The organism is Shewanella sp. ULN5 (assembly GCF_030731885.1).
Taxonomy (GTDB): Bacteria; Pseudomonadota; Gammaproteobacteria; order Enterobacterales; family Shewanellaceae; genus Shewanella; species Shewanella holmiensis.
Genome location: NZ_JAPJEE010000007.1, coordinates 1 through 115343, shown reverse-complemented (window position 1 = coordinate 115343; position 115343 = coordinate 1). Strand labels below are relative to the sequence as shown.

The following is a 115343-nucleotide window of genomic DNA, read 5'->3' as shown; positions in this document are numbered from 1 at the left end:
CTTAATGGGTCGTTAGGTATTATACGTTATGAAGACAAGAGCTATTTAGTACCACATAAACTGGCTGTTAGAGTTCAGCTTTTAGTGCCTCAGTGGTGTGGCTATCTTTGGGATGAAACGGCAAATAATGCGGTAGAGCAGGTAAGTGATGCAGATGATCCCTATGCCGACTATGCGATTCCAGATGATTTAATGTGGTAATCAACATGCTTGTTAAAGCCTCACATTGTGAGGCTTTTTAATCTTTGATGTGCTGTAATACTAATACTTGCTGACAATATGCTAACTGGTGACGGATAGGATCTAGCAGTTGCGAGGCTTTCAAATCGACCAAAAACCAATTCGACAACTTATCCTCAGGAGTTTGGTTATAAAACAATTTTTCACATTTTAGCAGCTTATGTTGAGTCGCTGCGGTCAACCAATAATGAATATCGAGCGATGCTAAATTTTTTAAAATAGTTAATTGTTCTTCATAGTCATTTGGACGTTGAGCTTGAATTTTCAATCTTGAAATCTGGCTTGGATCTATTTCTTCATTTTCTGAGCTCTTGCCAGCTCCCAATAGTATGGCAAAAGGATCATCAATAAATTGTTGCGAACTCTCATGTAAAACAGTCGGCTGAATATATAACTCAGGCCAATACAAATGAGGATGAGTGAGGGCAATACCCAAGGCTATTCTTCGTTCTCCAAGCCAATTGTGTACCATGCAGGGTAGTGTTTCAGAAGCAGCCATATTTTCACAGCGGGCCAATGATGGCAAAAGAGACATTCGCATTAAAGAAACGTGTTTTGAGATCACCGCCAACATAACCGCTGTGGTTAACCCAGACGATGGCCAACAATCAATCTGACTAACTAGGCTTTGTGCCACAGTGGTGAGTATTTCAACAAATGCTTGATCATTTTCGCTTCTATCAACGGTAAAAGCTTCACTTACACCAGCATAGGGACCATTACAAATATTAATGGTGTTGGTGTGCACGGTTGCGTTAAAAGTGATGGTTGCACCATCGTTGCAGGGGGACCAATCACCATCTGCATTGCCGATTATGGTTGCACGTTCAAGCGAGTGGTATAGCGGTGTTAAAGACATCATGTTTTCTATAGATTCAATCACTGACTCTATTCTAACCCAAAAGGTGAATTAGAATAAACCTGAGAGGGTAACTTACCACTCATTAATAAAAAAATGTGTTTCGCATCGTTTATTACAGAGTTTGTTCTTGTATTCATCTCGTAATTTATATAAATTTAAACAACTGTTTTAATTATTCGTTTGAGAGACTGATATGAACCCTTACCAAGCGCCGTTAAAGGACATGCAATTTTTGTTAGAAGACGTATTTGAGGCAACAAGTACGTGGCAACAATTGCCAGAACTATCTGAAATGGTCGATATTGACACTGCGCTTGCTATTTTAGACGAAGCCAGCAAAATCAGCCGTGATCTTATTCATCCTTTAAACAGAACAGGTGATGAGCAAGGGGTCGTACACGAGGGTGATAACATCATTACCCCAGATGGGTTTAAAGAGGTTTATACGCAATTCTCAGAAGGCGGCTGGGTCGGTTTATGTGGCGACGCTGAATTTGGTGGTATGGGAATGCCAAAAATGCTGGGTATTCTTGTGGATGAGATGGGATATAGCGCCTGTAATTCATTCGTCCTTTATAGCTCACTTACCGCCGGTGCCGCGCTGTGTATTAATGCTCATGCGAATGAAGAATTAAAAAACACTTATTTACCCAACCTTTACTCTGGTCAATGGGCTGGTGCAATGGATATGACAGAGCCTCATGCAGGTTCAGATCTGCGTGGTATTCGCACCAAAGCAGTACCTCAAGATGATGGGAGCTATGCCATTACGGGTAACAAAATCTTTATTACTGGCGGCGATCAAGATTTAACAGAAAACGTCATTCACCTTGTGTTAGCAAAATTGCCCGACTCTAAAGGTATTTCACTATTTCTTGTACCTAAAATTAAAGTGAACAAGGATGGCAGTCTTGGAGAATCAAATGGCGTAACTGTAGGGTCCATTGAGCATAAAATGGGCTTAAAAGCATCGGCTACCTGTGTGATGAATTACGATAGCGCCATTGGTTACTTAGTTGGTGAGCCTGAACGTGGTTTAGTTTGTATGTTCACTATGATGAATTACGAGCGTTTGGCAATTGGCATTCAAGGCTTAGGTAACGCACAAGCGGCTTATCAAATGGCAAGTGAATATGCAAAAGAGCGTTTACAAGGTGTTGCTGCTGGTGTTAAACCAACTGGTGTGTCTGATCCAATTATTGTACATGGTGACGTTAGACGTATGTTGTTAACCATTAGAGCAATGACTGAAGCGGGTCGTGCGTTGTCGGTATTAACAGGTAAGCAATTAGATTTAGCAAAATACGCTGAAGGTGATGTTAAAGCTAAAGCAGCACAATATGTAGGATTGTTGACACCAGTTGCCAAGGCATTTTTAACTGATAGGGGTTTAGATGCCACTATTATGGCTCAACAAGTCTTTGGCGGTCATGGCTATATTCGTGAAACTGGTATCGAGCAGTTTGTAAGAGATACTCGTATTGCACAAATTTACGAAGGCACTAATGGTATTCAAGCTATCGACTTTTTAGGCCGAAAAGTCACGGGAGATAACCTTGAGACACTCACACTATTCGTTAATGAATCCATTCACACGCTAAACCAGTTAACGCATGTTAAACCTGAACATGTTGAAGTTGTTACCTTAAGACTTAATGCGCTTTTAACCACTGCGACCTATATCAATGATAATAAATTATCTCAACCCGCATTGATTAATGCCTGTGCGGTAGACTTTTTAGATGCATTTGGCTACACCTTGTATGGTTACTTCTGGTTAATTATGGCAGACAAATCTACCGATAACGTTGATACTGATTTTGCAACTCAAAAGCGTTATCTGTGTGATTTTTATATTGATAAATTATTAGTTAAAGCTGATTATCATTTAGCGCAAGTCAATAATGGTGATGCTTCGATTATGCAAATGCCAGCAGAGATGTTCTAAATTCAACCAATTTAACTTAGTACAAACAGACAATAAAAAAGCACCATTTTGGTGCTTTTTTATTGTCTAAGTTTGAGCTAAATCAACATAACAAGTGTTTTCTAACTTGTCTCTCACTCGGACATGCGATTGAATTTCGGTGTTACTTGCAGAAAATTTAATTTTTCGCAGCCAAAACTTTATGATGCTTAGATAAAATGGTGAGTCATTTCTCAAGATCATTTAGATAAAGGTTTAATCATCATTTGCGGGTGTTGTACTAAAGGTATATCCATTAAACCTTGTAATAATACTGCCGAAAAGGGCGCTTTTTGTTTGCGTTTGATTTGTGGACTTAAGCCATTTTCTATCAACACAAATAAATACGTTTTGCCGTTTGAAGCAACGAACTGCCCAGCCAAATTTGCGACACCCAACATACTGCCCGTTTTCGCCATAACCTTGTTTTTTAATGGTGGTTTGTTGAAATATCGCTTGTATCTTAATGTACCGCTTTTACCGGCCACAGGAAAACTATTGAGAAGAAATTGATAACTAGGATCAGTTGCGATGACTTTCAATACCGACATAACGTGTTCAGCAGATAATAAATTATAACGTGACAAGCCTGATCCATCCGCGACATTGGCGATCCTTAAATCAATACCAAGATCTTGCAACATAGCAATAAACGCTTTGGTGGTTTGATTAAAATTTAATGGGTGATTAAAATATTTTTCTGCACTGGTACGTAATAAAGCTTCTGCCATTAAATTATCAGATTTGAGTAACATTTCATCAATCAATTCGGTAAGCGGCGCTGATAAGTGCTGTGCAATGATGGTTAATTCTGTTGGATTTCGTGGTTTTGACTCAACAATTATTTGACCGTTAACACTAATATTATGCTTTTTGAAAATGCTGTTAACTACATTTACCGCATATCCTTGCGGCTCACTAACCGCAATTGCCAAAGGCAGCGATTTAGCCCCAGAATAACAGCCTTTGAGTATAAAGTGATTACTGTCTTTACGTGACAGCTGCAGATCACAAGGTACTTCTCTTTGATTGGTTTGTGTATACACCGCTTCACTTTCAACATAGATAGGTCTTTTACCCATCACTTTTAATGTTGCAGTGTTATTGACTCCATTAGCACTAAGACGGGCAAAAACGCAGTTTTTATCTATGATAAAACTCGACAAAGGCGCAGCATAACAAATACCTAAATCATCCCACACCCAACCAGGTGCTTGAAGTTGATCTTGTTGATGGCCGATTAAATGAATGTCACCATTAATTTGCTTCACTCCAGCCTTTGATAAATGTGATATCAAATCAGTCAAATCACCCTGTTTTAAAGTAGGATCACCCGAGAATTCAACATAAACATTATCATCCAAAATGCCATTTACAACGGCTAAAGGCTTTTCGGTATATAAACTGGTTTGATAGCGGAAAGATTGACCAAGCTGTTTTGCACTCACTAATGCGGTCAGTATTTTTTGAATGCTAGCAGGATTCATCAGTGCATCTGCGTTTTGTTGATAGACATTTCTATTATCACTTAAATCCCAAATGCTGAGCGCCACTAAAGACTGGTTCGGAGTGATAAAATCCATCAATGCCATAACATGTTGTTGATCTTCGGGCGGTAACATTGCTGATGATTCAGCTGAATGAACAAGGGTTAACGAAAAACTAGCAGTTGTTAATAACAAATAAGGGAATATGAAACGGCTAATATTAGCTAAACGCATAATGATACTAAGTTTGAACAACATAACCACTAAATTACGTCATATTGTTGCGTTTTGAAATGCTTTGCATCAAATAAACATTAAATGCGTTTTTACTTAACCAATGACACAAATGCATATAAATTAGGCGTTAGGTGCGCTTGTTTGATGTGTTTTATCAGAAATTTCTTGCTCATTAGATGTTAAATCGGTACTTTCTATGCCAATTTATTCATCATTCGAGTTAGCGAGATGCCTCATTTAACAATACGCGGAGTGAGTCCGTACATTGCCGAGAACATAAGCGACTCACTATTTGAACAGTTATCAAATATCTGCGGTAACACGAGAAATAGTTATACGCTAGAGTTATTAGCATCAAAACAATTCACAGGTACTACACCTTTTTTGAAATTCGTTTTGGTTGAGATATTTTGGTTTCCCCGTGAGAAACCCATTCAAGATGCTGTCGAATGCGCTATTCGCGATGCCCTAACAACAGCGGACGATTCAATTAAAGATATCGCTGTTATGTTTCACGTATTAGATCGTGAACGTTACTATCGCAATGGTAAACATTTTTAAGGAGGTAGCCTTGCTGGATAAGCTAGGTGGAATTTCACTATCACCTGATGCACTCAGTTGGTTATTAACGCCCGAAAATTTCAAAAATACGTTAATGAACCACATTGCTTCAGCTAAACAATCAATTTATATCGCGGCTTTGTATCTTGAAGATGATGAAGCTGGCAGAGAAGTACTGCAAGCACTTCTGGATGCTAAAGCGCGTAATCCTGAGTTAGATGTTAAAGTCCTTGTTGACTATCATCGCGCTCGGCGCGGATTAATTGGCCAAAAAGGTGACAGTGGTAATTATATTTTATATCGCAAAGCCATTGCTGAAGCTAAATACCCAATTGACATTTTGGGTGTACCAGTTAAGTCTCGTGAATTTATGGGTGTCCTTCATTTAAAAGGATTCATCATCGATGACACTGTGATTTACAGTGGTGCAAGTATTAATAATATTTATATGCAACAGGGCGATAAATATCGTTTTGATCGCTACCATGTTATCAAGAGTGCTGAACTCGCTAAAAGCATGCGTGGCATGATCCAGAAGTTTATCAGTAATGATCCTGCTGTAGCTGCATTAACTCAACCCGCTGACACTGAAGTTGTTGGTGAGAAAAATGACATTCGCAGTTTTAAAGGTCGTTTAGCTCAAGCAAAATATGAGTATGTGTCAACTCGTACGGGAAATCGAGTTACGCCGTTAATTGGCTTAGGTAAAAAAGATAATTTACTAAACCAAGCGGTTATTGATTTAGTTGATAGTGCAACAAAGCATTTATTCATCTGTACGCCTTACTTTAATCCCCCAGCAGCCTTGTCCAAAGTCATCACTAAAAAGTTAAAAGAGGGGATTAAAGTTGATATTGTCGTTGGCGATAAAACCGCGAACGATTTTTATATCCCACCCGAAAAAGATTTTTCAACTATCGGGGCTTTGCCGTATATGTATGAGCAATCTTTACGTAAGTTTGCTAAACGTCAACAATGGGCTATAGAGACGGGTTTACTCAACATCTATTTATGGAAACATGAACATAATTCCTATCACCTAAAAGGAATTAGTTGTGACAACAAGAAACATTTGATCACGGGTTCTAATCTAAACCCAAGAGCTTGGGCGCTTGATCTTGAAAATGGCTTACTATTGCATGACGAATCGGGAAGCTGGAAACAGCAATTTACAGATGAACAAGCGCATATTTTGCAACACACTGAAAGGCTTTTTCATTACAGCCAATTAGATTCTTTGCGAACTTACCCTCAACCGGTTCAAAAAATTATGAATCGTATTCGGCGATTAAAAGCAGACTTTTTGCTTAAACGTATTTTATAATAGCATAATAATTTTTACAAAATCATCACTGTCAACAGTGATGATTTTTTCATTACATGAGCTAAGGTTATGACTGACAAGTCAATAGCATCACCGCACGCCGTCCACCAGTTATATCAGTATAGAAAATCACTATCAACAAAGCCTTTTGGCGCCAGAGGCAAAAAGCTCATTCGCTGTGATTTATGCTTACTTGGCGTGCAATTCTGTACCTGCCATCTTCGTCGAACACTTAATTCAACACTCAGTTTTATGTTGATAATGTATGATGATGAAGTACTAAAACCCACTAATTCCGGTAGATTAATTGCTGATTTGATTCCTGACACACATGCATTTTTGTGGAATAGAACCGAGCCAGCACCAGAAATGCTAGCTTTACTCGAAAGTGATCTTTACCAACCTTATTTGATTTTTCCTGAGCAATACATTGAAAATGATCAATCAGTTATTCGTCAGATAACTAATGAAAATTTATCCAACAAGCGACCATTACTGGTGATGTTGGATGGTAGTTGGCGTGAAGCAATCAAAATGTACCGTAAAAGTCCTTACCTACAAAAGATGCCAGTGCTATCTTTCGCGCCAGAAATGTTAGCGACTTATGCATTACGTAAAGGCAGTCATGAATTCCAATTGGGTACGGCTGAAGTTGCGGCGTTAGCAATTGAAGCCGCAGGCGAGCGTCTTAACGGTGTCGTGCTTCAAAAGTGGTTTGATTTGTTTGTTGAATCTTCATTACTTGGCCGAAATCGTCGAGCCAAAGAAACACTTACACCCATTATCGAGTTTGAAATGCAGTATCAAAATGCTCTGCAGGCAGCTAAATAAGTGCTTTGAACGACTAAATTATTCGCGATTAGCCTATAGAAGCAGTAAGATAAAGACAGTTAATGAGATTTTATTTCTTCCAAGGACAATTAAAGCCATGAGTGATGGAGCCACTAACCAAGGTTCAAATAGTGTTAATCATAAATTGGTGATCCTATACAGACTTGAGCCTGGATGTTTGGGACCTGATGGTATAGATCATATAGAAGTGTTTTGTATTATTGCCCAGAAGGCATTGCAATCACTTAATGCTGATATTTGTCAGTGGCAGTTGACCCCAAGATTTGATAAAAGCCTAGATGAAGCACAATACAGTCTAGCGGGTAAAATTCTAACCAAAGACAAAGCGACTAAATACGTTCAAGCCTGTAATGCAGAACTTAGTCAACTAGAAGAATTTTTTGAAGATAAATTAACTGAATTGATCAATAAATATATTGCGAGGAAACACCCCTCTACTGAATAGACGATGACATTAGGATAACCCATGTTTGAACATCAGAACCGCGCCACTTTATCAATTCAGTTACAACAGTTTTTTGGTTTTGATTCATTTAGGGAAGGGCAGTTAACCACGATCCAGCAAGTCATTGACGGTCATTCCACCCTAGCTATATTTCCAACCGGCTCTGGTAAGTCTTTGTGTTATCAACTGAGTGCGCTGAATTTACCCCACGTCACCTTAGTTATTTCACCACTATTAGCATTAATTCAAGATCAACTGTTATTTTTGAAGTCAAAAGGTATTCACGCCGCGAGTATTGATTCCAGTTTAAATCAACAACAAATTCAATCTGTGATGCAATCGGTCAAACAAGGTGATTGCAAAATTTTAATGGTTTCCGTTGAACGTTTTAAAAACGAGCGATTTAGACAATTTCTAACACAAATAACTATATCTCAACTTGTGGTTGATGAAGCGCATTGTATTTCAGAGTGGGGACACAATTTTAGGCCTGATTATTTAAAAATCCCCCAAATTTGTCGTACATACGCTATTCCCCAAGTGCTATTACTGACCGCCACAGCAACTAAGAAAGTTAAAATGGACATGTGTGCTCGGTTTGATATTGAACCGCAACATGTAGTGCAAACGGGGTTTTATCGTAATAACCTTAATTTACAAATTCAGCCTGTGGTTCAAGCTAATAAAAATATTACTTTATCTGGCAATATTAGCCGCCTAGTGGGCAGTGGTATTGTTTATGTTACGCTTCAACAGACTGCTGAGCAGGTTGCTCAATATCTTCAAGTCGCGGGCGTTAATGCCTGTGCCTACCATGCTGGAATGGATACCGAAACAAGGCAACGAATTCAGCAACAATTTATGTCCAATCAAGTGCAAGTGATTGTAGCAACCATCGCATTTGGTATGGGGATTGATAAATCAGACATACGTTTTGTGATTCATTATGATTTACCCAAATCGATTGAGAATTACAGCCAAGAAATTGGCCGTGCCGGACGAGATGCTCAGCCATCAACTTGTATCACCTTAGCGAATTTAGATGGTTTAAACACCCTCGAAAACTTTGTATATGCAGATACCCCTGATTTAGTAGATATTGAATCATTACTTAATATCATTAAACAGGAAACCGATAAAACAGGCACATGGGAGATGCAAGAATTAGCGCTTTCAAAAGCCTGTAACATTAAAACCTTGCCATTAAAAACGTTATTAGTGCAACTTGAATTACAGGACATCATAGCCCCCAGCTTTGCCTATTTTGCCGATTTTAAATATCAACTTTTAGTCGAAAAATCTGAACTGCTTAGCCGTTTTAACCCATCTAGGGCCGATTTTTTGCAACATATTTTTGATCATACCCAGTTTAAAAAGATCTGGGGCCAATTAGATTTTGATGGTCTACATCAAGCAACACAAGCTCCTCGCGCAAAGATTGTTGCAGCATTGGAATATTTAGCAGAGCAAGATCTGATTATTTTAGAAACAAAAAAAATGACCCAGGTATTTCATGTTAATATGGTCAACCTTGCTCAGCATTCAATTGCAGAACAAATGCAGCGTTACTTTAAAGATAAACAAAATAAAGAAATCCAACGTATAGCCCAATTGGTACGTTTTTTTGAGCTAGAGTCTTGTTTATCACATAACTTAGCCCGCTATTTTGATGATAAAAATGCTCCAATCTATTGCCAACATTGTAGTGTGTGTGATGGATTACCAGCAAAGTTACCAATAACTCAAATTAACCAAGTCATTGACGATGTTAAACTGAAACACTATATCGACGAATTGAAACAACACGTTGCCAGTAAAAATATCACTGTTACCCATAACACAATCATTAAATTTTTAGCGGGTATGAGTGTGCCGATTTTTGCTAGATTGAAGGTGAAAAATTTAGCTGGGCATGGTGCGTTAAGTGAATGGCGCTATCAAGATATCGCTAATGCTATAAACACTTTGGAGGATAAATGACTACTGATAGTGATGAATTACTTAAGAAACATTCTAATTTGATCCACAGCGAGGGGGTAACTGTTGAATCGCATACTCAACGCGAGCAAGGAGAATGGTTTTTACAAACTTTGATGGTAAAAGGCTATGACGTACCTTTTAAGTATCGTCGTAATAAAAAATATAAAAACTTAACAGGCCAAAAAGTCAATTTAACCTATTACCCAAGAGAGGAAACCATCGCGGGTTTCAAAGTTGAAACCATGCAAGTAGTGCGTGTAAGAAGGTTTTAACCAAAACTAAAATTTAGCTCGGCGTTGAAGCCGAGCTAATAGAAATAGTGATACCTAATATTACTTACTGAAAGTAAAAGGGCCATCAGCGCGCCATATACGATATCGTAATTCAGTATTTTCAGGTAAGTAGTATATTTTTGGTAAACGACTATCGTAATTTACCTTAATGCTCTCTCCTAACATGACAAATTGGGTTGTTTTAGGTTCAGTGCACATCATCATTGTACTTGGGCCTGACATGATCTTATCTACTTTTACATAATCATAACCCCAGCCTTCAAGAGTGACTTTTTGCACTTCACCCATTAATCTGTGTCGATTACAATCAACAAGTTTATTTTGACCAATTTGAATCTCTATCAGAAAATCTTCTTCATTTGCTAATTTCGGTAACGTTATAACATGTTGTTGCATGCCCTCTGCCGCGACAGGAAACATGCTAATTTGATCTGAGGTACTCGGCTGAGTGCCAGTAAATATTTCGGCTTGAATCGAAGGAGTATTAAGTTGCTCTTGTTTTACAGGACTTGTAGCCATTGCACTTCCAGACACAGCAAAACCCAATCCAATCAATCCAGCAATAATATGTGATCTTTTAAGCATAAATACCTCTGTAGAAAGCCTTAATTTTTAAAGACTTTTAAATGATTTCATTCAGTAAAGATAAGTGTAAACGTAATTAATAATGAAAAGGGTTAAATTTTTTTAAAATTAATCTCAATTTTTGATTGTTTATAATTTTGAGACAATTACGTAAATTGGCAATAACATATTACAGGTAAACATTTGTTTTCCTGCAACAAGTATGACATAACATGGTGATAAGATTTAACATGACGAAAGATATTCTTAGGCAATCGTAGATGATACAACATAACCAAAATATAGAACAAACTGCAGATATACTGAGATTAGCAGTGCCGAAAATGACAGATCTTAATATTCCTGTCACCCCTGAAAATTATGCAATCTGGTACGATTATTTCGCAGAAACAAACTTAAACTTAAAACGTGCCATTGATGGGTTAATTGCGAATAAAGTCGTCTTTACACATAACGTGAATGCGGGGCTTTATAATCGATTTATTGAAGAGCGTAGTCCAGAAATTATCGAAAACGTACAAATTGAAACCCAAATTCTGATCAAAAGTCTATTCAATAAAATTGATGAAATAACGGAAGGCACAAGTTCATTTGGTGACAACTTGCATCAATTTGGTGACCAATTACAGCAAAATCCAACAGCTGAAGTGCTCAGTGATTTAGTATTAAATTTAGTGGCAGAGGTCGATCAGGTCATCGCCGACAATGCCAAGATGAAAGCCGATTTATCTACCCTTGGCGAAGAGCTTTATAATCTTAAAGGTGAAATGGATAACTTAAGCAAAGTCGCAATGACAGATGAATTAACCTCGTTAAATAACCGTCGAGCTTATGAGACCTTCGCATTGGAACAGCTCACGCGCTTTCAAGAAGCACAGGTTGATTGTTGTTTACTGTTAATTGATATTGATCACTTTAAAATTTTCAACGATACCTATGGCCATCTTATTGGTGATAAGGTGTTAGCCTACGTTGCGCTTGCGCTTAAGAATGCGGTTAAAGGGGATGACTTTGTCGCACGCTATGGTGGTGAAGAGTTCATTATCATGCTGCCTGACACTAAAATAGCAGACGCATTAATGGTCGCTGAAAAATTACGTGAACGTATTTGTGCAAAACAATTAACCATAGGTAAAGAAACCAAACAAAACTTAGGGCATATCACAGTCTCTATTGGTGTTTCAAAGTTCAAAACAGGCGATGATCTGGACACTTTACTGGCAAGGGCAGATAAACAACTGTATCTGGCAAAATCAGATGGTAGGAATTGTGTGAAGTATTATCAAGAATGATAAATTATCAGGCAGGTATCGATCGATTTCTGCCTAACCTTTTGGCCTCGTATAGTGCTTTATCGGCATCATTAATCAGCTGATCACTGGTTAAATTTTGCTGATATTCCTTGATACCGATACTGACAGTGACTTTAATATCTTCATCATCAAGACTAACCGTCTTTTGAAAAACAGCGCACCTTAATCGTTCGGCCACATCAAAAGCCTCAGCTTGATCTGTTTGTGCCAGAATAAACAAAAACTCTTCACCTCCCCAACGTGCTACATAATCCGTTTCTCTAAGTGATGCTTTAAACACTTGTGATAATTCAGTGAGCACAGCATCTCCAGCGCTATGGCCGTACTTATCGTTTACCAGCTTAAAAAAATCAATATCACATAATAAAATGGAGAATGACTTGGAAATATTTGCCACAGCCATTTTTTTATTCAATTTACGTTGGGCATCACGACGGTTATGTAATCCCGTTAAATCATCATAATGGGCTAAATGGTGTAATTTTTGATTTAATTCCAGTGCATTGTTATAAAGCTGACTTCTTGAATATTCATACAAAGCGGATAAAAAGCTGATTGTCAGAAACGAGTAAAGTAAACGCAGTTTAAATTCGATCGGGTAAATGGCATGGGCGTAAACTGATTGCGGAATAAACATGATTAAGCAAATCAGCAAAACAAAAACGGTGATATTTATCAAGCCTCGGCGTAAGCCATGTACATACAAAGATACAGGAGGAACAATAAAAATCCATAACGGGCCAGTAGAGGCAACGCCTCCAGAATAAACAAGATACAGCATCAAAGCATAAAGTGAATAAATAATGATGTAAGAACTTAATTTTACATGGTTTTTATTGTTAACCAAATAAAAAGCAACCCCATATACAGCACTGGCAAATAGTAAACTGATTGCAAGTGTGATGTTTGCATTCTTAATTGCAAAACACATCATGAGAAAGGTGATTGACATGCCAACTAACGAAAACAAGGCGATGACACGAGCTTGCTGGAGCTCACCAAAACGTTGCAATTTACTCTGGTTTTTTATGCTCAATGATATTCCTTATCAATGCTGTATTTATCTCAATAGTATCATCGAGATTCATATTGGCAAATGGTTGTTTTATGTCGTGAAATTTACATAAAAAATATCAATTCCCGAGTAGTTATCCGTCGTTTACAGTCTTTCAACGCGCATTAAACCTTGGTTAATAGATATCAGATATTCAATCAGTTAGAATTCGTGCCATTAATATAGACATTACTTTAGCAAGGGTAGAGAGCATTTATGACACAAGACGTATTTTTCCCCATAGGAACACCTGGACAGCCTTGGAATGAACATGAAAAGGCTCAATGGCTTGAGCAAGTGACCATTAAGCGTAGTTATCATGATGAGGTAGTAAGCCAGTTTTCTTATTTAACCGATATTTTTGAAATGGTTAATTATGGAGCCCTTGATTTTGATCCCGTAAAATACCCATTGTTTGCCTTCAAATCTAAAAACTGGGATGACAATAAAAAAACCATTTTAGTGACCGGTGGTGTTCATGGTTATGAAACCAGTGGTGTGCATGGTGCTATCCAATTTTTAAAAACAAAAGCCTCTTTTTATCATTCATTTTTTAATATTGCTGTAGCCCCTTGTGTCAGCCCATGGGGATACGAAACAATCAATCGTTGGAATCCTTATGCTGTTGATCCCAATCGCTCATTTTATGCCAACAGTCCAGCCAATGAGTCGGCCGCATTAATGTCGTTTGTCGCAACACTGGGTGATATTTATGCCCATATTGATTTACATGAGACAACTGATACTGATGAGTTAGAATTTCGTCCTGCGCTTTCAGCTCGTGATGGTAAAAACTACGAAAAGGGACTAATTCCGGATGGGTTTTATCTAGTCGGGGATTCTGATAATCCTAGCCCTGAGTTTCAAAAAGCCATTATTGAATCAGTGCAAAAAATTACCCATATTGCCCCGGATGACGATGGTGAATTAATCGGCGTTGCGATAGAGCAGTTTGGAGTCATTAATTATCCAACTAAAAAACTGGGTTTATGTGCCGGAATGACAAATAATCATTTCAATACCACCACAGAGGTTTATCCTGACAGTCCTTTGGTTACCACACAGGAATGTAACGACGCTCAGGTAGCAGCAATTACCGGAGCCCTGGATTACATCATTGATTACCTGAAGTAATTCATTTAGATACCAACGCTAAAGCGAATTAACTTTGCTTTAGTGTTGAATTGATTATTTTGCTGTATTGCTTTATTTGCCATCATTTCACTCAATATCATTGTTTATCTTCAAAGCTGGGCTTTTGGTTGATACCTCAAGCAAAAATCTCTATAATGCAGCGCTTATTTTTGCTTCATTTTTAATATTTTTTTGTCTATGCCTTGCATGGTGCAGGTCATTATTTTGTCAACTATGCTTGCTAAAGTACGGCATTCGCAGACAACCCGATTTGGAATTTCATTTTGATTACTACAGCTAATATCACAATGCAGTTTGGTGCAAAGCCACTGTTTGAAAACATCTCTGTTAAATTTGGTGGCGGAAATCGCTACGGTTTAATTGGCGCAAATGGTTGTGGTAAATCCACCTTTATGAAAATTCTTGCTGGCGATTTAGAGCCATCAAGCGGTAACGTATCGTTAGATGTTAACGAGCGTATGGGTAAATTGAATCAGGACCAATTTGCTTATGAATCCTTCTCGGTTGTTGATACGGTCATCATGGGCCACCGTGAACTGTGGAAAGTGAAACTTGAGCGCGATCGTATTTACTCGCTTCCTGAAATGAGTGAAGAAGACGGCATTAAAGTTGCTGAACTTGAAATGGAATTTGCAGAAATGGATGGTTACACCGCAGAATCTCGTGCGGGTGACCTACTATTAGGTGTTGGTATTGGTACTGATCAACACTTTGGTTTAATGAGTGAAATTGCACCTGGTTTCAAATTACGTGTGTTATTGGCTCAAGCACTTTTCTCTGACCCAGATTTACTGCTGCTTGACGAACCTACCAACAACTTGGACATTGATACCATTCGTTGGTTACAAGACATGCTAAACCAACGTAACAGCACCATGATCATCATTTCGCATGACCGTTACTTCCTAAACTCAGTTTGTACTCACATGGCTGACTTAGATTACGGAGCATTACGTGTTTACCCAGGTAACTATGATGAATACATGATGGCAGCGCAGCAAGCGCGTGAACGTTTGCAATCTGATAATGCCAAGAAAAAAGCCCAAATTGCGGAACTACAAACATTCGTCGCGCGTTTCTCTGCTAATGCTTCAAAAGCAAAACAGGCAACATCTCGTGCCAAGCAAATTGATAAAATCAAACTTGATGAGATTAAAGCATCAAGTCGTGTCAATCCGTTTATTCGTTTTGAACAAGAAAAGAAACTATTCCGTAATGCATTAATCGTTGAAAATCTTGCTAAAGGCTATGATGCGCCATTATTCAGCAACTTAAACTTAATGGTTGAAGTCGGTGAGCGTATTGCTATTTTAGGTGAAAACGGTATAGGTAAAACAACCTTACTACGTACTTTAGTTCACGACATCCCGCAGGATGAAGGGACAATTCAATGGTCTGAAAACTCCAACATTGGTTATTATGCACAGGATCATGAAGCTGACTTTGCTAACGACATGACCTTGTTCGAGTGGATGAGCCAATGGCGTAAAGAAAATGACGATGATCAATCGGTACGTGGCATTTTAGGTCGTATGCTATTTGGATCAGACGACATTAAAAAGTCAGTTAAAGTTTTATCTGGTGGTGAAAAAGGGCGCATGTACTTTGGTAAACTTATCATGCAAAAACCTAATATTCTATTGCTCGACGAACCGACTAACCACATGGACATGGAATCGATTGAGTCATTGAATAATGCATTAGAACTTTACGAAGGCACTTTGATCTTCGTATCACACGACCGTGCATTTGTGTCATCTTTGGCTACACGTATTATTGAAATCACCTCAAAAGGTATTAATGACTTTAAAGGAACATATGATGAGTTCCTTGCAAGTAAAGGTATTGAAGGCTAATTCCGGCTCTTGAAAATGAACAAGCCCTGAACGAAAGTTCGGGGCTTTTTGTTTTCAGGGATGTAGACTCAATCTATGACTAAATATGAGAGACCAATATGAGTTTAACTCACGAACAAGTTGTTCAAACAATGACAAAAATGCTTTGCCGTAGCAATTTTAATATTAAAAATGTTACTGAATTTATGTTGCCCGAATTGAAAGAAGCCGTCTATTTACACCTTGACGCTAAAACACCATTACTGATAATTAGACCCGCTTTTGAGGTTTTTTCTGGCGAATTAGCTACCATTAATGGTGTACATGCAAAATACGATTATCATCATAATGCGCAAATGACCCGTTTTCCGACTCGTCGTAATAAGGGAGTGTCAGAAGTTCATTATGGTTTAGCTTTTAAGTTTGATGACCAAGATGCCGTTGAAGCATTTATAAGTCGTCTTATTGAAATCGTTAAAGGCGGGTGATAATCAGGTAATCATTAGCAAGGGAGGCTCTATGACACAGTCGTTTGATATAAGTAAGTTTAATTATTGTTCCACTGGTTTTGGTCAGCCTCTTGTGTGGTCGCATGGTTTATTAGGTTGCATGCAAAGTGAAGATGCTCTTGGAATTTATGCATGGCATCGATTTCCTAAAAAACTGACATTATTGAGATATGATGCCTGTGGCCATGGTCTTTCTGCGTCATCCACAAACAAATCAAATTATTTGTGGACTAGCCTTGCAAATGATTTACAGCAATTAACACTTAACGTACTGGGTAATCAAACGGTCATTTTAGGTGGTCAATCAATGGGCTGCGGCAGTAGTTTGTTTGCTGCATTGAATCAACCTGATAGGGTAAAAGGACTCATTTTAATGAATCCACCTACCGCTTGGGAATTAAGAACCTCACAACGCGATTACTATATCAAAGTGGCCAAAGCCGCAAAAATGCTTGGTGGAAAAGGGCTTGCCAAAATCAACGCTAAGCACATTGATAGAATGTTACCTTCGTGGCTGGTAGATGCGCACAAACATAGTGTGCTGGGTATGTTGGATGGCTTAAAAAGCATGAAACGTTCAAGTCTTGAAGCCATATTTTTAGCCGCAGCAGAAAATGATTTCCCCACCCCTCAGCAACTTGCACAGTTAAACATTCCTTGCTTAATTTTAGCCTGGGATAATGATGCAAACCATCCTTTATCCTGCGCGACCACCCTAGCTGATTTGTTACCTTTAGCTGAATTACACGAGGCAACAAATATGGCTGATGTTGACGAATGGCCAAGCCTCATCATTGATTTTTGTTTAAAATTAGCCTAAATACATGACAGAATTCACAAATATGCACTTATTTTGTGATCTAACACTTTAGTTTTGTAGCGGTTTGACCGATATAGATTAATATTGAAAGAATAAACTCTCATAAAAACAGTAGGGATACACATGAATTGGCAATGGATTGGTAATCTTAAAATTTTTCAAAAACTTGCATTGTTAGCTATTCCTCCTCTTTGTATTTCTATCATTTACGGCGGCATGTTTGTTCATAATAAGTATCAAACTCGTCAACAACTAACCCTTATCATGTCGTTAACTGAACTTGCGGTGACTAATAGCGCATTTGTCCATGAGTTACAAAAAGAACGCGGTATGAGTGCAGGATTTATTGGTTCACAGGGTAAAGCTTTTAAAGATAATTTACCGCAACAACGCCAGCTAACCAATCAACAGTTGCAGCTGTTTAACGATTTCATTGCTAATGTCGAATTACCTCAGGCATTCAACACTAAACTGAATCAAGTATCACAAGCCTTAACGCAACTCAACTCAATGAGAGATTCTGTCGATTCATTGACAGTCTCGGTGGCTGATGAAGTAAAGTATTACACCTTAATGAATACGCTTCTTTTGTCTATGGTTGATGATGCTGCGACCGAGACCCAAATTAGTGATCTAGCATTAAGATTAAAATCTTTTGCAGCCTTCTTACAAGCTAAAGAACGTGCAGGTATAGAAAGAGCCGTTTTAAGTTCAACCTTTGGACAGCAAGGGTTTAAACCAGGTGTGTATCGTAAATTTATTAACCTTGTGGCCGAACAAAACACCTATGCAGAACGATTTTTAGCATCCGCTCAGCCTGATGAAGCACAATTATATCAACGCGCATTAAGTTCATCAGCCTTTACTGATGTTGATAAGATGCGTGAAATCGGTTTTTCACAAGAGCCTGCTAACATTCAGCAACAATCGCCTGAAGAATGGTTTAAAACATCAACAGCACGCATTAATGGCTTAAAAGATATTGAAAATCAGCTTACACAAATGCTAAAACAATCTGCCCAATCTAGTTTAGATAATGCTTCCCAGCATATGTTGACATCTTTACTTGCATTAATAATCGCACTTGCATTTGTTATTTCAGTCACTATGAGTATTTCAAAATATTTGCATGTCAGCTTACGCAAAGTGCAAAAAACCATTACCCATGTTGGCGCAAATTTTGATTTAACGTCACGGATTGGGCATCAAACCTCAGATGAATTTGGCCAATTAGCATCATCTTTTAATAGCATGATGAATGAATTTGAGACCATCATTGATCAAGTGAGAAAAAATGCCATAACGCTCGTTAATGCTGTGGAAACAATGAATGGCTTTACCCACTCAATGCAAAGTGATGTTTCTCAAGGGTCCGCCGAAGCTGAGCAAGTCGCTTCTGCAATGACAGAAATGAGCGCTACGGTAACGCAAATTGCAGCCAATGCAGTGCAAGCCTCCGAGGCATCCACTCAAGCCAATTCAGAAGCTAAAGCGGGTAACAGCGACGTTAGCAAAACCAGTGATGCAATTAAAATCTTAGCCGTTGAAATTGGCGATGCTGCTGCGGCTATTCAAACATTAGATAAAGATGTACAGGATATTGTCACCTTACTGGATGTGATCAGTTCAATTGCCGAACAAACTAATTTATTGGCACTTAATGCGGCAATTGAAGCGGCTAGAGCAGGTGAGCAAGGTCGAGGATTTGCGGTTGTAGCAGATGAAGTTAGAACCTTGGCTCAACGATCGCAAAAATCGACAGAAGATATTAAATGCATGACAGATAAATTGAAATCTGGGGCATCATTAGCGGTGCAGGCAATGGAGCGAGGTCAAACCCAAGCCCAACAAAGCGTTGAAGAAGCTGTACATGCAGGTAAAGAACTGAATCTTATCGTTCAGCATGTTGGTGTTATTGACAGTATGAATGAGCAAATTGCTACCTCTACCCATGAACAATCTGCTGTAGCTGAAGAGGTTAACCGTAATGCACTTAAAATCAGTGAGATATATCAACATACTAGAGAAACCGCACAGCAAATATCTGAATTAAATGACCAATTACTCAATGATGCTAGCGCCATGACAAACATTGTCAGTAAATTTACGCTTAGTCGTTAATGTGACTAAATATCAGTACATCGTATGATGTTTTTACAATACATTTAAATACGCAATACCATGAAGCTGGATACCATTAAACATTCATTAAGCAAGATGCCGATTGATAAATAGCATTTTTACATGATAACACCGGGCAATAGCCCGGTTTTTTTGTAGGACCAAACTAAATGGATTTATGTAAAGATTACCTCACCACCAATAAAGCAACATGGAACGCTCGCACTGATATTCATGTTGCTTCAAAGTTTTACAACATTGACAATTTTTTACAGGGATCGTCATCGTTAACTGAAATCGAAACGGCTGAATTGGGTGATGTTACTGGCAAGAAGTTACTGCATTTGCAGTGTCACTTTGGACTTGATAGCCTTTCATTCGCCAGAAAAGGGGCAATAGTAACAGGTGTCGACTTATCCGATAAAGCAATAGATAAAGCCAACGAATTAGCGGCTAAAACTGAGTTAAATGCTAGATTTGTTTGTCATGACGTTTGTTCATTCGAACACACTGCCAAAGCGAACTTTGATATTGTTTTTACCTCTTTTGGTGTCATTTGCTGGCTACCTAATTTATCACTGTGGGCTCAAACGATTGCGGATAACTTAGCCTCAGGTGGCATTTTTTACATGGCTGAGTTTCATCCATTTCACGATATTATTGAAGGTTACGCTTATTTTAATCATCAGCAGCCCGATGTTGCACAAGAGGGCACCTATACAGAAAATTGTACCGGTGAAAAACATACCGTTATCACATGGGCACATCCCATCAGCGAAGTTATCAATGCCTTACTTTGTGCTGGTTTACAGCTAAAGCATTTTAATGAATTTGACTATAGTCCCTACAACTGCTTTGCCGGACTGACTCAAAACAACAACCATTCCACACCTCGCTATCAACTGCTTAACGATAATATCCCGATGCCATTAGTTTATTCATTGAGCGCTATAAAACCATAACACGACTTCTGTCTAAGCCTAATCCGCTGTTTGTTGAATGGTTTAAGTTTGCACTCGAAATTTTCTAATAAAAACTTTGCATAAAGGCTAAAACAACCTAAAATAACTGTATATATAAACAGTGGTTGTTGTTATGCGTATTATTCCTATTCATGCCAGTGCGGGGATTACCGGTTTTGAGTCGCCTGCATCTGAGTACTTACAATTATCTTTAAGCTTAGATGAGCTGCTTGTTGAGCATCCAAATGCGACATTTATTGGTATTGCTAAAGGAGATTCAATGCAAGGGTGCGGTATTTTTTATGACGATTTATTAATTGTAGATCGCTATGAAACCGCACGTCATGGCGATGTGATCGTTGCTAATTTCAATGGCGAGTTTGTCTGTAAAATTTTAGATAAAAATCGCCGAATGCTACTTTCATCGAATGAAATGTATCAACCACAGGTTATTAATGACTATGACTCATTCAATATAGAAGGTGTGGTGATCCGTTCTATTCGTTGTCATCGTCAAAGTCCATTACTAGTCAACCAATCTTAAGTGGGTAAACCATGTTTGCCTTAGTTGATGCTAATTCATTTTATTGCAGTGCAGAGCAGGTTTTTCGTCCCGATTGGCGCGGTAAACCCATCATTGTATTAAGTAACAATGATGGTTGTATTGTAGCGGCTAATCGACAAGCCAAAGAGTTAGGTGTGCCTAAATTTGCGCCTTATTTTCAAGTAAAAGATTTATGCGTTAAGCAGGGCGTTATTGTTTGCTCAAGCAACTATGAACTTTACGCTGATTTATCCATGAAAATGATGAATGTTATTGGCCGTTTTGCTCCAGATCAGCACGTGTATTCAATTGACGAAAGTTTCTTATCTTTTAAACAATCTTATCCAGCCATCAAGTGTTTACATTCCCAGGGCCAGCTTATACGCAGAGCTGTTTGGAAAGAGACTCGTTTGCCAGTTTGTATCGGTATCGGGGCCACACTAACCCTGGCTAAAGTGGCAAATCACGCGGCTAAAAAACTTCCTGGTTACCGAGGTGTTTGCGTCATAGATAACGAACAAAAGCGAGTGAATATATTGCAGTCGATGGCGGTAGGAGAGGTATGGGGCATAGGTCGACGTATAAGCAAAAAATTAGCCCTAATGAATATCAACACCGCTTTTGATTTAGCCAATATGCCAAATGGGTTAGCCCGTAAGCAATTCAGTATTGAAATTGAACGTACGGTGCGTGAGTTAAACGGTCAGGTGTGTAAAGTTTGGGATGAGGCGAGGGCAGATAAACAGCAAATCTTTTCTACTCGCAGTGTTGGTGAGCGTATTGTCGATTATGACTCTTTGCAGCAAGCGTTAAGTAAACATATAGCTATTGCTGCAGCAAAAGCGAGGCGTCAAGGCTCGTATTGTAAAACCATGATGCTGTTTGCCAATAACTCCCCTTATGATGAGCATCCCGTCAGCTTTAAAGCACTGGTTTATTTTGCTTGCCCGACTCATTGTACCGCTGAATTAACCAAAGCCATGACAGAAGCAGCGCCTAAACTGTTTAGGTTAGGTGTACGTTATTATAAAATAGGTGTCGGTTTAATTAACTTAACCAGTCAAAAACATGCACAACTGGATTTATTTAACCCTCCTAAGGCTAATCCGGCGTTAATGAATGCGCTTGATGGCATAAATCAACGCTATGGCACAGACACCTTATTTTTAGCAGCCCAAGGCATTGAACAAAAATGGGCGATGCGCCGAGAGCTGCTCACTCCGCAATACACCACAAATTGGAAAAGTTTGCCGGTAATTAAGTGCTAGCTTCAGCTAAAAATGTCCGAATTATTACCTCACAGGAATTAGATGTTCAACTGATTTACTCATCCATTAAATCGCTTTGGAACAGAAGCGACTTAGTCACCTAACCATTTTTTGGACAAAAGTGTGTTACGAGCATCCATCGTCTAATTCATTTATATCAGCCCAGTCATGGAAGAACATAGCTTCAATCTAACCAATTGCCTGCCGCTGGGATGTTCAGTATGAACGGAATGTCGCGATCACATGGATGTGAAAGAGCGACCTTATGTGCAGATAATCCAGCGAGACGCCGCAAGCACATCCATATGGGCTTAACCAAAACATCCATGTTTTGGATACTCGCTGGCTCATCTGCACCCGAAATTTTCACATCTTCGATTTAACTTCATTCGTAACAATTCCATAAGAAAAGCTTGGATGTTCGGTTTGAATTGAGGTCATCGAAAAAAGGTCGTGAGCTTGGCATGGATGCCAAGCTAGCTTTCGTTGGACCATGGACGGCCCATCGGAAGCGTTAGGGCTTTTTGACAATGGCCGAAGCCGATTACAGATGAGGTTTAAAGCTGGATCGTACCCCATCGAAAATTATGCGCTTTTCAGCATTTTTCGTCTGGGGCGCTGAGGGTTTCCAAAGGGGCGCAAGCGTTTTGCCCCTTTGGTCTGGTGTGGGCGAAGCACCACGACGTTTAGGGCCAAAGGTCATAATCCAAACTTGTTTTGGGCCATAAAATTGTTACATCAAAGAACGATAAAGATGATATTTTGTATTAGGAAAAAAATTTCAAATTAAATTTGCTTGCCCAAAATCAGTTATTCGCACCTGTAAAGCACATTGAAGTATATCAAGATAAGGAAATGACGATGAATAAAGGGAATTTAGAAAAAGTGTTTATCACATTTGGCAAAGATGTATCATCTGCAATGGCATTGTTTGCTTTCAATTGGGAACATGGTTGTATAACTCACTTAGAAGCTACCTCAACTGAATCTGCTTTAGAAGAAATAGCAATGCATACGTCCACAGATAAAGCTTACTTTATACTCGTCGATGTAAATACTGAATCATTGTCTCAGGCTCAAAGTGTAATCCTCAATACATGGGTAGGAAGCAGAGCTGAAGTGATTTGTTTCACCGGCAAGGAACCATTAACAGATTCTAACGATATCTATAATCGACTTGAGCTTAACTCACATCAAAGAGTGCAGTTATTTCCTATTGATTGTTTTGAGCCAGTAATCAGCGCATACGGTCATGTAATGACTGGCTTTTCAATTTCTTGCGTTGGCTTTGATGATATTTACAGCATTTTGCAAACAGGTACGACCGTAGCAATGCAAAAGATTACTTGTAGCAATGCAAAGGAGCTACCTTACTCACTCTATACTGGCTATGAAAAGTTAATTAGCGAAGTAAAACAAAATACTTTTGCCGTAACAGGTGTTGTGGTGGTGCTGATAGGTGACATAGGTAATCAAAACATTATGCAAGTGACAAATGCCTGTAGTGTTTTATTAAGTGCACTAACCAAAGATGTAGACTCTATCATACACACAAACTTTCAATCAGGCGCAAAAACTGAAGTTCTACTGTATGTTGTTTTAAAAGAAGTAGCTGATACTAAACCATTTCAAGAGAAGATAAAGTTACCTCAATTTTTAACAAGATAAGAAACTAAAATTGTGAGATTTTATTTATTGAATGCTTCTCACGCTAAGGCCATCACTATTGAAGTGAAATAATCCATTTTCAATGCACCACAAACCAAGATTTAAATTTCGTTATCAAAGTTCTAGCTCATCAATATGCATTTCCTTTAACGGGGTTAAAAAACAACAATGTTATATGAGTGCCCAATTTATCGTTATGTCATTTTTTGCCAATTGGTTTGAAGCTATGCGACTTGAATTAAGCAATTTATATAGCAACAAACTCAACGATCAAAAGCGAATAAAATCATCCAGTGAGTCATAACCTGACGCAGTCTTGGCGTATCTTTAATTTCATATAAAAAATGGAATAAATACCTATGTTCATCACTGAATCAAAGCTAATTCTGGTCATCGGCGTTGGCGGGTGTGGTTGCTCAACTCTGCAAACACTCAAAAAGAAACACAACTTTTCAGACATTCGATTTCTAGCCATAAATACCGATCAACGCTCATTAAGAGGCAATGTAGCAGACGACACCATTCAAATTGGTCAATCATTAACGAATAATTTAGGCGCCGGCGCTAATCCTGATGTTGGGCGTCTTGCAGCAATAGAATCGAAGGCTGAAATATCAAAGGCAATTGAACAGGCCAGCATTATTTTTATTACAGCAGGTATGGGAGGCGGTACAGGCACTGGTGCTATTTCAGAGGTTGCAAGAATAGCTCAAACTCACAACATTCCAGTGATTGCGCTAGTCACAAAACCTTTTAGTTTTGAGGGAATGAAAAAAGCTAGGTATGCAGAAGAGGGTGTTAATGCATTAAAACAATATTGCAATGCATTAGTCGTGTTACCGAACGACAGATTATCCAAAGTGCTTGGCGGTAAAGTAAGGCTTATTGATGCGTTTGAGATCAGTAACCAACTTTTAATAGATACCTTGTCAGGCTTAAGCTTCATGCTAAGTGTGACAGGACTTATCAACATTGATATCAGTGACTTTAAATCGGTCATTCACACACAAGGTTATGCTTCAGTTGGTATGGCTAAGGCCAATAATGCAAGTGATATTGAAATCGCGATTAATAGGTTATTAGACAACCCATTGGTTGAAAGTAACGACATTAGTTCTGCAAATGGCGCGATAATTAACATCGTATCACAACAAGAATTGGCATTAGATACTTATCATCTTATAGGCAATATCATCCAACAGCGTATAAGTGCAGACGCCAATCTCATTGTCGGTTTAACCATCGACCCAGCGATAAACAATGCTATTGAAGTGTTTTTATTTACAACTGGTATTCCCTTTCGGTAAAAAAAACAAATTACACTTAATAATCAGATTGTTACGCTTTAAATTTAATCGAAACCCTCAATCGCAATACGACACAAGTTGTCGCATCATTAGATATAATAACCAACAAGAAGTTAATAGGTTTTTATGGGTGGTTAATTAACAGAATCAGTCAACATTATGGAAAGCCCTATACCGATAGATTTGCTGTAAAAGGCTAAACCCTGGCACCAATTGTTCCTCCATATTTACGATAATTTTTTTACCTTATTCATTAACTGATAATCTAAGAGGCTGATATATGATCATCTTTAAATCATTTAAAAAAGAAACTGAAGCGTTATTGTCACTCCTTGATGATGAGAATAAATTTGGTATTGGTTATTCTCTGCAACCGGGCCTGACAGAGCGCGTATGGATCCAAGAATCTAATGAGTTTGATGGCATTGATAATTATCTGAGAGATGACTACAACAACCTGTGGGCCGAAGAGTACGATATAACATTATTAGTTCGTCTCGCATTAGACTGCTGGGAAAGTAAGCTTCCAAACCCAGCTAGAAATGTAAAAGCCCTCTGCAGCACTCGCTCAGGAAAATACGCCATGAAAGAAGATTCACCTTTTTATAGCTTATGGACACTATTTCTCAATAGAAATGAATCATTGATGGATTTAATCTCAAAAAGCAGCGATCCCGCTTTGCAACCGAGTGTCTTACTTGAACATGCCGAATTATTACTTGATGCGCATTATCTGACGATGCAAAGGTTAAATCGTCGCTATGGCGGCGATCCCCGCTGTTGTAATGAACATAAATGGTTTAAATCAAAATTACCCTTGCCTGCAATAAAGGGGAAATCAAAACCAAGGGAGCCTAATAAAGCCTTCAATCGGGGTTTTGTGTCTATAATGCTGGCGGCAAAAATAGTCATGCATTTTCATCCCCAAAGTAGCTTACTGCAAGCTTTAGCCCTTGCGCCAGAACATTATGCAGTTGGAGAATGGGGCTATGAATACTGGTTTCGCAGAACCTTGCAAAAACACTGTGCCATACAGCAAGGTTGGTTATTTCTATTGATGAACTTGCCAAGGTTCGCACCAGAGGAATTAATGTATTTAATGAGTCGAATCCCCGTTAGTGCCAATGAATGTGATGCACTAATCGACGTATTTGATGAATATTATGATGAAGATACTCAAGAAAGAGCAAAACATTGGTACCGTGATAAATCAGAATATATGGATTACTTCGAGAAATATTTTCAGGTAGGTTATCTGCTTAATCACTAAGTCTTTGTTGTTTCATGGTTCATCATTAAATTAAAGGTCTACTATGTCTAAGAATAAAAATGCGAATACGCTGCTAAGACAACAAACATTGCTTAAATATATACCTGCGAATGAAGGAATAAAAAGCGCTGACCTACTCAACAAACTTAAAAGTGAAGGATTTGAGGTAACTCAACGCACATTGCAGAGAGATCTCGAAGTGCTGTCGCAGTACTTTCCAATTTATTCTGAAACCGACACAAAACCCTATCTATGGCGTTGGTGTGGTCTTGGTATCAATCGAACACATATAGACAGCATCAGTGTAACGGATGCATTGTCATTAATGTTGGTAGAAAAGTCATTACAACAACTATTGCCTCCAGCGATGCAACGTCATTTACAACATAATTTTGAGCATTCACGACAGCTATTAAACACCTTAAAAGATGATGATAATGCCCAATGGTTTGAAAAAGTTGCCAGCGTAATGCCAGATATTGGTTTTAAACCACCATCAATCAATAGTGATTTGTTAACACAAATACAAGGTGCATTATTAAAAGACCAAACCATTGAGGTGAGTTATCTCAAAACAAAAAACACAACAGCAACTGAATATTTGTTGATGCCACTGGCCTTAGTACAACGAGGGCACGTGCTTTATGTCATTGCACAAGATATCACTAAGGGCGCAACTACCGCACAAATCAAACGGTTTGCCATGCACCGTTTTCAAACGGTAACCCTTACTTATGAGCAGGGGAACCGTCCACCTAATTTTAATCTACAACAATATTTACAAGATGGTGCAATGCAATTTGGCAATGGTGACAAACTCTCACTCAAAGCAAAAGTCACTGAAGAACTGGCCTTTTACTTAATTGAAAGCCCAATGTCAGATGATATGAAGATTATCCAATCAGAGAATGGAACATATCAACTCAGTGCCACAGTCAATAATGGTTGGCAATTAAACTGGTGGCTAAGAGGCCAAGCGGCAAACATTGAGGTAATAGAGCCACAAGAGCTAAGGACTAGAATGCGCGATAATTTACGTAAAACGCTGGCGATCTATGATGATTTAATATCGTGATAAATTATGAAGCAAAAAACAAAATTTTTAACTTTTGTTTTACGACAACAAAATAATTGACCATTTGTTACTAATAATAGAAAGTAGCAATTGGTATCAGAATAACGACAACCATAATAATTTAAAAGGGATTTTTATTCGTAGAATTAATGTTTTACCTCAGATTCAGTTGGCAGAAAGTGGCGTGTTTGTAGGAAGCGAAGATAATTTAATTGCTTTACGTCAGGGTGATGTAGATGGTGCATGTGGTCCTTATAGCTTGCTTATGGCTTTAATTACGCAGGAAGTGTTAAGTAGAGAGGAAGTCACAGACCTGAGCCAACAGGACGGTCGAACCCGGTTGGGTAAGTTTTGGAATAACCTTATAGTGTTTAACACTATGGTTCGTGAAGGTACATTTAATCATGATCTTAGTTGGTTGGTTGAAACCTTTAAAAACCATCCCAACAGTAAAGTTACCGCGAAAGATCTTGAGTCATCAAGTACAAGAAACAAAGCCAGCGAAATTGCAGAGTCAATTGATAATGGTGATCCTGTCATTGTAGGTCTAGATTGGCAAGGTGGAGGAGCACATTGGGCCCTCGCTATCGGCTATGAAACTTTTAATGACCAAGTAACTAAAATAATGCTTATAGATCCAGGTTTTCCAGCACCTAACATAACTTATTGGAATGCTGTTTTATCAGTAGCAAAAGATGATGGCGAGCTTCAAGTGGCGGGTAAATTATCATGTTTACATTGGGCACAAGGGGCATCCATACCAAAAAAATGTAAATTGTCCGAATGCTTACAAATCACAGTAAATTAACGTGAACGAAAATAAACACTTAGTTGCGGCTTAGTGCTTGGTGTTTAATGACTTTTTAATAGCATTAAATTGAATAAGGATGTTACATGAGAACAATATTTTGGCGCTTTGCTTATGATGAAACACAACTACAGTAAATTTTATCTGAAAGTAAGCTCATTTTTCCTAATTTAGCTGAATGGCCACTGTCGAAAAACTCTGAAGATAAGGTACTATTAGACATCAAAGTGGGACATTATATTTTATTAGCCAATTTTAATTTAAATACCAATATAGGCGCAGTTCGAGGTGTCGGCAAAATCATTTCGAAAGTCGATACCGAGTTTGTAGTTGAGTGGCGTAAACCGATTCCATTTTGGAACCTATCTCCGAATGTACAGGGCGGTATCCAACAGTGGCGAAATGAAGGTGTATTCTGCTTTGATGCTCCTCCAGTAAAACATTACAAATTGGCACCGTTAACTGAAAAGTTATTTAAAAAATAATACCGAACTCAAACCTTCTACTTGGTTAATCTAACTCACATTTCCCACTGAAATACGGCGGTTTTTTCTGGTTTACTAAGCACTTGAGTGATATCTTACAAATCAACAATTTTGTATTTTTGTATCGTTAAAGATTGAGGTTTGCATGGAGCTAAATATCGAGCAGGAATTGCTTAATAAAGCATCACAATTGTTTAGTAAGCTAGGGCTGACAACTGAGCAAGCCATCCGAATTTTTCTTACAAAATCAATTTCATCTAATGGCTTGCCTTTCCCCATCATTCTTGATGAACAAGACGTGTCTGCCAAATCCAGTATTACCAACAGCCAAATTACAGACACCTTGTTAACTTTGGTTGAACAAGGTTTACCTGAGTCAGAATTACTCAGTTTACAAAATCCAGACTACTGCAAAGAAGTGTTCGCCTTATCCTTTGCTGTACTCAAACAAGCTAAAACAAATCAGCAAGCCGATATCAAAACAGCAGCGCAAGATGCCAAAGGCCATAATCGCTACTCCACTAAAAAAGTCGCTCGCCACAAAGGGCAGTATTACGTTATTTGTACCCAGTGGACCGACAGGCACCGAGCGCTATTTACCCATTGGCATAAGCACATTCAACGCAACACATCATCTGTTAGCCGTTAAACAAATTTATTGATAGGAAAGCCTCATGGCCATTAAAAAGAACGAACTGTATTCATCATTATGGGCAAGCTGTGACGAATTACGTGGCGGTATGGATGCCAGTCAGTATAAAGATTACGTGCTGACCATGTTGTTCATGAAATACGTTTCAGACAAGTTCAAAGGCGACCCCTATGGCATGATTGTGGTGCCAAAAGGTGCCACGTTCGATGACATGATAGCGGCGAAAAATGATAAAGAAATTGGCGACAAGATTAACAAAATCATTGCCGCACTTGCCGAAGAAAACGATCTTAAAGGCATTATTGACGTTGCCGACTTTAACGATGAAGACAAGCTTGGCAAAGGCAAAGAGATGGTTGACCGTCTCACTAAACTGGTAGGGATTTTCCAAGGCTTAGATTTGTCTGGCAATCGCGCCGAAGGGGACGACTTACTCGGCGATGCCTATGAATACTTAATGCGTCACTTTGCCACCGAGTCGGGTAAATCAAAAGGGCAGTTTTATACCCCCTCTGAAGTCTCGCAAATTCTGGCTAAAGTGGTCGGCATTACTAAAGACACTTCACAAGACACCACTGTTTACGACCCTACTTGTGGTTCTGGCTCCTTGCTATTAAAAGCCAGCCATGAAGCGCCGCGTGGTTTATCTATTTTTGGTCAAGAAATGGATAACGCCACCAGTGCACTGGCTCGCATGAACATGATTTTACATAACAATGAAACGGCTAAAATTGTTAAAGGCAATACCTTATCATCACCAGAATGGAAAGACGCTGCCGATAAACTCAAAACCTTCGACTTCGCCGTGGCTAACCCGCCATTTTCTAATAAAAACTGGACCAGCGGCTTAAACCCACAAAGCGATCTCTATGGTCGCTTTACCTGGGGTATACCACCTGAAAAAAACGGCGATTACACCTTTTTGCTGCACATTATCACCAGTTTAAAGAGCACAGGTAAAGGCGCGGTCATTTTGCCTCACGGAGTGTTATTCCGTGGCAATGCCGAAGCCAATATCCGTGAAAACCTCATTAAACAAGGTTACATAAAGGGCATTATAGGCTTGCCTGCTAACCTGTTTTACGGCACTGGCATTCCTGCCTGTATTATCGTCATCGATAAAGAGCATGCTCAAAAAGCAGTATTGTCAAATGAGTCAACAATAAACAGTAATTCAGACATCGCCATAGCAGGCCGTTCAATCTTTATGATTGATGCAAGTAAGGGCTTTATTAAAGATGGCAACAAAAACCGCCTACGCAGCCAAGACATTCATAAAGTTGTCGATGTGTTTAATAAAGGCCTAGAACTCGAACGCTTTAGCCGTTTAGTCACTATTGATGAAATTGCTAAAAATGATTACAACCTCAACATACCGCGCTATATCGACTCATCTGAACCCGAAGACTTGCACGATTTAAGCGCCCACTTGCAAGGCGGCATTCCCAATCGCGATATCGATGCCCTTGAACATTTTTGGCAAGTATTCCCCAGTATTCGCGCCACGCTATTCAAGCCTGCCCCTGAACCTAAACGCAGCGGCTACAGCCACTGCATGATTGAGGCGAGCAAGGTTAAAGCCAGCATTCTTGCCCATCAAGAGTTTAAAGACTTTGCCGCGCGCAGTTTATTGCCCTTTAAAGCCTGGGTAAAGCAGGCCGCGCTAACTGAAATCAGCCTAGGCGATAGCCCTAAAGAGCTTATTCACGACATTTCAGAAAACCTGTTAACCGCCTACGCCAACAGTGAATTACTCAGTAAGTACGACATTTACCAGATTTTAATGGATTACTGGAGCGACACACTGCAAGACGATGTCTACGTGCTTATTCAAGACGGTTGGCAAGCAGGGAACACCTTACGTGAATTAGTGGTCACCAAAGGCGATAAGTCAGCTAACAGTAAAGAAACCCCAGACTTAATCGTCAATAAGAAGAAGTATAAGGCCGAGCTTATTCCACCGAGTTTAATCGTGGCGCGCTACTTTGTCGCTGAGCAAGCCAAAGTGGATGCACTGCAAGCCAAACAAGATGAAGCCGCCCAAACGCTTGAAGCTTACCTTGAAGAAAATGCCTCTTCTGGAACAGGGAGCGAAGATGGGCTATTAGCTGATGCTATGAACGACAAAGACAAAATCACCAAAGCCAGTGTCGCCGCTCGCCTTAAAGTGGCAACCGACTCCGAAGAATTAACAGCCCTTCGACATGCCACTAAATTGTTTACCTCTGACGGTAACGCTAAAAAAGCGGTGAAAGAAGCACAAGAAGCTTTGGATGTAGCAGTATTTAACCAATATCCGAAGCTCAGCATTGAAGATATCAAAACCCTGATTGTCGATGACAAATGGCTAGCCACATTACAAGCCAATATCATTGCAGAGATTGAGCGTGTCACCCAACAAATGGCTAACCGCGTTAAACAACTGGAAGAACGCTATAGCACGCCACTGCCAACCCTCTCTAAATCAGTCGATGATCTTAGTTATAAAGTCGCAGGCCACTTAAAAGCAATGGGCATGGAGTGGTCACTATGAGCGCATTAGAGCAAGTGGTTTCAGAAGGATATAAACAGACTGAGGTTGGCGTTATTCCCAAAAACTGGGAGTCTCTAAACTTAGGAGATTTAGCTGAGGTCAGAATGTGCAAACGAATACTGGCTTGGCAGACTAGTAAATCTGGACCAATTCCATTTTTTAAAATTGGAACGTTTGGAGGAAAACCTGATGCATTTATTCCCAGTGATTTATATAACGATTTCAAAAAGAAGTTCTCATTTCCAGAAAAGGGAGATGTTTTAATTTCGGCTGCTGGAACACTAGGGAAAACTGTTGTTTACGATGGTGAAGATGCTTACTTTCAAGATTCGAATATTGTTTGGCTTGAAATAGACAAAACAAAAATACTCAATGAGTATTTGTTTCACTATTACAAGGTCATCAAGTGGGCATCTACAGAAGGCAGCACCATTTCTAGACTATACAATGGGATAATAAAAGCTTCACCTATTGCACTTCCCCCGTTAAAAGAACAAACCGCCATTGCCAATGCCTTATCCGATGTTGATGCACTTTTATCGGAATTGGAAAACATTATCGCCAAAAAACAAGCGATTAAAACTGCCACCATGCAGCAACTGCTGACAGGAAAAACCCGTTTACCGCAGTTTGCCTTTCATTCTGATATTCACAGTACAGAAGACGCTGTCGAAGGTAAGCGCAATAATACTACAACAACGATCGTTAACGCTGACCCCAGCGACGACGGCTCGCTAGCTTCTCAAGAGCGCAGAGGTATGGATAGCCGACGTAAAGGCACCAAAACCAGCGAACTAGGCGAAATTCCAGAAGATTGGGATATTAAGCAATTAAAAAGTATTCTAAGTTTGAAAAATGGATACGCTTTTAAAGGTGGAAATTTTTCAGATAAAGGGCCAATTGTACTAACACCCGGAAATTTCAAATTAAACGGTGGCCTTTACTTCGAAAAGCGAAATACAAAAAGGTATAAGGGTAACTACCCAAAAGGTTTCGAATTTGAGAATGGTGATTTAGTCATTGTAATGACTGATTTAACACCAGATTGCAACTTACTAGGTAAGCCAGCATTTGTAGAGAATGAAGATCAAGTTCTTCACAATCAGCGAATTGCAAAAGTTTCGCTGCAAAGTCATATTTGGGATAGAAAATTTTTATATTACTCACTTCTATCGCCAACCTATCTTTCAGTAATTAAAAATGGAGCTACTGGATCTACGGTAAGACATACATCACCAACAACTATTTTAAATGCTTGGGTAATAGAACCACCAAAAGAAGAACAAATCGCCATCGCCACTATTATCTCGGATATGGACAACGAAATCCAAACCCTTGAACAGCGTCTAAGCAAAACCCGCCAAATTAAACAAGGCATGATGCAAGAACTGCTCACGGGTAAAACCCGCTTGCCGTTTGACAAAGACACAATATCTGAGGTCAGTGTGTAATGAGTAAAAAGGAATTAGTACCACAGGATGTGACGGTAAAACTAGTGAGCTTTAGCAAATTAGCTAACGAAAAAAGTCCATTAGCGTTAGACAGTTATCAGCGCGCTTATGTTTGGGGGGAAGATAAAATCATTCAACTATTAAATGATTTTTCTGAATTCATCCAAACAAATAATGGCGCTAAACAATATTACATGGGCACTTTGCTGCTGCACCAGAAAGTTGGTGTTAAGCAAAACAAGCATTTCGTTATTGATGGCCAACAGCGCTTAACAAGCTTGTCGGTTTTGTATTGGTTGTTACACGGTAAGTTGCCAGCCCATATACAGTTTGAATTTCGCTCGTCTCGATCTTTGATCAATATCCAGCAAGCAAAATTCACTATGCAAGCATGGTTCAAAGAACAGAAAATTGATAAGGAAGAATTTACTAAGGTGTTTAGGCAATTACGCTTCACTGTCATTGCTGTGCAGCGAGAAGACTTAGCCTTTACCTTTTTTGATACTCAGAATAATCGTGGTGTGCCGCTCGGCAGCACAGATTTACTCAAAGCCTTCCATTTACGTGCTATTCAAGATGGTAATCTTAAATTGGTCGAGCAACTGCAAAGCCATTGTGCGAGGCGTTGGGAGCAAGTTCAACTACAAGGCGAATTAGGCAAAACTAGCCAGCACAATGATTTTGCTCCTGAGTTATTTCATTATTATTTGTGGCGAGGCCGTAATTGGACTGGTAATCAAGTAGTAGAGCTAGAAAGTAAAGACGAAATGCTTAAACATTTTGGTGAGCACAGTAAAAAAGCCATGATTGGCGAGGTGGAGTTGTACTGTGCAGGTACAAACCAATGGGGGAAAAGCCTTACATTAACAACTACCAATGACTATTCGTTAACGCCGGCAAAACAACATATTGGCCAACAAGCGGCTTATTTACCTTTTGCTTTGCGCCAACCCATAAGCCAAGGTGTAGGTTTTTTTCTCTATGCTGAAAAATATGCCTCAATGCTCAATGTGTTGTTTCATCAGCCATCTGATAGCCCTGAAGTGTTGGCGCTACAAGGTTTTTATAATGACGTTGTTTCAACCTTATCAGCTTATTTACAGAGTCTATTCCGCTTAGCGGTTTTGACATATTTCGACAGGTTAGGCAGCGAGGGATTGCTACGATTTGCTATTTGGTTAGATCACCGTTTGGGTGCAATTCGATTAACACAGGCCGACATCCGCCGTGAAACGCCACTTAAATTTTTACGGGATGCAAAACAGAATTTGATCGATGTGCTTGCACATGCCTACGATATCGATGATGTGATCCGCTTTTTACGCCAAGAAGATGTAAGCAATGCGTATGCAACTAATGATGGATGGAAAAAACAGATTAAGCGTAACCGTTTAGTCCAAGAGCGTTACGCTTGTGCCGTTGCAGGATATTTTAATCTTGCTGATTTGCGAAATAAGACTAACCAACATGTGGAAAGCACGATTACAAATAAACTAAATCAAGTGAGTGCTGAAAAACTCGGTGTCCTGCAGGGAGCTCGTCATGTCTAAATTTGAGTCTCATTTAATTACTTTGGAAGACGTGATTAAAAAACAGTATTTTTTTAATATTCCCATTTATCAGCGACTGTACGTCTGGGGAAAAGAGCAAATACATAGCTTGTTGGATGATATCGTTACTGCCCAGCAAGAAGATAAAAATGAGTTTTATCTGGGTGGCACCTTAGTCATTGAGAGGACGTTACATGATACGACTGACACAAGTAAACTCTATGACCTCATTGACGGACAGCAACGTTTTACCACCTTATGGTTGATAAGCGTGGTACTGGGTGAACATCTTACGGAATATCGACAAGTGCAAACTGAGCAAGGTGTTCGTCCGCGGATAAACTTTGCCATTCGCCCTCAAGTCACTGAATTTTTTGAAAAGTTGTGTCGTGAAGAAAAAGCAACCTTACCGCAAGCTAAGCAGTTAGAAGATGCGCTTCAATATATCAAGTCTTATTTTGACAATGCTGAAGTCAAGGTAGATAAAGTTACTTTAACTGATTTTATTCGCACGAAAGTTCAGATGATCTTAACAAAAGTACCTAAAGAGACGGATTTAAATAAATTATTTGAAGTGATTAATAATCGTGGTGTGCAGTTACAGCATCATGAAATTCTAAAAGCTAAGTTACTTGAAAGCATAGACTCAAAAGAACGCGAAGCTTATGCACAGTTGTGGGATGCCTGCTCAGACATGAACGGTTACGTTGAACGCCATCTACGCGCAGCGACTCAAGTTAATACCCTTGCTTTATACGAAAGTAAAATAGAGTCTGACGTTTATCAACGCGAACAACTCAGTAAGGCCAAGTATGTTATTAAGAGTTTGAAGCAAAACAAGCAGCATATTCAAACCAAGCCGATGAGTTTGGCTGCGATTTTAAAGAATAAAAATAGTTTCACCTCGAATGACTCTGAACCAGAAGAAGACGTTGAGGATGGTTTACCCGACAGGGTGTCAAGCATCATTACTTTTTCAATGCTTTTACAACATACATTGCGGATATATTTACAGCAAAGTGGCAAGTTCGAACATAAAGACATCAACAAAGTTTCTGATAAAGATTTACTGCAAATATTCAAATTACATTGGCTTAAATTTCAACCTAGCAGCGAGCAAGTTAAGCAATTTATCGAACTGGTTTGGGAAGTACGCTATCAATTTGATAAGCACATCATAAAATGGGTCCTAGTTGAAGAGGACAAACAACATGCTATTCGTAGAATTTACGTCAATCGGAATACAAAGAAAAAAACCGAATATTTACAACGTTATTCCACAGATGCCGAGCCGGATTTTGCACTTTTACAGAGTATGCTGTATCACTCACAGCAAATGACAACTCAATATTGGTTAACACCATTACTTAATTTTTTGTTAAAAAACAATGAGAAAAATGCAATTTACTATTTGCAGCATCTTGATAATCATTTACTGTGTAGTGAAGCTGATGCTCCTTTGATTGAACGTACTCATCGTTATTTGGTAAATTGCTGGCATAAAGAGAAAGTGTTAAACGCGGCTAAAAGCCTTAACCAACACTACGATAATGGAACTCAATATCCGCATTATTGGTTTTACAAACTTGAATACGTCCAGTATCTCAAATTGAAAGCTAAAAAAAGTAATCTTGTCGATAATTTTAGAATGACAGCTAAAAACTCGGTTGAGCATGTCACGCCGCAAAATCCAAGAATTCCGCAAGATGCAATACCAACGGATTTACTTCACACTTTTGGGAACTTAGCCTTGGTTACTGGGAGTATTAATTCTGAAATGACCGATGATGGTTTTACTATCAAAAAAGCTAAATTCGAAGAAAGACACAAAGGCAAAGGTGTGTCGCTTAAGCTTGAAGATATATATTCAAATAAACAGTGGAAAAAAGATGAAATTAAGCACCATCATCAAAAAATGATTAGCGACTTTAATACTTATATTAAAACGGTGAATGACAAAACAACGGAGTTGTTGAATGAGTAATGTCGGCCAAAAGGAACGTGCCACCCAAAACCGTGTGGTTGATTTTTTTCAACACCAATTGGGTTATCGCTATTTAGGCGATTGGAAGGACAGACAAGATAATCGCAATGTCGAAAGCCATATTTTAGCTAATTGGCTTCAAGACAGAGGCGTATCTGAACCCCTGATTAAGCGTGCATTACGTAAGTTAGATATTGCCACGGCGTTGGGTGAAGGTAAAAAACTGTTTGATGCCAACAAAGAGGTGTATCGGTTACTGCGTTATGGGGTTAAAGAGAAAGAGGGCGCTGGTGAGCAAAATCAAACCATATGGTTAATTGATTGGCAGAATCCTGAGGCTAATGATTTTGCTATTGCCGAAGAAGTGACGGTAAAAGGCGAGCTAAAGAAGCGCCCCGATCTTGTCATTTACGTTAATGGCATTGCTCTTGGGGTGATTGAATTAAAGCGCTCGTCTGTGTCAGTGAGTGAAGGTATTCGCCAAAATCTGGATAATCAGAAAAAGGCGTTTATTCGCAATTTTTTTACCACTATGCAGTTGGTGATGGCGGGTAATGATACCCAAGGCTTACGTTACGGCACCATAGAGACCACTGAGAAATATTATTTAGAATGGAAAGAATCACCAGGCGTGTGTTCGCTTCCTCGCGATCATATAGAAACCAAAACCATTCTCGATTCTCATTTAGCACAACTGTGCGACAAGCAACGTATTCTTGAGTTGTTCCATGATTTTATCGTGTTTGATGCTGGGGTTAAAAAGACCTGCCGCCACAATCAATTCTTTGGCATTCAAGCGGCTAAAAAGCATGTTGTTTCGCTGACAAACAATAAACAAGGCGGAATTATTTGGCACACTCAAGGTTCTGGCAAAAGCCTAACCATGGTGTGGCTAGCCAAGTGGATACGTGAAAACGTAAAAGATTCAAGGGTATTGATTGTTACTGACCGCACAGAGTTGGATGAACAAATCGAAAAAGTATTTTCTGGTGTTGATGAAGAAATCTATCGGACTAAAAGTGGTCAAGACTTGGTACTCACACTCAATAAACCTAACCCTTGGCTATTATGCTCTTTGGTTCATAAGTTTGGCCGAAACGGTGAGCTTATTGACGATGAAAATGATGATTCTGCAGCAACAGACTTTATCGATGCGATAACAGAAGGTGTATCAGGGGATTTTAGTGCCAAAGGTAATTTGTTTGTGTTTGTTGATGAATGTCATCGAACTCAGTCTGGCAAGTTGCATACCGCGATGAAAGCGATTCTTCCACAGGCCATGTTTATCGGTTTTACCGGTACGCCACTGATGAAAAAAGATAAGAAGAAATCTTTAGAAGTGTTTGGCCCTTATATTCATACCTACAAATTTAATGAAGCGGTAAGTGACGGTGTGGTTTTGGATTTACGCTACGAAGCGAGGGACATAGACCAGCATTTAACCTCACCTAAAAAAGTAGACCAATGGTTTGAAGCTAAAACAAAAGGCATTTCAAACCTGGCTAGAATGCAGCTTAAGCAAAAGTGGGGCACCATGCAAAAGGTGCTGTCGAGTAAGTCACGTCTTGAGCAAATTGTTAGCGATATCTTAATGGATATGGAGATCAAACCCGCCTTACTCTCTGGCAAAGGTAATGCCATGTTGGTTTGCGCTAGTGTTCATCAGGCTTGTGTGGTGTACGACCTGTTTAGCAAGACGGACTTAGCGGGTAAATGTGCCATTGTGACCAGCTACTTGCCAAGTGCGAACACCATAAAAGGTGAAGAGTCTGGTGAGGGGCGGACTGAAAAGATCTTTAAATATGATACTTATCGCAAGATGCTAGCCGATTACTTTGAGCAAAGTGAAGATGAAGCAGCTAAACGTGTCGATGAGTTTGAAATATCTGTAAAGCAGCGCTTTATTAAAGAACCTGGGCAAATGCGCTTATTGATTGTTGTCGATAAATTGCTAACGGGTTTCGATGCGCCATCAGCGACTTATCTTTACATCGATAAAAATATGGCTGATCACAATTTGTTTCAGGCTATTTGTCGAGTTAACCGACTAGACGGTGAAGATAAAGAGTATGGTTATATAATCGATTATAAAGACTTATTCCGCTCACTCGATAAAGCAATCAAAGACTATACCGCAGAAGCATTTGATGGATACGACGAAGCCGATGTAGCGGGGCTGTTGAAAGACCGTTTAGTACAAGCCAGTGAAGACTTAGATACTGCATTAGAAACCGTGCGAGCATTATGTGAGCCCGTAAAAGCGCCACGTAATACTAGAGACTTTATCCATTACTTTTGTGGTGAATCCGGCGTTGAACCAACGGATGTAGACGAGCGAAGCGAAAAAGAGGCGCTGCGTTTAACCCTATATCAAGCGGTGGCCAAGTTATTAAGGGCTTATACAAACCTTGCTAATGAAATGGAACAAGCAGGGTATTCGGCAGTGAATGCCGAGAAGATTAAACAAGAAGTCATTTACTATGAGAAAGTGCGCGACGAAGTAAAACTGGCCAGTGGTGATTTACTTGAAATGAAGCGGTTTGAGCCTGCAATGCGTCAGCTATTAGACATGTACATCCGAGCGGATGACAGCGAACTGTTGATGGATTTTGAAGAGCTAGGCCTCATTGATTTGGTTGTGAACAATAATGGTGCCGGGCTGGGCGCTTTACCTGAAGACTTGCGTAATGATGGTGAAGCAATGGCTGAAGCTATTGAGAATAACGTGCGTAAAACCATTGTTGATGAAAACCCGGTCAACCCTAAATATTTTGAACAAATGTCAGCATTGCTTGATGAAATTATTAAGCAGCGTCGTGAAAAAGCCCTTAATTATCAAGAGTACTTAGAGCAAATTCGTGAATTAGCCAAAAAAGTGGTTAACCCAAGTGATAACAGAAGTTCAACGTATCCAAGCACCGTTGATTCGGCTGCGAAACAGGCGCTTTATGATAATTTTGGCAATGATGAAACGCTTACTACCAAAATAGATACCGCTGTGCGTGAGACAAAAAAAGCAGAATGGTTAGGAGATAGATTTAAAGAACGAGAAATAGCTAATGCGGTTAGGCAAGAAACAGCTGGTTATGATGTAGATATAGAAACGTTAATGGCACTTATTAAGGCACAAAAGGAATATTATTAATGTCGTCTAGTGAGGTCATTCAGATTGGTGGCATTGAAGTGCAAGTCAATCGTAAACCAATTAAAAATTTACATTTAAGCGTATTGCCACCCAATGGACGGGTAAGAATGTCTGTGCCTATGGGGGCCAGTGAACAAGCCGTTCGTCTTGCGGTGATTACTAAATTGGCGTGGATTAAGAAGCAACAAGCTGATTTTGAGGCGCAGCCCCGACAATCTATTCGCGAAATGGTCAGTGGCGAAAGCCATTATCTATGGGGCAAACAACACCGCCTAGATATAGTGAAAACCTCTGGTAAACATAAAGTATCTATTAAAGGTAATAGCATCATTGAGTTACAAGTAGCTGATAATACAACAGCAGCTAACCGGTTGAAGTTATTGAATGGTTTATATCGTCAGCAAGTGCAAAAGACTATTAGCAAGTTGCTACCTTATTGGCAACAAAGACTGAATGTTGAATCGACTTCTGTCGGCATTAGGAAAATGAAAACCAAATGGGGCAGCTGCAATATTGAAGCTAAAAGCCTATGGATTAATTTGGAGTTAGCTAAAAAACCAGTGGAATGCATCGAGTTTATTCTGGTCCATGAGTTAGTGCATTTAATTGAGCGTCATCATAATGAACGCTTCAAAGGGATTATGGATAAGCATCTTCCTAATTGGAGAGAAAGACGAAACTTATTAAACAGCTTGCCATTGGCATATGAAGATTGGAGTTACTAGACCTAGGCCTTATAAAGTAGGTCTAACGTTAAAAAAACATACCACAGGATTTAAAAAAGTAAGGTGGTATAAACTGACAACAAAAAGCGCTCTGAATAGAATATTGCACCAAAGTTGTGCACTGAAATCGTTTATTTAAATTTAACTATCTGATTATAAATACTAAAACTCCAGATCCACGAAGTAAGACAAAACTCATTTGGTATGAGAAACCAAGATGTAGGGACGTTATAGTAATACGCAAATACCCTATTTAACATAATATACATTGTGCGCAGTTATGTATGGGTGTGGTGATGGGGGCTATTTATGCCTAAATGGCGTTCCTTCTGTGAATAAACTTAAATGGCCGTTCCAGTACTCACATGCAATGAACAACGACGCGTATTGGTCGAACCATGACGGCTTATGGCAATCATCACACTGTAGTTCAGGTTTATCTTGGCGCGAGACCATGGTTACACCACCGGATATGTAATGATCTGTTTAGGTGCACGATTAAACGCTTTCATCATGTGCACTGCATTATTGTCCATGGTTAATCCTCTTATTTGGTAGTTATCGCGTCGCTGCTTGTTTGCTTGGGTAATTTGCTGAGTGTTTGCCCGAAGCGTTTAAGCTCAAGGCTGCCAAAGTTGTTAACGATAAAGTTAGCGCTATCCAATGTGTATTCACCCGCTAAATAAACCTCAGCTGGACTGGCGACTTGTAAGGTTAATTGCACTGGAAATTTACCGCCTAGATAAGTGTATGCGGTTTGTTGGTAAAATGTCCGCGCGGCTTTCCATATTTAAATACGATGAACCCCAGCTTTACTGAACATCTTCTTGATAGACTTTAATTGGGAAAAGTGATTAATAATGCTGATACTATATTGAAACGAATGAGAATATCAGCAATCTAATTGATTGAGACATTGCATTGCAATCCGTCAGAAATTAACTTCAACAGTTAATGAACACACTGCGTACCGCGTTTAATTAAAAGCATTTTCTATTATTAGTCGCTGATATTTAATTAAAGATGATTAAATATTTCACTAATATACTGGTGATAAGGTGGCCTGACTCTGTTGATGCTCATCCTGATGACATGCAACTTGTTTACAATAAATTCGCTTTTGACAACACCATAAACATAACTGCCAGATAATTTTTTTACTCGACTTATCAAGACATTGAATATCTGCCGCACACAGATGCCCCTCGTTAATCAATTGAGCAATTTTCGTCTCACTCAAACCAATATTCACTGTATTCATGCCATTTCCCCCTAAAAAAACATTTGAATCATTATACTCAGATGATAATGATTATCAAATGCATTTGAGAGATATTAAATATTTATGTGATCACTGCACATTTCATTCTACGTATTAATAAGTGGTCTACACTTAAACCAGAATATGTTCATACATCGTCTTGTAGAGAGGTGAAAATGCTTTTTGAAATCTCGAAGAAAAAGCCTTTATTTTCAGCAAACAAAAGCAATGAGCAATCACTAGACTTACCGGCATGGAAGATATTGATTGTTGACGACGAACCTGACATACACTCTGTCACTAAGTTAGCTTTATCTCGCTTTAAGTTAGATGGTCGATCATTGGCATTCTCAAATGCTTACAGCGGATTGCAGGCCAAAGAATTATTAGAGACAGAAAAAGATATTGCCATTGCCTTTATAGACGTTGTAATGGAAAGCGATCACGCTGGATTAGAATTAATAAAATGGATCCGCGATGATCTCAAAAACCGAACCATGCGAATCATTTTGCGTACCGGACAACCAGGGCAAGCCCCTGAAGAAGATGTGATTGTTAATTATGATATCAATGATTACAAGGCAAAAGCTGAACTCGATTCACGTAAATTAATGACCAGTGTGTACTCTGCCCTTCGCTCTTATCGTGACATAATGGAAATAGAACAAGCCAGAATTGCACAAGCTCAACATCGCCATGGCTTAGAAAGAGTCTTAGAAGCCACTTCAGGCTTATTTGAACTTCGTACTCTACATCGATTTGCAGATGGATTATTGAATCAAGTTGCTTCACTTTTAAACCTCAGAAATGAAACTCTCCTCTTAACTTGCAATGCTATTGATGCGATGAGTGGCCATGTTGATAACAAAGACATTGAAATTTTAGCCGGCACTGGAAGATATCAAGATTGTGATGGAAAGGCATTACCTCAAGAAATTATGTCTTTATTGAATCGCGCATTAGATGAGAAACGCTGCCTTTATGAAAACAATTGCTTTATTGGCTATTTCCCGACTCAATCCAGTAAATGGATAAACATTTTGTACATGGACGGTCTAGATAAGATAAGTGATTTAGACAAAAAACTCGTCGATATATTTGCGATAAATGTTGGTGTAGCGTTTGAAAATCTTTTACTAAACCAAGAAGTAGAAGATACACAATCGGAATTAATTTTACGCTTGGGAGATGTGGTTGAAAGTCGGTCAAAAGAAGCCGCGCATCATGTTAAAAGAATGGCTGAATACTGCTATGAGCTTGCCTTGCTTGCTGGCTTGTCTGAAAGGGATGCAGATTTGATCAAACGCGCTTCACCTATGCATGATGTTGGTAAAATTGCGACACCTGACTCTGTCTTACTTAAGCCAAGTAAATTAGACGATGAAGAGTGGGATATCATGAAGCAGCACCCTATTATAGGGCATCAAATAATGGCCAACTCTGAGCGGCCTATTCTAAAAGCGGCTTCAATTATCTCACTTCAACACCATGAAAAGTTTGATGGAAGTGGTTATCCGTATGGCTTATCAGGTAAAGATATTCACATTTTCGCAAGAATTGTGGCTATAGCAGATGTGTTTGATGCATTAGTACATAAACGTTGTTATAAAGAAGCATGGCCATTAAGTGAAGTGCTCGCTGAAATGACTAGATGTTCAGGTAGCCATTTCGATCCAGATTTATTAGCTCTTTTTATTGATAATATTGAGATTTTTGAACAAATAAAAATCCATTGGGTAGATATTTAACTCGGTCTTAAGGTTGAGCGTCCGCCAAGAAATCAAACCAGACTTGTCGGGTTACTCCTTGGTAATCAAAAGTGATATTTGCCCGCCAAACCATATAGCCACTACTACACGACCCATAGATTAATTGCGATTGATACGTTTGTTTATCATCTGTGTTTAAGAATACAGGGATCACCCCCATAAACATGTCTCGCCCTTCTATCGACATCTTTACATCGCTGACTGCATTGGAAAATGTGACTGTCAGATCAATAGGTTTTTCACTTGGCGCGTCAGGTTGTGCAAAAGAAAGTTGCACTGTCACTTCATTAACATTTTTAATACAATTTCCAGTGTAAAAATCACATAGACTAAGGTCTACTGCTAATTGAGTTGGTTTTGTCTCGACTTTAGGCTCGCATGCTATTAAAAAACATAACGAAAATAACATCAGTCCGTACTTAAAACGTTTTTGCACAATTTTTAACCTAATAATTCAAATTGATAACATTATCTTTCAGACATTGATCTAGATCAATGTTCAGCACCCGAGTTAAGTTTCTTTTTTGATCTAGCTCAAGTATCATTACACAGCCAAGTGATAGATATCAAATTCACGAGGTAACACCTTGACTATAAGTGATAAAAAAGACAGTCAGTCTACATAGCACTTTATGTCAACTAAACAGGTAAAGTTATACTTTACCAATAATATAAGTAAAAGTAATAAGCCGTGGAAGCATTATGATGAACCATTCCCAGTCTACAGGCGCTGATTACAACTACACTATTGTCCGCCAATTTGCCTTAACCACAGTTTTGTGGGGTATTGTTGGTATGTCAGTGGGTGTATTGATTGCTGCTCAGTTAATCTGGCCGCAACTGAACTTTGAAACTCCTTGGTTAACGTATAGTCGTTTACGACCATTACACACCAATGCGGTTATCTTTGCGTTCGGTACTTCAGCCCTTTTCGCTACATCCTACTATGTTGTGCAACGTACTTGTCAAACCCGTTTATTTGCGCCTAAATTAGCCGCATTTACTTTCTGGGGCTGGCAAGCAATTATTCTTTCAGCTGCTATTACATTACCTTTAGGTTTTACCTCAGGTAAAGAATATGCAGAGCTAGAATGGCCTATTGATATCGCAATTACCGTTGTTTGGGTATGTTATGCGGTTGTATTCTTTGGCACTATCGTAAAAAGAACGACATCACATATCTATGTGGCTAACTGGTTCTTTGGTGCTTTCATTATTACGGTTGCTGTATTGCACATTGTTAACTCGATGGCAGTACCAGTGAGTTTGACTAAGTCATACTCAATGTATTCAGGCGCTGTAGATGCAATGGTGCAATGGTGGTATGGCCATAATGCGGTAGGTTTCTTACTTACAGCAGGTTTCTTAGGGATGATGTATTACTTCGTACCTAAGCAAGCGGGTCGTCCAGTGTATTCTTACCGTTTATCAATTGTTCACTTCTGGGCATTGATTGCATTGTACATTTGGGCAGGTCCTCACCATTTACATTACACTGCCCTACCTGACTGGACTCAGTCTTTAGGTATGGTTATGTCGTTAATTTTGTTCGCACCTTCTTGGGGTGGCATGATCAACGGTATTATGACGCTTTCTGGAGCGTGGCATAAGCTTCGTACTGACCCAGTACTTCGTTTCTTAGTTGTTTCATTGTCTTTCTATGGTATGTCTACCTTCGAAGGTCCAATGATGGCAATTAAAACCGTTAACGCCTTATCTCACTATACTGACTGGACCGTAGGTCACGTTCACTCAGGTGCGTTAGGTTGGGTTGCTATGGTGTCGATTGGTTCTTTATATCACCTAATTCCGGTGTTATTTAATCAAGGACGCATGTACAGCACTAATTTAGTGAATGTGCATTTCTGGTTAGCAACTATCGGTACTGTTTTATACATAGTATCTATGTGGATTTCAGGTGTGATGCAAGGTCTGATGTGGCGTGCAGTTAACGCTGACGGTACATTAACCTACAGCTTTGTAGAAAGTTTAGAAGCATCTTATCCTTTCTACTTTGTACGCTTTATTGGTGGTGTATTCTTCTTAACTGGTATGTTTATTATGGCATACAACGTTATTCGTACAGTTAAAGCCCCTAAAGATTCATTGCCAGCATTAGCTGAAGCAAAAGCATAAGGAGCAGATTCGATGAAATTTAGTCATGAATTAATTGAAAAGAACATCGGTTTGCTTGGTATTTTCACTGTTATCGCCATTAGTTTTGGTGGTTTAGTGCAAATTACCCCGCTTTTATTCCAAAAAGACACAACTGAGCCTGTTGAAGGATTAATTCCTTATACAGCATTGCAGATTGAAGGCCGTGACATCTATGTACGTGAAGGTTGTTACAACTGTCACAGCCAGATGATCCGTCCTTTACGTGCGGAAACTGAGCGTTACGGTCATTACTCTGTTGCGGGTGAATCTGTTTGGGATCACCCTTTCCAGTGGGGTTCAAAACGTACAGGTCCTGATCTTGCTCGTGTGGGTGGTCGTTACAGTGATAAATGGCATGAAGTGCATTTAATCGACCCTCGTGCAGTGGTACCTCAATCAAACATGCCAGGTTTTCCTTGGCTTATGGACAACACCTTAGACGGTAAGTTGACTCGTAAGAAAATGGAAATTCTTAGCAACTTCCACCCAGAGCACAATATGTATTCTGAAGAAGAGTTTGCAGGAGCACAAAAAGCGGTTGAAGGTAAAACTGAAATGGAAGCACTAATCGCATACTTACAGTCTTTGGGTCACGCACTCAAGTAGGAGGTAATGATGGATTATGGCACTTTTCAAGGCATTTTAACCATTGTTGTAATGGTGACATTTGTTGGCATTTTCTTCTGGGCATACAGTAAGCATAGTAAGTCAAAATTTGACGAAGCAGCTAACTTAGTATTCGCAGACGATGATAAACCAACAACGTCGCAAGACTCAGGAGAACAGAAGTAATGATTATGAGTAACTTCTGGAGTATTTGGATTACCGTACTCACACTAATCGTAATTGCAGGCTGTTTTTTCATACTTCGTAAAATGTCGCAAAATAATACCGGCATCAAAGAAGGTGAATCTATGGGTCACAGCTTTGACGGTATTGAAGAACTGAATAACCCACTACCGAAGTGGTGGTCATATATGTTCTATATCACTATCGTATTTGGCTTGATTTATTTAGCTATGTACCCAGGTCTTGGAAACTACAAAGGCTTATTTGGTTGGACAAGTTCAAACCAAAGTGTTCGGTCTATGGAAGAATCTAAAGCCGCCGTTGATTCTGCAAAAGCTGAAAACCGTTTATCTCAGTATGATCGTGAAGTTGCTCACGCTGACGAAAAATACGGTCCAATCTTCGCTGCTTACTTAGCCACTCCACTGGAAGAGCTAGTAAAAAATGAAGAAGCATTAAAAGTAGGTGGTCGCCTATTTTTACAAAACTGCGCTCAATGTCATGGTTCAGATGCTCGAGGCTCAAAAGGCTTCCCTAACCTAACCGATAAAGCTTGGTTATATGGCGGCGAATTAGCTGATATCAAAACCTCATTAATGAATGGCCGTAACGGCATGATGCCTCCAAAAGGCGGTTTACCAATTGAAGACAGTGAGCTTGAAGGCTTAGCTGAATACGTTGTTAAACTATCTGGTGGTGAACATGACGCAACTCTTGCTGCGCAAGGGCAAGGGTCATTCATGAAAGGCTGTTTTGCTTGTCATGGAATGGACGGTACTGGTAATAAATTCATGGGCGCACCTAACTTAACTGACAATGCTTGGTTATATGGTGGCAGTCGTGGCGCTATTGTTGAATCTATTAAGTATGGTCGTGCTGGTGTGATGCCTGCATGGAAAGATATATTAGGTGAAGAGAAAGTTCACGTAATTACAGCATACGTTTATAGCTTATCAAACAAATAGTTACATAAATGAAAAATAAAGGGCCTCGTGTTAATCGAGGCCTTTTTTTTAAGTGATTATTCAGGTTCAACCCTGTAAAATGACCGCACTATAATGATTTTAACTTTAAGGTTCACCATGTCAGATATTCAACCTTGGTATAAACAGTTTTGGCCGTGGTTTTTAATTATACTGCCTCTTTGTGCTGTTGTTGCTAGCATCAATTTGTTATTCATTGCATTAGATAACTCTGACTCATTAGTTGCAGAAGATTATTACAAAGAAGGTAAAGCCATCAACATGGATTTACGTAAAATCAATTATGCTAAGCAGATTGGAATGCAGTATCAGGCCAAAATAGATGACAACATGGTCGAAATAACCCAACATGGCGGCCCTGCTTATACCGCAGCGCTAAATATCGATTTGTACCACAGAACCATTAAAGAATCTGATATCAGTTTAAAAGTTACGGCCGATGGCGCGGGTATTTATCGAATTCCTTTAGATGAATCGATAAAAGGCCCGTGGGAAATTCGCATTGAAGGGTTTGATGGTCAGTGGCGCATTCAACAACGCATTGATATTACAGACGACGTAGAGTACTGGTTAAATTAATCCCCTGATCTGAGCTGTATATCATGACCACCTGTTTTCACTGTAATGAACCTGTATTAACGGGTGATAAGTTCTTCACAACTATAGATGGGCAAGCACAAGCTATGTGTTGCCCAGGCTGCCAAGCAGTATCACAAGCCATTATCGATTCTGGATTAGCTAATTATTATCGTTTTAGAAGTGAACCAGGCAATCGACAAAACGCATTGGTTCCCGATGAGCTTAATCAATTCAGCGCTTATGATTTACCCGAAGTACAGCAGGATTTAGTTCACCGTCAGGGTGAACTAGATAGTATTTCATTAACCATTGATGGCATTACTTGTGCAGCATGTGCATGGTTAATTGAGCATAAAGTAAAAACCTTAAACGGCGTTACCCAAATTGGAGTTAATTCAACCACGCAGCGCGCCATGGTTAGCTGGCGACCTGACACTATTGCTCTGAGTACAATTTTAAAGCAGATAAGTGATATTGGTTATCAAGCAGCGCCTTATCAGGTTGATGACCAAGAAAAACTGAGTAAAGCTGAAGGACGCAAATTTTTACTTCGCCTAGGATTAGCAGGCTTTGCCACAATGCAGGTAATGATGTTTGCTTTCGCATTGTATTCTGGATATTTCACTGATTTAGACGTTGAATTACGTGATTATTTTAGATGGGTTAGTATGATTTTTGCTGCTCCAGTGGTCTTTTATTCGGCACAACCTTTTTACTTCAGCGCCATAAGAAGCCTACTCTCTGGCAAATTGAATATGGATCTATCAGTATCAATTGCTATTGCTGGTGCCTATATTGCAAGTTGTATTGCAACGGTTAATGGCACAGGAGAAGTGTATTTTGAATCGGTTTCAATGTTCACCTTCTTTTTATTATTAGGTCGTTACTTTGAGCAACAAGCAAAGCAAAAAGCGTCTGTCAGCTCAAGTAATTTACACAAACTTATTCCAGTTACCGCCCATCTTATTCAAGATGGACAAACCATAGAAATTGCCGCTAAAAAATTAAAAGTAGATGATATTATTCTAGTGCGCCCTGGCGATATTGTTGCTGCAGACGGTGATATTATCTCTGGATTATCAAGTGTCAATGAGTCGATGCTTACCGGCGAGCAAATGCCAGTAACCAAGAATATAGGTCAAAAAGTATTTGCTGGCACAATTAATATAGATCAACCATTAGAGATAAAAGTTAAAGCGCTCGGTCAAGATCAACTCGTTGCCGAAATTATTCGCTTGCAAGAATTTGCATCAAATAATAATCCTAAAATTGCTTTATTAGCAGACAGATTAGCCAGATATTTTTCAGCAACAATTTTGACCATCGCTACCCTCACCTATTTCATCTGGCTGCAAATATCACCTGACGATGCTTTTTGGATCACGCTATCTGTTTTAGTCGCCACTTGCCCATGCGCTTTGGCCCTTGCAACGCCAACCGCGGTAACTTGTGCCACCGCAATCTTTACTAAACTTGGCATTATTACTCGCAAATCAGGTGTATTTGAAAAACTGCCCCAGATCAATCATGTGGTTTTTGATAAAACAGGTACATTAACTTGTGGCCAATTATCATTAGGAACAGTGAAACTTTTTGCAGATATAGATCAAGATGCGGCATTGTCTTTAGTGGCGAACTTAGAACAAGGATCGTTACATCCTATCGCACAAGTATTTACCCCGTTTAGTGATAAAAATTTGTTAGTCACCAACATTAACCATCAAGTGGGCAAAGGTGTTCAGGGTATTTACCAACAACAGGTGATAAAACTAGGCTCACTCGCTTTTTGTATACAAAATTCAGACAATTTGAACATTGATGTCCATAGCCACCATCAACATGTTTATTTAAGTATTAACGATAAACTCATCGCTTCATTCGAACTAAATGATCTCATTCGACCTGACAGTGAACAAGTTATTAAAACGTTAAAGGCACAATCAATCATGGTCAGTATGGCCACTGGCGACAGTTCTGGCCATGTTAAGTATTTAGCTGACAGATTGCATATTACCGATATTCACTCAGGTATGAGTCCTGAGTCAAAGTTAAATTTAATCAATACATTACAACAGACCAAACACGTTGCTATGTTTGGTGATGGTATTAATGATGCCCCAGTACTGGCAGGCGCGAATATTTCAATTGCAATGGGTAGTGGCAGTGCAATTGCAAAAAACAGTGCCGATTTAATTTTGCTCGGTGATCATTTGTCACGCTTCAATGATGCCATTACCGTTGCAAAATATACTAACAAAATTATTAAACAAAACTTAGCCTGGGCTTTTGGGTATAATGTTATTATTTTACCTTTAGCTGTAACAGGTCATGTTGTCCCTTACATTGCCGCTATTGGAATGTCGTTAAGTTCTATCATTGTAGTAAGTAACAGCTTAAGGCTGCTTAGGTTAAAATTATGAGTATCATTTACGTACTAATTCCGATTGCGATGCTATTTGTGTTAATTGCAGTCGCAATATTTTTTTGGGCAGTAAAATCGGAACAATTCGATGATCTTGATAGACAAAGTGTTTCGATCCTATTTGATGATGATAATCAAAGCTCTCCTTCAAAACCTAACGCCCCCAAAAAAGAACCGTTAACCAAAGAACAGCCTGAGATCCCTTTGTGATTGAGTATAACTATCTCGGTGCTTTCGTCGTTGGGCTAATGGGGGCGGCACATTGTTTTGGCATGTGCGGTGGACTTATCGGCGCGTTTTCAACCAACCTACCAAAGCAGCCTGGCAACCAGCTTGCCAATCAACTCAGCTTCTTACTAAGTTACAACCTCGGCAGAGTAATAAGTTACACCATAGCGGGGGCGCTTGTTGGTGGCAGTGCTGCCGCATTAGGCCAATTGTTTGCCGTTGATAACTATTTATTATATTTACGTTTTTTTGCCGGCATTATGATGATTTTGACCGGTCTGTATATTGCACAAATTTGGTTTGGCATTGTGTATATTGAGACACTAGGAAAAGGTCTTTGGAAAATATTACAACCACTGACCAAAAGGGTCTTACCCATTAAACATCCTAGCCAAGCCGTTCTGGCAGGCATGGTTTGGGGATGGCTCCCCTGTGGTTTAGTGTATAGCACCCTAACATGGTCTGTTGCTTCTGGCAGCGCACTTAAAGGCGGAATAATTATGTTTGCCTTTGGATTAGGCACTCTTCCCGCATTACTTACGGCAGGTCTAGCGGCTAAAACACTTGCCTCTTGGGTGCAAACAAAGGCGGTTAGATTAGTCAGCGGCCTACTATTAGTTATCTTTGGTTTACAGACAATCTATGTAGCAATGCAGCAACTTTAGTGGCTGCAAAATTTGATTTAGTTTAACATGTTAATGTCATCAAGATTTAGGAACAGATATGTCAAGTGATTCACTCAAAGTTAAACGCCCAAACACTGGTGGTTGTGCCATTCATTGTCATGATTGCAGCATGGGAACGCTTTGTATTCCTTTCACTCTGAATAATTCAGAGCTTGATAAACTTGATAATATTATTGAAAGAAAGAAGCCTGTTCAAAAAGGCGATCAAATCTTTAAATCTGGTGATAATCTTCGCGCGTTATATGCAATTCGCTCTGGAACCATCAAAAGTTATACCATTACCGAACAAGGTGACGAACAAATAACGGGCTTTCATTTAGCGGGAGATGTCATCGGATTCGATGGTATTCATTCGCAAATGCACCAAAGTTTTGCTCAAGCGCTAGAAACATCTATGGTATGCGAAATTCCCTATGACACATTAGATGAACTGTCTGGCACTATGCCAAAATTAAGACAACAAATAATGCGTTTAATGAGTAATGAAATCATGATTGATCAAGAAATGATTTTATTATTGTCTAAAAAGAATGCCGAAGAGCGTTTAGCTGCATTCATTTATAACCTTGCCAATCGTTTTGGTGAACGTGGTTTTTCGCCTAAAGAATTTCGATTAACCATGACACGAGGTGATATTGGTAATTATCTTGGGTTAACCGTTGAAACCATCAGCCGCTTACTTGGTCGTTTTCAAAAATCAGATTTTATTGAGGTAAACGGAAAATATATCTCAATTATAGATCATCGTGCCTTAGGTTTATTGGCTGGTCATTCGCGTCTATCAACAGAATAGTGAATGTTTGATCTAGCTCAAGTTATATTCATTAGTAAAAGGTGATACTGCTTATATCACTAACTGCTTAAATTTAAATAGCTTTGGAGGTTTTATGAAGGAATATAAAAAAATATTGGTTATTATTAACCCCACTACAGACCATCAAGCCGCCTTAGATAGAGCCATTGAATTAGCCTCTAAAAGCCAAGCAACAATTACTGCCTTTTTATCAATCTTTGACTTTTCTTATGAGATGACTTCTATCTTGTCTGCACATGAACGTGAAGCCATGAGACAAGGTGTTATTGATCAACGCACAGCTTGGTTAAACGAACTCATCAGCAAAATTAATCTTGAAAAAATAGACATAAATGCTCAGGTTGTATGGCATAACCGCCCTTTTGAATCTGTCATTAACTATACGATACAAGGCGATTATGATTTGATCGTTAAAAGTACCCATGCACATGACAAACTTAAAGCAGTGATTTTTACCCCTACAGATTGGCATTTAATGCGAAAAGCACCTCAACCAGTATTAATGGTTAAAGAGCATGATTGGCCTGTTGCAGGTAAAATACTCTGTGCTATAAATGTCGCATCAGAAGATGAAGACCAACAAAATCTCAACGGCAAAATCATTCAGTACGCGCAAGATTTAGCATTGAAGTTTTCTGCCAGTGTGCATTTAGTTAATGGTTACCCCGGTACACCGGTTAATTTAGCCATTGAATTACCTGATTTTGATGCTAACGCATACAATGACAGTGTCCGTATGCAGCATGAACAACGCGTTCAGTACCTGGCTGATTCATACAATATCCCTATTGAGAATTGTCATGTTGAAGAAGGCTTACCTGAAGATGTTATCCCTGAACTGGCTGAAAAACTGGATGCTGAACTGGTAATATTAGGCACAGTTGGTCGTACTGGTTTTTCCGCGGCACTTATTGGTAATACGGCCGAACATGTGATTGATAGCTTAAATTGTGATTTATTAGCATTGAAACCTGACGGATATAAATCACCTTTAGCTGAATAACTACACTATAACGTAGACTTGTACTTTACCCAGTAACCGATTACTGGAATAATACGCGCCCTGAAACATATAGTTACTGGGCGCATTTTTATGTCTGAAGTCGATCTACAAGAACAAGTTAAAAAAAATACCACCCGCATGAACAAACTGCAGAAACGCTTACGTCGTGAAGTGGGAACTGCTATCGCTGATTACAATATGATTGAAGATGGCGATCTAGTCATGTGTTGTTTATCTGGTGGTAAAGATAGCTATGCCATGCTTGATATCTTAATTAACCTTCAACAACGTGCGCCAATCTCTTTCAACATTGTTGCGGTAAATCTTGACCAAAAACAACCTGGTTTTCCTGAGCATATCTTACCTGCATACTTAGATACGTTAGGGATTGCTTATCATATTCTTGAAAAAGATACTTATTCTATTGTCAAAGATAAGATTCCAGAAGGTAAAACGACTTGTTCATTGTGTTCTCGTTTACGCCGAGGCACTTTATACGGATTTGCACAACGCATTGGCGCAACTAAAATTGCCCTTGGCCATCACAGAGACGACATTATAGAAACATTATTTTTAAACATGTTCTATGGCGGAAAGATGAAGGCTATGCCACCAAAATTATTGTCTGATGATGGTGCGAACATGGTGATTAGGCCATTAGCCTATAGTAGAGAAAAAGATATCGCAGAATATGCCGCATTAAAACAATTTCCGATCATACCTTGTAACTTATGTGGCTCTCAGGAAAATTTAAAGCGTGGTGCAATTAAAGACATGCTTAATTTATGGGATAAGCAACATCCAGGCAGAATTGAAACCATATTCACTGCCATGCAAAATACCGCACCATCACAGGGTGTTGATCGAGAAAACTTCGATTTTTTAAGTCTTAAGCGTGATGAGAATGCGCCATTAAAAGGTGATGTTGCAGAGTCTGACTTACCAGCATTCGATTTTCTCGATATTAGTAATAATGGTCATATTGATCTTGATGCAGCGCAACGTATCGATATCGTCACCACATTTAAACCTTAAGCCTAGTGATTACATTCGACAACATGGAATGATCATTCTTGTTAAGGTTATGGATTAGATATTAGCCATCACAGAAATAAAAAGCCCTGTTGATTCAGGGCTTTTTGTTACTGAACTTTAGCTAGTTCACCCAAGGGCTTAATACACTAGGCTTATGAGAAAAGGATAATTCCTCCAGCGTTTCAATCTGCTCTGAACTTAACGTAAAGCGAGGCTGAATTGATACCGCTTTGCCATTCATTGTCATAGTTAATGGCGTATCATCTGAAAATTCAAATGTTAACCCCGTTAATGGCTTTCTGAAGTATTTCATTGGAAAACCTTGTAAGGTGTCAAGCAAGCCATTCATATCATCAAGTACTAACTTTAATTCTTTACCCGTGTATTGAATCAAGGTTTCACGTGCCCTGACCTGCATAGCAATACCGCATTGACTAGAGTCGCCCTGCACTTCAATATTTACGAGACCACGATTTGATTTTAAATCGTCATCAAATGGCATAAAAATGCGTTGTTCTTTAGTATAGGTAAGTGGAAACGTTTGCGACTCAGTGCTGATATTCCCTGAAACTATGGTGCAGTTTTCCGATTTAGGTACGCTAAATACTAATTCAACATAGGGATAACTTGCCTTGTTGACCCGTTTTAATGGGTTGTAAAAGCCACTGTATTCTAAAGAAACGGTATCTGAAATTGCATTGAAACTCGTAAACACTAATAACGTTAGCCCTAATACAACACTCTTACGTAATAACATACAACAATCCTGTTCAAACAATAAACAACTACCAAATATGCATTAAATAATGCATTTATTTTGCGTTTATTACTGTAATTTATAATACAATCGTGGCCAATATTCTATCACAATAATTCACTTAAATTCTCAAGGAAAGAGACTGTAATGATATGTTAAATCAACGATTAGCCAGTTTTAATAAAGTAGTTGCGATTGGCGGTGGTCACGGACTTGGTCGCGTTTTAGCCTCGTTATCTTTTTTAGGAGACAGGTTAACGGGTATTGTGGCGACAACGGATAATGGTGGTTCGACGGGGCGCTTAAGGCAAGATCAACACACTATCGCATGGGGTGACTTAAGAAATTGTCTGTCTCATTTAACGCCAAGACCTTCGTTAAGTTCACAGCTGTTTGACCATAGGTTTATTGGTAACAATGAACTATCTGGACATAATTTAGGGAATGTTATTCTGCATGCCCTAGATCAACTTTGTGTTAGGCCACTTGATGCCGTCAAGCTTGTCAGTTCTTTACTAAAAATCAACACATCAATTATTCCGATGTCAGAAGCCTCTACACATTTAACTGCATTAACTTACTGTGGCAATAAAATTATTGGTGAATTAAGTGTAGATGAAATGAAAGAAGCTCCCGTTGCATTAAGTCTTGAGCCAAAAGTGGATGCCACAATTGAAGCATGTGATGCCATTGTAAATGCAGATCTTATTATACTGGGCCCAGGCAGTTTTTTGACCAGCATCATTCCGCCATTACTCTTGCCCAAAATAGCTAAAAGCATTCAAAATTCACATGCAAAAGTAATATTAATCGATAACTTAACTGATGAGTTTTCTGTTGCAAATCAATTTAGTATTTGTGAGAAAATAAATTGGATCCATCAAGTTGTTGGCTCTGAAATTATCAGTGATGTTATTCAGCAATATCAACTACCTTCAACACAAAATAGCGAGCATTCTGCAATTAAATTTCATCAATTTGATTTAGTCAGCTCACATCATAAAGGCTTACATGATAAAACCGCTTTAGGCGATGCTATCTGTCAGATTACTCGGATATAAAAAAGGACTGCATTGGCAGTCCTTTCTATTATTAAAGCTTAAGAGTTATAGCACTTTTGCAATCGCTTTACACACAGCAGGCATATTGTCTTTAGTCAGACCTGCCACACTAATCCTACCTGAACCGACAATATAAATAGCAAATTCATCACGTAAACGATTCACTTGATCTTTGTTTAATCCTGAGAAGCTGAACATGCCATTTTGACGTGAAATAAAGCTAAAATCTTGGGTTACACCTTCAGCTATCAAAGTTTCAACCAATAAGGTACGCATTTGCGCAATACGTTGACGCATTTCAGTCAACTCAGCTTCCCATTCACTTCTTAACGCATCATCAGCCAAAATAGTGCTTACAATTAAACCACCGTGTGCTGGCGGATTTGAATAATTTGAACGGATGGTCTTTTTAATTTGACTAAAGCTACGCTCTGCGGTTGCTTTATCTTCAGCAACAAGGGTAACGGCGCCAATACGTTCGTTGTATAAACCAAAGTTTTTAGAAAAAGAGTTAGCGACTAATAATTCAGGAACCACCTTAGCCACCGCACGTAAACCTTGAGCATCTTCTTCAATTCCGGCACCAAAACCTTGGTACGCGAAATCAAACAAAGGCAATAATGACTTTTCTAAACAAAGCTGTGCAACCAGTTTCCATTGTTCAATGTTTAAATCTATACCCGTTGGGTTATGGCAACAGCCATGAAGTAATACGATATCGCCAGCAGATGCTTGATCTAAGTCAGCTAGCATAGCGTCAAAATCCATATCATGGCTCGCAGCTACGTAATATTGATATTCCTTAACCGTTAAACCAGCCGATTCGAAAATATTGTGGTGGTTAGCCCAAGTAGGATTGCTCACCCAAATGGTTTTTGATGTTGTATTAGTGGCTAAAAACTCAGCGGCAACTCGTAAAGCACCTGTCCCGCCTGGCGCTTGCGCGGTCACGGCGCGATGTTGATTTACTAATTCACTGTTTTCACCGAACAATAAGGTTTGAACAACCTGGTTGTAAGCTTGAACACCTTCGATTCCAAGGTAGTTTTTGCTTTTCTCTATTTCAAGTAACTTAGCTTCAGCTTTTTTGACAGACTTAAGAACAGGCGTTTGCCCTGCTTCGTCTTTATAAATTCCCACCCCTAAATTCACTTTATGGGCACGGTTATCCGCTTTAAATGTATCAGTTAAACCTAAGATAGGATCCGCAGGTGCTTGAGAAACTTGAGAGAAAATCATTACAACATTCCTAAAAATAGTAGAGTACAGGTTAATGTAGCTCTTTATACCACCCTAAAGGAATTCTGAGTAGTGAGAATTTTGATTGATTAATCGATAAAGGTAGTAAACTTAAGATATATCAAAAAAATGACAAATTTATGCAGATTATTAAATAAATCGGCTTAATTTTTGTTATCCATGATTTGAGTTTTTTTATGTATGAGGATTATTTAGAACACTGCCAATCATACTGTAAGGCTGAGATTTATAGATAAAATGTAACAGAGTTAAAAAACGCAAACTTAAAAAATATTAAATAATTTTAAAAATTAGCCATAAAAAAAGCCTCATCTGTTGATGAGGCTTTCTCTAATTTGGCGGAGCGGACGGGACTCGAACCCGCGACCCCCGGCGTGACAGGCCGGTATTCTAACCAACTGAACTACCGCTCCAAATTCTTTACATGTTAATTTACTCAATTAACATACTGAAAACTAGACTTAATAACTACCAGAAGATGGTTGCTGTTCTCAATTGCGATGAATAATAATGCTGGCGAATTAGATCGTCAACCCTTTTTTTTAAAAATAAATTTGTTTTGTCAAAAAATGAACAACTGTATCAAAATCTAGTGCTTATCATCAGGTAACATCAAGTCGATATCATCTAATGCAAGACTATCTTCTGAACCTCCCTTTTGAAGTTCTTGCTCTTTTAATCTAGTTTCAGCTGCGGCAAGAGCCTTAGCTAGCGCTTGTTTCTTACGCCAGATAATAAACCCAATGAGCCCAAACAATAGCAACACACCGTTTACAGTCGCAATCCAGAAAATGGCATCATCTTTAGCCTTTTGTTCTTCGATTAAGGCAATTTTTGCCGCTTTCTCAGCCAGTTCTTCTGCACTTGGAGGCGGAGCTGGCGGCTCAACAAGGTTAAAGAACATTTCTGGAATATTAAGTAAAACTTCACGTCCACGTATTGCTGTGGTAGCAACGGTGCCTTTCACGCGGTAACTGCCATATTCAGAGACAGAAGGCAGCGGCAACATGTATTCAGGAGTGGGAATATCCATCAGCACTACAGGAATTTGCAAGCCAGCAGGTCCTACTAATTCAAGTTGTAAATGCGTTTGTGAAAGTAGCACTTCAGCTTCATTGACTGATATAGCCAGATGCCAAGTACCCGTTAAAGGATCCTCTGGCGCGATCATTTTGACGGTAATTGGCTGCCTTGATAATAGAAAAGGCATGTTGTATTCACGTTCAAAAATGTTATTCCGTGCTGTAACACTTAATTTGTAGTGACCTGCGGGTTGTTCAAGATTGGTACTGCCAGTAAATATGCCATCATCGGGTCGCTCATCTAGATCTTCTCCGTTATCTTTATATGCGCCAACAATAATCGTACCCGTAGCAAAATTATCATCACCAGGTTGATGTTCACTGGTGAACTTTGAGGTCCACTCGATCATAAATTCTAAACCGGGCATACGCATGGTCAAATCATCTGCTGTAAGTCTAGAAACTACTTTTAGGCGCTCGCCTTGATATAAAGGTTGCGGTAGCGGTTCAACAGCAATATTGATTTCAGATACTTTTTCAATTTTTGAACCGGGTAAAACATCACCGAGTAATTGCCAAGGTCCGGGAGTGGGATTAGCAATGGCAATGATATCACCCGTGATGCCATCAACCCATTTTACTGAGCTAGGGTGACGCGATGAGTACCATTTGCTGCCATCTGGTTGTACGACAACAACAGGGGAAGAACCATAACTGCGTTGCACTATTAAGGTGACTTGATCCACTTTATGATCAATTCTAAAACGATTTTTTAATTCCATTGCATAAGGTGCAGGAACATATTCACTGAAGGAGTCAGTGTTATTAGCGGCATTCGCTACCGCTGGCAGCATAAAACAAACGCTAAATAATGCAGCGAAAAGATTGGCACCCGGTATTTTCATTAAACGATTTATCCTCTCCAGAGGCACTTTCCTGATTTAGCAACTAAATCAAGTCTTTGTTCATGTCGTATTATTTCATCGGCCGATGCGTTGATCACTTTAAGATTAAACGCATTTTGTTCTATTCTTTTAATACCGCCAGCCTCTTGCCCCGCTTTCTCACTGGATAAATTAAATTTGATTTGACCACCAGTCATAATCAAATACACATCCGCTAGAATTTCCGCATCAAGCAGTGCGCCGTGGTATGTTCGGCGTGAATTATCTATGCCGTAGCGGCGACATAATGCATCAAGATTATTTTTCTGCCCTGGATGTAAACGTTTAGCAATGGCTAAAGTGTCCAGAATGTCGCAAATATCTTTGGTCTTGGGTCCGACGGGATTGAGTTTGGAAAACTCATGATCCATAAAGCTAACATCGAAGTTGGCATTATGTGCGACGATTTCTGCGCCATCAATAAAATTGATAAAGTCTTGAGCTATTTGATGAAACCTTGGCTCACCAGCAACGCGCTGATCAGTAATACCGTGAACTTCAATTGCTTCTGGGTCTATCAATTGCCCAGGATTAATATATTGATGATAAGTACGCCCAGTAAGACGACGATTAATCACCTCTACACAACCAATCTCAATGATCCTATGCCCAATATAAACAGGACCACCGGCTTGGTTCATACCGGTTGTTTCAGTATCTAAAATAATTTGTCGTGATGCGGATGAAATGATATTCATTTATTTAGTCATCTTCATGTTGTGGTTATACTAACGCCAAAGTTTTCTTAATGATTAAGTGTAGCAATTCAATGACTGAACTAAAACAACTTCATATTTATACTGATGGGTCATGCCTTGGTAATCCAGGTCCTGGTGGTTATGGTGTCGTCATGAAATATAAACAACAGCAAAAGGAATTGTCAGCCGGTTATAAATTAACCACCAACAACCGCATGGAGCTTTTAGCCCCCATCATTGCTTTAGAGTCCTTGTATGACAGTTGCAATATTATTCTGATCAGTGATAGTCAGTACATGCGTAAAGGCATCACAGAGTGGATACATGGTTGGAAAAGAAAAAACTGGATTACTTCTGCCAATGAGCCCGTTAAGAATGTCGATTTATGGAAAAGATTAGATACCGTCAGTCAAAAACACAAAATTGATTGGCGCTGGGTTAAAGGTCATTCAGGCCAAATCGAAAACGAACGTTGTGATGAGTTAGCGCGCGTTGCTGCTATGGGTAAAAACCTGTTGGATGATGAACATTACCAACCAAACTAACTCTTTGTACGAGGTTTCAAACCTGCTCGTCCAGCACTTGGCGCAGTAGACCAGTTGGTGGATTTAACCTTTTGTTTATCTCTTATGGGTGTTAACGGTGTATCCACTTTTTTTGCCACAATAAGGTAAATTCCGCCTGTACTAGGTAGCCACTTTTCCAGTTGATTATGCCACGCAATTTTACCTGGGTATTCAGTTAATAAATGATGATATACCAATCTTTCATCGGATAATATTTGATACCCTAATAAACCAAGCCAATCCTTTACCCTTGATGGCATAAAAAAATGTCCACACCAAGGGGCTACATTTTGAAACTGCGGTAATAATTTTCCAAAAAAAATAGGGCTTACAGGATTAAATCCGCTCAGAATAATGTGTCCACCCGAGACAACCACCCTGTCAACCTCGCGCAGAACGCGATAAGGGTCTTGCTCAAACTCAAGTAATGAGTTCATTAACACTGTGTCGATAGAACTATTCTGTAATGGTAGGTCTTTTGTAGAAGCTTGGATGGCTCCGCCTTCAGTTTCAAAAAGGCTAAAATGATAATTTATTTGACACTGCAAACTGTTTATTTCAGCACTTAATGGGCCTAATTTTAAAAGATGATAACCAAATAATCTTGGCCACCAGAGATTTAAACGGGCTTCCAACTCGGTTTTCAGTTGATCACCTGAAGCGAATTCGAGCCAACTTAATGGTGAACATGCATCGGTCGGAATATGTGCCAATGAAATCTCCTTGAAATAACCTGATAGATTGCAGTCAAACGCTGTAATGTTTACTCTACCAAATCTGTTAGCTAAACTCGAGAATCATAATGTATAAAACCCACCTAATTCCGGCATTTAACGATAATTACATTTGGGTTATTGAAGACTCTCATGGGGCGGCTTATGTGGTCGATCCTGGATGTGGGCAGAGTGTAATTGACTATTTAACCGCTAATGAGATTCAATTAGTGGGCATTTTAATTACCCATCACCATCAAGATCACACCGGAGGCATTGCACTCTTACAGCAAGCCTATGGGCAACAATTATCAGTTTATGGTCCTGCAAATGAAGCAATAGACGGTTTAACCGTCCCAATTTCATTAGCGGAACATACTTCAACAGAACTCAACCTGAAGCATTGGCAACTTCCTATTCTGGTTTACAGTGTACCTGGGCACACACTTGGGCATATCGCTTATCTTGCAGATGACCAGTTATTTTGTGGCGACACTTTGTTTAGTGGCGGCTGTGGACGCTTATTTGAAGGATCTGCGGCTCAAATGAGTAAGTCACTTTGTATATTAGCTGCGTTACCTGATTCAACAAAAGTGTATTGCGCCCATGAGTATACTCAAACTAACCTTAAATTCGCTGTAACTGTAATGCCAAATAATCAATCATTAAAAACCTATATAGAACAGGTTATTAGCCTGCGAGATCAAGGGTTACCCACGATTCCATCAAGCATACTAGTAGAAAAACAAATCAATCCCTTTTTACGTTGCGACCATAAAGAAATTAAATTAAGTGTTAGTTCACATTTTAATCAAAAAATTACAGATAATATTCAAGTGTTTAAAAATTTGAGGCTATGGAAAGATACTTTTTAACCTTACATAAAGAGAGTTTAATAAGACAGGCAAATAAATTTCATCTACAATGCTTGATTCGATATTTCTAGGCTGAGAAAACATCTCGATTAAGTTAGAAAAACATCATATTAGATTTAGGCACTAAATCTTAGGTTTAGGGATTTTTATTCAATGAAAACAAAGTTATCACTACTTTCTGCTAGTGTAATATTAATGTTGGGCTGTCAGTCAATTACCCCTAATGTTAATGACGACGTGATTAACGATACTTCGTCGGCAAAAGTCCCAGCGAAAACCAGTAAACAACCTAGAACCATTGAAGACATCGAACAAGATGTGGCCGAGGTTAATGATGTTTGGCAACGAATTCGTGATGGCATGCAATTAAAAATTGCTGAAAAGGAACTCGTTGATAAATACCGACAGTGGTACATCGACAATCCTAGGCACCTAGAAATTGTCACTCAGCGTGCTGAGCCATTCCTTTATTTCATTCTTGAAGAAATCGAGAAACGCAACTTACCTACCGAATTAGCTTTGTTGCCTGTCATTGAAAGTGCCTATAACCCTACCGCTTATTCACCTAGTGATGCGTCTGGGCTTTGGCAGTTAACTTTACCGACAGCAAATGCATTTAAAGTTAAGACCAACTGGTGGTATGACGGTAGGCGTGATGTAAGAGCATCAACATTAGCCGCATTAGACTTACTTGAATACCTGTATGTTAAGATGGGGAAAAACTGGGATTATGCTATAGCCGCGTATAACTCTGGTGAAGGACGAGTCCTTAATGCCATCAAACGTAACAAAAATAATGGTAAAGAAACTAACTTTTGGATGCTAAAACTGCCAAAAGAAACCGCGCATTATGTCCCCCAATTAATGGCGCTTGCTGATATTATTAAACACTCTGATGAATTGGGTATCAATTTACCTGCTATTGAGAATAAACCTCAAATAGCAATTGTGAATATTGAAAGTCAGTTGGATTTAAATTTAGCCGCTGAAATGGCGAAAATTTCAGTTGATGAATTAAAAACACTTAACCCAGGGTTATTACGCTGGGCAACTGCGCCAATGGGACCACATTTATTAGTAGTTCCCGCTGAAAGTGCTAAATCATTCAATCAATCTCTCGCCTCACTTGAACCTGATGCCCGTATTAACTGGGTCAGGTATAAGATCAAATCTGGTGACAGTATTGGTGAAATTGCTCAGCAATTTGAAACCTCTCCAACAATGATCCGCAATAGTAACGGCATTAAGGGCAATAATATTGTTGCTGGTAAATTCTTAATTATACCTGTGGCCAGTAAAGATCCAGATTTGGCAAGTATGAATGCCGATCAACTACTTGCGCGTAAACCAGTTATTCAATCAAGCAATCAACGCCAAACATACACAGTAAAGTCTGGTGACAGTTTATGGGCCATTGCTAACAAGCATAGTGTTTCGATTGAGCAAATTACCACGTGGAATAAACTTAACAAAGATCAGTCTCTTAAAATTGGTCAAAGCTTAGTGTTCTATCCTAACCAAATTGCTAAAACTGACTCAAGTAATGAAAAAGTGGTCAGCTATAAGGTTAAATCTGGAGATTCACTAGTACGTATTGCCGCCAGATATAAAGTCACTGTTGCTGATTTGATTGAATGGAACAGTTTGAAAAAGAATAACTATCTGCAACCTGGACAGATGTTAAAACTGTTAATTAGTAATAGTTAATCATGTAAACGATCAACAAAAAAGCGGTTTAACCTGAGTTAAACCGCTTTTTTAATGTAATGAATATACTTAATGGATATTTATAGTGTTATTCACACAAGTTAACCAACGTATGATCTAAAAACCAACGGTTATTCGGCAAACAGTAATTCTACACTAAGATCATTCATGGTCGGTAAACTGCTTTCCAGGGCTTTTCCGGCAAACTTAGCCTGTAATCGGTAACCTTTGGTATTTATTTTTGCCAAGACATCAGCAGGCACATTAAAACTTGCCTTGACTGACTTACCTGCACCAATTGTTACTTTCCTGAGCGCTTGGGTAAACATCATCGTTTCAGACCATGCCCACACTTTACGGCCTTTAGGATCTATCAACCATAAATCAGCCGTCATGCCCGAATTGAATTGAATAGCAACCCCATGTTCAGCTTGGTTTGTTACTGTTAATGAGACCGGCATTGATTTAGCACTCTGATAAAATGGCACCACATCCAAATGACCATGCAATACAGCTTGACTCATGACTTGCATTGCTTCTCCTGCAGACAACTTAATGATCTGGTTGATGTTTGGTTTGACATAATCGGCTTTAACATCAGAATCCACTGCCCCAGCACAACCAATCAAGGCGAATAACGAAATAGCGCCGAATATTTTGCGCATTACAATCCTCCTAATTTTTTAAATAAACTGTCTTTCAATTTGTCAGTTTCTTTGTTTAATTTACCTTTTAATAAAGCTTGAGTGTCTAATCCATATTTAGGCTCTTGAAAACTACCTGTAATCTTCAACGGAATATCAATACCTGATAAAGCATCTTTCTCTCCCCCCTGTCCTGCAAGTGTGCCGACCACTTTAGTGATAAGGCTATAATCAATTTGTTGGCTGATGATATTTACTGTTCCATTGCCATCTAAACGAATTAATGGTGATGCCATAGCAAGATCTGGATTTGTAACGACTCCACCAAGTAGAGAAAAGCCACCCGTTAAACTGGTAAAATCAGTTTTCAACTCTTGACTGTCTTGCGCGGATAAATCGCCGGCTAACTTCTTTTGACCACTGCGGATCATTTGAGGAATATTGACGCCATACAAAGATCCATCAGCAATCTCAAATTGTCCATTGGCAATGAGTTGCTGTTTAAGCTTAGCGGGAATAAGGCTACTGCCATGACCTTTAACGGTAAAGTTAGCGGTACCAGATAATAAATCCACTTCAGCTAAATCAGTCAATAATGGTCTGATTTGTAAACCGTTAAGTTGATTATTAAATTGATAGCTTGGCACCTTGTTACGCGCATCAATGGATGCTTTAACATTGATATTACCCTGATACAACTCAGCCGTAAGCTGTTTGATATCAATAAGCCCTTGTTTAACTGTAGTGTTTAGCTGCCAATTTTGGGTCAGTAAGTTATCGAGCTTAATTGACTTCGCCTTAAGAGCTAAAGTTAAGTCGATACCTTTAAGTGAGGCAAGATCTGGCTCTGACGTCACTTCAGCATCCTGCTCAGAAGTACCATTTTTATCAGTGTCACTTTCTGCCGATTTAGGCAATAAGGAATTTAAGTCAATGTCACCAAATTCAATATTGAAATCAATTACCGGGACTTTTTTTGCATAGTTAACTGCGAGTTTGGCTGATGCTTGAATACTGTCAACTGAAAGTTTACTGATAACTAGATCAATATTTTTTGTATTTAGTGCCACAGACAAATCAGCCGCGATTGTCGTTTTAACGGTTTTATTAGGTAGATTTTCACCCTCAACTAGATTCTCAATTAACAAGTCGCTGATTTGAATATGATCAATCTTCTGTGAAACCTTAATTTTGCCTGAGCCTGATGAAGATAATTTCATATCAGCTAATTCAGCTTCAAATTCGTATTCCATATCGGCAAATTCACCCAGTGAAAACTCACCTAGGGTAAATGATGTGAGGGTAAAGTGTTGCTCTGAATTTGTTTGCATATCAATAAGATTAATATGCATGTTGGTAATAGATACGCCACCGACATTAAGACTTGATAATGGCATGCTTTTATCAATTTGGTCTGATTCGACATCTTTTGATTTATCATTCTGAGCCGTTGAGGTTAAACCATCAAAACTGGTATTCCCTTGTTTATCGGTAATTAAATTGAGTGTCAAACCGTCTAAACTTAAATTATCAATTTTAACTTGCTGACTAAATAATGGCAGCAAAGCAACGTTAGCCACGGCCTGATTTACTTGCAACATCTGTTGAGGTTGAAAATTATCAGGATTACTTAACGCAATTGAACCAACGTTGATCCCAAGGGTAGGGAAAAAACTCCAGCTCAAATCCTGATCAATTGTTAAAGTTCGTCCGGTATGTTGCTTAACCGCATCAACGACTTGGGGTTTGAAATCATTAATATTGAAAAACACAGTGAGATACAGCACAGCACAAATAACGATTGCAACTATTGATATCACCAACCATTTTATTAGTTTCATAACCAATCCTTAGCTTAAATTTGTTCAAGATACAGGTATTAAATAATAGTCATTATAGTACTAATGCACTGTCACTTATTGCCACACCATTTAAGTCAGCATAAACAGTCATGCCATCCTTGACTTCGATTGAATTTATTTCAATGTTAACACCAATTTCGCCTAGATCTTTTTTGTCCGTTTTAATCGGATTAACGCCTAAAGCCTTAACACCAATATTCATGGTATTAATCGTTGCAACATCACGAATACAACCATATATAACAATTCCTTGCCATCCATTATCCACAGCACTTTGTGCAATCATATCACCTAATAGCGCTCGTCGAGTAGAGCCGCCACCGTCAACAACTAGCACTTTACCCTGTCCTGGCGTTGCCAAAATAGACTTAACCTTTGAATTATCTTCAAAGCACTTAACCGTGACAATTTGCCCGCTAAAAACGGCATGTTGACCAAATGTTTGCCATGGCAAATTGATCAGTTGCAATTCTTGTGGGTATTGGTCAAAAAGATCAGGAAGTAAATCAAGCATAATGCCTCCATGCGACATAAAGAAAAGATTGGATCAGATGTTAAGACTAAATAAATACCTATGAACAAACAAGTGCTTATCTTGCCAAAAGTGAAAGAGTACTAAAGCCACCTGATATTGATGAAGACACATTATCCTCAATGGTGACTCATTTTGTATTACAGGTAAATTAACTGACTAATTTAAGTGACTAATATTTGATTGTTATTTATACTTTGTTTTTTTATTGAGACACAGATTACACATGAAAAATGATTTAGAGCTTGCTCGGGTTATCAATGCCTTTGATGAACTTGAATTTGAGCAGCGTACCACTACCAACCTTGAAAATGCCCGTAACAAACCGCAAATGCGCACTTATATTCAGTCATTGGATTTCAGTCTGCGCCGTCTAAAAATCCTTCAAGAAACGATTAACGAACTTGTTGAAGACAAACAGTCTGATCTATTGCGACAAGAGAAAGTACAAACATATAAAACTAAAATTATTAATTTATCCCGCCAGTACAATATCAGTTATCAAGACGTGCTCAATATTATGGCAAAATCAAAAAAATAAGCATGTATTGATTAATAGGCTCTTTTTGGCTGAATCTTTTAATTCGGTTGTTTTTACCTTTTCTAGGTAGGAAATTTCGCCTATCACGATATCGATGCTGCAACTTTAATATCAACTTCAACATGCAAATATGGCCAATTAAGCATCTGGCATATTAGTGTATAAAACGATTTAATAGTAAATCTCTATAGATATCATCATTCGAGCAATACACCAGTTATAAACCTTGCTTTTAAACTCGCATCACCAAATATTTTAGGGTAATTAAAGTCGATACTCACTTATTGTTACGCTATGCTCGGGCGGTATCGTTGTGCGACATACAAAAGAGCAAGAGAGCTTCCTCGCAATGAATACTTTACAAACTGAATTTTGTTCCATTCTTCGCTAAATCAAAAGCCGCTTATTTACTAGCATGATTGATACTAGGGCTACCGCATGAGTGATTGTATTTTATACAACTCGTGAAAGTTTATTAAACGAAACGCCGTGAAATCATCCATGATGGCTTAACAACTGCGTCTATGCAGTTGATATTCGATTAATAAACTTCCACTAATTGAGCGAAAAGTATTCGCGATCTCACCCTGTGATTGATACTCCTTACTTGTTTAAATTATCTACAACTTTTGAATCAATAAACCTTAACGAATTACGCTTCGCTCTGACTCACTAAACTCTATTTAGCGCCATAAATGAGCATATCCCCTATCTGCAATAAATAACTGGCATTAATTGCTTAACTCTATTTAGGACAAAATGTCCCACACCACCCCAAATAACAGATCTGCATCAAAAAATTAACAACTAACGGGTTTGCCATTTACATTTGTCTTTTATGGATTGATTTAAATCAAGTTCCACCGACAAAGACAAACATATAGTGGAGTAGATCTTATGCAGACCCGACAACAATAAGAAGGTTACGTTATGGATACTCATGCAGCCCTATATGCGCAAGGCCAGCAGCGTTTAGCTTATTTACGCGCTATTGCGCCAAGGCAATCAGTCAGTCTTGAACAGAAAATGGCTGATAACGGCATCACTCGCCGAGACTTTATTAAATGGAGTGCGGCGATGACAGCCATGCTCGCATTACCCTTACCTTTCAGTAATTTGTTCGCAGAAGCTGCTGAACTTGCAGACCGTGTTCCCTTGATATGGCTTCACATGGCTGAATGTACCGGCTGTTCGGAATCCTTGATTCGAACTGATTCACCGAATTTAGACACCCTGATTTTTGACCATATTTCATTGGAATACCATGAAACCCTAATGGCAGCCTCAGGCTGGCAAGCTGAAGAAAATCTTGAGCATGCACTGGCACAATACAAAGGTCGCTATTTATTAGCCGTAGAAGGTGCAATTCCAACAGCCAATAATGGCGCTTTCTTAACCGTTGGTTGTAAAGGTCATACCGGACTTCAGATTGTCAAAGAAGCCGCAGAAGGAGCCGCCGCAATCATATCAGTCGGCACCTGTGCTGCTTTTGGCGGTGTTCAAGCGGCGTATCCAAATCCTACAGGAGCTAAGGGTGTGCATGAGGTTGTCGATAAAACCGTGATTAACTTAGGCGGATGTCCGCCGAGCGAAAAAAATATTGTTGGCACGCTCATGTACTTCATCATGTTCGGTAAGTTACCTGCTCTAGACATGTTTAACCGACCTAAATGGGCTTATGGCGCTCGGGTGCACGATAACTGTGAACGTCGTGGCCGTTTTGATGCCGGTGAATTCGTTGAAACCTTCGGCGACCAAGGCGCTAAAGATGGCTACTGTTTATATAAAGTGGGTTGCAAAGGCCCATACACATATAATAACTGCCCTACTGAAAGGTTTAATCACCACACTAGTTGGCCGGTATTGGCAGGTCATGGCTGTATGGGATGCTCAGAGCCAAACTTCTGGGATGATATGGCTGATTTTGAAAAACCACTCGGACGTCAACTTCTACATGGTATTGATACCACAGCAGACACAATAGGCGCTGTCATACTCGGTGCGACTGTTGTTGGGATCGGCGCACATGCCGTTGCAAGTGTATTTGCTAAGCCATTGGAGGATTAATCATGAACAAACGCGTAGTTATCGACCCTATCACTCGTATCGAGGGTCACTTACGTATCGAAGTTGAAGTAGATGAGAATAATGTCATCACTAAGGCTTGGTCATCATCAACATTATGGCGTGGCATAGAAGTTATTCTTAAAGGCCGTACTCCTATGGATGTCGGTTTAATAGTACAAAGAATTTGCGGAGTCTGCACCTATTCACATTACCGATGTGGTACTGAAGCGGTAGAGAATGCTTTAGGCATGACAATTCCTGTTAATGCCAAATATTTACGCAGCCTCATGCAGTCGTCATTATACATGCATGACCATATCGTACATTTCTATCATTTACATGGATTAGATTGGGTTGATGTCGTCTCAGCACTGGGGGCTGATCCCGCTAAAGCAGCTCAAGATTCACTAAAGTATTCTGACAAACCGATTGCAACGGGCGAAGGAGAACTCCGAGCCGTACAAGAAAGGGTTAAAGGCTTAGTTGAAACAGGCAAGTTAGGCCCATTTGCCAATGCTTATTGGGGCAATGGTACCTATCGATTTACCCCTGAACAAAATTTAATTGCCCTATCGCATTATCTTAAAGCACTTGAAGTCCAACGTGTAGCAGCTGAGATGTTAGCGATATTTGGTGGTAAATCACCACATCCACAATCATTAGTGGTTGGTGGTGTTACATCGGTTCGCGATATGTTAAGCCCTGCTCGTCTTCAAGAATGGAAGCAAAAACATGCCATAGTGCAAGACTTCATTGAAAGAGCTTATCAAGCTGATATCGTTATGGCAGCAGAAGCCTTTGGAACTGAAGCAAGTGTATTAGGCGGCGTCAATGTGAAGAGCTTTTTATGTACCAATGATTTCTTAATGGGTGATGGTCAATACCTGTTTGAACAGGGCGTCATCATGCACGGTGATCTCGCTAACGTGACAGACATTAATCCAGAGTTTATCAAAGAAGATGTCACTCATGCATGGTACAAAGCCGATGGCGCTCAACACCCCTATGATGGCACAACAGTTCCCGACTATACCGGTTTTGTCGAACGTGAAACTGTATATGGGAAACTACCGACCTTAGATGGTGATGGTAAATATTCCTGGGTTAAATCACCAAGGTATCAAGATGAACCTGTTGAAGTAGGTCCCTTGTCTTGTCTGTTAGTTAATTACGCCAAAGGCAACCCAATTGTTGTGGATGCAGTTAACGGATTACTTGCCAGAACAGGTTTACCCATTGAAGCCTTATTTACAACCTTAGGGCGAACCGCGGCACGTATGCTACAAACCGTCCTTGTCGGTCAAGCGAGTTTACACACGTTTGAAGCTTTGATCACCAATCTTAAAAGTGATGAATCAACCTATATCGCACCAGAGATTGATTCAAACAAAGAATATGTTGGCCATGCGATGAATGAAGCACCCAGAGGCATGTTAAGTCATTGGATACGGATTAAAAATGGCAAAGTAGAAAACTATCAAGCCGTTGTACCTACCACATGGAATGCTGGCCCAGTAGATGCTAATGGCAAAATGGGCCCATACGAAGCTTCATTAATAGGTTTAACACTCGAAGACCCAACCAAACCATTAGAAGTGATCCGAATTATTCACTCATTTGACCCATGTATGGCGTGTTCGGTGCATGTTATGGATTATAAAAAGCAGACCTTAGGCCAATTTAAAATTGATCCCAACGGTTTTTAATGTGAGTGAACATATTCAGGAGGGATGACTTATGCAACATCAAGCAACCCATACCAGGCATTATATTTTTACCCCAGCAATCAGAATATTTCACTGGTTAAGGGCGTTATCAATTTTTGTCTTGATTATCACAGGGTTTTACTTAGCTTGGCCATTTTTAGTCGCACCGAGCTCAACTGACGTGCTCGTTCAAGGCTGGCTGCGTTTTGCCCATATCGTATTTGGTTTTGCTTTAACTGCGGTCACCATAGCTCGATTTTATTTGTTTTTTTTCAGTAGACATAATATTGAAAGGCGTTCTTTTAAAGACGTGATGAGTGTGTCGAGCTGGATAAGCCAATTAAAATCATATCTTTGGGTTGGCCACCTTAATAAAGCTGGTGTTTATGGCCCTTTGCAATTTGTTACTTACGTTGCAATTTCGCTTGTGGCTTTGTTTATCTGTATTACGGGTTTGGTGCTATATGCCAATGTATATCATCAAGGTCTAGGTGGAGCATTGTGGCAAATATCGGCTTGGATCACAGCACAAATGGGTGGTTTAGCGTACGTTCGTGTTATACACCATTATTTAATGTGGGCATTTATCATCTTTGTAGTGATCCATGTCTATATGGCGGTGTGGTCAGGAATTCGCTTTAAGCATAATTCGGTTGACTCAATAGTATCCGGTTATGATTATCATAAGGATCATTAAACGCCGTGAAGAAAATACTCATATTGGGTATTGGCAATGTGTTGTACGCCGATGAAGGTATCGGCGTACATTTTGTCAATTACATCCAAGATAAATATAAATTTAGCCATCCTAACCATCAGTTAGACTTAATTGATGGTGGCACCTTAGCCCAAAGCTTAATCCCCTTAATTAGCCAATATGATCAGCTCATTGTTGTCGATACCGTTAACAGTAACCATGCTTGTGCCGGTGATGTGTTCTTTTTTGATTTTGACCATGCACCAGCGGAAATAGACTGGCAAGGCAGTGCACATGAAGTTGAAATGCTGCAAACACTGACCATGATGGATATGGTTGGCGACCGCCCTGTGACTCAAGTGCTGGGTGTTATTCCCACGGTGATTGAACCTATGACATTAGGACTGACACCAGCGCTTATCAATGCGATCCCAACGATGGAAAAAGCCTTAATCTCCTATTTAACAACACTCGGTATGGTTGTCGAACAAAAAGCATCAATTCAAATTGAGGATGTTATTCCAGATGCCTATAAACGCGGAGTTAACCATGAAGCACTTTATTCAGTTTGAATTTATTTGCCTAAAATCGGTGCCGCTTTATGAACACCTGTGTCAGCAATATGCGCTCGACACCGCAATATCGATTAACTTCGGTATCGTTACCGATGAACAGCAGCATATCCATTATATCATTGAAGCTAATGCCGAGCAGGCTGAATTAGAACAACTTGCGGATAAAATTGCGGCCGATTTTTTACTCTCTGTGTGGTTAGTTGATACCAATATTCAGCGCATGTCTGAGCCACAATACCCAATATCAGCGACACTGGGGAAAAGTGCTGCCGCGCCATTGTTATTTTGCCAACATTGCCAACCACTCTTTGGCGATAATCAAAGTCCGCAGTTCGGTAAAATAGACCTAGTTTGCCATCATTGTCATGGTGAAACAAAACTTACTGCGGCGCAGCAAGGTTTAACCCAGCATGATATTCATGCCTTGGTTGATACCTTATTAACGCAGGGAACATTACCCTTGCAAAGTGAAGCATTAACACTTTCACTTAACGAACCATTACAACCAAAAACTCACGTGACTCAGGCAAAACAAACTACCTATGTTCGGCCACATATTTTGATTTGTAATCCGAACACCTTAAACGCACAATTAACCGTGAATGATTACCAAGTTCTGGCATTATCAAGCATCGAGAAGCCCGTTGTAACTCTCGCAAGTTGTGACAAACAACATAGCCTAGAAAATTGTAATCATGCCGTGCGCTATGATGTGCAATTTGCCTATAACCGTTTGCTGCAAGTGATATGCGAACGTTTGCGTCAAAAAGGTATTAACTGGATATACTTAAGTCCGTTAACTGACTTATTAAATACAAACCAGGCATTACGATTAGCCAGAGTAAATCAACAATGGGTTGAAATCAGTAAAACCTCAACAACTGAAATTGATATTGCCGCTGTATGTTTACATCAACAATCCACATTCTCTAATTCAACAAGCCAATATATCGCCGTAGATAAATCACTCTCAAGCAGTGTGTCTCAGCAAGTTTACTTAAGCTGTAAACCATCGCAGCATAACCAGCTTGAGTCATTACCTAATGAACAACTTACACATAAAAACATCGAGCAGCATTTAGGTTATCGTGCCCTGCTTGGCTGTTTGTCTGGTTATCCTGACAAACCTAAACACGCTGCCGTATTGTATTTTAGCCAACAACAAAAGAGTGAAATTGCAACCATTGATGGTCAAAGTCAGTTTGAATGTTTTTTCACGTTTACTGAAATACCACAAAACGGTTATGAAATTTGCCACCAGTTATTATCGAGTAAACAAGCGCCTTTACTGGTTAAATATAAGCAACAATTCCCGCAAAGTTATCTTAGGTTACTTGACCTTAAATTGAATAATGAAACCGCCAACTTAAGCAGTTTATTAACGGTTGCAGCGATCATTATTGGTTGCCCGGTAAACGAACATGCTCAACATGCTGTCCATCAACAATTATTAGATGGCATCATCAGCTCTGCTGAATGCTACCGAGGCAATAATGCGCCAAGAATTGATTTCCCTTTGATTAAAGGAGAAGCGGTAAGAAGTCTCAATTGGTGTAAAACACTGGGTACCTTGATGAGCTTTAAAATTGCTGGCGAAGCAGATAAAGCCAAACTCGCTTATGGTTTTTTTGACTCTTTCGCTGATTATTTAAGTAATTGGTTAGAACATTTGGATCAGAATATTGGCATCAAACAAATCGTATTAGCGGGAACTGAATTTAGCTATCCCCCTTTAGCGAAACAAATACAGCTGAGAATAGGTAAAAACTTTCCATTAACCGTTAATCCTCAGTTAGATTTAGAGGGCGCCAATATTGCAGTTGGCGGTTTATTACTGCCAATTCGTCGACGCGGTAGCCACACTTAATGAACGAAAAATCAGCCTTGTTAATACAAAAGCAAATAACCGCTAAAGGGATAGTTCAAGGCGTAGGATTTAGACCTTATGTTTACCGTTTAGCTGATACCCTAAAGCTTAAAGGCACAGTGTTAAATGACAGCAGAGGTGTTGAAGTGGTATTACAAGGCAGTAAGGAGCAAATTGATGCGTTCATCTTTGAGCTACAAACTGCCCCGCCAGCGCTGGCCCGTATTGATGAATTAATTTGTATCCAGCAAGATATCATTGAAGTATTTGAACAATTCATCATTTTAAAAAGTGAAACGAATGATAGTCAGGCCATTGTTGCGGTATCAGCCGATAAAAGTACCTGCCAAGATTGTCTGGATGAAATAAACAGCCCGGCTAATAGACATTATCTCTACCCTTTTACGAATTGCACTAATTGCGGCCCCCGCTATACCATTATTAACCAACTACCATACGACCGCCATTTAACCTCTATGGCAAGTTTTTCGATGTGTGATGACTGCGCTAAGGCTTATCATGATCCACTAGATAGGCGATATCACGCTCAACCGGTCAGTTGCCCAACCTGTGGCCCACAATTACGCTTATATGTAGAAAATGAATGGGTCGATTGTCCATCACAGCATGTCATTGGCATTACAATAAAATTATTATCCCAAGGTAAAATAATTGCCCTTAAAGGTTTAGGTGGATTTCACTTAATATGTGATGCGACCAATGAACAAGCAGTATCAAGGTTAAGACAGCGTAAAAAACGTCCCGCCAAACCCTTAGCCGTTATGGTACCTAATTTGCAGCAAGCCCAACGACTTGCAACAGGCACAGATTCAGAATGGCAAGTGTTAAGCAGTGCAGAAAGACCCATTACATTATTGGACAAATTATCGCCCAGGAATGGAGAAAAACCTTTACTGGCAGATTCCGTAGCACCCGGCATAGACCGAATCGGTCTATTTTTACCTTACACTCCGTTACATCATTTATTACTCGATGTATTTAACAAACCCATTGTGGCGACAAGTGCTAATCGCAGCGGCGAACCTATCATAGGGGATATCGCTGGAATTTTTACATGTTTAGATGACGTCGTTGATGCAATTGTTGACCATAATCGACCGATAGCCAATGCCTGTGATGATAGCGTGGTACAAGTGATTAATGAGCAGTTACAAGTGATCCGTCTTGCCAGAGGATACGCCCCGCTCACGCTTAGCCATGGTTTAACCACATCAAGCATAAAGCCAATACTTGCCGTTGGCGCACAACAGAAAAATACCATTGCGCTAGCATTTAATCGCAATATGATTTTATCACCGCATATTGGCGATTTATTTAGCATTGAAGCTGATCAATATTTTAAGGACAATTTAGCGACCTTTAAGCGACTTTATCAATTTAGACCTAGTGCAATTGTCAGTGATCATCATCCAGATTATTCCCCCAGTAAATGGGCTAGACAATTTGTTCAACATCATCACGGTGTCGATTTAGTGTCAATTCAGCATCACTTTGCACATATTCTTTCGGTTATGGCGACTAATCAATATCAGCAAAAAGTAATCGGTTTTAGTTTTGATGGTACAGGCCTAGGGGATGATGGTGAGCTTTGGGGCAGCGAGGTAATGCTTGTCGATACCAGCCAATTTACCACTCTAGGCCATTTTAGTTCGTTTAAATTAATTGGTGGAGAGCAAGCCATCAAACAACCCGTTCGTATCTTACTATCATTGTTATTTGAAACCTTATCCCTTGAAAAGGTAAAACAGTTACCGATTTCGGCAATACAGAAATTAAGTAATACGACCCTGAATAATCTACACAAATTATGGCTCAATAATCACCATTGTATTCCCTGTCGTTCAGTTGGCCGCCTTTTTGATGCATTGGCCGTAGCATTAGGACTGATTGACACAAACCAGTTTGAAGGACAAGCCGGAATGATGATTGAATCTCAAGCGGCCAAAATGGATTTAAGTCACCAGCATCCCAGCATCGATTTACCCGAATTATCAATAACGTCACTAGAGGTCGATAATAAAACCGTCTGGCAAAGCCAAGCACTGTTTCACCAAATAATTAACCTAATCTCGCAAGTTCAGACGCCAAACGACACATTAATATCACACCTTTGCCATCAGTTTATCCAAGCTATAGCTGATGCAGTCAATGATATCGCTCAGCAATACCCTCAATATCCATTAGTGTTTAGCGGCGGCGTGTTTCAAAACAAACGTTTATTAACGCGTTGTTTAATAGATGCTAACAATCAACAACATCAGGTTCTTCCATCTCAATATGTACCCGTTAATGATGGTGGCATTGCTTTAGGTCAACTTTGGCATGGGTTAAATAACCAGCAAAATGATAACTTGATCACAAAGCTGAATTAACCTTTCATTAACAGTAAAACAATTCAATAAAACTGATTTTCATCAATGTTTTGAGCTAAAAATTATCGCAGACTGTGTTTATTGACATCTAGTTAGGAAAGATTATGTGCCAGGACTGCGGCTGTTCAATTACTCATGACCATCACGATCATTCGTTTAAAACGAATCCTCAATTGAATGATAAAAAAACCTTATCTGTCATTCATAAAATCCTCAGTAAAAATGATCTTGAAGCACAGCATAATCGCGGTCATTTTAATCAGCATCAAGTTACAGCATTTAATATCATGAGTAGTCCAGGCAGTGGCAAAACCACTCTTTTGGAACACCTAGGCCTACACTCAACCTTAAAATATGCAGTAATTGAAGGTGATTTAGAAACATCACGAGACGCAGACCGATTAATTGCCAAAGGCATTTCGGCCTACCAGATACAGACAGGTTCAGCCTGTCATTTAGATGCCTTTATGGTTCATAGTGCCTTACATCACATTAAGTTAGATGAATTAGATATTTGCTTTGTGGAAAATGTTGGCAATCTGGTTTGTCCTGCCAGTTACGATGTAGGTACACATAAAAATATCGTGTTGTTATCTGTGCCTGAAGGTGACGATAAAATCGAAAAATATCCGGTCATGTTCCGTAAAGCCGATGTGGTTGTCATCACCAAAACCGACTTACTGCCCTATTTTGACTTTGATATTGAACACGCGAAATCAGCGCTTTATAAGCTCAACCCCCATGTAGAATTAATCACGCTATCGGTTAAAGAGGCAGAAACATTTACCCCATTGGTAAACTGGCTTGCCACTGCACACGACGACAATCTAACCGCAACCATTCAGGGGGCATAACCATGTGTTTATCGGTGCCTTCACAAGTTGTCAGTATTCATGATGATGCCAGCGTAACAGTTGACACTATGGGCGTTAAACGCCGAGTCAGTAGTCATTTAATGTCTGAACCATTAGCCATTGGTGATTACGTGCTGATCCATATAGGCTTTGTAATGAACAAAATTGATCATGAAGATGCAAAGCAAAGCCTGGCCTTATACCAGGAAATTGTTGCATCGATGAATGAGCATGGTGAATAGCATGCAATTAACCAATCTTTACCAAGGCTTTAGAGACCCAGCTACGATCCATTCGTTGGCAAATGAAATTACAAAACTGGCATCCAAATTAGACTCCGATGTCAATATCATGGAAGTCTGCGGCGGTCATACTCATACCATCATGAAATATGGCTTATTGCAGCTGTTACCTGAGAATATCAAATTTATTCATGGTCCTGGTTGCCCCGTATGTGTGATGCCAAAAGAGCGTATCGATCATGCTATTGCCTTAGCCAATCAACCCAATGTTATCTTAGTCAGTTTAGGTGACATGATCAGAGTGCCTGGTTCAACCGGTAGCCTAGCTAATCACCGTGCTAAGGGGTGTGATATCAGGCCGATTTATGATCCACTTGACACCTTAAAAATTGCAGAGGACAACCCTGATAAAACAGTGATATTTTTTGCGATCGGCTTTGAAACCTCTACCCCTATGACTGCAGTATTGATTGAGCAAGCTGAGCAGCAAGGAGTCAATAATTTACTGTTTCACATTAATCATGTGCTTGTGCCTCCGGCAATTGATGCCGTTATGTCAGAGAAAAATGCCAAAGTGAATGCTTTTATTGGCCCAGCACACGTTAGTGTGATTTCTGGCTCAAAAATCTATCAAACCGCGGTTGATCAATACCGCACGCCAGTCGTGGTATCCGGTTTTGAACCCGTCGACGTGATGCAATCGATTTTGTCTATTGTTAAACAAAAAGCAGCTAATGAAGCCAGACTTGAAGTCCAATATACCCGTTCTGTCACTTTTGACGGCAATGTTCACGCCCAACAATTAGTTAATCGTTACTTTGAGTTAAGAGACGAATTCAGGTGGCGCGGACTAGGGCCGATTGCTAAATCAGCACTCAAGCTTAAAGCTGAATTTATTCAACGCGATGCAGAACATCATTTTAAATCAGTGTTGCCTACAGAGCCAATCGATGATCACAAAGCATGCCAGTGCGGTGATATTTTACGTGGTCTTGCCAGTCCTAAAGAGTGCAAAGTATTTGGTCGCGGTTGTAGTCCACAAACGCCATTAGGTAGTTGCATGGTCAGTTCAGAAGGCGCATGTAACGCTTACTATCGTTACGGAGAAATACCCCATGGTTGATGCAAATAACACCATTCAACTCAGTCACGGTGGTGGTGGCAAAGAAATGGATCATTTAATCAAGTCACTGTTCTTTATGGCTTTTGATAATCCCATACTGCGCGCCGAAGAAGATGCCGCCAAACTTCATTTAAATGGACCTGTCGCGTTTACGACCGACTCTTTCACCGTATCGCCACTTTTCTTTGCGGGGGGCAATATAGGAAAATTGGCCATTGCAGGCACAGTTAACGATCTTGCCATGATGGGCGCAGAACCTGAATACCTCAGTTGTAGTTTTATTATTGAAGAAGGGTTTTCAATAGCTGACCTTAAAATTATAGTCGAAAGTATGGCTGAGGAATTACAACAATCAGGCGCACGTATTGTCTGTGGAGACACCAAAGTGGTGCCGCGTGGGTGTGCGGATGGCTTGTTTATCAATACCACAGGCATTGGCAGAATTATCATGCCAAATATATCGACAAAAAACCTAGCAGCAGATGATGTCATCATTGTCTCTCGTGATATTGGTCGACATGGTGCAGCAATACTCATGGCAAGAGAAGGACTTGAACTTGAGTCAGATCTCACCAGCGATTGTGCCAGCCTATGGCCAATGGTTGAGCAATTAATTGCCGCAAACATTCCCATTCATGCAATGCGAGATGCAACCCGCGGTGGACTTGCAGCCGTATTGAATGAATGGGCTAAAGCTTCCAATGTGGGCATTAAGTTAATAGAAAAAGATATTCCCATTGCCGATGAAGTCAAAGGCTTGTGTGAACTATTTGGATTTGAAGCGCATGACTTAGCCAATGAAGGCACTTTTGTGATTGCGCTTCCCCGTGAAGCCGCCGATGGCGCGGTTGAAATATTACAACGCTACGGACATTGTGAAAAAGCCTGCATTATTGGCAATGTTGTTGATGCGCATAACGGCAGAGTGGTATTAACAACCCCATGGGGAAGCCATCGTTACTTAGACTTACCACAGGGTGAATTACTGCCAAGGATTTGTTAATGCACGAATACTCTATCGTTATGGCGCTAATTGAACAATGCGAAGCATTAGCAAAGCAGCATAATGCAATTGCGATTGAACGCGTTAACATAAAAGTGGGCATCTTAAGCGGTGTAGAACCAAGCCTTTTAGCGCAAGCATTTAACTCGTTCAAATTAGATGGAATATGCACCAACGCGAGTTTAAACATGCAGATCCAACCTTTAGTATTGCAATGCAATACCTGTAATAAACGCACAGAGCAGATGCATCGAGTGGTGTTATGTCCAGATTGCAATTCAGCGGATACCCTTGTTGTTGACGGTGAAGACATGATGTTAATGCAATTAGAAATGGATACCTAGATTTTGGCCGCTACATCACCTTAACGGTAATTTGATAGCAAAAATAACGCGTTACCAATACATAAAAATAAGGAAATAGTAATGAATAAATTCATCTGGTCTCTCTCTTTAATGGCTATTTCTGGCGCCGCTTTGGCCCATGAAGGACATGGTGCGCCTGGGTTGTTTCATCATTTTGAACAAATGGCGCCTGCAATCATTTTAGTGGCTGTAGTCGCAGGTATTATTTGGAAAATGAAAAAATAGTTAGCCAATACTGACAAACAGCTTCAGCTAAAAGTATTAATTGACTGGCCATTACATTCAATATGTGATGCTAAATAACCTCGGCTCTGGTAAAGAAAAAGGCTAACCAGTAGCTCAGGTTAACTATACTCGCTTGTTAATCCATACTCGCTGCAAACAAAAACGCACTCAGTTGAGTGCGTTTGTTTATATCATCTCAATGTTTTAGTTAGCCTTTTAATGCGCTATCAATCATTTGCTGTGCTTGTAAAATGATGGCATCTAAATGTTGTTGGCTGATAAAACTTTCGGCATAGATTTTAAACAGAGCTTCAGTGCCAGATGGTCGAGCGGCAAACCAGCCGTTTTCTGTAGTCACTTTAATCCCACCAATCGGCGCATTATTGCCAGGTGCGTGTGACAAAATTGCAGTTATCGTTTCGCTAGCAAGAGTAGTATCAGTAAAACTTTGACTATTTAATTGCTCAAATTTAGCTTTTTTCTTCAAGCTGATCGGGCTATCAATTCGGCTATAGAAGCTTTCACCAAACTCGGCGGTTAACTCTTGATATCTTTGCGACGGCGTTTTTCCTGTCACAGCAGTCATTTCTAGGGCCAGTAAGGCCAAGATAAAACCATCTTTATCTGTACACCATGTGCTACCATCTCGTTGCAAAAATGCTGCACCAGCGCTTTCTTCACCACCAAACGCAATGGTACTGTTGGCCAAACCATCGACAAACCATTTAAAGCCAACTGGCACTTCCAAACAAGCACGATTTAAACTGGCACATACTCTGTCGATCATGGCACTCGATACCAATGTTTTACCGATTGATAAAGACTCTGCCCATTGTGGGCGATGACGAATTAAGTAATCAATCGCTACCGCTAAATAATGGTTGGGATTCATTAAACCAAATCCAGGACACACAATACCATGGCGGTCATAATCAGGATCGTTTCCGACGCATAAATCAAAATTTTCGCTGTGTTGTAATAAACCGGCCATGGCAAAAGGTGATGAACAATCCATACGGATCTTGCCATCTTTGTCTAATGTCATGAAACTAAAGGTTGGATCGACCAACTCGTTTACTAAGGTAATATCTAAACCATAACGTTGGGCAATATGCTGCCAATAATAAATACCTGAGCCTCCTAGAGGATCAACACCTAAACGCAAATTGGCTTTTTTAATGGCTTCAAAATCAATCACCTCAGCTAAAGACTCAACATAAGGCGCAATAAAATCGGTTTCTTTTACCCAACCTGAAGCAAGTGCAACGCCATAATTGACTTTTTTAACGCCACTTAATTGCTGCGCTAAGTATTGGTTCGCTTTATCTTCAATTTGCTTGGTTATTTCACCTTCAGCAGGACCACCATGTGGCGGATTGTACTTAATCCCACCATCTTGAGGAGGATTATGTGACGGAGTGATAATTAAACCGTCAGTTAAAGCAACAGGTTTATTTTTGTTAGCACTAATGATGGTTTGTGACACCACAGGTGTAGGGGTAAAACCATCGTTGGCTTGAATCAGCACGTTAACTTGATTCGCCGTCAGCACTTCGACAACAGACATAAATGCGGCATAGGATAAGGCATGAGTATCATAGCCGACAATCATAGGCCCGGTAATGTTAGCGGCTTGACGATAATCAACCACAGCCTGAGCAATAGCCCAAATATGATTCTGATTGAAGCTTGATTTAAAAGCACAACCACGATGACCGGAAGTACCAAAGGTCACTTTTTGTTGAACATCTTCAACATTTGGGATCATTCGGTAGTAGTAACTCATTAACTTAGGAATATTCACTAAATCTGCTGGTAATGCTAACGTCCCTGCTCGCTCATGAATTGCCACGCCGCGTCTCCTTGTTATCGATTAAATGTATTTTGCTATAGTAGAAGCTTGTTGGGCATCACACCCAAGATGGATAAGGACTTCAGATAAAATGGTTTGTTTTTTTGCAGTATTATTATTAGTTGTTACCCAATAACCACTTTGTCCAATTTCTTTCGGATTTGCAGATTGACTTGCATCTAATAATGCTTGTTTTGAACGGGCAAAATATAGACGCCCTTTGCCTTGAATTTGCAATACCTGATCAAAATGACTGCCTGCTTGGTTAGCCAATGCATCAAGCAAAAACATAAAACGACCAACCGCACCCTTCTGCTGACTGATCAAATGTTCGTTAATCACAGCGTTAAAATCCATAGTTGAAGATGAGGCATTAACGGATTTTGTCGCTTCAGCCACTTGCGCGGCAGGAGGGGTTGAAATCGATTCGGTTGTTACTGATGCCTTAACGGGTTCATTAACCAGCTTTGATGTTTCAGCTTTGACTTGAGCGCGATGATTGACTAATTGCTCAACAATGGTTTTTGCCTTATTAAATAAAGCGTCCCTTGCATTGGCGTCAAGCGCATCAAGACCTGGCTGACTAATAGAGTCAGGTGTATGATCGGCAACATATTCAACGGGAAGACCTAACAAACGACGTAAAATCTCTGAAGCACTCTCACCAATTCTTTCAGTCTTGCTTGCAATAAAACGGTAAAGTTCTTCATCAATTTCAATGTATTTCATTTCAATCATCCTTTTGTGTGTCGAAGATATAATCACAATTGCAGTTAACAACGGCGTATAAGACCATACCTTGCGAATTCAATTTATTCTTTTTAGATCGATTGCGATCGTTTATCGTGCCAGTTTAAGCTAAGCCTCGGGCAAGAATAAAGCCCCAAATTGATTAATTGATAGATATTCAACATTAACTGACTACTTTATTCATAAATCGCTATCATGTTGCAGATTAAATCGACAACAAAACTTGATTTGCTCCCCGTCATCACGCAGAATTTGCCGCCATCAGAGTCAGATAGTTAGGCAAGTAAATGCATTACGTCACCTCAGGCAATGGCGAACCCGTTATTTTAATCCACGGTTTGTTTGGCAATTTAGATAATTTAAAGTCATTAGGTTTATCCCTTGAAGCAGATTTTCAAGTGATTCGTGTTGATGTGCCAAATCATGGTTTAAGTGAACATTGGAACACCATGGACTACCCAACCTTAGCCAAAGCCGTTATAGACTTAATCGATAAACTTGGATTTGATTGCGTAAAACTCGTCGGCCATTCCATGGGCGGTAAAATCGCTATGGCAGCCGCGCTATTATATCCTCAGCGCATCACCAGTATCGTTGTCGCTGATATTGCACCTGTTAGCTATCAACCACGTCATCAACTGTTTTTTGCAGGGCTGACCTCATTACCATTGAATCAAAACACAACCCGTAAATCTGCGCTAACCCATTTGATTGATGCTGGTATTGATGAAGGAACGGCTCAATTTCTGCTGAAAAATTTACAGCGCACTGAGTCAGGTTTTGAGTGGAAGATGAATTTATCTGGGCTAATTGATTGCTACGATCGTATCATTGATTGGCAGTTAACAAAGGATAATCGACCACTACAATACAATAAACCTTGCCTGTTTATTCGTGGCGGAGACTCAAACTATGTCACTGCTGAACATCGTGATGCCATTATTCAGCAGTTTCCGAAAGTCACAGCTAAAACACTAAATGGTACAGGTCATTGGTTACATGCACAAAAGCCTGAGATATTTAATCGAATTGTCGGCGAGTTTTTGCGCTAAACCGACGACTATTTTTCAAGCATTTACACTGAGGCAGATAGCCGTTGCGAGTATGATGTGATATATTCGCGCCTCTTTTTTGCCGTAAAAGAAATCTTTAAAAGGTAAAGTATGCTGAATCAATATATGGAACAAATAGAAAGCCTCAGTTTGGATTTCTTTTTTGCAGCAATTTTCTTTTTTATTGGTATGGCCATCAGGGATGTACTGAATCAAGGTAATGTACCGAAATTCGGGCGATTAATCGTCTGGGGTGTATTATTTTTAGGCTGTGCTGGTTTTGTGGCAAAAGGCATTATTCAAATGACCTGGGAAGGTTCAGGTATTGGTTAATAAGAGATATGGCAAAAGAAACAGCAGATAGAACGACCATTGACCTTTTTGACAGTGAAAAACGACGTGGAAGACCCAGAAGTAATCCACTGACTCGTGAACAACAATTAAAGATCAATAAACGTAACCAAATTCAGCGTGATCGCGCTAACGGTTTAAAGCGAATAGAGTTAAAGGTGTCACAAGATTTATACGACGCCTTGAATCAACAGGCTTTGGCCAGTAACATCAGTCGTAGCCAGTTAATCGAGCATATTCTGCAACAGCAAGTCGACAACTGATTCATTTTTCGAACATCGCACTAAGCGAAATTGATATTGAAAGGATACCCCATGGCAACTGTAGGTCTATTTTTCGGTAGCGACACTGGTAACACCGAAGCTGTCGCCAAGATGATCCAGAAGAAACTGGGCAAGCAAATGGTTGATGTTAAAGACATCGCCAAGAGTACTAAAGAACAAATCGCAGAATATGATCTGTTATTATTCGGCATCCCAACTTGGTATTACGGAGAAGCACAATGTGACTGGGATGATTTTTTCCCTGAACTTGAGCAAATCGACTTTAATGACAAGTTAGTGGCTATTTTTGGTTGTGGTGACCAAGAAGATTACGCAGAGTACTTCCTAGACGCTATGGGCATGGTCCGTGACATCGTTGAAGCTCGTGGTGGTATTATTATCGGTAACTGGCCAACCGAGAGCTATGATTTTGAAGCTTCAAAAGGCCTTGCCGACGCAGACCACTTTGTGGGCTTAGGTATTGATGAAGATCGTCAACCTGAATTAACCGAAGAACGTGTTGATGCCTGGGTTAAACAAATTTACGAAGAAATGTGTTTAGCGGAACTTGAAGGTTAATCATCACCAATTAACTTTCAACAAAAGCGGCTAATTTTAGCCGCTTTTTCGTCTAATTAATTTGAAAACATACAACACAAATATACAGCTACATGAGTTTACTAGAATCATCTCACATAATGATCGTTTGTTTATCTTGTATGGCTACAGGAGCATATTTTGGATGTAGACTCAATTCCTATCAATGCTAACCACTGGGACATTTTTTGCGTTGTTGTTGATAATTATGGTGATATAGGCGTCACCTGGCGTCTAGCCAAACAACTGGCTGCTGAATACGCAATCACGGTTAATTTATGGGTGGACGATCTTAAAAGCTTTTCTCACATTTTGCCTGAACTTGATGCTGGTCAAGCCTATCAGACCTTTTTTGGCGTTAACATTATTCACTGGAATGATTCATCAATTGAAGAATATTCACCAGGCCAATGCTTAATTGAGGCTTTTGCCTGTGAAATACCTTCATCGATAATTGAAGGGCTGACTAAATTAAAGCAAACTAATCCAATAGAATTGCCAATCTGGCTCAATTTAGAATACTTGTCGGCAGAAGATTGGGTTGAGGGTTGCCACGGCTTACCCTCATTTCAAACCAATGGATTGCAGAAGTATTTCTATCTGCCAGGATTCACAGATAAAACCGGAGGATTAATTTGCGAGCAAAATCTGTTTCAATTACGTGATAACTGGCAAAGCGATGATGCCAATAAGATGGCATTGTTTAACCAATTAGGTTTACGTGGCATTGAGCCTAATCACCGCGTCATTTCAGTATTTAGTTATGAAACACCATCATTGTTAGGCTTAATTCAATCCTGGCAGGCAGAGAAGTCCCCTATCCATGTGCTTATCCCAAAAGGAAGAAGTTTAAATAGCCTCACATCCATATTAGCTTGTTCGGTTGATAAGCTTGTCGCGGGTCAGCAATTCAACTTAGATAATGTGACATTGCACATACTGCCGATGACAGATCAACAAGGTTACGATCGACTATTATGGAGTTGCGATTTTAACATTGTTCGCGGTGAAGATTCCTTTTTACGCGCTCAATGGGCTGCAAAACCGTTTATTTGGCACATTTATCCGCAAGAAGATGATTATCACCTAATAAAATTAGAAGCTTTTATGCAAATTTACTGCGATAATCTAGCGCCTGATTTAGCTAAGCCATGGTGCGAATTGAACCTGTCGTTCAACCAAGGTAATCAAATTGACACAGTCAATCATTGGCAAAAACTCGAATTTAATCATTTGCCCTTATTGCAACACGCAAAAACATGGCCAATGACAGCATTAAATAGTGCAGATCTTGCTACTAGACTAGTTCAATTCGTGAAAAGTCGCTAAGATACTGCTCGAAATTAAAATCGATATCGATAATTTATAGGAAATAGTGTAATGAAAACTGCTCATGAAATCCGTCCTGGTAACGTGATCATGTTAGATGGCAGCCCATGGGTTGTGCAAAAAACTGAAACAACTCGTTCTGGCCGTAACGCTGCAATCGTTAAGTTAAAACTAAAAAACTTATTACTTGATTCAGGTACTGAACAGACGTTTAAAGGCGAAGACAAGTTAGACGATATCATTCTAGAACGTCTTGATTGTACTTATTCTTACTTCGCAGATCCTATGTATGTATTTATGGATGAAGAATACAACCAATATGACGTTGAAGCTGATAACTTAGGTGATGCAGCAGCATATATCGTTGATGGTATGGAAGATCAGTGTCAAGTGACTTTCTATAATAGCAAAGCGATTTCAGTAGAACTTCCTGTTCATATCGTGCGTGAAGTTATCTACACTGAGCCTTCAGCTCGTGGCGATACTTCTGGTAAAGTCATGAAGCCAGCTACCATCACTGGCGGCGGTACTGTGACTGTTGCTGATTTCGTTAAAGTTGGCGACAAGATTGAAATCGACACTCGTACTGGTGAATTTAAAAAGCGTGTTTAATCACATTTTGTAAATTCCCCAAAAGCCAGCTTAATCGCTGGCTTTTTTGTATCTTGGCAGCACAATATGCCAATTAAGATAAAATTACCCCCATTAAATAAGATTTAAACACTAATTTTTAACATCAAAACAGCGTAAACCACTAAAAAACTCGAATAATTTCATTACCAAACACTTCCACAAAGCCATTAAATTCGTTATGGTTCGCCTACTTAGTTGTATTTTAACGAGAGCGGTATGCGTCCAATCATCAAATCCAATAAATTAGATACTGTGTGTTACGACATTCGTGGACCAGTTCATAAAGAAGCCCGTCGCTTAGAAGACGAAGGCCATCGCATTTTAAAGCTGAATATCGGTAATCCCGCACCGTTTGGATTTGAAGCCCCAGAAGAAATCGTTAGAGATGTCATATTAAACTTGCCCAGTGCCCAAGGTTATTGCGAATCTAAAGGCTTATTTTCTGCTCGTAAAGCCATTGTGCAACATTACCAATCCCAAGGGGTATTCGGCGTTGATATTGAAGATATTTATATCGGCAATGGTGCTTCTGAACTGATCGTAATGGCCATGCAGGGCTTACTTAACCCAGACGATGAAATGTTGATCCCGTCACCTGATTACCCTCTTTGGACAGCTGCCGCCAATTTGGCCGGCGGTAAGGCTGTACATTATCGCTGTGATGAAGAAGCTGATTGGTTTCCTGACATTGAAGATATCAAAAGTAAAATAACCCCTCGCAGCCGCGGCATTGTTTTAATTAACCCTAACAATCCAACCGGCGCTGTGTATTCAAAAGAATTAATCGAACAGGTCATTGAGCTTTGCCGTCAGCACGATTTGATTTTATTTTCTGATGAAATTTACGATAAAATTTTATATGACGAAGCGCAACATGTCCCAGCGGCGCTGCTTTCAGATGACATTTTAACTGTTACCTTCAATGGACTTTCTAAAGCCTACAGAGCGGCTGGTTTTAGAGTGGGTTGGATGATGCTTACCGGCAACCTCAAAGCTGCAAAAAGCTATATTGAAGGTTTAGAAATGCTTGCATCCATGCGTTTGTGCTCTAACGTACCTAATCAACATGCGATCCAAACAGCACTGGGCGGTTACCAATCTATCAATGAGTTAATTTTGCCCAATGGTAGACTCACAATACAACGCGATGCCTGCTATGAGATGTTAAACTCTATTCCTGGCGTAAGCTGTAAAAAACCCAAAGGTGCCTTGTACGCATTTCCTAAACTCGACATGAAAAAGTTTAATTTACGCGATGATGAACGTCTGGTTTTTGAGCTACTCAAACAAAAGAAAATTTTGTTGGTACAAGGAACTGCGTTTAATTGGCCAGAACCTGATCACTTAAGAGTGGTTTTCTTACCACATAAGGAAGATCTGACTAAAGCATTAAATGAGTTTGGCAATTTCTTAGAAGATTATCGCCAATAAACAGTAGTTTCATCCATATATCAAAAATGGGCTGATTGATTCAGCCCATTTTTGTTTCATCAGGTATGATAACTTATCCTACCGTAATAATTGATAAGGAAAACAATGAAACAAAGTACCTTTATGGCATGGATAACTCGTTTGCCATTGTTAAAGAGATGGGCATTGATGCACTGTTTTCAAGAAGAAAATGTTTCAGAGCATTGTCATCAAGTTGCCGTTATTGCGCATTTATTGGTAGTAATTAAAAACACACGCTTTGGTGGCACACTAAATCCTGAAAAAGCTGCGACTTTAGCACTTTACCATGAAGTATCAGAAACCAAATTACAGGACATCAACTCAAATACAAAATACCATAATCCAGAATTCACCAAAGCATTTAAGCAACTAGAAGATTTAGCCGAAAAAGAATGCCTAGCCACCCTACCAGAAGACTTACGCGCAGCAATGGAGCCATTGATTGTGCAAGCTGAGGTTGATCCTGAATATAAAGCCATTGTAAAAGCGGCTGATATCTTACAAGCCTACGTCAAAACTAAAAATGAGCTCAGATTTAATAACAATGAATTTGAACATGTAAAACAAAATCTAGATCGCAAATTGGCAGAACTTGAAGCAAGCATGCCGGAAGTAAAATGCTTTATCGATATTTTCCTCGATAGCTGTACGACAACCTTAGATAAATTAAGTGAAGTGAAGTATTAATAAGCAATCCGTACTCACCCTTTTAACTCCTTAGTAGAAACACCGATTACAATTGCAGTATATTGTTTTTTATCTTGGTTTAATTTAGTGAACACGTATTCAAGGCATTTAAAAAACTTGTTATTTACACTATGATTAGCCAGCTAATTTATAATTCAGATCGGAAGTAATATGGACAAGCAAGTGAGCTCTCGCAGTACCAAAGAAAAAGCCCTTAGACTTAATTTGGACGACAAAAAATACGGCACGATTGTAGAAATTGGTGCAGGCCAGGAAGTGGCGCGTAATTTTTTCGTAGCAGGTGCCGCCGCTGGGACGATTGCTAAAACTATGTCAGCTTATGACATGAAGTTTTCCGATGCAATTTATGGCGTACAACAAAATGGCCGTTATGTGAGTAAAGGCCGTGTACTTGCCATGATGGAGCAAGAATATGACTTAGTGGTAGAACGAGTTGCCGATGTACGCTCTCGCTCATCACGATACTTTAGTTATGCTGCCACTGTTGCCGCTAAAAGCTTTAATCGTGACAATGAATGTCATGCTTGGTGTGGCGTTAGAGTACAAATGTATCCAGGTGCAGAGCCTTCAAATATTGTGGTTCATGTCCGCATGTTTGATGATAATGCAGAAGCACAGCAGCATGCACTGGGAATTCTTGGTGTGAATTTAATTTATGGCAGCTATTATTATTTTGAAGATCCTAAAAAATTAATCGATTCGCTAACCGATAACATGAAAGCCAATCGTATTGAGATTGACTCGATTGAGTTTCAGGGTCCCTATTTTGAAGATATCGATAATAAAGCTAAAAACATTCATTTAATTCGCAGTTGGAAAACCCGCGCGGTGATGTTTAAACCCGATGGCAGTATTGGTGTACCGGCAGAAATGCTGTACAAGAAAAACGTCCTTACCATTCGTGGATCATTTAAACCTGTCACCAAGTTAAATGTTGATATGATAGAGCAAGGTCAAAAGGCGTTTTCTGAATTAGAAGGTGTTGATGTTGATAACACTATTTTAATCGCAGAAATCTCCTTAAATGATTTACAAGGACATGATGCCAACATGTCTGAAAAAGACATTCTTGAGCGAGTCCGCTTACTGAATTTGCTCGGTTATAACGTGTTAGTGTCGGATTATACCCGTTACTTTTCATTACGCGCCTATTTCCGTCAATTCACCAATCACCAAATTGGAATCGTTGTCGGGATGATCAACATTAAGCAAATTTTTGATGTTGAGTTTTATCGCGGTCTTGAGGGCGGTATTTTGGAAGGTTTTGGTAAACTATTCCCTGATAATACCCGTTTGTTTGTATACCCAGAACTTGATGATAAAGGTGTATTAAACGACTTATCTAATGTGACTGTACCTTCAAACCTACGCTACTTGTATCGCCATCTTGTCGAAAACGATTTCATTAAAGGCATTGAAACCAGCAATATTGAACTATTCAGTATTTATTCTCGTGAAATCCTTAAGCAGCTTGCTCGCGGCTCGGATGAATGGCAGCAAGCGTTACCTGACAGTGTTGTTGATGAGATTATCAAACACAAATTATTTGGCTATCGTGGTTAACAATCAATGTAGCGTAACTGATTAGCACTTTCTGACTAATTAGGCTTCAAACAAATTAATCTCATGAAATTGGATAGCGAAAGGCCATTTACTTAGGGTAAATGGCCTTTTTTGCATTTTGGGTCAAATCAATACTGCCTATTCACTGTACAGTTGCTCATTGTAGCTTAGTGCTACATTAGCCCAATCGAAACGCGCTTGGTATGCAGCAAGCTTAATATTAGCCAAGGTCTCAGTATCACATTCTAGACAATCCTTAAACTGCTCAACAAAGTGCTTCGCTTGCTCTGCAGCATCAATACCATCAAATACCCAGCCATTTTGCTGATGTAACACAGTATCCTTTAAGCCCCCCACAGCATGCACTAAACAGGGCTGTCCGTGCTTCATTGCCAACATTTGGCTTATTCCGCAGGGCTCAAAACTGCTGGGCATTAAAAACAAGTCACCTTGCTGATATAAGTCATCTGACAGGGCTTCATCATAACCATTTAAGAAAAGGCAATTAGTATGTTGAGCTGCAATAGTTTTAATTTGATTCGATAAGAACTCATCGCCACTGCCCAAAATGATCATCATGGCTTCTGGATTATGCGAATACAAATCACTCAGTATTTGTGATAATGCCGATTTACCATTGGTCAATTTTTGCAAAAACAACATCACTTTTTGCGAGGTTAAGCGTCCAACGGAGGTGATCAGTAAACTGGCATTGGCCGTTTTACGTGCCGCTGACAATTTTATTAAGTTTTGCTGCAACCTTTGACTGGCAATAAAATCAGCACTACTGACAGAGGCCTTATGTGCCTGCCATTTAATCAAGGCATCTTGGGCTTTATTGAGCAAAGACAGTCTTTGTTTTACCTGAATGGCTTTGTCATTAGCATGGCTATTCTCAGCGTAACTGCAGCCATTGATAATCCCCACCAGCTGATGTTGATCCGCTTTGTGTTGCAAGTCTTGCTCTAAGCCCTCTCCGCCAACAAAACCTTTTTGTGGTTCTGATTGTTGTAATATTTCTTTGGCATAGGTGGGCGACACTACATGTACCGTATCACTCAATACTATGCCCATGCGCATGGGGTTAACGCAGCTACTGTAACGCGGATCCAGTATGGCTTTTGATAACCATTGATTTTGATGAAGCGAATCAACCGAAAACCATCGTGCAAACCAATGGCAGAAAGACGATTTCTCCCCAGAAAAGGGTCTAATGCCTTGTAAGGCAAGATTGTGGATCGTAAAAACACACTTTATGGTTTTTAACGGGGCAAACTCTGTCACCACCGCCCTTAACATGGCTATCATCGCACTATGCCAGTCGTGTAAGTGCATCACCTGATAATCACCCAGTTTGCGTTCTAATAAAGCCTGCGCAACCGCTAAACTGAACAAGGCGAATTTATTGGCATCATCGGCAAAAGGCCTATCTGCGCTTCCCTGAGTGTATATACTGCCATCATCTTGATTGAACAATGGGTGCGCAAACAAATACACCCAATTTTGTTGCTGATTTGCCGTTGTATTACTGTCAGCTATCAAGGGATCTGCGGGAATTACAGCGTGTTTTGATTCTGGCCGTAACATTTTATAAATAATGACTGTCTCAGTACTATTTCCATAGGAGACGTCGACTTCTGCCGTCTTTGTTGCTGCGTAAAAGTCTTTTAAAAAACCGTATTCTGGCATTGCCACATCAGCAGAAACTGCACAAGTATTTAATGCCACGGGAAGATCGCGAATAACATCCCCCATCCCCCCGACTTTGGCGTTAATCAGTGCATCGTTTTCTGCGGCAACAAGTAACACTTTTTTCATCAACAATCCTTATTCGTAGCCAACAGCAAGGCCAAGCATTTTACGGGTCACTAAGGTAATGCCTTTTTCGGACACCCTGAAACCTCGAGCTTTATCATGTTCATGGTTGTAACCAATCTCCATACCCTCAGGAATGATACAGCCGCGATCCAGTATCGCATTTTTGATTTTGCAGTTTTTTAGCACCACGACATCTGGTAACAACACCGAATCCTTCACTAAGGAATATGAACAAATGCGCACTTCATCAAATAACACACTGCGTTTAACCTTGGCGCCTGAAATAATACAGCCACCCGATACAATCGAATCAACCGCCATGCCGCGACGGTCTTCATCATCAAACACAAATTTCGCCGGTGGTAATTGTTCCTGATAGGTCCAGATAGGCCACTTAGCATCATAAAGATTCAATGCCGGCGTTGGCGATAATAGCTCCATGTTGGCTTGAAAAAATGAATCCAACGTCCCTACATCACGCCAATATGCGGGTTCATCTTCAATTGCACTCACAAATGGGAACGCATAAACATTATGTTCTTTAATGATTTTAGGGATAATGTCTTTGCCAAAATCACGTTCTGAACCTTCACTAACAGCATCTTTTTTTAATTGGTCGAATAAGAACTTAGTGTTGAATACATAGTTACCCATAGAGGCTAAACATTTGTCAGGTTTGCCTGGAATAGGTTTGGGATGCAGAGGTTTTTCTTCAAATCCAATAATACGATTATTTTCATCAACCTCCATCACCCCAAAAGCACCTGCCGCTTCTTCTAAAGGCACTTCTAAACAGCACACTGTCATATCTGCATTAGATTCAGAATGTTCAGCTAATAAACCCGCATAGTCCATTCGATAAACATGATCGCCCGATAAGATCATCACGTACTTTGGTATTTCATGGCGAATAATGTCAATATTTTGAAAAACCGCATCGGCAGTACCTTCATACCAGTTACCCGAGGTTTGCTGTGATGCGGGTAATATCTCAACCGATTCGCCTAATTCCTTTTTAAAATGACCCCAGCCTCGGGTGACATGACGGATCAATGAGTGCGATTTGTATTGCGTCACCACTCCCACTCGTCTAATGCCTGAGTTAATACAATTCGACAACGGAAAATCAATAATCCTAAATTTACCGCCAAAATATAACGCCGGTTTTGCACGCCAATCGGTTAACTCATGTAAACGAGATCCCCGGCCACCAGCTAAAATGATCGCATAAGTATCACGCGTTAAATTACTAATATAACGAACACTTTTATTCATACTACTCACTCCGTGAAAATCATGGTTAAATCGGGTGCTTACGTCCCTGTGTTATGCAATGTCCATCTTGCTGGCCATCATTAGTTTTACTGGTTGTGGCTTAATCGAACGACTCCTTAAGCCAGATATGTTGTTGATACCCTTCAATTGTCTTATCACTTGAAAATCGACCACTTGCCGCAGTATTGCGAATACTGGTTTTCTGCCATTGGGTTGGTTTGGCATAAAGCGCGGATACCTCTGCCTGGGCGCGACAATAATCATCAAAGTCCGCTGCAAGCATCCACTGGTCGTTTGGATCACAAATCGCATCAATGATGTTGTCGAAAATACCGGGCTCAACGAGGTTAAAATGTCCCCCGCGCAGCATATTCAACACTCCTTGTAATGCAGGTGATTTGTCGATGTAGGTTTGTGGGTTGTACGAAGCTTTTAGTTGCTGAACTTCAGCGGTGGTTAAGCCAAATAAGAAGAAATGTTCTTTACCCACTTCCTCTATCATTTCTACGTTGGCACCATCTAACGTCCCTATTGTGAGTGCACCGTTCATCATGAATTTCATATTGCCAGTGCCAGAGGCTTCTTTGCCCGCTGTTGAAATTTGTTCAGATAAATCGGTACCAGGACAGATTTTTTCCATCGCGCTGACGTTGTAATTGGGTAAAAAAGCCAAACGAAGATAAGGCGTGACTAACGGATCGTTATTGACCATGTGTGCAACGTTGTTGATTAATTTGATGATTTGTTTCGCCATGGCGTAACCTGGCGCAGCTTTGCCGCCGATTAATACACAGCGAGGAGCCATGTTTGCGGTATCACCATTGAGAATCCGTTGATATAAATGAATAACATGCATCACATTCAGCAATTGACGTTTGTATTCATGAATGCGTTTAACTTGCACATCAAACATCATGTTCGGCTCAAAACGAACGCCACTTTGTTCGAACACAAAATCCGCTAGCACTTGCTTATTAGCTTGTTTTACTTCTGCCCATTTTTTTACAAAGGCTTTATCAGCAGTAAAAGCATTCAACGCGGTTAAGTGCGATAAATCATGGATCCACTCGTTACCTAAATGACGGGTTATCAGTTCAGTTAACCGCGGATTACAATTGACTAGCCAGCGTCTTGGGGTGACCCCATTAGTACGGTTATTAAACTTATGTGGCCATAACTGGTAGAAATGATTAAACAACCCTGCTTTGAGTAGTTGAGTATGCAACCCTGCCACGCCATTGACCGAAAAACTCCCAACAATGGCCAGATAGGCCATTCTCACCTGTTGCTGTTGGCCCTCTTCAATAATTGACATTGCAGCTAACTTATTACTATCACCAGGCCATTTGTGGGCTACTTGCTCCAGAAATCGAGCGTTGATTTCATATATAATCTGCATAATGCGCGGCAACATATGCTGCATTAACGATACTGGCCAACGCTCAAGTGCCTCTGGCAATAATGTGTGATTGGTATAAGCCATACATTGGGAGGTAATTTGCCAAGCGTTATCCCAACCTAAACCATAAACATCCATTAGCAAGCGCATTAATTCCGGCACCGCAATACTGGGATGCGTATCATTAAGTTGAATTGCATTCATAGCGCTAAACTGGCTAAAATTATCACCATAAACAGCCACATAGCGTGCAAGTAAATCTTGTAAGCTTGCCGAGCTTAAAAAGTATTGCTGACGTAAGCGCAATTCTTTGCCATTCTCGCTGGCATCGTTGGGGTACAGCACCATGGTAATTTGTTCAGCAAGGTTTTTATCTGCTACCGCTTCAGCATAATCACCGTCATTAAACTCGGCGAGATCAAAGTCATCATTGGCCTCTGCTTTCCATAACCGCAATGTATTGATGCGCCCATTACGGTATCCAGGAACGGGCATATCATAGGGCACGGCTAATACATGCTGACAATCCTGCCAAACATGTTGAGTGTGACCCGCTTTGTCTTGATAACTGGTGCAATGGCCAAAAAATGGTACGGAAACTATACGGTGCGGCATTCTTACTTCCCAGGGATTCCCCTGACGAAGCCAGCGATCGGGCTTTTCTACCTGGTAGCCATTGACAATTTTCTGGGCAAACATGCCATATTGATATCGAATACCATAACCCGTAACCGCTAAATCTAAGCTGGCACAACTATCAAGGAAACACGCCGCTAAACGTCCTAAGCCGCCATTACCTAAACCAGCATCATGTTCACATTCTTCAATTGTTTCTAAATCCACCGCATATTCAGTTAGCAGCGCTTTAGTGTCTTGAGTTAAGTCTAAATTCAATAACGCATTGCCTAAGGCGCGGCCCATTAAAAACTCTAACGACAAGTAAGCCACTTGTTTTTGTTCAAATTGATTATCTTTAAGGCGCGTATTTCGCCATTGGTCTAGCATTTGCTCTTTAACCCCAAATGCTAAGGCATCAAATATTGCCGAATTTGCCTGCTCGTTATGACACAATCCATAGCGAATTTGGCGTGCTACACCTGCTGATAAGGTGTAGCAGGGCTCACAGGGAACCTTAGTGGTATGAACATGCTCACTTTGTTGTGGTGTTGGTTTAACGGGCTTCTTTGAACGAGCACTTTTAGTGACTGTCATGTTCAACTCCTTGAAAATTGCAATGAAAAATCATTAAACTGCGGGACTGTAAACGGTATTGACCATCTGGGTTAATCACATTCGATTGTCCATCGGTATTGTCTTGTGTGTGCAAAAGGCACGCCCATGCTTGAAAATGCGTTAACTTAGGCAAACTGAATGTGTGCTGAGTATCATCGGCATTGAATAGCAGTAATAAGGCCTGAGTATTTTCTGGCACTGCACCGATGTCGTTCTCAAGTAAGTTACCAGTGACAATCACACTTAAGGTTTTGCAGTGGTATTCCCCCCACAAGACTTTGGTCATCGGCTCGCCTAACTTATTGAACCAAGCTATGCCGTTATCAAATAATGCTTGAGGTTGGTGGATAAATTGCTTATGACATAACAACGGAAATTGTTTGCGTAGCTTGATAAGCTGGCGGGTAAAATCAACTAGATCCCAATCAATTTTTTGCCAGTTAAACCAATTCTCAGGAGTATCTTGGCAATACGCATTATTGTTACCCTGCTGGCTATGCCCTGCTTCATCACCCGCCAACAGCATAGGTACGCCATGGGACAATAATAACGTCGCCAGAAAATTGCGTTTTTGTCTTAATCTAACCGTGTTTATCGCTTCATTATCGGTTTCACCTTCAATGCCATAATGGCAACTGAAGTTTTCTTGATGTCCATCGCGATTCTCTTCGCCATTAACTTCATTATGTTTAGCTTGATATGTCACTAAATCATGTAAGGAGTAGCCATCATGGCTGGTAATGAAGTTAATACTGGCAGAAGGGCCACGGCCATTATGTTCAAATACGTCGCTGGAACCATGAAATCGTTTAGCAAACTCTGATAACATGGCATCGTCACCACGCCAAAACCGACGCATAGTGTCTCTATATCGATCATTCCACTCACTAAACACCACGGGGTAATTGCCTAATTGGTAACCACCAGGACCAATATCCCAAGGCTCAGCAATTAATTTCACCTGACACAACACAGGGTCTTGCATCAGGGCATCAAAAAATCCGCTACCGGGATCAAAACCATAGTGTTCACGGCCCAAGCAACTGGCCAGATCAAATCTAAAACCATCTACCCCCATCACTTCTACCCAATAACGTAATGAGTCCATTACCAACATCAGCACTTGTGGATGATTTATATTGAGGGTGTTACCGCAACCCGTATCATTAATGTAAAATCGGGCGTCATTAGGCATCAGCCGGTAATAGCTGGCATTGTCGATACTTCTGAAGTGATAACTTGGGCCAAGATGATTGCCCTCAGCGGTATGGTTATAAACCACATCTAAGATCACTTCGATACCTGCCTGATGCAGACTTGATACCATTTGACGAAACTCACTAATATCATCTGAGCTGAGATAGTGCGGATGGGGAGCAAAAAATCCTACTGTGTTGTAGCCCCAGTAATTGGTCAGCTTTTTCTCTATCAAGAAAGGTTCATCAACAAAAGCATGAACGGGCAGTAATTCTATTGCTGTTACCCCGAGTTGGCTGAGGTAATCAATCACCTCAACGCTGCCTAGCCCCGCAAATTTACCGCGGCTTAGCTCACGCAATTCAGGATGTAATTGAGTAAAACCTTTCACATGGGTTTCATATACAATGCTGTGGTTAAGCTCGCGCTTTATCGGTGCAATCTTTATCTTGGCAATAGCTTGCGTATCCACTACCACAGATTTTGGTACATAGGGTGCATTGTCTTTGGTGCAAAATGACAAATCAGCGTTTACATCACCAATATCATAGGCATAGATAGCATTATCATATTTCAGCTCACCCACCAGTTGTTTAGAATAGGGATCAATGGCCAATTTATGATGATTGAATCTATGGCCTAATTCAGGCTGATAAGGGCCAAATACTCGATATCCATAAACTAATCCCGCCTGTGCCCCCACTAATTCACCATGCCAGATATGATGGGTTTTATGCGTTAATATATATTGCGCGACTTCGACATGCGTTTCAGGGTCGAACACACATAACACCACCTTAGTGGCATTGGCAGAAAATAATGAGAAATTGACACCATGCTGAGTCATCGTTGAACCAAGCGGATAAGGTTTGCCAGCACTCAAGCTGATTATGCTGGCAGTACCTATTGGTTGAGGTCCATTTTTGGGTGTATTCATCGCCATTGAGTCCTTTGTTGTCAAAGCCACGTACTTACCTTTGTTGGGACATCCTATTTTGACAAGTCATTGCTCAAGTCAATGTCCGCCTGTAAGTCCACCTTAGCTTCTATTGGCGTCAAGAACACACAAGCCAATGGCGGCACAGTAATGAGCGCGCTAAACGGCTGACCTTGCCATGCCAGTTCTTGAGGGATAATAGGGTTTTCATTAACGACATTAGCGCCGTTATAGCAGGCTTTATCGCTGTTTAATGCCTCTTCATAGATAACATCATGAGGTAAACCAATACGAAATCCGTGCTGAACCTGAGGTGTCATATTCACTACAACCACCACGTGTTGATCTACCGCTTGTGCAAATCGGGCAAACACCAACACACTATTGGCATCGTTATGACAATCTAACCAACTAAAACCAGTGTGCTGATGGTCTAAAGCAAACAAAGCAGGAGTTGCTTGATAGAAGTGGTTCAAATCACGCACCCAATCTTGAATGCCCTGATGTGGTAAATATTCAAGTAAGTGCCAATCTAAACTTTGATTATGATTCCACTCATTACGCTGAGCGAATTCACTGCCCATAAAGATCAGTTTTTTACCCGGATGCGCCCACATGAATCCGAAATAGGCGCGCAAAGTTGCAAATTTCTGCCAATCATCACCTGGAATTTTGGCGATTAAAGCACCTTTACCATGCACCACTTCATCATGGCTTAGTGACAAAATAAACTGCTCGGTGAAAGCGTAAACCAGTCCAAAGGTCAGCTCGTTATGATGGTATCGACGATATAATGGATCGCGACGAAGATAACTTAAGGTGTCATTCATCCAGCCCATATTCCATTTATAACCAAAACCCAAGCCATGATGCTCAGTACTTTGGGTAACACCGCCCCAGGCTGTCGATTCTTCAGCTATCATATCGATACCCGGAAATGCTGCGTACATCAGGGTGTTTAAGCGTTTGAGAAAGGCAATAGCCGCTAAGTTTTCACGACCACCAAATTCATTAGGCAACCATTGGTCATCGGCGCGGGAATAATCTAAATACAGCATCGAAGAAACCGCATCGAGTCTTAAGCCATCAAAGTGAAACTCGCTTAACCAGTAATGGGCATTACTGAGTAAAAAGCTTTGAACTTCAGCTCGGCCATAGTTAAAAATCAGCGTATCCCAGTCAGGATGTTCCCCCAAACGAGGATCCGCATGTTCATATAAGCAGGTACCGTCAAAATGCGCTAAACCATGGGGATCTTTCGGAAAATGTGCAGGCACCCAATCTAACAGCACCGCCAACCCTTGTTGATGACACTCATCAATAAAGGCTTTAAGCCCGTTAGGCTGACCAAAGCGATAAGTCGGCGCAAACAGTCCTACAGGCTGATAACCCCATGAGCCATCGAATGGATATTCACTGATTGGCATTAACTGTAAATGGGTAAATCCCATTTCTATTACATAGGGGATCAGTTCATCGATGAGTTGTTGATAATCATAGTAATCCTGTCCTGAATCCCCTTTGCGTCGCCATGAGGCTAATTGCACCTCATAAATTGACATAGGTTGTTGATGACTTTGACTGGCTAAGGTATCTCTTTTGTGCTGGCGCTGGCTTAACCACTGTTGGTCTTGCCATTGATAATGCCCTTTTTCAGGCACAACAGAGGCGTTACCCGGCGCAGCCTGCATCATGCGAGCATAAGGGTCGGACTTTTCAATGCGATGACCATTGGTTAATTCAATATTGAATTTGTAGTGCATGTGAGGCTCTACATCAGCAATGAAAATATCCCACAAACCACTAGCGGGATGACGACGAAGTATATGTCGATGTGTATCCCAATGGTTCATATCCCCCACTAGCGAAACCTGCTTGGCATTGGGCGCCCATACACAAAAATGTACTCCGTCAATGCCCTGATGATTTTTCCAGTTAGCGCCTTGAAATTGATAGGCACTAAACTGATTACCTTCATTGAATAAATACACATCCTTATCGTCTAACAAGGAACAAAATTGATAGGGATCAATGATATCTTCAACGCTTAACGGATAAGTCACCCGAAGTACATAAATAAACGGCTTTTTACGTCTAGGTATAATGGCGGAGTAAAAACCATTTGGGTGGAGGTTTTCTAAACTTGCAACCTTCCGATTCGTCTTTAAATCAATAACATCCACATTTAAAGCTTGTGGCAAAAAACAACTCACCACTAAGGCATTTGAATCAGCTTGACGGTGCATTCCTAGTACAGAAAAAATATCAATATATTGTCCATGACTGATCGCTTCGGCTATTGCTGCATTAATATTAGGGGCATTCGTGGTCATCATATTGGCTTCCATAAAATGATTTTGTTGTCGCTCTGGTTAAAAATCTTTTTTCAAACAAGATGTTTGCCGGCGCACTGCAGCAATTAACTGGCATCGCTGACGCATTTTTTTATCTTGTTTTAAGTGATCGATTGTTGTGGTTAAGCGTCGTTGCCAATTCGGAAATGATTTCCACGTTCCAGGAATATTGATGCTGTGTTTATCAGCCATCAAATCGCTCAGTTGTACGCAAAACAGACTCGATTCACTTATGGCTGCGACCATTAACCAGGCATCTAGCAGTTGATCAAAAGCCAAGTTATCCAATGCCCCTAAAGCTAAACCGTTATCCACGCTGTTGGCAATTAGGCTAGTGATTTTGGCACTTAAGTTATTAAATTCTGAAGCTAAGGCAACATCCGAATCCGACAGTGTTTTTAAACCCACATCAATCCATTGCAGTAATTGATACCTCTCTTTTTCTCGCTGCCGTTGCTCATCTTGGTATTGTTGTGAATTTGGGTATAACGCAAGACGATCTCTGATATGTAAATCGTCGCCCTGCCACCACCCTTTTAGAGGCGCAACATCGTGGTTAGCCAGCATCATCAAACTGTGAGTCTTATGTTGCTGCGGAGCAATAAAGCCATGTTGATTTTGGCTAAAATAAAACAATTGATTGGATAACAAGTGACGTTGCTGCATTGCTGTACTGATTTCAGGCGGGACTATCCCTAAATCTTCACCAATGACAATGCATTTAGCGCGTTGGCTTTCTAAGCAGACGATTGCCAGTAAAGTGTCTAATGGATAATAAACATAGGCTCCATTGCCTAAGGATTTATTGAGCGGCCACCACCACAATCGCAGTAACCCCATAACATGATCGATTCTTAAGGCCCCGTAAAACTGCATATTGGTGCGCATTAGATCAATGAAATGGCTAAAGTTATGTTGTTTAAGTTTGATTGGGTCAAGCGGTGTTAAACCCCAGTTTTGACCAGAGGGTGAAAACCTGTCTGCAGGCGCGCCGATGCTGGCATGAGTACAAAACTGCTCAACGTGGCTTTGAACCTCGTTGCCCTGCAATATAGCACCGATAGCTAAATCGCCAATTAGGCCGATTTTCATTCCTAAGGACAAACAATATTGTTGGCAGGCTCTAAGTTGCTCAACCGCGATAAATTGTAAATAGGCGTAAAAATCGGCAGGCATAGATAGCCATTCTGGTGCATGGGCAATTTGGTCTTTGCAAAAAGCAGCTAACGAACTGCCTTGTTGTTTTTTAAACGCGGTAAATAACGCATATCGTGTAGTCGAAGACACCTGCTGCGAACAAAATAATTCATACAACTTAATAAATATTTTATATTTATAGTCAAAAACCCTTTTGTAACTAATTAATTTAATGTGATTTAAATTCACCTCTACACCAAGACTATCAGTATTTATACTATTCACTTTAGCCTCGGGGACCTCATCAATATTGATATACAAGGGATTAAGACGACGTCTATCACTAGGGCTATATGGACTGCAGTTGTCAGCATTGGCGATATCCAGTGCATGCAGTGGATTTAGCATGACGAAATCGGCCCCCTGTTCAGCACTAAATTCTATGAGTTGTTTTAACGCTTTGAAGTCACCTATTCCATCTGTGGGGTTATGTGAACTTTTTAAGCTATAAAGCTGAATGCTTATTCCCCATAGCTTGGTATTGGCAGGCTTTATAATATCAATAGTGGATTTGATTGGGTCTTGAGTGTTATTGGCAATAGCGCCTTGAAAACACGTATCAGGTGCAATCATTAAGGTGCCAGACGCTGAATCAAGCTCACTAACAGCATCAGTGTGAGTAACATTGACGGCAGTGAGCCTGTGATAACCTAATGGTAATGTCTCACTAATGTAATCCATTAAGGAAACTTGATAGCGACAGTAACGGATATTGTTGTGGCGATAATCGCCGATAATCTGTAAGTCCTTGGTATGAGATCGCCACTCAAACACCGTCTTACCAGATGATAACTCGACGCCATCTTCAAATTTCAGTGTGAAGCCAATTTCAGTTAACTGTTCTGCTAGATATATTATGATGACCGGACTAGATAAATAACAAAATTGGAATGAAGGTAATAATGATAACCAAGGAGCAACATCAAGATCGTGTGTTTTATCAGTGATAACCGACTCATCGATATCCAATGAGAGAGTTGAATCAACGGGGGGGACTGGATCAGCATTTTCATAAGGTTTAGCCAGCATAGAGGCTAAAATACCTAATCTATCGCTTGGCGCGATATGGGCGTGTTGACCATAACAGTCAATATATTCCGCCCCTACACCTTGTAGATACAGTAACTTCTCCAGCCCCATATTTGTCTCCATGCCAACCACTCTCCATAATCAGAGCAGTTACCATGCCAGCATTAAATAACAATAAGAAGACAGATCAATGACAGTTATAAGACAATATATTTGATTTGTTACAATAACTTATAGATTTATGATAGGTGATTACTTGAACACTCAACTTTTTCATCATTGAATATTTGCACAATTTTGAAGCAGTAAGTGCGCAATAATCGGGCATGGCACTTAAGTCTTGACCCTTGAGTCTTGAGTCTTGAGTCTTGACTCTGCAAACAACATTAGAATATCGACGAAAAGCGAAATAAAAAAACCGCCTAACATTGGTATGTCAGGCGGTATTTAGCTTCCATTAACTTAGCTTACTTTAGATATATAAATCTCAAGTTGGTTAAGAGATGAATAAACAAGGTTTAAAACACTAAGCCGCTTATATTCAACTGATGATGCTTAAATAGACATCGCCAGTTCTGCACCCTGTCTGATAGCCCTTTTGGCATCTAACTCAGCAGCAACATCAACACCACCAATTAAGTGCACAGGTAAACCCGTTGCCTTCATTTCATCCACTAAGGTGCGATTGGATTCTTGCCCTGCACACAACACAACATTATCAACAGCAAGGACTTGCGATTCCTCACCCACTTTAATGTGTAGCCCTTGTGAGTCAAACTTCTCATAGCTCACACCAGTGAGCATATTAACCTGATGCTGTTTCAGAACAGAGCGGTGGATCCAGCCCGTGGTTTTACCTAAGCCTTTACCCATTTTTGAGGTTTTGCGTTGCAACAAATAAATTTCGCGGCTTGGATGATGCTCAGCTTCATCGGTCAGACCGCCGGCTTGCTGATATTGTTTATCTATGCCCCATTGCTTTAACCACTTATCAGGCTGCAAAGTTGAGGATTCATTTTCACATAAAAAATGTGCCATATCGAAGCCAATACCGCCGGCGCCGATTAATGCGACTTTCTGGCCAATTTCAACTTCACGATTTAACACTTGTTGATAATTCAACACTCGTGGATCATCAAAACCCGCTAATTTAAGATCGCGCGGCACAACACCTGAAGAAATGACCACCTCATCAAATTTTTCTTGCGCTAACACTGCGGCATCTAACTTAGTATTTAAGCGTAAATCAACCTTATGAAGCTTAATTTGATTAGTAAAGTATCGAATGGTTTCATTGAACTCTTCTTTACCTGGAATTTTACGTGCAAGGTTAAATTGGCCACCCACTTCACTTTTAGCTTCAAATAACACCACCTCATGACCACGTGTTGCTGCATAAACTGAAAACGCCATACCAGCAGGTCCAGCGCCCATTACTGCAATGCGCTTTTTATGGGTAGTAGGAACAAAATTAATCTCTGTTTCGTAACAGGCTCGCGGATTAACTAAACAGGTAGCACGCTTCATTGAAAACGTATGATCGAGACACGCCTGATTACAGCCAATACAGGTATTAATTAATTCACTTTGATTAGCCGCAGCTTTATTAACAAATTCAGCATCGGCTAAGAATGGACGCGCCATAGACACCATATCAGCTTGACCAGAGGCAATGATGTGCTCAGCAATTTCAGGGGTGTTAATACGGTTAGTTGCCACTAAAGGCACGTTAACTTCCGCTTTAAGTCTTTCAGTTACCCAGGCAAACGCGCCTCTTGGTACACTGGTAGCAATCGTCGGAACGCGCGCTTCATGCCAACCAATCCCAGTATTGATAATACTCACGCCAGCGGCTTCTAACGATTTAGCTAATTCAACCACCTCATCCCATGTTGAGCCATTATCGACCAAATCCAACATAGATAAACGAAAAACAATAATGAAGTCTTTACCCACTTTGTCACGAATAGCTTTTACAATCGCTAACGGAAACTTCACTCTATTTTGATAACTTCCGCCCCATTCGTCGGTACGCTTATTCGTGCGCGAACTGATAAATTGATTAATAAGATAGCCTTCAGATCCCATCACTTCTACGCCGTCATAACCCGCTTTACGGGCTAAATTTGCACTGCTGGCATAATCCTTGATGGTATTGTTGACTTGCCTTGCAGACATAGCTGAAGGGGTAAAAGGCGTGATAGGTGATTTAATTTTACTTGGAGCTAAGCTAAATGGATGGTAACTATAACGGCCAGCATGCAAAATTTGCATACAGATTTTACCGCCAGCATCATGCACTGCATCGGTAACGATTTTATGTTTACTGACTTGCCACGGAAAACTTAATTGGCATGCATGTGGCGCTAGACGCCCGCGCATATTCGGTGCGATACCACCGGTAACAATTAAACCGACTCCGCCTGCAGCTCGCTCTTTATAAAACGCTGCCAGTTTCTCAAATCCGCCTTTTTCTTCTTCTAAGCCAGTGTGCATTGAGCCCATTAACACACGGTTTTTCAACTGTGTGAAGCCTAGATCTAAAGGTTCTAGTAAGTGTGGAAACGACATTCAAACATCCTTTTTAAACAAGTGATTGAAACCAGCATAACCTTAACTTTCTAAAAGCTCAATCACTGAACGAGTAGATTGTCAAAATCGTTTACAATTCAATTTACCATTTCTTTGCATTTTCAGTTAGGATGACATTATTAGAATGTTAAAGGAGTGGCTAATGTCCGCTAAACCCCCGTTTTTACAAAGATTATTCACCTTACTGTGGAATATTATTAACACCACACGTAAGTTGATCATTAATTTCATTTTTTTCACTGTATTAGCAATAATCATTATTGCCATAGCCACATCAGATGAAGAAATTGTCCTCGATAATCAAACAGCACTCGTGCTAGACCTTTCGGGTAATATTGTTGACCAAAAACGCTTCGTCGATCCATTTGAAGCGATTTTGTCTCAAAGTAATAATGACAATCCCGATGCTGAAATACTGTTAGCGGACATCCTTTATGTGATTCAAAATGCCACTCAAGATACGCGAATTTCAACCATCGTTCTGAATTTAAGTAATTTACGTTCTGCAGGTGTCAGCAAAATGACCGATATCGGCAACGCTTTGAACGAGTTTAAAGCCGCAGGTAAACAGGTTGTTGCCATGGAAAATGGTTACAGCCAAAATCAGTATTTTTTAGCCAGTTACGCCGATACGGTATTTTTAAACACTAAAGGTATGGTCAGTTTAGACGGATTAAGCCGTTACCGTTTATTTTATAAGTCTGCATTAGAAAAACTGAAAATTAACACCCACGTGTTTCGTGTCGGCACCTTCAAGTCTGCTGTTGAACCTTTTATTCGTGATGACATGTCAGACGCCGACAAACAAGCAAGCAACCAGCTTTTGGCTGATATTTGGGCCAGTTATTCAAGCATTGTTGCCAAAAACCGCGGCATTAGTCCAGATCAGTTAGTGCTAGATACCGATACCTATTTAGTACAGTTAGATAAAGCCGAAGGCGACAGTGCTCAAATGGCAATGAATATGCATTGGGTCGATGAGTTAGTTTCTGCTGAACAATTCCGACTAGCCATGATAGAACAGGTTGGAGCCAATAAAGATGGCGACTCTTTCCGTCAAATTAGCTTTAATGATTATCTGTCGCTGACCGCCCCTTTACCGCAGTTTGTTGAAAAAGACTCAGTCGGTATAGTTGTCGCAAAAGGCAATATTCTTAATGGTGCCCAACCTGCAGGTCAAATTGGTGGTGATACCACTTCAGAATTTTTACGCAAAGCGCGTTTGAATGACAAAGTTAAAGCCGTCGTTTTACGAGTAGATAGCCCTGGTGGTAGTGCATTTGCCTCTGAACAAATTCGTCAGGAAGTATTAGCACTTAAAAATGCAGGCAAACCTGTTGTTGTCAGTATGGGCAGCTTAGCCGCTTCAGGTGGATATTGGATCTCAGCCAGTGCAGATTATATATATGCAACACCAACCACATTAACTGGATCAATTGGCATATTTGGCATGTTCGCAACATTTGAAGACGCCCTCACCCATTTAGGGGTGAACTCTGATGGTGTAGCCACATCTGACTGGGCAGGGTTATCGCCAGCCCGTAGTTTAAACCCTAATGTAAAAGCCGTTATTCAACGTCATATTGAGCGTGGTTATCATGAGTTTATCTCACTTGTTGCCACCGAGCGAAATATGACAATTGAACAAGTAGACAGCATCGCTCAGGGGCGTGTTTGGACCGGCACTCGGGCACTTGAGTTGGGGCTTGTTGATGAAATTGGTGATATGAAGCAAGCCATTGCCAAAGCGGCTGAGTTAGCGGAAATGGATCAATTTGATACTAAGTTAATTGAACAGGAACTCACTACCGAGCAGCAATTCATTCAACAACTTGTTGGTGCTTCTGCTGCGTATATTCCACAATCTGTACATAAATCATCAATTCTTGAAAGCATGTTAATGCAGTGGAGTGAAGTAATAGAAGACTTTGCCAAGTTTGATGATCCACAGGGAATGTACTTATATTGTGAGCAGTGCGATTTCTAAATCTAGCAATTAAATAAACATTCAATAAAAAAAGCCTGCATTGCAGGCTTTTTTATATCGATTAATCAATATAACTCGTATAATTTACACAATTCGTAAAATTCATGAGTAACATAATGACAAAACGCGCAATATACGTCGCCTACACTGGCGGTACCATAGGCATGCAAAAAACGGCTAACGGTTTTGCCCCTGTTTCAGGTTTCTTAACTGATTGCGTTCAGTCGATGCCAGAGTTTTATCATGAAGAGATGCCCAGCTTTATCATCCATGAATATTGTCCGTTAATAGACTCATCAAATATGGCCCCAACCGATTGGCAATTAATTGCTGACGACATTAAGGCGAATTACGAAAAGTACGATGGTTTTGTTATCTTGCACGGTACAGACACCATGGCCTATACCGCCTCAGCACTGTCTTTCATGCTGCAAGGGTTATCAAAACCTGTCATCGTAACCGGTTCACAAATTCCGCTGGCGCAGCTGCGTTCTGATGGTCAAATTAATTTATTAAACTCATTATATATTGCGGCTAATTACCCCGTTGCTGAAGTCAGTTTATTCTTTAACAACAAATTGTTCAGGGGCAATCGTTCGACCAAAGCCCATGCTGATGGCTTTGATGCTTTCGCTTCGCCCAACTTCCCTTTGCTACTTGAAGCAGGGATCAAAATTAACATTAAAGCGGGCAAGGTATCTGAACCAACCAATTACCCATTAGAGGTTGTAAAAATCAAACCACAACCTATTGGGGTGGTCACTTTATACCCTGGCATTTCTACCCAAATTTTTGAAAACATGCTGCAACAGCCGGTAAAAGCGCTCATTTTATTAACATTCGGTGTGGGTAATGCGCCACAAGATCCACAGTTATTACAAGCTTTAAAACAAGCGGATGAACGTGGAATTGTTCTCGTTAACCTAACCCAATGCTTCCAAGGTAAGGTCAATATGGGCGGATATGCTACCGGCAACTCACTGGCAAAAGCCGGAGTGATAAGTGGCATGGACATGACCATAGAAGCGGCCTTAGCAAAATTACACTATTTGCTATCAAAAAATTTAACACCAGAAGCCATTAAAAAGTCGATGCAACTGAATCTTATTGGCGAGTTATCTGTCGACTAATTAATACCTTACGGCTTAAATCGGATTCGAACATTCCATTAAAAAGCTCGTCATTTGACGAGCTTTAATTTAAGCATCAATTTATTGCAACTCAAAAACAATCATTAATCCCCTCACTATGCTGTTAATCAAGATTTGGAACCCCTTCCAAAACACTTGCTTGTTAACACACTGCTGCAGAAATGCTACCTACAATTGATTAGTGACAATCAACTAACCTACAAACCATAAAATTAACATTTACTCTCATTTTGGAATCCATTCCATCTTTAAGATACACAGGTCAATTAAAACTAAAGGGTGATGACCTATGAATAAAGTAGATCTGTTAGGACGCCGTAAATTTATCACGGGGTTAGGTGTTGCAGCTGGCGCAGCAATGGTTGCACCTGCTATGGCAATTTCTGAAAAAGCTGACGGCATAAAATGGGACAAGGAAGTTGAAATTGTCATTATTGGTTCTGGTTTTGCCGGACTTGCAGCAGCAATTGAAGCCAAAAAGCTTGGCGCAAAAGACGTTCAAGTATTCGAAAAAATGTCTTATTTTGGCGGTAACTCAGCCATTAATGGTGGACTATTTGCTGCACCGGTTACGCCAATGCAGAAAAAAGAAGGTATTGAAGATTCAGTTGAGCGTATGGTGGCAGACCAGCTTGCCTCGGGCCGCGGAATTGCCGATGAAGCATTACTTCGCCATGTTGCATCACATGCAATGGAAGCATTGCAAATGACATTAGATGCGGGCTCAGAATACCACCCTTACCTACAACAACTGGGTGGTCATTCAGTCGCACGTACTTACCAAACAACGGTAAGTTGTGGTGCAGGAATAACCCAGCCATTACTAAAAAAATGCCGTGAACTCGGTGTTAAGACCCATAATCGTGCAAAGTTTGAAGGGTTTCTAGTGGGCAATAAAGGCGAAGTGTTAGGCATTAAGATGCGTGAAAACTACCACTTTGGCGAAGACCAACCAGGCAAAGTGATCAATATTCGTGCGCTACGCGGTGTGATTATGGCCACTGGCGGCTTTGCACAAAATGTTAATCTACGTATGGCACAAGACCCAACCCTAAACGCTGAAGTAGGCTGTACTAACGCGCCAGGTGCTACCGGTGAAGGTATGTTTGAAATGTTCAGACTAGGTGCAATCCCCGTTCACCTTGCTCACATTCAATCAGGCCCTTGGGCATCGCCTGATGAAGGCGGATTTGGTTATGTGTCTAACTATTCCATTTACAACTTCCCACATTCAATCGCGATTAACCGTTTAACAGGTAAACGCTTCATGGATGAAATTGCCGACAGAAAAACCCGTGCTGATGCAGAACTGGCATGTCGCGATGAACAAGGTAATCCGTTACCGCCTATTTTAATCACGAGTTATCAGGACTCTAAACAGCATCCGAATACTGCCAAAGTGATTAAATATAATGTGGGCTGGAAATTTGAAACCATTGAAGAGTTAGCCAAACATTTCAATGTACCTTTAGCACCGCTAAAAGCACAGATAGAAGAATATAACGGTTATGTGAAAACGGGCAAAGACACCCAGTTTGGTAAAAACATGACTAAAGCAACTGATAAATATATCAAAGCACCCTTCACTGTTGTGCGTTTATGGCCAAAAGTTCACTACTGCCAAGGCGGCGTAATGGTCAATACCAATGCAGAAGTCAAAGACAGTTTTAGTGGCGAGCCAATTCAAGGTTTGTATGCAGCGGGTGAAGTGTGTGGTGGTATTCACGGAGTCAGTCGTTTAGGAAGTTGTTCAATCCCAGAATGTATGGTGATGGGTATGACCGCAGCACGTAGCATGATGAAAGCTTAGCCGCGCAAATTAACAAGAGGAATTATTGATGAAAACATTAAAAATTATGCTTGCGCTGGGGATGTTAAGTTTAGCCAGTTTATCCTTACAAGCTGTTGAAATTAGAGATTACCATAAAGATGTGATCGGCAAGAATTGTAAATCATGCCACGATAATGGCATAAAGCAATTCCCATCAGATCAAGCCTGTTTACAATGCCATGATGTAGACGATTTAGCCGAACAAACGGCTAGAAGTGAAGAAGACAAGTGGCAAAACCCACACAATAACCTCCATTATGGTAAAGAGCTACCTTGCCAAGAATGCCATAGCGAACATGAAACTAAAAAGCCGCTCTGCAGTAACTGTCATACCTTTAAATATGACAAACACAAAGAGTAGTCGTTAATCCATTCGCTTCACCTTGTTACCTCATTTTGAGGTGGCCGCATTAAGAAATTAATGCGGCTTTTTATGTTGTTAAACTACTTTAAACAAACAATATTGAGTGTTATCAGCTATCTATCGATGCCATATATTTATCTGATGAGAAAGTATTTGAATGGGAAGTAAACAAAACTCGGCTTAAATCAACCTTATGAACCAGATCTCGCCAGCTCAACCACATTGGATTTAATTAACGCAATCAATTGCGCGGTAGCCTCTGTTTGGGTATCAGGGTTGAGATAGAGAGATTCATTAAATGTAGGCAATGGCGGTAAATTGTGTTCAGTGGCATCTAAAATAGTCATGTTTGGTGTAATTCTAAATTCTGCAATTGGCGCAATCGCCAAATCATTTTCAACCGCCATGCACAAGGCATGGGGTGACGGTGTTGAAAGTAACACATTGATCGGCCGCATAGACATTTGATGATTCGCAAAAACCTGTGCCCGGATCGGACAGTTTTCAGGGTATAAAGCCATCGGAATGGTATCTCTTAAATGCGCGTTGCCATCTTTAGCGCAAACCCAGTGAAATTTACGCTCAAACAACAGTTCACCTTGTGACGGTAATAACCAATGGGTTGCCACAATGAGATCAAACTCGCCTTGCTGTAAGCGTTTATATAAATTACCGCTAACGTCGGTATCAATCACCAATTCAATACAAGTAAACTCGCGAATAAACTCCAACAAACAACTGCTTAAATAGCACTTAATATAATCAGTGGGAACGCCTAATCGAATGATCTCTCTATTCTGACAGTCTTTTATTTCATCTAACGCCTGTGAACTAAGTTGAAGCATTTTATAGGCATAGTTAAGCAGGGTTTTTCCGGAGTCAGTTAATGTTACGCCTTTATTGTCTCTTAACAATAAAGGTTGGCCGACACTCTCCTCCAGCTTTTTGATTTGCAAACTTAAAGCTGATTGCGTCCGACAAATTCTGTCAGCTGCTTTTGATAAGTTGCCACACTCTGCTACCGCAATGAAGCTTTCAAATAATTCTATTTTTAACATTGGTTATCATAAAAGTTCATAGTGCTAACAGTATTACTCATTATCGATAGCCACAAAAGCTTGTTAAAGTGTGATTGTGAAGCGTGATTAAAAATCCAAGTCATTTACAGGAGCGAAAATGAGTAGTTGGGAGCAACGCGGTGATTATTTAGTCAAAGTCTCGTTAAGATGCTTAAAAGGCCATAAAACGTTTAATTTATGTCGCTCGCATTTAGTGCAAGCTAGCCAGATATCTAAAGGGACAATTTATAATCATTTTACCAGTGAAGCAGACTTAATTGTTGCCGTTGGCTGTGCGCAATTTGAACAATGGCTTGCACAAGCAAAAGCTGACGATAAAAATTATCCTGATCCTTATCAACGATTTATTTTTCACCACTGCCAACGTCTCTACGTAATATTATCTGAACAAGATTTCGTCATGGAAAGAGTACTACCCAATGAAACCCTGCTTAATAATTGCAGTGACATATATCGCCAGCGCTATTTAGAACTTAAAGCACAAGCTTATCAATGGAATGCTGACACTATGCAGCAAATTGGTCATGTTGCCGGTTTTGATCGACTAGATCTAGTGATCAATTACTTACGTGGTGCATTAATTAATATTGATGACAGTCGCAAACGATTTGATGATCCTAAACTCTACTATCAATTTAGTTATGCCCTAACCCAACTTATGGGCCATTCTTCCAAACGCATTCCAACAGAAAGTGTTTTTACCCATTGGATTGCCAAGCAATCTCAAACTGAACATTGACACTTATGCTTTATAATCGAGAGGACACTTGGAATAAGGACGCGACTGCGCGCGGCCTACCCTTATTCGTTAACTTAACTTTGCGCCGAGTGTATTTTTTTAATAGTTCTGAAAAACTCAGAGCACCCCCAAACACCAATACTAATGATGCAAACTTGTAAGATGCTAATTGAGTTTAAATTAAATTCATTAGAATAAAGAGAAAAGCCTAATAAATAGCTTACCTGAACAACACCTGATATTGCGGCGAGTGCGCAAACTAAAAGTAATAACCAATTTGATAAATCCACTTTATTCGACATAAATACTCCATTCAATATTTGTAAAGCTAATTTAGTGATATGGCTAATTAATGAACACTCATGCGATTGCCCTGACTTAAACTGGCTAAATTATTAAAATCGAAAGATCTGACTGCTATCTACGTGCCAGAGCCTGAAGATGACAGCTAGAATGGGTGACCATGTTTATTGCAGTATATTTAATTACTTAACAGATATTTACGTAAGTCCCTTTCTTGTCTCATAACATGTAAAATATAAACATTTTCAGCTTCTATTTTATAAAAAATACGACAAGGGTTAACTACAACTTCAAGATAATTAAGATTGCTCAGTTCTATTGGTTTCTTACATGACTCAGGAAAGGCTTCAAGCCTATCTACTTTATCAAATATCTTTTTAACCAATTTCTTAGCCGCAAGCATATTACTTATCGAAATATATTCAGCTATGTCATTTAAATCATCTAGTGCTGGGATTGTCCATACTATTTAAGCCATTTATTCATTTTCTTTTTAGCTTCAATATTAGAGACTATTTCACCACGACTAATTGCTTGTTCACCTTTAGCAAGAGCCTCAACAATTGCCATGCGCTTCTGCATAAACTCAAAATCGTCCACATCAACAAGATAAGCCGATGGTTGTCCATGCTCAGTGATCAGCACAGGTTCTTTAGAAGAATAAAGCTCTGACAAGATCTTAGTAGCTTGTCGCTTTAGTGTTGTGACTAATTCTACTCTCATGGTTATATCCGATATAAAAAGTGCCACTATAGTAGCACTCCAATCCAATTTAGGAATACTACTAACGCCAGCCACATGGGCCGAAGGGCGAAGCCCAGAAGGTCCAACAACAGTGATAGTAAGGCGTATCTTCTAGGCTAACTAATAAAACATAGCCATCCATTTTAAGAAAATTACATAAATCGTTTTGATTTCTTTTGCGACAGTTCTTTTCTTGGTACTCAATCCAATTATTTGAATCGATATAGCTGAAAATTAGCGCTACATTAGTCGTTGATTAATCATCTAGTGAATTTAATGCAGCAAAAAAACTTGATATCAATCAAGTATATGTTGGAAACGCTATTTGGAGAAAAGTTAACTTTTAAGCACGGTTAGGCGCACAACCAACGCTGACAGTTGGCAGCTCCTTGTCGTCGTTTTCGGTCTAAATGCTCACAATAGTCAGTTAATGCAGGTAAAGCCCCTACTGCACCTTTGAATAATGCGCCAAA

At 39.9% G+C, this 115343-nt stretch carries 100 protein-coding genes, 1 tRNA gene and 1 pseudogene (1 of these 102 running past the window's edge); 73 read left to right on the top strand and 29 right to left on the bottom strand.

The window, feature by feature from the left end:
• A protein-coding gene (locus ORI98_RS08965) for a DUF2058 domain-containing protein (RefSeq protein ID WP_306134999.1) crosses the window boundary here: on the top strand, positions 1–201 show its final stretch. It extends 351 nt beyond the left edge of the window; 201 of the gene's 552 nt are visible here — the last part of the coding sequence; the start codon falls outside the window, past its left edge; it ends in the stop codon at positions 199–201.
• A 37-nt stretch (positions 202–238) separates the two neighbouring features.
• On the opposite strand, the gene ORI98_RS08960 is transcribed toward ORI98_RS08965, so the two are convergent.
• Entirely contained in the window at positions 239–1123 is an 885-nt protein-coding gene (locus ORI98_RS08960) for a hypothetical protein (protein ID WP_306134998.1), read from the bottom strand.
• Positions 1124–1295: 172 nt separating this feature from the next.
• On the opposite strand from ORI98_RS08960, the gene ORI98_RS08955 reads away from it, so the two are divergent.
• Positions 1296–3050 (top strand): acyl-CoA dehydrogenase family protein, encoded by a 1755-nt coding sequence (locus ORI98_RS08955; protein ID WP_261298191.1) that lies wholly within the window; start codon positions 1296–1298, stop codon positions 3048–3050.
• A gap of 218 nt (positions 3051–3268) precedes the next feature.
• Here the strand turns inward: ORI98_RS08955 and dacB are convergent, their stop codons facing one another.
• On the bottom strand, positions 3269–4789 hold the full coding sequence (gene dacB, locus ORI98_RS08950) for a D-alanyl-D-alanine carboxypeptidase/D-alanyl-D-alanine-endopeptidase (RefSeq protein WP_261298190.1): 1521 nt from the start codon (positions 4787–4789) through the stop codon (positions 3269–3271).
• Between the two features lie 231 nt (positions 4790–5020).
• Here dacB and ORI98_RS08945 point away from each other — a divergent pair, with 231 nt between their 5' ends.
• The 6 genes from ORI98_RS08945 (at position 5021) to ORI98_RS08920 (ending at position 10226) form a co-directional block, all read left to right on the top strand.
• A complete protein-coding gene (locus tag ORI98_RS08945; RefSeq protein ID WP_261298189.1) occupies positions 5021–5353 on the top strand; it encodes a DUF1904 domain-containing protein in 333 nt (110 codons plus the stop codon).
• Between the two features lie 10 nt (positions 5354–5363).
• The gene (gene pssA, locus ORI98_RS08940) at positions 5364–6677 is read left to right on the top strand and encodes a CDP-diacylglycerol--serine O-phosphatidyltransferase (protein WP_306134997.1); all 1314 of its coding nucleotides are present in this window, start codon (positions 5364–5366) and stop codon (positions 6675–6677) included.
• A 69-nt stretch (positions 6678–6746) separates the two neighbouring features.
• The gene (locus ORI98_RS08935; protein WP_306134996.1) at positions 6747–7508 is read left to right on the top strand and encodes a tRNA-uridine aminocarboxypropyltransferase; all 762 of its coding nucleotides are present in this window, start codon (positions 6747–6749) and stop codon (positions 7506–7508) included.
• Positions 7509–7605: 97 nt separating this feature from the next.
• Positions 7606–7974, top strand: coding sequence for a hypothetical protein (locus tag ORI98_RS08930; protein WP_261298186.1), 369 nt, complete (start codon positions 7606–7608; stop codon positions 7972–7974).
• Between the two features lie 21 nt (positions 7975–7995).
• On the top strand, positions 7996–9954 hold the full coding sequence (locus ORI98_RS08925) for an ATP-dependent DNA helicase RecQ (RefSeq protein ID WP_261298185.1): 1959 nt from the start codon (positions 7996–7998) through the stop codon (positions 9952–9954).
• Positions 9951–10226 carry a hypothetical protein gene (locus ORI98_RS08920; RefSeq protein WP_261298184.1) on the top strand — a complete coding sequence of 92 codons (276 nt, stop codon included), beginning with the start codon at positions 9951–9953 and terminating at the stop codon, positions 10224–10226. Before ORI98_RS08925 ends, ORI98_RS08920 begins: the two co-directional genes overlap by 4 nt.
• A gap of 60 nt (positions 10227–10286) precedes the next feature.
• Here ORI98_RS08920 and eco read toward each other — a convergent pair whose 3' ends face one another.
• Positions 10287–10832 carry a serine protease inhibitor ecotin gene (eco, locus tag ORI98_RS08915; protein ID WP_306134995.1) on the bottom strand — a complete coding sequence of 182 codons (546 nt, stop codon included), beginning with the start codon at positions 10830–10832 and terminating at the stop codon, positions 10287–10289.
• A 260-nt stretch (positions 10833–11092) separates the two neighbouring features.
• Between eco and ORI98_RS08910 the strand changes: the two genes are divergently transcribed.
• A complete protein-coding gene (locus ORI98_RS08910; protein ID WP_261298182.1) occupies positions 11093–12124 on the top strand; it encodes a GGDEF domain-containing protein in 1032 nt (343 codons plus the stop codon).
• A 7-nt stretch (positions 12125–12131) separates the two neighbouring features.
• Here ORI98_RS08910 and ORI98_RS08905 read toward each other — a convergent pair whose 3' ends face one another.
• Positions 12132–13181: a GGDEF domain-containing protein gene (locus tag ORI98_RS08905; RefSeq protein WP_306134994.1), complete on the bottom strand. Its 1050-nt coding sequence runs from the start codon at positions 13179–13181 to the stop codon at positions 12132–12134.
• 234 nt (positions 13182–13415) lie between these two features.
• Between ORI98_RS08905 and ORI98_RS08900 the strand changes: the two genes are divergently transcribed.
• The 21 genes from ORI98_RS08900 (at position 13416) to ORI98_RS08800 (ending at position 41066) form a co-directional block, all read left to right on the top strand.
• A complete protein-coding gene (locus ORI98_RS08900; RefSeq protein ID WP_306134993.1) occupies positions 13416–14333 on the top strand; it encodes a M14 family metallocarboxypeptidase in 918 nt (305 codons plus the stop codon).
• Positions 14334–14617: 284 nt separating this feature from the next.
• Positions 14618–16210 carry an ABC-F family ATPase gene (locus ORI98_RS08895; protein WP_261298179.1) on the top strand — a complete coding sequence of 531 codons (1593 nt, stop codon included), beginning with the start codon at positions 14618–14620 and terminating at the stop codon, positions 16208–16210.
• A gap of 98 nt (positions 16211–16308) precedes the next feature.
• Positions 16309–16677: a hypothetical protein gene (locus tag ORI98_RS08890; protein WP_261298178.1), complete on the top strand. Its 369-nt coding sequence runs from the start codon at positions 16309–16311 to the stop codon at positions 16675–16677.
• A gap of 31 nt (positions 16678–16708) precedes the next feature.
• A complete protein-coding gene (locus ORI98_RS08885; RefSeq protein WP_306134992.1) occupies positions 16709–17518 on the top strand; it encodes an alpha/beta fold hydrolase in 810 nt (269 codons plus the stop codon).
• A 123-nt stretch (positions 17519–17641) separates the two neighbouring features.
• Positions 17642–19639, top strand: coding sequence for a methyl-accepting chemotaxis protein (locus tag ORI98_RS08880; RefSeq protein ID WP_306134991.1), 1998 nt, complete (start codon positions 17642–17644; stop codon positions 19637–19639).
• Positions 19640–19809: 170 nt separating this feature from the next.
• Complete coding sequence (locus tag ORI98_RS08875; protein ID WP_261298175.1) at positions 19810–20601, top strand: bifunctional 2-polyprenyl-6-hydroxyphenol methylase/3-demethylubiquinol 3-O-methyltransferase UbiG; 792 nt, start codon at positions 19810–19812, stop codon at positions 20599–20601.
• 133 nt (positions 20602–20734) lie between these two features.
• Positions 20735–21145 carry a LexA family transcriptional regulator gene (locus ORI98_RS08870; RefSeq protein WP_261298174.1) on the top strand — a complete coding sequence of 137 codons (411 nt, stop codon included), beginning with the start codon at positions 20735–20737 and terminating at the stop codon, positions 21143–21145.
• Positions 21146–21156: 11 nt separating this feature from the next.
• Positions 21157–22413, top strand: coding sequence for a Y-family DNA polymerase (locus ORI98_RS08865; protein WP_306134990.1), 1257 nt, complete (start codon positions 21157–21159; stop codon positions 22411–22413).
• An 861-nt stretch (positions 22414–23274) separates the two neighbouring features.
• Positions 23275–24081 (top strand): hypothetical protein, encoded by an 807-nt coding sequence (locus tag ORI98_RS08860; RefSeq protein WP_306134989.1) that lies wholly within the window; start codon positions 23275–23277, stop codon positions 24079–24081.
• Between the two features lie 359 nt (positions 24082–24440).
• Complete coding sequence (locus ORI98_RS08855) at positions 24441–25388, top strand: cell division protein FtsZ (RefSeq protein WP_306134988.1); 948 nt, start codon at positions 24441–24443, stop codon at positions 25386–25388.
• A gap of 280 nt (positions 25389–25668) precedes the next feature.
• Positions 25669–26658, top strand: a complete 990-nt coding sequence (locus ORI98_RS08850; protein ID WP_306134987.1) for a hypothetical protein — start codon at positions 25669–25671, stop codon at positions 26656–26658.
• A gap of 43 nt (positions 26659–26701) precedes the next feature.
• The gene (locus ORI98_RS08845) at positions 26702–27733 is read left to right on the top strand and encodes a YafY family protein (protein WP_306134986.1); all 1032 of its coding nucleotides are present in this window, start codon (positions 26702–26704) and stop codon (positions 27731–27733) included.
• A 34-nt stretch (positions 27734–27767) separates the two neighbouring features.
• A complete protein-coding gene (locus ORI98_RS08840) occupies positions 27768–28541 on the top strand; it encodes a hypothetical protein (protein WP_306134985.1) in 774 nt (257 codons plus the stop codon).
• Positions 28542–28768: 227 nt separating this feature from the next.
• Entirely contained in the window at positions 28769–29026 is a 258-nt protein-coding gene (locus tag ORI98_RS08835; RefSeq protein WP_306134984.1) for a hypothetical protein, read from the top strand.
• Positions 29027–29171: 145 nt separating this feature from the next.
• The gene (locus ORI98_RS08830) at positions 29172–29675 is read left to right on the top strand and encodes a type II toxin-antitoxin system RelB/DinJ family antitoxin (protein ID WP_306134983.1); all 504 of its coding nucleotides are present in this window, start codon (positions 29172–29174) and stop codon (positions 29673–29675) included.
• A gap of 25 nt (positions 29676–29700) precedes the next feature.
• Positions 29701–32211: a type I restriction-modification system subunit M gene (locus ORI98_RS08825; RefSeq protein WP_306134982.1), complete on the top strand. Its 2511-nt coding sequence runs from the start codon at positions 29701–29703 to the stop codon at positions 32209–32211.
• Complete coding sequence (locus tag ORI98_RS08820; RefSeq protein WP_306134981.1) at positions 32208–33662, top strand: restriction endonuclease subunit S; 1455 nt, start codon at positions 32208–32210, stop codon at positions 33660–33662. Before ORI98_RS08825 ends, ORI98_RS08820 begins: the two co-directional genes overlap by 4 nt.
• Positions 33662–35212 (top strand): DUF262 domain-containing protein, encoded by a 1551-nt coding sequence (locus ORI98_RS08815; protein WP_306134980.1) that lies wholly within the window; start codon positions 33662–33664, stop codon positions 35210–35212. Before ORI98_RS08820 ends, ORI98_RS08815 begins: the two co-directional genes overlap by 1 nt.
• Positions 35205–37196 carry a DUF262 domain-containing protein gene (locus ORI98_RS08810; RefSeq protein ID WP_306134979.1) on the top strand — a complete coding sequence of 664 codons (1992 nt, stop codon included), beginning with the start codon at positions 35205–35207 and terminating at the stop codon, positions 37194–37196. Before ORI98_RS08815 ends, ORI98_RS08810 begins: the two co-directional genes overlap by 8 nt.
• Positions 37189–40341, top strand: a complete 3153-nt coding sequence (locus tag ORI98_RS08805) for a type I restriction endonuclease subunit R (protein ID WP_306134978.1) — start codon at positions 37189–37191, stop codon at positions 40339–40341. Before ORI98_RS08810 ends, ORI98_RS08805 begins: the two co-directional genes overlap by 8 nt.
• Positions 40341–41066 (top strand): M48 family metallopeptidase, encoded by a 726-nt coding sequence (locus ORI98_RS08800; RefSeq protein WP_306134977.1) that lies wholly within the window; start codon positions 40341–40343, stop codon positions 41064–41066. The genes ORI98_RS08805 and ORI98_RS08800 overlap by 1 nt, the downstream gene beginning before the upstream one ends.
• A gap of 547 nt (positions 41067–41613) precedes the next feature.
• On the opposite strand, the gene ORI98_RS08795 is transcribed toward ORI98_RS08800, so the two are convergent.
• Entirely contained in the window at positions 41614–41790 is a 177-nt protein-coding gene (locus ORI98_RS08795) for a hypothetical protein (RefSeq protein WP_371931139.1), read from the bottom strand.
• 315 nt (positions 41791–42105) lie between these two features.
• Positions 42106–42327: a hypothetical protein gene (locus ORI98_RS08790; RefSeq protein ID WP_261298171.1), complete on the bottom strand. Its 222-nt coding sequence runs from the start codon at positions 42325–42327 to the stop codon at positions 42106–42108.
• Between the two features lie 176 nt (positions 42328–42503).
• Between ORI98_RS08790 and ORI98_RS08785 the strand changes: the two genes are divergently transcribed.
• A complete protein-coding gene (locus tag ORI98_RS08785) occupies positions 42504–44075 on the top strand; it encodes a DUF3369 domain-containing protein (RefSeq protein WP_306134976.1) in 1572 nt (523 codons plus the stop codon).
• 7 nt (positions 44076–44082) lie between these two features.
• On the opposite strand, the gene ORI98_RS08780 is transcribed toward ORI98_RS08785, so the two are convergent.
• Complete coding sequence (locus tag ORI98_RS08780; protein ID WP_306134975.1) at positions 44083–44532, bottom strand: hypothetical protein; 450 nt, start codon at positions 44530–44532, stop codon at positions 44083–44085.
• A 266-nt stretch (positions 44533–44798) separates the two neighbouring features.
• Between ORI98_RS08780 and ccoN the strand changes: the two genes are divergently transcribed.
• The 11 genes from ccoN to ttcA all read left to right on the top strand — a co-directional run bounded on the left by ccoN (position 44799) and on the right by ttcA (position 54792).
• Positions 44799–46232 carry a cytochrome-c oxidase, cbb3-type subunit I gene (gene ccoN, locus ORI98_RS08775; RefSeq protein WP_261298169.1) on the top strand — a complete coding sequence of 478 codons (1434 nt, stop codon included), beginning with the start codon at positions 44799–44801 and terminating at the stop codon, positions 46230–46232.
• 12 nt (positions 46233–46244) lie between these two features.
• Positions 46245–46859: a cytochrome-c oxidase, cbb3-type subunit II gene (gene ccoO / locus ORI98_RS08770; protein WP_261298168.1), complete on the top strand. Its 615-nt coding sequence runs from the start codon at positions 46245–46247 to the stop codon at positions 46857–46859.
• A gap of 9 nt (positions 46860–46868) precedes the next feature.
• Complete coding sequence (locus ORI98_RS08765) at positions 46869–47045, top strand: cbb3-type cytochrome c oxidase subunit 3 (protein WP_261298256.1); 177 nt, start codon at positions 46869–46871, stop codon at positions 47043–47045.
• A gap of 5 nt (positions 47046–47050) precedes the next feature.
• Positions 47051–48007 (top strand): cytochrome-c oxidase, cbb3-type subunit III, encoded by a 957-nt coding sequence (gene ccoP / locus ORI98_RS08760; RefSeq protein ID WP_261298255.1) that lies wholly within the window; start codon positions 47051–47053, stop codon positions 48005–48007.
• A gap of 117 nt (positions 48008–48124) precedes the next feature.
• Positions 48125–48604, top strand: coding sequence for a FixH family protein (locus tag ORI98_RS08755; protein ID WP_306134974.1), 480 nt, complete (start codon positions 48125–48127; stop codon positions 48602–48604).
• Positions 48605–48627: 23 nt separating this feature from the next.
• Positions 48628–51024: a heavy metal translocating P-type ATPase metal-binding domain-containing protein gene (locus tag ORI98_RS08750; protein WP_306134973.1), complete on the top strand. Its 2397-nt coding sequence runs from the start codon at positions 48628–48630 to the stop codon at positions 51022–51024.
• Positions 51021–51236: a cbb3-type cytochrome oxidase assembly protein CcoS gene (gene ccoS / locus ORI98_RS08745; protein WP_306134972.1), complete on the top strand. Its 216-nt coding sequence runs from the start codon at positions 51021–51023 to the stop codon at positions 51234–51236. Before ORI98_RS08750 ends, ccoS begins: the two co-directional genes overlap by 4 nt.
• Complete coding sequence (locus ORI98_RS08740) at positions 51233–51919, top strand: sulfite exporter TauE/SafE family protein (RefSeq protein ID WP_306134971.1); 687 nt, start codon at positions 51233–51235, stop codon at positions 51917–51919. Before ccoS ends, ORI98_RS08740 begins: the two co-directional genes overlap by 4 nt.
• A gap of 58 nt (positions 51920–51977) precedes the next feature.
• Positions 51978–52733, top strand: a complete 756-nt coding sequence (gene etrA / locus ORI98_RS08735; protein ID WP_306134970.1) for an electron transport transcriptional regulator EtrA — start codon at positions 51978–51980, stop codon at positions 52731–52733.
• A 94-nt stretch (positions 52734–52827) separates the two neighbouring features.
• Complete coding sequence (uspE, locus tag ORI98_RS08730) at positions 52828–53757, top strand: universal stress protein UspE (RefSeq protein WP_306134969.1); 930 nt, start codon at positions 52828–52830, stop codon at positions 53755–53757.
• A gap of 90 nt (positions 53758–53847) precedes the next feature.
• The gene (gene ttcA, locus ORI98_RS08725) at positions 53848–54792 is read left to right on the top strand and encodes a tRNA 2-thiocytidine(32) synthetase TtcA (protein WP_261298161.1); all 945 of its coding nucleotides are present in this window, start codon (positions 53848–53850) and stop codon (positions 54790–54792) included.
• Positions 54793–54913: 121 nt separating this feature from the next.
• Here the strand turns inward: ttcA and ORI98_RS08720 are convergent, their stop codons facing one another.
• Entirely contained in the window at positions 54914–55549 is a 636-nt protein-coding gene (locus ORI98_RS08720) for a DUF2987 domain-containing protein (protein WP_261298160.1), read from the bottom strand.
• A 152-nt stretch (positions 55550–55701) separates the two neighbouring features.
• Here ORI98_RS08720 and yvcK point away from each other — a divergent pair, with 152 nt between their 5' ends.
• Entirely contained in the window at positions 55702–56610 is a 909-nt protein-coding gene (gene yvcK / locus ORI98_RS08715; RefSeq protein WP_306134968.1) for a uridine diphosphate-N-acetylglucosamine-binding protein YvcK, read from the top strand.
• A gap of 45 nt (positions 56611–56655) precedes the next feature.
• On the opposite strand, the gene ORI98_RS08710 is transcribed toward yvcK, so the two are convergent.
• The 4 genes from ORI98_RS08710 to dnaQ form a co-directional block, all read right to left on the bottom strand.
• Positions 56656–57849, bottom strand: a complete 1194-nt coding sequence (locus ORI98_RS08710) for an amino acid aminotransferase (RefSeq protein WP_306134967.1) — start codon at positions 57847–57849, stop codon at positions 56656–56658.
• A gap of 357 nt (positions 57850–58206) precedes the next feature.
• Positions 58207–58283 (bottom strand) — tRNA-Asp (locus ORI98_RS08705).
• 176 nt (positions 58284–58459) lie between these two features.
• The gene (locus tag ORI98_RS08700) at positions 58460–59797 is read right to left on the bottom strand and encodes a TIGR03503 family protein (protein ID WP_306134966.1); all 1338 of its coding nucleotides are present in this window, start codon (positions 59795–59797) and stop codon (positions 58460–58462) included.
• 8 nt (positions 59798–59805) lie between these two features.
• Entirely contained in the window at positions 59806–60534 is a 729-nt protein-coding gene (gene dnaQ / locus ORI98_RS08695; RefSeq protein ID WP_261298156.1) for a DNA polymerase III subunit epsilon, read from the bottom strand.
• Positions 60535–60605: 71 nt separating this feature from the next.
• Between dnaQ and rnhA the strand changes: the two genes are divergently transcribed.
• The gene (rnhA, locus tag ORI98_RS08690) at positions 60606–61079 is read left to right on the top strand and encodes a ribonuclease HI (RefSeq protein WP_306134965.1); all 474 of its coding nucleotides are present in this window, start codon (positions 60606–60608) and stop codon (positions 61077–61079) included.
• Here rnhA and ORI98_RS08685 read toward each other — a convergent pair.
• Positions 61076–61813, bottom strand: coding sequence for a class I SAM-dependent methyltransferase (locus ORI98_RS08685; RefSeq protein WP_306134964.1), 738 nt, complete (start codon positions 61811–61813; stop codon positions 61076–61078). The two genes, rnhA and ORI98_RS08685, sit on opposite strands and share 4 nt — an antisense overlap.
• An 89-nt stretch (positions 61814–61902) precedes the next feature.
• Between ORI98_RS08685 and gloB the strand changes: the two genes are divergently transcribed.
• Complete coding sequence (gene gloB / locus ORI98_RS08680) at positions 61903–62688, top strand: hydroxyacylglutathione hydrolase (protein WP_306134963.1); 786 nt, start codon at positions 61903–61905, stop codon at positions 62686–62688.
• Between the two features lie 153 nt (positions 62689–62841).
• Positions 62842–64395, top strand: coding sequence for a LysM peptidoglycan-binding domain-containing protein (locus ORI98_RS08675; RefSeq protein ID WP_306134962.1), 1554 nt, complete (start codon positions 62842–62844; stop codon positions 64393–64395).
• 131 nt (positions 64396–64526) lie between these two features.
• Here the strand turns inward: ORI98_RS08675 and ORI98_RS08670 are convergent, their stop codons facing one another.
• The 3 genes from ORI98_RS08670 to ORI98_RS08660 are packed head-to-tail and all read right to left on the bottom strand — an operon-like array spanning position 64527 to position 67415.
• Positions 64527–65060 (bottom strand): BsuPI-related putative proteinase inhibitor, encoded by a 534-nt coding sequence (locus tag ORI98_RS08670; protein WP_306134961.1) that lies wholly within the window; start codon positions 65058–65060, stop codon positions 64527–64529.
• The gene (locus ORI98_RS08665; RefSeq protein WP_306134960.1) at positions 65060–66880 is read right to left on the bottom strand and encodes an AsmA family protein; all 1821 of its coding nucleotides are present in this window, start codon (positions 66878–66880) and stop codon (positions 65060–65062) included. The genes ORI98_RS08670 and ORI98_RS08665 overlap by 1 nt, the downstream gene beginning before the upstream one ends.
• 52 nt (positions 66881–66932) lie before the next feature.
• A complete protein-coding gene (locus tag ORI98_RS08660) occupies positions 66933–67415 on the bottom strand; it encodes a putative 4-hydroxy-4-methyl-2-oxoglutarate aldolase (protein WP_306134959.1) in 483 nt (160 codons plus the stop codon).
• Positions 67416–67659: 244 nt separating this feature from the next.
• Here ORI98_RS08660 and ORI98_RS08655 point away from each other — a divergent pair, with 244 nt between their 5' ends.
• The 13 genes from ORI98_RS08655 to ORI98_RS08595 all read left to right on the top strand — a co-directional run bounded on the left by ORI98_RS08655 (position 67660) and on the right by ORI98_RS08595 (position 81091).
• Positions 67660–67974, top strand: a complete 315-nt coding sequence (locus ORI98_RS08655; protein WP_261298149.1) for a hypothetical protein — start codon at positions 67660–67662, stop codon at positions 67972–67974.
• A 930-nt stretch (positions 67975–68904) separates the two neighbouring features.
• Entirely contained in the window at positions 68905–70041 is a 1137-nt protein-coding gene (gene hyaA / locus ORI98_RS08650; RefSeq protein WP_306134958.1) for a nickel-dependent hydrogenase small subunit, read from the top strand.
• A 2-nt stretch (positions 70042–70043) separates the two neighbouring features.
• Positions 70044–71747, top strand: coding sequence for a nickel-dependent hydrogenase large subunit (gene hyaB / locus ORI98_RS08645; RefSeq protein ID WP_306134957.1), 1704 nt, complete (start codon positions 70044–70046; stop codon positions 71745–71747).
• 31 nt (positions 71748–71778) lie between these two features.
• Positions 71779–72444, top strand: a complete 666-nt coding sequence (cybH, locus tag ORI98_RS08640) for a Ni/Fe-hydrogenase, b-type cytochrome subunit (protein ID WP_306134956.1) — start codon at positions 71779–71781, stop codon at positions 72442–72444.
• A gap of 5 nt (positions 72445–72449) precedes the next feature.
• Positions 72450–73016, top strand: coding sequence for a HyaD/HybD family hydrogenase maturation endopeptidase (locus ORI98_RS08635; protein ID WP_306134955.1), 567 nt, complete (start codon positions 72450–72452; stop codon positions 73014–73016).
• Positions 72994–74886, top strand: coding sequence for a NiFe hydrogenase (locus ORI98_RS08630; protein ID WP_306134954.1), 1893 nt, complete (start codon positions 72994–72996; stop codon positions 74884–74886). Before ORI98_RS08635 ends, ORI98_RS08630 begins: the two co-directional genes overlap by 23 nt.
• Entirely contained in the window at positions 74886–77279 is a 2394-nt protein-coding gene (gene hypF, locus ORI98_RS08625; protein WP_306134953.1) for a carbamoyltransferase HypF, read from the top strand. Before ORI98_RS08630 ends, hypF begins: the two co-directional genes overlap by 1 nt.
• A 104-nt stretch (positions 77280–77383) precedes the next feature.
• Entirely contained in the window at positions 77384–78133 is a 750-nt protein-coding gene (gene hypB, locus ORI98_RS08620; RefSeq protein WP_306134952.1) for a hydrogenase nickel incorporation protein HypB, read from the top strand.
• Between the two features lie 2 nt (positions 78134–78135).
• Positions 78136–78375, top strand: coding sequence for a HypC/HybG/HupF family hydrogenase formation chaperone (locus tag ORI98_RS08615; protein WP_306134951.1), 240 nt, complete (start codon positions 78136–78138; stop codon positions 78373–78375).
• Position 78376: 1 nt separating this feature from the next.
• A complete protein-coding gene (gene hypD, locus ORI98_RS08610; protein WP_306134950.1) occupies positions 78377–79498 on the top strand; it encodes a hydrogenase formation protein HypD in 1122 nt (373 codons plus the stop codon).
• A complete protein-coding gene (gene hypE / locus ORI98_RS08605) occupies positions 79491–80501 on the top strand; it encodes a hydrogenase expression/formation protein HypE (protein WP_306134949.1) in 1011 nt (336 codons plus the stop codon). Before hypD ends, hypE begins: the two co-directional genes overlap by 8 nt.
• Positions 80501–80845, top strand: a complete 345-nt coding sequence (locus tag ORI98_RS08600; protein ID WP_306134948.1) for a hydrogenase maturation nickel metallochaperone HypA — start codon at positions 80501–80503, stop codon at positions 80843–80845. The genes hypE and ORI98_RS08600 overlap by 1 nt, the downstream gene beginning before the upstream one ends.
• A gap of 81 nt (positions 80846–80926) precedes the next feature.
• Entirely contained in the window at positions 80927–81091 is a 165-nt protein-coding gene (locus tag ORI98_RS08595; RefSeq protein WP_306135060.1) for a hypothetical protein, read from the top strand.
• A 208-nt stretch (positions 81092–81299) separates the two neighbouring features.
• Here ORI98_RS08595 and pgm read toward each other — a convergent pair whose 3' ends face one another.
• Complete coding sequence (gene pgm, locus ORI98_RS08590) at positions 81300–82943, bottom strand: phosphoglucomutase (alpha-D-glucose-1,6-bisphosphate-dependent) (RefSeq protein WP_306134947.1); 1644 nt, start codon at positions 82941–82943, stop codon at positions 81300–81302.
• Positions 82944–82964: 21 nt separating this feature from the next.
• Complete coding sequence (gene seqA, locus ORI98_RS08585; protein WP_306134946.1) at positions 82965–83672, bottom strand: replication initiation negative regulator SeqA; 708 nt, start codon at positions 83670–83672, stop codon at positions 82965–82967.
• Positions 83673–83980: 308 nt separating this feature from the next.
• Here seqA and ORI98_RS08580 point away from each other — a divergent pair, with 308 nt between their 5' ends.
• The 9 genes from ORI98_RS08580 (at position 83981) to ORI98_RS08540 (ending at position 91641) form a co-directional block, all read left to right on the top strand.
• The gene (locus ORI98_RS08580) at positions 83981–84745 is read left to right on the top strand and encodes an alpha/beta fold hydrolase (RefSeq protein ID WP_306134945.1); all 765 of its coding nucleotides are present in this window, start codon (positions 83981–83983) and stop codon (positions 84743–84745) included.
• A gap of 111 nt (positions 84746–84856) precedes the next feature.
• Positions 84857–85078, top strand: a complete 222-nt coding sequence (locus tag ORI98_RS08575; protein ID WP_261298144.1) for a DUF2788 domain-containing protein — start codon at positions 84857–84859, stop codon at positions 85076–85078.
• A gap of 8 nt (positions 85079–85086) precedes the next feature.
• Positions 85087–85359, top strand: a complete 273-nt coding sequence (gene ybfE, locus ORI98_RS08570; protein WP_188839772.1) for a LexA regulated protein — start codon at positions 85087–85089, stop codon at positions 85357–85359.
• Between the two features lie 51 nt (positions 85360–85410).
• Positions 85411–85938, top strand: a complete 528-nt coding sequence (gene fldA, locus ORI98_RS08565) for a flavodoxin FldA (RefSeq protein WP_306134944.1) — start codon at positions 85411–85413, stop codon at positions 85936–85938.
• Between the two features lie 159 nt (positions 85939–86097).
• Positions 86098–87285: an elongation factor P maturation arginine rhamnosyltransferase EarP gene (gene earP, locus ORI98_RS08560; protein ID WP_306134943.1), complete on the top strand. Its 1188-nt coding sequence runs from the start codon at positions 86098–86100 to the stop codon at positions 87283–87285.
• A gap of 51 nt (positions 87286–87336) precedes the next feature.
• Positions 87337–87897 (top strand): elongation factor P, encoded by a 561-nt coding sequence (efp, locus tag ORI98_RS08555; protein ID WP_188839774.1) that lies wholly within the window; start codon positions 87337–87339, stop codon positions 87895–87897.
• 237 nt (positions 87898–88134) lie between these two features.
• On the top strand, positions 88135–89349 hold the full coding sequence (locus ORI98_RS08550) for a pyridoxal phosphate-dependent aminotransferase (protein WP_261298143.1): 1215 nt from the start codon (positions 88135–88137) through the stop codon (positions 89347–89349).
• Positions 89350–89454: 105 nt separating this feature from the next.
• A complete protein-coding gene (gene yfbR / locus ORI98_RS08545; protein WP_261298142.1) occupies positions 89455–90057 on the top strand; it encodes a 5'-deoxynucleotidase in 603 nt (200 codons plus the stop codon).
• A gap of 171 nt (positions 90058–90228) precedes the next feature.
• Complete coding sequence (locus ORI98_RS08540; protein WP_306134942.1) at positions 90229–91641, top strand: TonB-dependent receptor; 1413 nt, start codon at positions 90229–90231, stop codon at positions 91639–91641.
• Between the two features lie 138 nt (positions 91642–91779).
• Here the strand turns inward: ORI98_RS08540 and ORI98_RS08535 are convergent, their stop codons facing one another.
• The 7 genes from ORI98_RS08535 to ORI98_RS08505 form a co-directional block, all read right to left on the bottom strand.
• On the bottom strand, positions 91780–93459 hold the full coding sequence (locus ORI98_RS08535; protein ID WP_306134941.1) for a glycogen synthase: 1680 nt from the start codon (positions 93457–93459) through the stop codon (positions 91780–91782).
• A 9-nt stretch (positions 93460–93468) separates the two neighbouring features.
• On the bottom strand, positions 93469–94734 hold the full coding sequence (gene glgC / locus ORI98_RS08530) for a glucose-1-phosphate adenylyltransferase (RefSeq protein WP_261298139.1): 1266 nt from the start codon (positions 94732–94734) through the stop codon (positions 93469–93471).
• Between the two features lie 100 nt (positions 94735–94834).
• Positions 94835–97345 carry a glycogen/starch/alpha-glucan phosphorylase gene (locus tag ORI98_RS08525; RefSeq protein WP_306134940.1) on the bottom strand — a complete coding sequence of 837 codons (2511 nt, stop codon included), beginning with the start codon at positions 97343–97345 and terminating at the stop codon, positions 94835–94837.
• Positions 97332–99500 carry a glycogen debranching protein GlgX gene (glgX, locus tag ORI98_RS08520; RefSeq protein ID WP_371931142.1) on the bottom strand — a complete coding sequence of 723 codons (2169 nt, stop codon included), beginning with the start codon at positions 99498–99500 and terminating at the stop codon, positions 97332–97334. The genes ORI98_RS08525 and glgX overlap by 14 nt, the downstream gene beginning before the upstream one ends.
• Before the next feature lie 53 nt (positions 99501–99553).
• Complete coding sequence (gene glgB / locus ORI98_RS08515) at positions 99554–101836, bottom strand: 1,4-alpha-glucan branching protein GlgB (RefSeq protein WP_306134939.1); 2283 nt, start codon at positions 101834–101836, stop codon at positions 99554–99556.
• Positions 101837–101872: 36 nt separating this feature from the next.
• The gene (gene malQ, locus ORI98_RS08510) at positions 101873–104203 is read right to left on the bottom strand and encodes a 4-alpha-glucanotransferase (RefSeq protein ID WP_306134938.1); all 2331 of its coding nucleotides are present in this window, start codon (positions 104201–104203) and stop codon (positions 101873–101875) included.
• A 432-nt stretch (positions 104204–104635) separates the two neighbouring features.
• Entirely contained in the window at positions 104636–106651 is a 2016-nt protein-coding gene (locus tag ORI98_RS08505) for an FAD-dependent oxidoreductase (protein WP_306134937.1), read from the bottom strand.
• Between the two features lie 163 nt (positions 106652–106814).
• On the opposite strand from ORI98_RS08505, the gene sppA reads away from it, so the two are divergent.
• The 4 genes from sppA to ORI98_RS08485 all read left to right on the top strand — a co-directional run bounded on the left by sppA (position 106815) and on the right by ORI98_RS08485 (position 112002).
• Positions 106815–108659 (top strand): signal peptide peptidase SppA, encoded by a 1845-nt coding sequence (gene sppA, locus ORI98_RS08500; protein WP_306134936.1) that lies wholly within the window; start codon positions 106815–106817, stop codon positions 108657–108659.
• Positions 108660–108775: 116 nt separating this feature from the next.
• The gene (gene ansA / locus ORI98_RS08495; protein WP_306134935.1) at positions 108776–109789 is read left to right on the top strand and encodes an asparaginase; all 1014 of its coding nucleotides are present in this window, start codon (positions 108776–108778) and stop codon (positions 109787–109789) included.
• Positions 109790–110099: 310 nt separating this feature from the next.
• Positions 110100–111620 (top strand): flavocytochrome c, encoded by a 1521-nt coding sequence (locus ORI98_RS08490; RefSeq protein WP_306134934.1) that lies wholly within the window; start codon positions 110100–110102, stop codon positions 111618–111620.
• 28 nt (positions 111621–111648) lie between these two features.
• Positions 111649–112002: a cytochrome c3 family protein gene (locus ORI98_RS08485; RefSeq protein WP_261298132.1), complete on the top strand. Its 354-nt coding sequence runs from the start codon at positions 111649–111651 to the stop codon at positions 112000–112002.
• A 194-nt stretch (positions 112003–112196) separates the two neighbouring features.
• Here the strand turns inward: ORI98_RS08485 and ORI98_RS08480 are convergent, their stop codons facing one another.
• Entirely contained in the window at positions 112197–113063 is an 867-nt protein-coding gene (locus tag ORI98_RS08480) for a LysR family transcriptional regulator (RefSeq protein ID WP_306134933.1), read from the bottom strand.
• A 118-nt stretch (positions 113064–113181) separates the two neighbouring features.
• On the opposite strand from ORI98_RS08480, the gene ORI98_RS08475 reads away from it, so the two are divergent.
• Positions 113182–113823: a TetR/AcrR family transcriptional regulator gene (locus ORI98_RS08475; RefSeq protein ID WP_306134932.1), complete on the top strand. Its 642-nt coding sequence runs from the start codon at positions 113182–113184 to the stop codon at positions 113821–113823.
• 481 nt (positions 113824–114304) lie between these two features.
• On the opposite strand, the gene ORI98_RS08470 is transcribed toward ORI98_RS08475, so the two are convergent.
• The 3 genes and pseudogenes from ORI98_RS08470 to ORI98_RS08460 form a co-directional block, all read right to left on the bottom strand.
• Positions 114305–114595, bottom strand: coding sequence for a type II toxin-antitoxin system RelE/ParE family toxin (locus ORI98_RS08470; protein WP_261298251.1), 291 nt, complete (start codon positions 114593–114595; stop codon positions 114305–114307).
• Entirely contained in the window at positions 114592–114849 is a 258-nt protein-coding gene (locus tag ORI98_RS08465) for a type II toxin-antitoxin system Phd/YefM family antitoxin (protein ID WP_306134931.1), read from the bottom strand. The genes ORI98_RS08470 and ORI98_RS08465 overlap by 4 nt, the downstream gene beginning before the upstream one ends.
• A 374-nt stretch (positions 114850–115223) precedes the next feature.
• Positions 115224–115343: pseudogene (locus ORI98_RS08460) on the bottom strand (transposase); the annotation flags it as partial.

What these genes read in the sequence shown, in the direction of transcription:
- ORI98_RS08955 (WP_261298191.1), top strand. Translation starts at nt 1,296, where the DNA reads ATGAACCCTTACCAAGCGCCGTTAAAGGACATGCAATTTTTGTTAGAA.
- dacB (WP_261298190.1), bottom strand. Translation starts at nt 4,789, where the DNA reads ATGCGTTTAGCTAATATTAGCCGTTTCATATTCCCTTATTTGTTATTA.
- ORI98_RS08945 (WP_261298189.1), top strand. Translation starts at nt 5,021, where the DNA reads ATGCCTCATTTAACAATACGCGGAGTGAGTCCGTACATTGCCGAGAAC.
- ORI98_RS08935 (WP_306134996.1), top strand. Translation starts at nt 6,747, where the DNA reads ATGACTGACAAGTCAATAGCATCACCGCACGCCGTCCACCAGTTATAT.
- ORI98_RS08930 (WP_261298186.1), top strand. Translation starts at nt 7,606, where the DNA reads ATGAGTGATGGAGCCACTAACCAAGGTTCAAATAGTGTTAATCATAAA.
- ORI98_RS08925 (WP_261298185.1), top strand. Translation starts at nt 7,996, where the DNA reads ATGTTTGAACATCAGAACCGCGCCACTTTATCAATTCAGTTACAACAG.
- ORI98_RS08920 (WP_261298184.1), top strand. Translation starts at nt 9,951, where the DNA reads ATGACTACTGATAGTGATGAATTACTTAAGAAACATTCTAATTTGATC.
- eco (WP_306134995.1), bottom strand. Translation starts at nt 10,832, where the DNA reads ATGCTTAAAAGATCACATATTATTGCTGGATTGATTGGATTGGGTTTT.
- ORI98_RS08910 (WP_261298182.1), top strand. Translation starts at nt 11,093, where the DNA reads ATGATACAACATAACCAAAATATAGAACAAACTGCAGATATACTGAGA.
- ORI98_RS08900 (WP_306134993.1), top strand. Translation starts at nt 13,416, where the DNA reads ATGACACAAGACGTATTTTTCCCCATAGGAACACCTGGACAGCCTTGG.
- ORI98_RS08890 (WP_261298178.1), top strand. Translation starts at nt 16,309, where the DNA reads ATGAGTTTAACTCACGAACAAGTTGTTCAAACAATGACAAAAATGCTT.
- ORI98_RS08885 (WP_306134992.1), top strand. Translation starts at nt 16,709, where the DNA reads ATGACACAGTCGTTTGATATAAGTAAGTTTAATTATTGTTCCACTGGT.
- ORI98_RS08880 (WP_306134991.1), top strand. Translation starts at nt 17,642, where the DNA reads ATGAATTGGCAATGGATTGGTAATCTTAAAATTTTTCAAAAACTTGCA.
- ORI98_RS08875 (WP_261298175.1), top strand. Translation starts at nt 19,810, where the DNA reads ATGGATTTATGTAAAGATTACCTCACCACCAATAAAGCAACATGGAAC.
- ORI98_RS08870 (WP_261298174.1), top strand. Translation starts at nt 20,735, where the DNA reads ATGCGTATTATTCCTATTCATGCCAGTGCGGGGATTACCGGTTTTGAG.
- ORI98_RS08865 (WP_306134990.1), top strand. Translation starts at nt 21,157, where the DNA reads ATGTTTGCCTTAGTTGATGCTAATTCATTTTATTGCAGTGCAGAGCAG.
- ORI98_RS08860 (WP_306134989.1), top strand. Translation starts at nt 23,275, where the DNA reads ATGAATAAAGGGAATTTAGAAAAAGTGTTTATCACATTTGGCAAAGAT.
- ORI98_RS08855 (WP_306134988.1), top strand. Translation starts at nt 24,441, where the DNA reads ATGTTCATCACTGAATCAAAGCTAATTCTGGTCATCGGCGTTGGCGGG.
- ORI98_RS08850 (WP_306134987.1), top strand. Translation starts at nt 25,669, where the DNA reads ATGATCATCTTTAAATCATTTAAAAAAGAAACTGAAGCGTTATTGTCA.
- ORI98_RS08845 (WP_306134986.1), top strand. Translation starts at nt 26,702, where the DNA reads ATGTCTAAGAATAAAAATGCGAATACGCTGCTAAGACAACAAACATTG.
- ORI98_RS08830 (WP_306134983.1), top strand. Translation starts at nt 29,172, where the DNA reads ATGGAGCTAAATATCGAGCAGGAATTGCTTAATAAAGCATCACAATTG.
- ORI98_RS08825 (WP_306134982.1), top strand. Translation starts at nt 29,701, where the DNA reads ATGGCCATTAAAAAGAACGAACTGTATTCATCATTATGGGCAAGCTGT.
- ORI98_RS08820 (WP_306134981.1), top strand. Translation starts at nt 32,208, where the DNA reads ATGAGCGCATTAGAGCAAGTGGTTTCAGAAGGATATAAACAGACTGAG.
- ORI98_RS08815 (WP_306134980.1), top strand. Translation starts at nt 33,662, where the DNA reads ATGAGTAAAAAGGAATTAGTACCACAGGATGTGACGGTAAAACTAGTG.
- ORI98_RS08810 (WP_306134979.1), top strand. Translation starts at nt 35,205, where the DNA reads ATGTCTAAATTTGAGTCTCATTTAATTACTTTGGAAGACGTGATTAAA.
- ORI98_RS08805 (WP_306134978.1), top strand. Translation starts at nt 37,189, where the DNA reads ATGAGTAATGTCGGCCAAAAGGAACGTGCCACCCAAAACCGTGTGGTT.
- ORI98_RS08800 (WP_306134977.1), top strand. Translation starts at nt 40,341, where the DNA reads ATGTCGTCTAGTGAGGTCATTCAGATTGGTGGCATTGAAGTGCAAGTC.
- ORI98_RS08790 (WP_261298171.1), bottom strand. Translation starts at nt 42,327, where the DNA reads ATGAATACAGTGAATATTGGTTTGAGTGAGACGAAAATTGCTCAATTG.
- ORI98_RS08785 (WP_306134976.1), top strand. Translation starts at nt 42,504, where the DNA reads ATGCTTTTTGAAATCTCGAAGAAAAAGCCTTTATTTTCAGCAAACAAA.
- ccoN (WP_261298169.1), top strand. Translation starts at nt 44,799, where the DNA reads ATGATGAACCATTCCCAGTCTACAGGCGCTGATTACAACTACACTATT.
- ccoO (WP_261298168.1), top strand. Translation starts at nt 46,245, where the DNA reads ATGAAATTTAGTCATGAATTAATTGAAAAGAACATCGGTTTGCTTGGT.
- ORI98_RS08765 (WP_261298256.1), top strand. Translation starts at nt 46,869, where the DNA reads ATGGATTATGGCACTTTTCAAGGCATTTTAACCATTGTTGTAATGGTG.
- ccoP (WP_261298255.1), top strand. Translation starts at nt 47,051, where the DNA reads ATGAGTAACTTCTGGAGTATTTGGATTACCGTACTCACACTAATCGTA.
- ORI98_RS08755 (WP_306134974.1), top strand. Translation starts at nt 48,125, where the DNA reads ATGTCAGATATTCAACCTTGGTATAAACAGTTTTGGCCGTGGTTTTTA.
- ORI98_RS08750 (WP_306134973.1), top strand. Translation starts at nt 48,628, where the DNA reads ATGACCACCTGTTTTCACTGTAATGAACCTGTATTAACGGGTGATAAG.
- ccoS (WP_306134972.1), top strand. Translation starts at nt 51,021, where the DNA reads ATGAGTATCATTTACGTACTAATTCCGATTGCGATGCTATTTGTGTTA.
- etrA (WP_306134970.1), top strand. Translation starts at nt 51,978, where the DNA reads ATGTCAAGTGATTCACTCAAAGTTAAACGCCCAAACACTGGTGGTTGT.
- uspE (WP_306134969.1), top strand. Translation starts at nt 52,828, where the DNA reads ATGAAGGAATATAAAAAAATATTGGTTATTATTAACCCCACTACAGAC.
- ttcA (WP_261298161.1), top strand. Translation starts at nt 53,848, where the DNA reads ATGTCTGAAGTCGATCTACAAGAACAAGTTAAAAAAAATACCACCCGC.
- ORI98_RS08720 (WP_261298160.1), bottom strand. Translation starts at nt 55,549, where the DNA reads ATGTTATTACGTAAGAGTGTTGTATTAGGGCTAACGTTATTAGTGTTT.
- yvcK (WP_306134968.1), top strand. Translation starts at nt 55,702, where the DNA reads ATGTTAAATCAACGATTAGCCAGTTTTAATAAAGTAGTTGCGATTGGC.
- ORI98_RS08710 (WP_306134967.1), bottom strand. Translation starts at nt 57,849, where the DNA reads ATGATTTTCTCTCAAGTTTCTCAAGCACCTGCGGATCCTATCTTAGGT.
- ORI98_RS08700 (WP_306134966.1), bottom strand. Translation starts at nt 59,797, where the DNA reads ATGAAAATACCGGGTGCCAATCTTTTCGCTGCATTATTTAGCGTTTGT.
- dnaQ (WP_261298156.1), bottom strand. Translation starts at nt 60,534, where the DNA reads ATGAATATCATTTCATCCGCATCACGACAAATTATTTTAGATACTGAA.
- rnhA (WP_306134965.1), top strand. Translation starts at nt 60,606, where the DNA reads ATGACTGAACTAAAACAACTTCATATTTATACTGATGGGTCATGCCTT.
- gloB (WP_306134963.1), top strand. Translation starts at nt 61,903, where the DNA reads ATGTATAAAACCCACCTAATTCCGGCATTTAACGATAATTACATTTGG.
- ORI98_RS08675 (WP_306134962.1), top strand. Translation starts at nt 62,842, where the DNA reads ATGAAAACAAAGTTATCACTACTTTCTGCTAGTGTAATATTAATGTTG.
- ORI98_RS08670 (WP_306134961.1), bottom strand. Translation starts at nt 65,060, where the DNA reads ATGCGCAAAATATTCGGCGCTATTTCGTTATTCGCCTTGATTGGTTGT.
- ORI98_RS08665 (WP_306134960.1), bottom strand. Translation starts at nt 66,880, where the DNA reads ATGAAACTAATAAAATGGTTGGTGATATCAATAGTTGCAATCGTTATT.
- ORI98_RS08660 (WP_306134959.1), bottom strand. Translation starts at nt 67,415, where the DNA reads ATGCTTGATTTACTTCCTGATCTTTTTGACCAATACCCACAAGAATTG.
- ORI98_RS08655 (WP_261298149.1), top strand. Translation starts at nt 67,660, where the DNA reads ATGAAAAATGATTTAGAGCTTGCTCGGGTTATCAATGCCTTTGATGAA.
- hyaA (WP_306134958.1), top strand. Translation starts at nt 68,905, where the DNA reads ATGGATACTCATGCAGCCCTATATGCGCAAGGCCAGCAGCGTTTAGCT.
- hyaB (WP_306134957.1), top strand. Translation starts at nt 70,044, where the DNA reads ATGAACAAACGCGTAGTTATCGACCCTATCACTCGTATCGAGGGTCAC.
- cybH (WP_306134956.1), top strand. Translation starts at nt 71,779, where the DNA reads ATGCAACATCAAGCAACCCATACCAGGCATTATATTTTTACCCCAGCA.
- ORI98_RS08630 (WP_306134954.1), top strand. Translation starts at nt 72,994, where the DNA reads ATGAAGCACTTTATTCAGTTTGAATTTATTTGCCTAAAATCGGTGCCG.
- hypF (WP_306134953.1), top strand. Translation starts at nt 74,886, where the DNA reads ATGAACGAAAAATCAGCCTTGTTAATACAAAAGCAAATAACCGCTAAA.
- hypB (WP_306134952.1), top strand. Translation starts at nt 77,384, where the DNA reads ATGTGCCAGGACTGCGGCTGTTCAATTACTCATGACCATCACGATCAT.
- ORI98_RS08615 (WP_306134951.1), top strand. Translation starts at nt 78,136, where the DNA reads ATGTGTTTATCGGTGCCTTCACAAGTTGTCAGTATTCATGATGATGCC.
- hypD (WP_306134950.1), top strand. Translation starts at nt 78,377, where the DNA reads ATGCAATTAACCAATCTTTACCAAGGCTTTAGAGACCCAGCTACGATC.
- hypE (WP_306134949.1), top strand. Translation starts at nt 79,491, where the DNA reads ATGGTTGATGCAAATAACACCATTCAACTCAGTCACGGTGGTGGTGGC.
- ORI98_RS08600 (WP_306134948.1), top strand. Translation starts at nt 80,501, where the DNA reads ATGCACGAATACTCTATCGTTATGGCGCTAATTGAACAATGCGAAGCA.
- ORI98_RS08595 (WP_306135060.1), top strand. Translation starts at nt 80,927, where the DNA reads ATGAATAAATTCATCTGGTCTCTCTCTTTAATGGCTATTTCTGGCGCC.
- seqA (WP_306134946.1), bottom strand. Translation starts at nt 83,672, where the DNA reads ATGAAATACATTGAAATTGATGAAGAACTTTACCGTTTTATTGCAAGC.
- ORI98_RS08580 (WP_306134945.1), top strand. Translation starts at nt 83,981, where the DNA reads ATGCATTACGTCACCTCAGGCAATGGCGAACCCGTTATTTTAATCCAC.
- ORI98_RS08575 (WP_261298144.1), top strand. Translation starts at nt 84,857, where the DNA reads ATGCTGAATCAATATATGGAACAAATAGAAAGCCTCAGTTTGGATTTC.
- ybfE (WP_188839772.1), top strand. Translation starts at nt 85,087, where the DNA reads ATGGCAAAAGAAACAGCAGATAGAACGACCATTGACCTTTTTGACAGT.
- fldA (WP_306134944.1), top strand. Translation starts at nt 85,411, where the DNA reads ATGGCAACTGTAGGTCTATTTTTCGGTAGCGACACTGGTAACACCGAA.
- efp (WP_188839774.1), top strand. Translation starts at nt 87,337, where the DNA reads ATGAAAACTGCTCATGAAATCCGTCCTGGTAACGTGATCATGTTAGAT.
- ORI98_RS08550 (WP_261298143.1), top strand. Translation starts at nt 88,135, where the DNA reads ATGCGTCCAATCATCAAATCCAATAAATTAGATACTGTGTGTTACGAC.
- yfbR (WP_261298142.1), top strand. Translation starts at nt 89,455, where the DNA reads ATGAAACAAAGTACCTTTATGGCATGGATAACTCGTTTGCCATTGTTA.
- ORI98_RS08540 (WP_306134942.1), top strand. Translation starts at nt 90,229, where the DNA reads ATGGACAAGCAAGTGAGCTCTCGCAGTACCAAAGAAAAAGCCCTTAGA.
- ORI98_RS08535 (WP_306134941.1), bottom strand. Translation starts at nt 93,459, where the DNA reads ATGAAAAAAGTGTTACTTGTTGCCGCAGAAAACGATGCACTGATTAAC.
- glgC (WP_261298139.1), bottom strand. Translation starts at nt 94,734, where the DNA reads ATGAATAAAAGTGTTCGTTATATTAGTAATTTAACGCGTGATACTTAT.
- ORI98_RS08525 (WP_306134940.1), bottom strand. Translation starts at nt 97,345, where the DNA reads ATGACAGTCACTAAAAGTGCTCGTTCAAAGAAGCCCGTTAAACCAACA.
- glgX (WP_371931142.1), bottom strand. Translation starts at nt 99,500, where the DNA reads ATGAATACACCCAAAAATGGACCTCAACCAATAGGTACTGCCAGCATA.
- glgB (WP_306134939.1), bottom strand. Translation starts at nt 101,836, where the DNA reads ATGATGACCACGAATGCCCCTAATATTAATGCAGCAATAGCCGAAGCG.
- malQ (WP_306134938.1), bottom strand. Translation starts at nt 104,203, where the DNA reads ATGGAGACAAATATGGGGCTGGAGAAGTTACTGTATCTACAAGGTGTA.
- ORI98_RS08505 (WP_306134937.1), bottom strand. Translation starts at nt 106,651, where the DNA reads ATGTCGTTTCCACACTTACTAGAACCTTTAGATCTAGGCTTCACACAG.
- sppA (WP_306134936.1), top strand. Translation starts at nt 106,815, where the DNA reads ATGTCCGCTAAACCCCCGTTTTTACAAAGATTATTCACCTTACTGTGG.
- ansA (WP_306134935.1), top strand. Translation starts at nt 108,776, where the DNA reads ATGACAAAACGCGCAATATACGTCGCCTACACTGGCGGTACCATAGGC.
- ORI98_RS08490 (WP_306134934.1), top strand. Translation starts at nt 110,100, where the DNA reads ATGAATAAAGTAGATCTGTTAGGACGCCGTAAATTTATCACGGGGTTA.
- ORI98_RS08485 (WP_261298132.1), top strand. Translation starts at nt 111,649, where the DNA reads ATGAAAACATTAAAAATTATGCTTGCGCTGGGGATGTTAAGTTTAGCC.
- ORI98_RS08480 (WP_306134933.1), bottom strand. Translation starts at nt 113,063, where the DNA reads ATGTTAAAAATAGAATTATTTGAAAGCTTCATTGCGGTAGCAGAGTGT.
- ORI98_RS08475 (WP_306134932.1), top strand. Translation starts at nt 113,182, where the DNA reads ATGAGTAGTTGGGAGCAACGCGGTGATTATTTAGTCAAAGTCTCGTTA.
- ORI98_RS08465 (WP_306134931.1), bottom strand. Translation starts at nt 114,849, where the DNA reads ATGAGAGTAGAATTAGTCACAACACTAAAGCGACAAGCTACTAAGATC.